At 31.6% G+C, this 104,407-nt stretch carries 91 protein-coding genes (1 of these 91 running past the window's edge); 79 read left to right on the forward strand and 12 right to left on the reverse strand.

Annotation, left to right across the window (positions count from 1 at the left end):
• The 8 genes from CLRAG_RS18970 to CLRAG_RS19005 form a co-directional block, all read left to right on the forward strand.
• A protein-coding gene (locus CLRAG_RS18970) for an MFS transporter (RefSeq protein ID WP_065079830.1) crosses the window boundary here: on the forward strand, nt 1–609 show its final stretch. 663 nt of this gene lie to the left of the window's left edge; only the last 609 of its 1,272 coding nucleotides appear in the window; the start codon falls outside the window, past its left edge; its stop codon occupies nt 607–609.
• Between the two features lie 373 nt (nt 610–982).
• A complete protein-coding gene (locus tag CLRAG_RS18975) occupies nt 983–1,531 on the forward strand; it encodes a protein kinase (protein WP_065079831.1) in 549 nt (182 codons plus the stop codon).
• Nucleotides 1,532–1,867: 336 nt separating this feature from the next.
• Nucleotides 1,868–3,271: an amino acid permease gene (locus tag CLRAG_RS18980; RefSeq protein ID WP_065079832.1), complete on the forward strand. Its 1,404-nt coding sequence runs from the start codon at nt 1,868–1,870 to the stop codon at nt 3,269–3,271.
• 56 nt (nt 3,272–3,327) lie between these two features.
• A complete protein-coding gene (locus CLRAG_RS18985; protein WP_065079833.1) occupies nt 3,328–4,737 on the forward strand; it encodes an amino acid permease in 1,410 nt (469 codons plus the stop codon).
• A gap of 381 nt (nt 4,738–5,118) precedes the next feature.
• Entirely contained in the window at nt 5,119–6,831 is a 1,713-nt protein-coding gene (locus tag CLRAG_RS18990) for a methyl-accepting chemotaxis protein (protein WP_065079834.1), read from the forward strand.
• A gap of 325 nt (nt 6,832–7,156) precedes the next feature.
• Nucleotides 7,157–8,095, forward strand: coding sequence for a sensor histidine kinase (locus CLRAG_RS18995; RefSeq protein WP_065079835.1), 939 nt, complete (start codon nt 7,157–7,159; stop codon nt 8,093–8,095).
• A 69-nt stretch (nt 8,096–8,164) separates the two neighbouring features.
• On the forward strand, nt 8,165–9,037 hold the full coding sequence (locus CLRAG_RS19000; protein ID WP_065079836.1) for a tRNA 2-thiocytidine biosynthesis TtcA family protein: 873 nt from the start codon (nt 8,165–8,167) through the stop codon (nt 9,035–9,037).
• Nucleotides 9,038–9,381: 344 nt separating this feature from the next.
• Complete coding sequence (locus CLRAG_RS19005) at nt 9,382–9,651, forward strand: hypothetical protein (RefSeq protein WP_065079837.1); 270 nt, start codon at nt 9,382–9,384, stop codon at nt 9,649–9,651.
• Between the two features lie 114 nt (nt 9,652–9,765).
• Here the strand turns inward: CLRAG_RS19005 and CLRAG_RS19010 are convergent, their stop codons facing one another.
• Both CLRAG_RS19010 and CLRAG_RS19015 read right to left on the reverse strand, forming a co-directional pair.
• The gene (locus CLRAG_RS19010; protein WP_065079838.1) at nt 9,766–10,146 is read right to left on the reverse strand and encodes a hypothetical protein; all 381 of its coding nucleotides are present in this window, start codon (nt 10,144–10,146) and stop codon (nt 9,766–9,768) included.
• 26 nt (nt 10,147–10,172) lie between these two features.
• Nucleotides 10,173–10,613 carry a cell wall hydrolase gene (locus CLRAG_RS19015; RefSeq protein ID WP_065079839.1) on the reverse strand — a complete coding sequence of 147 codons (441 nt, stop codon included), beginning with the start codon at nt 10,611–10,613 and terminating at the stop codon, nt 10,173–10,175.
• A 184-nt stretch (nt 10,614–10,797) separates the two neighbouring features.
• On the opposite strand from CLRAG_RS19015, the gene CLRAG_RS19020 reads away from it, so the two are divergent.
• The 4 genes from CLRAG_RS19020 (at nt 10,798) to CLRAG_RS19035 (ending at nt 17,723) form a co-directional block, all read left to right on the forward strand.
• The gene (locus CLRAG_RS19020) at nt 10,798–11,853 is read left to right on the forward strand and encodes a cell wall-binding repeat-containing protein (protein ID WP_065079840.1); all 1,056 of its coding nucleotides are present in this window, start codon (nt 10,798–10,800) and stop codon (nt 11,851–11,853) included.
• 763 nt (nt 11,854–12,616) lie between these two features.
• Nucleotides 12,617–16,120, forward strand: coding sequence for a cell wall-binding repeat-containing protein (locus tag CLRAG_RS19025; protein WP_065079841.1), 3,504 nt, complete (start codon nt 12,617–12,619; stop codon nt 16,118–16,120).
• 545 nt (nt 16,121–16,665) lie between these two features.
• Nucleotides 16,666–17,214, forward strand: coding sequence for a transposase (locus CLRAG_RS19030; protein WP_065079842.1), 549 nt, complete (start codon nt 16,666–16,668; stop codon nt 17,212–17,214).
• A gap of 149 nt (nt 17,215–17,363) precedes the next feature.
• Nucleotides 17,364–17,723 (forward strand): Rpn family recombination-promoting nuclease/putative transposase, encoded by a 360-nt coding sequence (locus tag CLRAG_RS19035; protein ID WP_065079843.1) that lies wholly within the window; start codon nt 17,364–17,366, stop codon nt 17,721–17,723.
• Between the two features lie 267 nt (nt 17,724–17,990).
• On the opposite strand, the gene safA is transcribed toward CLRAG_RS19035, so the two are convergent.
• Nucleotides 17,991–18,602, reverse strand: a complete 612-nt coding sequence (gene safA / locus CLRAG_RS19040; RefSeq protein ID WP_065079844.1) for a SafA/ExsA family spore coat assembly protein — start codon at nt 18,600–18,602, stop codon at nt 17,991–17,993.
• Nucleotides 18,603–18,724: 122 nt separating this feature from the next.
• Here safA and CLRAG_RS19045 point away from each other — a divergent pair, with 122 nt between their 5' ends.
• A complete protein-coding gene (locus tag CLRAG_RS19045; RefSeq protein WP_065079845.1) occupies nt 18,725–19,417 on the forward strand; it encodes a metallophosphoesterase family protein in 693 nt (230 codons plus the stop codon).
• Nucleotides 19,418–19,477: 60 nt separating this feature from the next.
• On the opposite strand, the gene CLRAG_RS19050 is transcribed toward CLRAG_RS19045, so the two are convergent.
• Together CLRAG_RS19050 and CLRAG_RS19055 are read right to left on the reverse strand one after the other, a co-directional pair.
• The gene (locus CLRAG_RS19050; protein WP_065079846.1) at nt 19,478–22,540 is read right to left on the reverse strand and encodes an insulinase family protein; all 3,063 of its coding nucleotides are present in this window, start codon (nt 22,538–22,540) and stop codon (nt 19,478–19,480) included.
• A 440-nt stretch (nt 22,541–22,980) separates the two neighbouring features.
• Nucleotides 22,981–23,940, reverse strand: a complete 960-nt coding sequence (locus tag CLRAG_RS19055) for a helix-turn-helix transcriptional regulator (protein WP_065079847.1) — start codon at nt 23,938–23,940, stop codon at nt 22,981–22,983.
• Nucleotides 23,941–24,311: 371 nt separating this feature from the next.
• On the opposite strand from CLRAG_RS19055, the gene nifH reads away from it, so the two are divergent.
• The 10 genes from nifH to CLRAG_RS19105 all read left to right on the forward strand — a co-directional run bounded on the left by nifH (nt 24,312) and on the right by CLRAG_RS19105 (nt 38,986).
• A complete protein-coding gene (gene nifH / locus CLRAG_RS19060; protein WP_065079848.1) occupies nt 24,312–25,130 on the forward strand; it encodes a nitrogenase iron protein in 819 nt (272 codons plus the stop codon).
• 147 nt (nt 25,131–25,277) lie between these two features.
• The gene (locus CLRAG_RS19065) at nt 25,278–25,604 is read left to right on the forward strand and encodes a P-II family nitrogen regulator (RefSeq protein ID WP_063555728.1); all 327 of its coding nucleotides are present in this window, start codon (nt 25,278–25,280) and stop codon (nt 25,602–25,604) included.
• Nucleotides 25,605–25,617: 13 nt separating this feature from the next.
• Nucleotides 25,618–26,010 carry a P-II family nitrogen regulator gene (locus tag CLRAG_RS19070; RefSeq protein ID WP_065079908.1) on the forward strand — a complete coding sequence of 131 codons (393 nt, stop codon included), beginning with the start codon at nt 25,618–25,620 and terminating at the stop codon, nt 26,008–26,010.
• Between the two features lie 23 nt (nt 26,011–26,033).
• Nucleotides 26,034–27,644 (forward strand): nitrogenase molybdenum-iron protein alpha chain, encoded by a 1,611-nt coding sequence (nifD, locus tag CLRAG_RS19075; protein WP_065079849.1) that lies wholly within the window; start codon nt 26,034–26,036, stop codon nt 27,642–27,644.
• Nucleotides 27,644–29,005: a nitrogenase molybdenum-iron protein subunit beta gene (gene nifK / locus CLRAG_RS19080; protein ID WP_065079850.1), complete on the forward strand. Its 1,362-nt coding sequence runs from the start codon at nt 27,644–27,646 to the stop codon at nt 29,003–29,005. Before nifD ends, nifK begins: the two co-directional genes overlap by 1 nt.
• A 257-nt stretch (nt 29,006–29,262) precedes the next feature.
• Nucleotides 29,263–30,666 carry a nitrogenase iron-molybdenum cofactor biosynthesis protein NifE gene (nifE, locus tag CLRAG_RS19085; protein WP_242872182.1) on the forward strand — a complete coding sequence of 468 codons (1,404 nt, stop codon included), beginning with the start codon at nt 29,263–29,265 and terminating at the stop codon, nt 30,664–30,666.
• A 22-nt stretch (nt 30,667–30,688) separates the two neighbouring features.
• Nucleotides 30,689–33,370: a nitrogenase cofactor biosynthesis protein NifB gene (gene nifB, locus CLRAG_RS19090; RefSeq protein ID WP_065079910.1), complete on the forward strand. Its 2,682-nt coding sequence runs from the start codon at nt 30,689–30,691 to the stop codon at nt 33,368–33,370.
• Nucleotides 33,371–33,561: 191 nt separating this feature from the next.
• On the forward strand, nt 33,562–34,593 hold the full coding sequence (locus tag CLRAG_RS19095; RefSeq protein ID WP_065079851.1) for a homocitrate synthase/isopropylmalate synthase family protein: 1,032 nt from the start codon (nt 33,562–33,564) through the stop codon (nt 34,591–34,593).
• 99 nt (nt 34,594–34,692) lie between these two features.
• Nucleotides 34,693–35,493: a beta/alpha barrel domain-containing protein gene (locus CLRAG_RS19100; RefSeq protein WP_065079852.1), complete on the forward strand. Its 801-nt coding sequence runs from the start codon at nt 34,693–34,695 to the stop codon at nt 35,491–35,493.
• 160 nt (nt 35,494–35,653) lie between these two features.
• Nucleotides 35,654–38,986: a cell wall-binding repeat-containing protein gene (locus CLRAG_RS19105; protein WP_065079853.1), complete on the forward strand. Its 3,333-nt coding sequence runs from the start codon at nt 35,654–35,656 to the stop codon at nt 38,984–38,986.
• A gap of 50 nt (nt 38,987–39,036) precedes the next feature.
• Here the strand turns inward: CLRAG_RS19105 and CLRAG_RS19110 are convergent, their stop codons facing one another.
• The 6 genes from CLRAG_RS19110 to CLRAG_RS19135 all read right to left on the reverse strand — a co-directional run bounded on the left by CLRAG_RS19110 (nt 39,037) and on the right by CLRAG_RS19135 (nt 45,382).
• Entirely contained in the window at nt 39,037–40,596 is a 1,560-nt protein-coding gene (locus CLRAG_RS19110; RefSeq protein ID WP_065079854.1) for a cell wall-binding repeat-containing protein, read from the reverse strand.
• Between the two features lie 159 nt (nt 40,597–40,755).
• A complete protein-coding gene (locus tag CLRAG_RS19115) occupies nt 40,756–41,451 on the reverse strand; it encodes a response regulator transcription factor (RefSeq protein WP_065079911.1) in 696 nt (231 codons plus the stop codon).
• Nucleotides 41,429–42,559, reverse strand: a complete 1,131-nt coding sequence (locus CLRAG_RS19120; RefSeq protein ID WP_065079855.1) for a sensor histidine kinase — start codon at nt 42,557–42,559, stop codon at nt 41,429–41,431. The genes CLRAG_RS19115 and CLRAG_RS19120 overlap by 23 nt, the downstream gene beginning before the upstream one ends.
• 9 nt (nt 42,560–42,568) lie before the next feature.
• The gene (locus CLRAG_RS19125; RefSeq protein WP_065079856.1) at nt 42,569–43,321 is read right to left on the reverse strand and encodes an ABC transporter permease; all 753 of its coding nucleotides are present in this window, start codon (nt 43,319–43,321) and stop codon (nt 42,569–42,571) included.
• Nucleotides 43,308–44,033, reverse strand: coding sequence for an ABC transporter ATP-binding protein (locus CLRAG_RS19130; RefSeq protein ID WP_065079857.1), 726 nt, complete (start codon nt 44,031–44,033; stop codon nt 43,308–43,310). The genes CLRAG_RS19125 and CLRAG_RS19130 overlap by 14 nt, the downstream gene beginning before the upstream one ends.
• 95 nt (nt 44,034–44,128) lie before the next feature.
• Nucleotides 44,129–45,382, reverse strand: coding sequence for a hypothetical protein (locus tag CLRAG_RS19135; RefSeq protein WP_065079858.1), 1,254 nt, complete (start codon nt 45,380–45,382; stop codon nt 44,129–44,131).
• 359 nt (nt 45,383–45,741) lie between these two features.
• Between CLRAG_RS19135 and CLRAG_RS19140 the strand changes: the two genes are divergently transcribed.
• The 3 genes from CLRAG_RS19140 to CLRAG_RS19150 all read left to right on the forward strand — a co-directional run bounded on the left by CLRAG_RS19140 (nt 45,742) and on the right by CLRAG_RS19150 (nt 48,610).
• Entirely contained in the window at nt 45,742–46,878 is a 1,137-nt protein-coding gene (locus CLRAG_RS19140) for a TolC family protein (protein WP_065079859.1), read from the forward strand.
• A 32-nt stretch (nt 46,879–46,910) separates the two neighbouring features.
• On the forward strand, nt 46,911–48,053 hold the full coding sequence (locus CLRAG_RS19145) for a TolC family protein (RefSeq protein WP_065079860.1): 1,143 nt from the start codon (nt 46,911–46,913) through the stop codon (nt 48,051–48,053).
• 149 nt (nt 48,054–48,202) lie between these two features.
• On the forward strand, nt 48,203–48,610 hold the full coding sequence (locus tag CLRAG_RS19150; protein WP_083985805.1) for a hypothetical protein: 408 nt from the start codon (nt 48,203–48,205) through the stop codon (nt 48,608–48,610).
• Nucleotides 48,611–48,958: 348 nt separating this feature from the next.
• On the opposite strand, the gene CLRAG_RS19155 is transcribed toward CLRAG_RS19150, so the two are convergent.
• A complete protein-coding gene (locus CLRAG_RS19155) occupies nt 48,959–50,716 on the reverse strand; it encodes a WG repeat-containing protein (protein WP_065079862.1) in 1,758 nt (585 codons plus the stop codon).
• A gap of 236 nt (nt 50,717–50,952) precedes the next feature.
• Between CLRAG_RS19155 and CLRAG_RS19160 the strand changes: the two genes are divergently transcribed.
• From CLRAG_RS19160 to CLRAG_RS19405, 53 genes are all read left to right on the forward strand, one after another.
• Nucleotides 50,953–51,825, forward strand: a complete 873-nt coding sequence (locus tag CLRAG_RS19160) for an SLAP domain-containing protein (RefSeq protein ID WP_065079863.1) — start codon at nt 50,953–50,955, stop codon at nt 51,823–51,825.
• A 186-nt stretch (nt 51,826–52,011) separates the two neighbouring features.
• The gene (locus CLRAG_RS19165; RefSeq protein ID WP_065079864.1) at nt 52,012–53,808 is read left to right on the forward strand and encodes a cell wall-binding repeat-containing protein; all 1,797 of its coding nucleotides are present in this window, start codon (nt 52,012–52,014) and stop codon (nt 53,806–53,808) included.
• 184 nt (nt 53,809–53,992) lie between these two features.
• Nucleotides 53,993–55,327: a cell wall-binding repeat-containing protein gene (locus CLRAG_RS19170; protein WP_065079865.1), complete on the forward strand. Its 1,335-nt coding sequence runs from the start codon at nt 53,993–53,995 to the stop codon at nt 55,325–55,327.
• Between the two features lie 137 nt (nt 55,328–55,464).
• Complete coding sequence (locus tag CLRAG_RS19175; RefSeq protein WP_065079866.1) at nt 55,465–56,508, forward strand: DUF2140 domain-containing protein; 1,044 nt, start codon at nt 55,465–55,467, stop codon at nt 56,506–56,508.
• A 30-nt stretch (nt 56,509–56,538) separates the two neighbouring features.
• Nucleotides 56,539–57,222 carry a YveK family protein gene (locus CLRAG_RS19180; protein ID WP_065079867.1) on the forward strand — a complete coding sequence of 228 codons (684 nt, stop codon included), beginning with the start codon at nt 56,539–56,541 and terminating at the stop codon, nt 57,220–57,222.
• 102 nt (nt 57,223–57,324) lie between these two features.
• The gene (locus tag CLRAG_RS19185) at nt 57,325–58,092 is read left to right on the forward strand and encodes a tyrosine-protein phosphatase (RefSeq protein ID WP_065079868.1); all 768 of its coding nucleotides are present in this window, start codon (nt 57,325–57,327) and stop codon (nt 58,090–58,092) included.
• 38 nt (nt 58,093–58,130) lie between these two features.
• Nucleotides 58,131–58,853: a CpsD/CapB family tyrosine-protein kinase gene (locus CLRAG_RS19190; protein WP_065079869.1), complete on the forward strand. Its 723-nt coding sequence runs from the start codon at nt 58,131–58,133 to the stop codon at nt 58,851–58,853.
• A 120-nt stretch (nt 58,854–58,973) separates the two neighbouring features.
• Nucleotides 58,974–59,201 (forward strand): DUF1659 domain-containing protein, encoded by a 228-nt coding sequence (locus tag CLRAG_RS19195; protein WP_065079870.1) that lies wholly within the window; start codon nt 58,974–58,976, stop codon nt 59,199–59,201.
• 59 nt (nt 59,202–59,260) lie between these two features.
• The gene (locus tag CLRAG_RS19200; RefSeq protein WP_065079871.1) at nt 59,261–59,479 is read left to right on the forward strand and encodes a DUF2922 domain-containing protein; all 219 of its coding nucleotides are present in this window, start codon (nt 59,261–59,263) and stop codon (nt 59,477–59,479) included.
• Between the two features lie 238 nt (nt 59,480–59,717).
• The gene (locus CLRAG_RS19205; protein WP_065079872.1) at nt 59,718–60,341 is read left to right on the forward strand and encodes an RNA polymerase sigma factor; all 624 of its coding nucleotides are present in this window, start codon (nt 59,718–59,720) and stop codon (nt 60,339–60,341) included.
• A gap of 19 nt (nt 60,342–60,360) precedes the next feature.
• The gene (locus CLRAG_RS19210) at nt 60,361–60,942 is read left to right on the forward strand and encodes a sigma-70 family RNA polymerase sigma factor (RefSeq protein ID WP_065079873.1); all 582 of its coding nucleotides are present in this window, start codon (nt 60,361–60,363) and stop codon (nt 60,940–60,942) included.
• A gap of 879 nt (nt 60,943–61,821) precedes the next feature.
• Complete coding sequence (locus tag CLRAG_RS19215; protein WP_154105032.1) at nt 61,822–62,490, forward strand: sugar transferase; 669 nt, start codon at nt 61,822–61,824, stop codon at nt 62,488–62,490.
• A gap of 19 nt (nt 62,491–62,509) precedes the next feature.
• On the forward strand, nt 62,510–63,592 hold the full coding sequence (gene gmd / locus CLRAG_RS19220; RefSeq protein WP_065079913.1) for a GDP-mannose 4,6-dehydratase: 1,083 nt from the start codon (nt 62,510–62,512) through the stop codon (nt 63,590–63,592).
• A 21-nt stretch (nt 63,593–63,613) separates the two neighbouring features.
• Nucleotides 63,614–64,549 (forward strand): GDP-L-fucose synthase, encoded by a 936-nt coding sequence (fcl, locus tag CLRAG_RS19225; protein WP_065079874.1) that lies wholly within the window; start codon nt 63,614–63,616, stop codon nt 64,547–64,549.
• 42 nt (nt 64,550–64,591) lie between these two features.
• Nucleotides 64,592–65,431, forward strand: coding sequence for a WecB/TagA/CpsF family glycosyltransferase (locus tag CLRAG_RS19230; protein WP_242872183.1), 840 nt, complete (start codon nt 64,592–64,594; stop codon nt 65,429–65,431).
• A gap of 492 nt (nt 65,432–65,923) precedes the next feature.
• The gene (locus CLRAG_RS20740; RefSeq protein WP_154105033.1) at nt 65,924–66,091 is read left to right on the forward strand and encodes an LbetaH domain-containing protein; all 168 of its coding nucleotides are present in this window, start codon (nt 65,924–65,926) and stop codon (nt 66,089–66,091) included.
• A gap of 61 nt (nt 66,092–66,152) precedes the next feature.
• Entirely contained in the window at nt 66,153–66,827 is a 675-nt protein-coding gene (locus CLRAG_RS19235) for an acyltransferase (RefSeq protein WP_065079875.1), read from the forward strand.
• 205 nt (nt 66,828–67,032) lie between these two features.
• Entirely contained in the window at nt 67,033–68,106 is a 1,074-nt protein-coding gene (locus CLRAG_RS19240) for a glycosyltransferase (protein ID WP_167351592.1), read from the forward strand.
• The gene (locus CLRAG_RS19245; RefSeq protein ID WP_065079877.1) at nt 68,103–69,026 is read left to right on the forward strand and encodes an ATP-grasp fold amidoligase family protein; all 924 of its coding nucleotides are present in this window, start codon (nt 68,103–68,105) and stop codon (nt 69,024–69,026) included. Before CLRAG_RS19240 ends, CLRAG_RS19245 begins: the two co-directional genes overlap by 4 nt.
• A complete protein-coding gene (locus tag CLRAG_RS21270; protein ID WP_275507592.1) occupies nt 69,023–69,148 on the forward strand; it encodes a hypothetical protein in 126 nt (41 codons plus the stop codon). Before CLRAG_RS19245 ends, CLRAG_RS21270 begins: the two co-directional genes overlap by 4 nt.
• Nucleotides 69,149–69,150: 2 nt before the next feature.
• A complete protein-coding gene (locus tag CLRAG_RS19250; protein ID WP_065079878.1) occupies nt 69,151–69,342 on the forward strand; it encodes a hypothetical protein in 192 nt (63 codons plus the stop codon).
• Between the two features lie 1,186 nt (nt 69,343–70,528).
• Nucleotides 70,529–71,653 carry a glycosyltransferase family 4 protein gene (locus CLRAG_RS19255; RefSeq protein WP_065079879.1) on the forward strand — a complete coding sequence of 375 codons (1,125 nt, stop codon included), beginning with the start codon at nt 70,529–70,531 and terminating at the stop codon, nt 71,651–71,653.
• Nucleotides 71,650–72,480, forward strand: a complete 831-nt coding sequence (locus CLRAG_RS19260; protein WP_083985806.1) for a glycosyltransferase family 2 protein — start codon at nt 71,650–71,652, stop codon at nt 72,478–72,480. Before CLRAG_RS19255 ends, CLRAG_RS19260 begins: the two co-directional genes overlap by 4 nt.
• A 170-nt stretch (nt 72,481–72,650) precedes the next feature.
• Nucleotides 72,651–73,811, forward strand: a complete 1,161-nt coding sequence (locus CLRAG_RS19265; RefSeq protein ID WP_167351593.1) for an O-antigen ligase family protein — start codon at nt 72,651–72,653, stop codon at nt 73,809–73,811.
• Between the two features lie 29 nt (nt 73,812–73,840).
• Nucleotides 73,841–74,809, forward strand: coding sequence for a hypothetical protein (locus tag CLRAG_RS19270; RefSeq protein WP_065079881.1), 969 nt, complete (start codon nt 73,841–73,843; stop codon nt 74,807–74,809).
• Between the two features lie 9 nt (nt 74,810–74,818).
• Nucleotides 74,819–75,670, forward strand: a complete 852-nt coding sequence (locus tag CLRAG_RS19275) for an alpha-1,2-fucosyltransferase (protein WP_065079882.1) — start codon at nt 74,819–74,821, stop codon at nt 75,668–75,670.
• Nucleotides 75,671–75,679: 9 nt separating this feature from the next.
• Nucleotides 75,680–77,044, forward strand: a complete 1,365-nt coding sequence (locus CLRAG_RS19280; protein ID WP_065079883.1) for a flippase — start codon at nt 75,680–75,682, stop codon at nt 77,042–77,044.
• Between the two features lie 491 nt (nt 77,045–77,535).
• A complete protein-coding gene (locus CLRAG_RS19285; RefSeq protein WP_065079884.1) occupies nt 77,536–78,900 on the forward strand; it encodes a UDP-glucose dehydrogenase family protein in 1,365 nt (454 codons plus the stop codon).
• A 20-nt stretch (nt 78,901–78,920) separates the two neighbouring features.
• Complete coding sequence (locus tag CLRAG_RS19290) at nt 78,921–80,015, forward strand: IS630 family transposase (RefSeq protein WP_083985807.1); 1,095 nt, start codon at nt 78,921–78,923, stop codon at nt 80,013–80,015.
• A gap of 93 nt (nt 80,016–80,108) precedes the next feature.
• Nucleotides 80,109–81,134 carry a GDP-mannose 4,6-dehydratase gene (locus CLRAG_RS19295; RefSeq protein WP_065079885.1) on the forward strand — a complete coding sequence of 342 codons (1,026 nt, stop codon included), beginning with the start codon at nt 80,109–80,111 and terminating at the stop codon, nt 81,132–81,134.
• 92 nt (nt 81,135–81,226) lie between these two features.
• A complete protein-coding gene (locus CLRAG_RS19300; RefSeq protein WP_065079886.1) occupies nt 81,227–82,294 on the forward strand; it encodes an acyltransferase family protein in 1,068 nt (355 codons plus the stop codon).
• Nucleotides 82,295–82,682: 388 nt separating this feature from the next.
• Nucleotides 82,683–83,048, forward strand: a complete 366-nt coding sequence (locus CLRAG_RS21165; protein WP_275507594.1) for a sugar phosphate nucleotidyltransferase — start codon at nt 82,683–82,685, stop codon at nt 83,046–83,048.
• A gap of 228 nt (nt 83,049–83,276) precedes the next feature.
• The gene (locus CLRAG_RS20315) at nt 83,277–83,534 is read left to right on the forward strand and encodes a hypothetical protein (protein ID WP_083985808.1); all 258 of its coding nucleotides are present in this window, start codon (nt 83,277–83,279) and stop codon (nt 83,532–83,534) included.
• The gene (locus tag CLRAG_RS19310) at nt 83,512–83,949 is read left to right on the forward strand and encodes an acyltransferase (RefSeq protein ID WP_083985809.1); all 438 of its coding nucleotides are present in this window, start codon (nt 83,512–83,514) and stop codon (nt 83,947–83,949) included. The genes CLRAG_RS20315 and CLRAG_RS19310 overlap by 23 nt, the downstream gene beginning before the upstream one ends.
• Before the next feature lie 127 nt (nt 83,950–84,076).
• The gene (locus CLRAG_RS19315; RefSeq protein WP_065079887.1) at nt 84,077–84,289 is read left to right on the forward strand and encodes a hypothetical protein; all 213 of its coding nucleotides are present in this window, start codon (nt 84,077–84,079) and stop codon (nt 84,287–84,289) included.
• A gap of 146 nt (nt 84,290–84,435) precedes the next feature.
• A complete protein-coding gene (locus CLRAG_RS19320) occupies nt 84,436–85,536 on the forward strand; it encodes an acyltransferase family protein (RefSeq protein ID WP_065079888.1) in 1,101 nt (366 codons plus the stop codon).
• Nucleotides 85,537–85,628: 92 nt separating this feature from the next.
• Nucleotides 85,629–87,008 (forward strand): mannose-1-phosphate guanylyltransferase/mannose-6-phosphate isomerase, encoded by a 1,380-nt coding sequence (locus tag CLRAG_RS19325; RefSeq protein ID WP_065079889.1) that lies wholly within the window; start codon nt 85,629–85,631, stop codon nt 87,006–87,008.
• A 140-nt stretch (nt 87,009–87,148) separates the two neighbouring features.
• Nucleotides 87,149–87,406, forward strand: a complete 258-nt coding sequence (locus CLRAG_RS19330; protein WP_065079890.1) for a type II toxin-antitoxin system Phd/YefM family antitoxin — start codon at nt 87,149–87,151, stop codon at nt 87,404–87,406.
• Nucleotides 87,407–87,475: 69 nt separating this feature from the next.
• Nucleotides 87,476–87,733, forward strand: coding sequence for a hypothetical protein (locus CLRAG_RS19335; protein WP_065079891.1), 258 nt, complete (start codon nt 87,476–87,478; stop codon nt 87,731–87,733).
• A 292-nt stretch (nt 87,734–88,025) separates the two neighbouring features.
• The gene (locus CLRAG_RS19340) at nt 88,026–88,580 is read left to right on the forward strand and encodes an RpnC/YadD family protein (protein WP_167351594.1); all 555 of its coding nucleotides are present in this window, start codon (nt 88,026–88,028) and stop codon (nt 88,578–88,580) included.
• Nucleotides 88,581–89,128: 548 nt separating this feature from the next.
• Complete coding sequence (locus CLRAG_RS19345; RefSeq protein ID WP_420808102.1) at nt 89,129–89,767, forward strand: sugar transferase; 639 nt, start codon at nt 89,129–89,131, stop codon at nt 89,765–89,767.
• Nucleotides 89,768–89,807: 40 nt separating this feature from the next.
• Complete coding sequence (gene cps2T / locus CLRAG_RS19350; RefSeq protein ID WP_065079893.1) at nt 89,808–90,962, forward strand: beta 1-4 rhamnosyltransferase Cps2T; 1,155 nt, start codon at nt 89,808–89,810, stop codon at nt 90,960–90,962.
• Nucleotides 90,963–91,039: 77 nt separating this feature from the next.
• Nucleotides 91,040–92,155 carry a glycosyltransferase family 4 protein gene (locus tag CLRAG_RS19355; RefSeq protein WP_065079894.1) on the forward strand — a complete coding sequence of 372 codons (1,116 nt, stop codon included), beginning with the start codon at nt 91,040–91,042 and terminating at the stop codon, nt 92,153–92,155.
• The gene (locus tag CLRAG_RS19360; protein WP_065079895.1) at nt 92,139–93,287 is read left to right on the forward strand and encodes a hypothetical protein; all 1,149 of its coding nucleotides are present in this window, start codon (nt 92,139–92,141) and stop codon (nt 93,285–93,287) included. Before CLRAG_RS19355 ends, CLRAG_RS19360 begins: the two co-directional genes overlap by 17 nt.
• Entirely contained in the window at nt 93,287–94,015 is a 729-nt protein-coding gene (locus CLRAG_RS19365; protein WP_065079896.1) for an acyltransferase, read from the forward strand. Before CLRAG_RS19360 ends, CLRAG_RS19365 begins: the two co-directional genes overlap by 1 nt.
• A 13-nt stretch (nt 94,016–94,028) precedes the next feature.
• Complete coding sequence (locus CLRAG_RS19370; protein ID WP_065079897.1) at nt 94,029–95,825, forward strand: asparagine synthase-related protein; 1,797 nt, start codon at nt 94,029–94,031, stop codon at nt 95,823–95,825.
• A gap of 15 nt (nt 95,826–95,840) precedes the next feature.
• Nucleotides 95,841–97,295, forward strand: coding sequence for a capsular polysaccharide export protein, LipB/KpsS family (locus CLRAG_RS19375; RefSeq protein WP_065079898.1), 1,455 nt, complete (start codon nt 95,841–95,843; stop codon nt 97,293–97,295).
• Entirely contained in the window at nt 97,296–98,354 is a 1,059-nt protein-coding gene (gene pseB, locus CLRAG_RS19380) for a UDP-N-acetylglucosamine 4,6-dehydratase (inverting) (RefSeq protein WP_065079899.1), read from the forward strand.
• Between the two features lie 16 nt (nt 98,355–98,370).
• A complete protein-coding gene (gene pseC / locus CLRAG_RS19385; RefSeq protein WP_065079900.1) occupies nt 98,371–99,561 on the forward strand; it encodes a UDP-4-amino-4,6-dideoxy-N-acetyl-beta-L-altrosamine transaminase in 1,191 nt (396 codons plus the stop codon).
• An 8-nt stretch (nt 99,562–99,569) separates the two neighbouring features.
• Nucleotides 99,570–100,754, forward strand: a complete 1,185-nt coding sequence (locus CLRAG_RS21340) for a GNAT family N-acetyltransferase (protein WP_065079901.1) — start codon at nt 99,570–99,572, stop codon at nt 100,752–100,754.
• A 7-nt stretch (nt 100,755–100,761) separates the two neighbouring features.
• Nucleotides 100,762–101,814, forward strand: a complete 1,053-nt coding sequence (pseI, locus tag CLRAG_RS19395) for a pseudaminic acid synthase (RefSeq protein WP_065079902.1) — start codon at nt 100,762–100,764, stop codon at nt 101,812–101,814.
• A gap of 9 nt (nt 101,815–101,823) precedes the next feature.
• On the forward strand, nt 101,824–102,825 hold the full coding sequence (gene pseG / locus CLRAG_RS19400) for a UDP-2,4-diacetamido-2,4,6-trideoxy-beta-L-altropyranose hydrolase (RefSeq protein WP_065079903.1): 1,002 nt from the start codon (nt 101,824–101,826) through the stop codon (nt 102,823–102,825).
• A 29-nt stretch (nt 102,826–102,854) separates the two neighbouring features.
• Nucleotides 102,855–104,300 carry an oligosaccharide flippase family protein gene (locus CLRAG_RS19405; RefSeq protein ID WP_065079904.1) on the forward strand — a complete coding sequence of 482 codons (1,446 nt, stop codon included), beginning with the start codon at nt 102,855–102,857 and terminating at the stop codon, nt 104,298–104,300.
• Nucleotides 104,301–104,407: the final 107 nt, after the last annotated feature.

Consider the following 104,407-nt stretch of genomic DNA (forward strand, 5'->3'; position numbering starts at 1 on the left):
ACTGTATTTTTCATGGTAGCTAATTTACTTGTAGCTCCTTTTGCAGATATAGTACTTCCTTTTGTATTGAAAAAATGTATAGGGTTTGGTTCACAGCAGTATGGGTATTTAATTTCGTTCTTTACTTTAGGTATACTTTTAGGAAATATAGCTCTTGGAACTTACTTAAATAAATTTAGCACAAAGACAATTATAAAGAGGGCACTTATATTTGAAGCAGGTGTATTTTTCATATTTGCATTTTCCTTGCATCCAGCTTCAGTAAAATATTTTGGAGGACATGACTTAAAACTATTTGTAATTTTGGGTATTGTAACATTTTTAATAGGTTTATCCAATTCAGGAATCAATACTCCTATGAGTGTAAATTTACAAAAGATGGTTCCAAATGAAATGCGTTCAAGGTTTTTTGCAATACTAGGTGTATTTTGTCAGGGAGCTATTCCTTTAGGGGCAATTATATATGGCTTTGTTCTAGATAAATTTCCTTACTATTATATACTTCTTACTATAGTACTAATATTTTCTCTTGTAACTGCAATTTTTATGATAAAGGCAGTTCCAGAAGCTTATGAACCTGAGACACCAAAAAATCTTGAGAAAGCATGATTAAATATTAACTCAACTTCCGAAGTTTAGAAACTTTGCGAAGCAAAGTTTTTGAAAATAACAAAGTTCAAATAACAAAGAACAGATAAAGATGATTTTCATCGTACCTCAGGAAATCTATAATTTTAATATTTTCTGACGTTAGGAAGAAAATTATCCTTATTTGATATTTGAACTTTGAATTTTGTTATATAAAAAAATTACTTCGCAATTTTTTTATATTAAGTGAAAATTTCGTATGTAGGAAATTTGAGGTATTAATTTTTAAAAGTAGCAGAATTGAATATTTTTAATACTATATAGTATACAAGCTTTTAATTCGTAGTTGAAGCCCTTTGTTTTTATGCTACATAAAAACAAAGGAGGTGTTATTTTGAAAAAAGAATATTCTCATTCTAAATTCCATGATGTTGAATTAAAAGATTGTAAATATTTAGGACAAGGCCACAGCGGCAGAGTTTATCTTATGCCAGATGGAAAAGTTCTTAAAATATTTAAAAGCTCAACTAGCTGCAAAGCTGAATTTGATATATTAAAATCTGTAGAAGGAAGTCCCCATTTTCCCAAGGCTTATAAATTGGGAGATCATTATATGATAAGAGAATATGTAGGTGGAATGAATGTGTATGATTATATAAAAAAATATGGATTGAACAGATCCTTTGTACTAAAGGTAGTAGATTTAGTTGATCATATGAAAAAACTAGGATTTACGAAATTAGAAGTTAGATTTCCACACCTATTTGTTCAAGAAGATGGTACGCTCATGCTGATAGACCCGAGAAAAAGTTATGAAGAATATATACCTTATCCTAAGTCCTTTTTTAGGAAACTTAAAAATATGGGACTTCTAGATAAGTTTATACAAATATTAGAAGAAGAAAGAAAAGGTTTGAAATGGATAGAATATATTAAAAGATAAGTAGAAAATGAGAGAGATTGCAGTTAAAATTGATTAACTGCAATCTTTTATATTTAAAATGATTTTTTATAATGTATTTTAAATAAATATGAATAAAACAATGTATTTATTTAAAGTACATTGTTCTAAAAATGAATACTTTATTGTAATAATATGCATTTTATATTGAAATTAGGCATTTTATAAGGTATAATGAATAATGTATAAATTATATAAGGGCGTGTAGGTTTGAGTAATTACACCAACTGCATGCCCTTTTGCAATATGGTATATTTTTATGCATTTGATAAAAATATATGAAATTTATACTTTAAACATTAATAAAGGGGGCATTTTATGAACATTTTTAAGAAAAAGTCGCTTGAACAACTTAAAGACAGTGTAAAAAAGACAGGTTTGAAGAAAAACCTTAAAGCAACAGATATAGCGGCTTTGGGAATTGGGGCTGTTGTTGGAGTTGGAATTTTTGTAGCAACTGGTGAGGGAGCTCATGCAGCTGGTCCAGGAATCATACTTTCATTTTTCTTATGTGGAATAGTAGCTTGTCTTTGTGGATTATGTTATTGTGAGCTTGCTACCATGTTTCCAGTAGCAGGAAGTACATATTCCTATGCTTATATAGCATTTGGAGAATTTGTGGCAATGGTTATTGGATGGTGTTTAACTGCTGAATATTTAGTTGCAGTTAGTGCAGTTGCTTCTGGATGGTCTGGAACCTTTAGAGGTATTTTGCAAAATGCAGGGATTACACTGCCTCATGCAATTAGTGCATCTCCAGCCAAGGGCGGAATAATAGATTTGCCAGCTGTGTTTATAATACTAGTATTAGCTTGTCTTTTATACTATGGAATGCAGGAAAGTGCAAAAGTTAATAATATTATTGTTGGTGTGAAAGTATTTGTAATACTCTTATTTATTTTCCTTGGAGTATCTCATATAAAGCCATCTAATTATGCACCTTTTATGCCTTTTGGATGGAAAGGTGTTTTCACAGGAGCAAGTACGGTGTTTTTCTCATATATAGGATTCGATTCTATTTCAACTGCAGCAGAGGAAGCTAAAAACCCTAAAAAAGATGTATCACGTGGAATTATAATGTGTCTTATAGTAGTTAGTATACTGTATATTTCCGTTGCAGTTGTACTTACTGGAATGGTTCCGTTTAAGGAAATAGTTTCAGAAAATGCTGTACCTGCTGCACTTGCAAGGGTTGGCATTAACTGGGGATCAGCACTTGTAGGTGTTGGAGCTATTCTTGGAATGATTTCCACTATGATAGCTATGCTTTATGGTCAGATTAGAATATTTATGGTTATGTCTAGAGATGGATTACTTCCTAAAGCATTTTCAAAAATTCACAGCGTACACAAAACTCCGTATATTTCTACCATATTGACAGGCATTATAGCTTCCATAATAGCTGGACTCTTACCTCTTGATATTATTGTAGAGTTTTTGAGTATAGGTACATTGTTGAGTTTTGTAGTGGTATCAATAGGCGTTATTTATTTGAGAAAGGCAATGCCTGATATAGAAAGAAAGTTTAAATGTCCGGGAGTGCCTTTTACACCTGTAATAACTGTATTGTGCTGCCTTGTACTTTTGGCATCAATGCGTGCAATAACCTGGATAGGATTTTGTGTATGGCTTGCTATAGGTATAGTATTTTACTTTACTTATGGAAGAACTCATAGTGTTGTTCAGAACGAAAATTTGGACGAGAGTTCCCACAGCGCATAATTAAATTTTAATACCTATTTACATTGCATTTTAAATGCACAAGGATGTGGAAATTTATGAATATTTTTAAAAAGAAACCTATTGATCAATTGATGGATAGTGTAAAAAAAACAGATTTAAAGAGAAATCTTAAAGCAAGAGATATAGCAGCACTCGGAATTGGAGCTGTTGTGGGAGTTGGAATTTTTGTAGCAACTGGAGAAGGAGCTCATGCAGCTGGCCCTGCAATTATACTTTCATTTATTTTAGCTGGTATAGTGGCTTGCCTATGCGGTCTGTGTTATTGTGAACTTGTAACTATGTTTCCGGTAGCAGGAAGTACTTATTCTTATGCGTATATAGCATTTGGAGAATTTGTGGCAATGATTATTGGATGGTGTTTAACTGCTGAATATTCAGTTGCAGCTAGTGCAGTTGCATCTGGATGGTCTGGAACCTTTAGAGGCATCTTGCAATCTGTGGGAATTACACTTCCCCAGGCAATTAGTGCATCTCCATCTAAAGGTGGGATAATAGATCTTCCGGCTGTTCTTATAATATTAATTTTAACAGGGCTTTTATGTTATGGAATGAGTGAGAGTGCAAAAGTAAATGATATTATTGTTGGTGTGAAAATATTTATAATACTTCTTTTTATTGTTTTAGGATTATCACACATACATATAGCTAATTATAAACCTTTCATGCCTTATAGCTGGAAGGGCGTTTTTACAGGAGCAAGTACAGTATTTTTCTCTTTTTTAGGATTTGATGCAATTGCTACATCTGCAGAAGAAGCTGAAGATCCTAAAAAAGGTGTATCAAGGGGAATTATACTATGTCTTATGGTTGTTTGTTTCCTTTATGTTTCAGTAGCAGCAGTGCTTACAGGAATTGTACCTTATAAAGAGATAATTTCAGAAAATGCCCTGCCTGCTGCACTCCAAAGAATCGGAATAAACTGGGGCTCAGCTCTTGTAGGAGTTGGGGCTATTCTTGGAATGATTTCCACCATGATTGCTGTTTTATATGGACAAGTTAGGGTATTTATGGCTATGTCTAGAGATGGGTTAATTCCTGAGGTTTTTTGCAAGATACACAAAACCCATAAAACTCCATACATTGCCACAATAATAGCAGGTAGTATAGCTGCTGCTATAGCAGGATTTTTACCTCTTGATATTATTATGGAATTTGTAAGTATAGGTACATTATTGAGCTTTATGGTTGTGTCTGCTGGAGTTATATATCTTAGAAAAACTATGCCAGGAATTGAAAGAAGATTTAAATGTCCGGGAGTACCCTTTACGCCTATAGTAACTATATTGTGTTGTCTGGCCCTTTTGGTATCAATGCGTGCAATAACCTGGATAGGATTTTGCGTATGGCTTGTTATAGGTATAGTGGTGTACTTTACTTATGGAAGATTTCACAGTGTTGTTCAAAACGAGGAACCACAAGCTTTTCGTCAATTAAATAGTAAGTAACAACTTTTGCACATATGAAATATTGCGAAGCAAAGCTTCGCAAGTTAAGAATTAATAATGAAAAATTAATAGTGAAGGATGATTTTTTAGCTGCCGCAAAAAATCCACATTAACTATTAATTCTTAATTCTTAACTATTAACTAAAAAAGTTGAGTCAACAAATAAAAGAGCCTACAGCTACTTTCAAAAGTAGCCGTAGGCTCTTTTATTTGTAAGTTAAATGGTTAAAATTAAGAAGTGTACAATTAATATGAAATAAAGGAAACAAAGCAGGTGCAGCCCCTTTATTTTAATATAAATTTATTGTAAAAAGTGTCGATATACTATAATATAATCAGATGAATAATATTATTCACACACATGAATAGGAGGGTTATTATATGAAATGGTTTTCGAACATAAAAATTCTAAAAAAACTGCTGACATCATTTATTATAGTATCAGTGCTTACAGGAATAGTTGGAATGATCTCTATTATCAAGATGGGAAAAATAAATGGAAATTTGAACAATATATATAATGTAGATTTAAAGGGGACAAACGATCTTCAACAATTAAAGGGAAATTTAATGGCAATTAGAGGAGATATGCTTATAATTACTGATCCTTCAAATAAGAGTGACTTAAAAGTTATAACAGATGAAATTAGTAGTTTAAAAGATAAAAATACTAAAATAATATCAGATTATAAAGCTACTATCAATACTGATGAAGATAAGCAGCTGTTTGCACAATTTGAACAATATTTAGGAAGTTGGAGAGATTCCCGTGAAAATGTTATTAGTTTAGTTCAGCAGGGAAATTATGAAGCTGCAAAAGAGCAATTTGTTAAGTCTGAAGCTTATAGAGCAAAAATGGTTACAGTGCTCGATAAAGAAATAAATTTAAATATGAAAATGGCTGAAGCTGATTATAAAGACAGCATAAGTCAGTACAAGTCTTCCTTTAGCATGATGGTTATTGGAATAATTGTAAGTATAGTTTGTTCTGTTTTACTTGGATTTATTGTTGCAAAGGATATTAATACTCCAATTTTAAAAATTAAAAAATTTGCAAATGAATTTGCTGAATTTGATTTTTCTTCACCTATAGAAATGTCCAGAAAAGATGAATTGGGAGAAGCTGCCTTAGCACTTAACAAAGGTCAAAAGAATATAACTGATTTAATTAGAACAATTATGGCAAGCTCTGATGAAATGAGCAGTTCTAGTGAAGAATTATCTGCAACTGCAGAAGAGCTTTCAGCGAAGTCTGAAGATATGGATAATTCAGTGAAAGTTGTAGTAAGCAATGTAGAGGAAACAAGTGCGGCATTTGAAGAGATAACTGCATCTGTAGAAGAAGTGGATTCAAGTGTAAATGAATTGTCTGCAAAAGCTGTAGATGGAAGTAGTAAAGCCAATGAATCCAAAAAAAATGCTGTTGCTGTACAAAGTAAGGGAAAAACAGCTATAGAAACAACACAAGAATTATATAAGCAAAAAAGAGAGAATATGGTAAAAGCTATTGAAGATGGAAAAGTAGTAGAAGAAATAAGAGAAATGGCAGAAACTATTGCAGGAATAGCAGATCAAACCAATTTACTTGCACTTAATGCAGCCATAGAGGCAGCCAGCGCAGGTGAGCATGGGAAAGGTTTTGCAGTAGTGGCAGAAGAAGTAAGAGAACTTGCAGAACAATCTGCGGAATCAGTTGCAGGAATTCAAGAGACTATTGTAAAAGTACAGGATGCGTTTAAAAATCTTTCTGCAAGTAGCCAGCAGGTATTGGCATTTATCAATGAAAAGGTAAATCCAGAATTTAAAGCATTTGGTGATATGGGAAAGCGATATTATGATGATTCTGAATTTGTAAGTAAGATGTCAGAAGAAATAGCGGCCATGTCAGAACAACTTACTGCTATTATAGGGCAGGTAAATGAAACAACACAAAGTGTAGCATCTAGTGCACAAAAATCTTCAGAAAGTTCAAATTCAATACAGCAGAGCATTGAGGAAAATGTAAAAGCTGTAAATCAGATAGCTATTACAGCACAAAGTCAAGCAGAAATAGCTCAGAATTTAAACGAATTAGTTCAAAAATTTAAAATTTAAATGAAAAAGTAAGTCAGTTCTACTTCAAAAGAGGTGGAGCTGATTTTATTTATCCGAAGAATCATTTGATAAATAGTTAATTATGTTTTGTAAAATTAATACATAAAAATTAAAAAATTACATAAAATTTCCACTTAGGATGTTTCTTTTTAATTTTATAGGTGATATAATTAGCATAAATGGTATTTTTTCCACTACAATTAAGGATAGTTTCTCATAAACGTTCATATAGTGCAATAATTGTTAATATAATTTATATATACATTTAACAAAGTTAGTGTAATAAAATGTAATTATTAATGATATGGAAATGGGTGTGAGATTTATGAAGAATGTTAATGAAGACGATGGAATTAGTGAAAATCAGCTGAAAAATTTAATTATGATGAATTATACTCTAAGTCTCGAAAGAGAAATAGAAGAACTTAAAAGTGATGCAAAAAAAAATAGTGAGAAATTAAATGAAAGTCAGGAACTCAATAAAAAAATTTTGCAGTTTATATATGGCTTATTCCATGAACTTAAGACACCTTTAAATGTGATTTTTTCTGCAGTACAGGTAATGTCATTGTGCACGGAATATAAAAATGAAGGAAATTTAGAGAAGCAGAGTCAGTATCTTAAAATAATTAAACAAAATTGTTATAGGCTTATGCGCCTTATAAATAATTTACAGGATTTAAGCAAATTGGATTCAGGATTTGCCAAATTGGAGTTGCACAACAGAAATATTGTAAGTTTTGTTGAAGATATTACTTTATCTTTAATTCCTTATGCTAAAGGCAAAGGCATAAATTTGATTTTTGATACCAATGTAGAAGAGAGGATTATGGCTTTAGATTATAATAAAATAGAGAGAATTATTTTAAACTTACTTTCAAATGCAATTAAATTTACACCTGAAAAAGGTACTATATGCATAGGGGTTGAAGACAAAGACGATAATGTATATATAAGTGTGAAAGATACAGGTGTAGGAATACCTGATGATAAGTTTAAATTTGTGTTTGAGAAATTCAAGCAGTGTGATAAATCACCTATAAATGGTAAAGTGGGAAACGGCATAGGACTTTATCTTGTAAAATGTTTTGCTGAGATGCACGGTGGTAAAGTTAGCGTAAAGAGTGCTGTAGGACAGGGAAGTACATTTACTGTAAAGCTTCCTGTTAAAGTTGTAGAAGAAAAGCCCAATAAGATAATTTTCAGTGAAAATATGGATGAACAGCTCAGCATAGAGTTTTCGGATATATGTCCTAAAATTTAATGTCTATACTACGTTTATTTTACAAATTATAAATGTTATAATTGTTGTGGTAAAAAAGGCGGTGATAGTATGGATGAAATTGCAGGAACTGGATGTGACATATTAGTTCCTTTTAATGAAAGAAAGCCCTTAAAAGAGATAGAGCATAGTATTACAAAAAGATATAGAAAGCATATATGGTCTAAATTTGTAAGGGCAATAAGTGAGTTTAAACTGGTAGAAGAAGGAGATAAAGTTGCGGTAGCAGTGTCTGGTGGAAAAGACAGCTTGACTATGGCCAAATTGTTTCAAGAACTTCAAAAACACTGGAAAGTAAACTTTGAATTGGAGTTTATTGCTATGGACCCGGGATATCATGAAGATATAAAAAATCTTTTAGTCAGTAATTGTGAATATTTAAATATTCCAGTGCACATTTTTGAGTCCGGCATATTTAATGTAGTAGACAATATTGCAAAAGATTATCCTTGTTATATGTGTGCAAAAATGCGTAGAGGTGCACTGTATTCTAAAGCAAAAGAACTTGGCTGCAATAAGCTTGCACTTGGGCATCACTTTAATGACGTTATAGAAACAACTCTTTTAAATATATTTTATTCGGGAAGCTTTAAAACCATGATGCCAAAGCTAAGATCTCAAAATTATGAAGGAATAGAACTTATAAGACCTCTTTATTATGTAGAAGAATCTTACATTGAGCGTTTCATACAATCAAGTGGCATATGGCCTCTCAATTGTGCTTGTATGGTTGCAGCAAAGAGAATAGGAAACAAGCGTTATGAAATTAAGGATATGATAAAGAAGTTGAAAAAGGATTTTAATAAGGATATAGATAAATTAATTTTCCATGCCACTGAAAATGTAAATATAGATTCTATATTAGGCTGGGAAAAAGATGGGGAAAAACATTCATTTATAGAATCTTATGAAAGAAATAGTTGATAATTAATTGAGAATTAAAAAAGTTTAAAGTCCAAATATCAAATAAAGATAATTTTTTTAATTAATAGTTAAGAATGAAGAATTAATAGTTAATGTGGATTTTTTCCGTTACGCTACAAAAAATCTTTAATTAAATTTTTGAAAGCTCGGTTTGCTAAAGCAAAACATTGCTAAGCACTGACTTATATAAATTTAAAGATTTTTTGCGGCAGCTAAAAAATCATCCTTCACTATTAATTTTTCATTATTAATTCTTAACTTGCAAAGCTTTGCTTCGCATTATTTCTAAACTGCGAAAGTACAGTTATATATAATAAAATGTCGATTATTGAAGGGTGTGTCATATGCTGAAAATATGGGGAAAGTTAGTTAAGCACAATAAAATAGTAAAAGATGAAGTAGTTGTGTCAGAGGGCGGAGAAAATTATCAGGAAAATTTAAAAAGTTGTATTCTGGAATTGTGCAGGAAATTTGACATTGAAAAGCCTTACTGGCTTCCTGCTAATTTGGAAGAATATAATAGGAGAAGTAAGACATCTTTTAATTCGGATAATTTTATAGATGAATTTGAATTTGATAAATTTGAAATAGAAGAAATTGACGATGAAAAATAAAGAGATCCTATGAAAAGGAACTCTTTATTTTTTACACTAAAAAATTGTGAACTGTGAATCAGTGTATTGCGAGCTGCCAATTAATTGTGCATTGTGAACTGTGAATGGAATAAGCTAGTCAAAAATGGTTACAAACTTTATGGAATAAATATCTGCCATTTCAAGTGTACTTGTCTCTTCATTTCGCAGTACTATATAACTTATGCCTACTTTTTCAAGTATTCCAGTACGATCCTGGAGTGTTCCTGTACCCAAAAGGAAAGTTACTCTTACTCTTTTACCTATTTGGGTTCTTAAGTAACCTTGAGTGTAATTCGTGTCTTGCTGTACTGGAGAACCTGGAGCCATTTCAAAAGGGCTAGGGGATGGCATTGGTGGAGGAGATGGTATTGGTGTTTGTCGAATTTCATCACTGGAGTCAAATTCAGGCATTTCTGGTTCAGGTTCAGGAGTCATGGGCATAGTCCTAAAGTAATTGGGATAATTTGAAATCATTAAAATACCTCCATATTTATTAATAATCAAGTTTTAGCATATAGTTCCGTTGGATTGTAAAAGCAGTGATTTGCTACTTTTACTTGAAAACTTCCTGTGCCAGTGTAAGGAAAAAGCCACGGACATGGGGCAAAGGGATTGAAGTACCAGAGAGAGTAGCCTGCAGTAAATAACCTGTTACCTGCAAGTGCCCAGTCTGCTATGTCATAGTGTATTTGTTCAGGAACAACTGACCAGATATTTTGAGGATTGGGAACGCCCCCTAGTTCAGTACGCATACAGTCAAACTGACCTTTTTGATAAAGTACTTTTCTAAGGTCACCTTGACCTAGTCTCTGATATTCGCCATAGGGTACTCTAACTCTATTCATAATGGTAGTTGCCACTGCTTTCATACCATTTTCCCCTTCACCACCTGCTTCACATTTTATAATTCTAGCCAGCAGCTCTCTATATGAAAATGCCATGATTTCACCTCGTATATTTTGCTTACAATATTAGTGTATTTAAAAAGACACTAAAAAGTTACAACCAGTATTTAGGAATAGTAATATATTTACCAAAAAATTTTATATTGTCTATAAAAAAAGCTGCTATTGTTATATAATTAATTTATATATGTTAATAATTAATTGAAGGAGAGGTAAACTAATGTTGAAAAAGAGAAGGTTTTTAAGCCCTATATTGACTGCACTTGTACTATCAGTCACTTTAGGCGCTGCAAATGTACAAGCTGCTACAGTAAAGAGAACAGATGGTGGGGCCGGAGGAAGAATAGGCACAGCCAATCAAGTAGCTTTAGATTTGTTTAGTAAATCTCAAAATGTAATATTGGTAAATGGATACGGATATGCAGATGCAGTAAGTGCTACGCCTCTGGCAAAGCAGCTTAATGCCCCAATACTTTTAACTCATGGAGATACTTTGGAATCTGAAGTTGATTCAACTATAAGCAGTTTGGGAGCAACAAAGGTATATATAGTTGGAGGTACAGGAGTTGTATCTACAGATGTAGAGAATACTTTAAAAGATAAATATGATGTAGAACGTATAGCTGGTATTACAGACAACACTAGAATGGGAACTAATGCAGAAGTTGCCAAAAAAGTTCTTAGTATGAGCAATCAGAAAAATGCAATACTGGTAAATGGACAGGATGGATATGCAGATTCACTTTCAGTAGCTTCAATTGCAGCTCAAAAAGGATATCCTGTATTATTTGCATCTAAAACTCAAGTAGCACCTGTAGTTAAAGATGTAATAACTTCCAAAGGATTAACTATACAAGCAGTAGGTGGTAGTGGAGTTTTACCACAAGATGTAGTAGCTTCCGTAAGTGGAAATAAAGTTACAAGTGATGCAGATTGTGCCAATAGATTTGCTACAAACTTAGCAGTTTTAAATTACTTTAAAAATAGTGGTGATTTAGATTTCAGTACTATATATGTAGCAGCAGGTGGATCAGCACAAGATCAATTTGCAGATGCACTTGTAGCGTCCGCTGCAGCAGCAAAAACGGGTTCACCAGTTGTTTTAACAGGTTTAGGAGCAGGACAGGCACAGGTAATAAATGCTAACAGTTATATATTTGCAAATGCTAAGGATAACTCAAATGTAGTAATAGTTGGTGGAACAGATGTTGTTTCCCAGGACATACAAAGTACCCTTCAAAGTACTGATGATTTGCAAATCATAGGAATAGAGTAAAAAAAGAGCCTTTGGGCTCTTTTTTTAATTAACAAAGTACAAAGTTCAGATATCAAATAAGGATAATTTTCTTCCTAACGTCAGAAAATATTTAAATTATAGATTCCCTGAGGTACGAGGGAAATCATCTTTATTTGTTCTTTGTTATTTGAAATTTAAACTTTTTTACAAGCTTTGCTTCAATAAGGAAGTTGTGAATTATGAATTGAAAAAAAGGATTTTTATAGATTGTGTAGAATAATATATAAGTGCTAGAAGTATAATTAAACGAGATTATTAATTCCCAGATATATAATAGGAATATATTTCCCATATAACCGTAAATTACTACGGCATAAAGTATGGAAAAACTAGAAATGATGTTGTATAATTGAATCATATCTTATTAATAGTAATTTATAAATCCTTTATCATAAGGTGTAAACCGTAGAAATTATGGATTTATTATGATATAATAGAGGATGAATTTGTTACTATTGTTATATAAGTATTAAAATTTTATGAAAAATCACGTAAGATTGCACAAAATTAGTAGAATGTGTAGTTTATATGTGGTATAATAAGGTCTGTTTCATAAATGTTGACCAAGCAGTATAAGTGTAAAGGAATGGGATTGTAAAAGAATACATACATAATTGTAGAAATTACTTAAATAGCACTTAACCGCATGGGAATACATTTTAAGAAAGTATATATTTAAAATATATATATATATATAAAGAATTTTAATTAAAATTCACTTAATCGAGGAGGGTATTACAATATGAGTAAGAAGAGTACAAAGGCACTTGCAAGTGCTACACTTATGTCCTTGGTATTAACAACAGCTTTATCAGCAGGTCCTGTTAAAGCAGCACAAGGACCAGTAACAAGAGTAAGTGGCGGTGACAGATATGCAACAGCTGCAAAGGTTGCTACAACAGAATGGAAAACTTCAGACAATGTAGTATTAGTATCAGGTGAAGGATATGCAGATGCAGTAAGTGCATCAGCATTAGCTAAAAAATTAGGAGCACCTATACTGTTAACTACAGGAACTACACTTAACGCAGATGCACAAAGTGCATTAGATACATTAAAACCAAAAAATGTATATGTTGTTGGAGGAACTGCTTCAGTTTCACAGAGCATAAGAGATGGTCTTAAATCCAAATATACTTTAACAGAGTTAGGTGGATCAAACAGATACGAAACTAACGTAGCAGTAGCTAAACAATTAGTTAAATTAGGAGTTAGTGCTAGCGACGTTATGGTAGTTGGTGGACAAGGATTTGCAGATGCACTTTCCGTAGCACCAGTAGCAGCAGCAAAGGGACAAATCTTATTATTAGCAAATAATGATACAAGTGCAACTCAAGGAGCAATTGATTTTGTAAAAGACAATAAGTCCAACGTTACAGTTGTTGGAACTACAAATGTTATAAGCGATGCAATAAAGAATGCTTTTGGATCAACAGCTACTAGAGTAAACGGTGGATCAAGCAGATTTGATACTAACTTAGCTGTATTAAAGGCATTCAGCAAAGACTTAAAGACTGACAAGTTATATGTAGCAAATGCAAGCGCAGCTACACCAGATAATCTTTATGCAGATGCATTAGTTGCTTCCGCATTAGCTGGAAAATATACTGCACCATTAGTATTAGTTGACAAAGATGGTACAAGTGCAACTAATAGTGCTGTATCTTATATTAAGAGTGAAAATGCAAAGGCTATAGAAGTAATAGGTGGAACAAGCGTTGTTCCTGATTCAATAATCAGCGAAATTACAGGTACTACACCTACTCCTACTAATCCAGAAGTTTCATCAATAAGTACTATTGGATTAAAGCAGGTAAAGGTTGTATTTGGAGAAGAAGTTGATGAAGATACAGCAGAAGAAGTATCAAATTATAAAATAGATGGAACTTCTCTTACAGCTAGTGATGCCAATGCTGTACTTCAAGATGACAATAAGACAGTTTTAATTACTCTTGTAGGTCAGAAGAAACAAAATGATGATTTAGATGTAACAGTAAAGAAGGGAATATTAAGTTCTGATAAAACACAGACAATTCCAGAATTAACTCAAACTGTGACATTCTCAGATACTACTGCCCCAACTTTAGATTCAGTATCAATTAGAGGAAATAAAAAGATAACTGTTAAATTCAATGAACCAGTTAACGTTGGAGGAAATGTTAATGCTTCAGGTGTATATAGCAAATTCAAGATAAATGATAAAAACTTAACTTCATTTGGCTTGGATTCTTCAACTACTGTAGCAAAAGATGCTGTTAAAGATGGTAGTAATAATTACTGGACAAATCAGATTGATTTCTATTTTAGTTCAAGTCTTCCAACTGGAAGTAATGTACTTAAAGTTTCAGATGGTGATGTTAATGAATTGGAAGATGCAGCAGGATTCCCTATAGCTGAGACTACACAAAACTTTAATGTCGATACATTAACTGGTGCTCCTGTAATAAATGGTATATCAGCTAAAGATGATGGAACAGTATATATAGATTTTGATAGACCAATGGATAATGCTACTGCAACAACTAAATCTAAATTTAAAATAAATGATAAGGCTGTTAGTACATTAAGCGGAGCATCAATAGACCTTAAGAAAGATGATACTCAGGTTAAAATAAGTGGAATAAATTCTTTATTAAATAAGAATTCAAACAACTTATATATAGATAACACTGTAAAAGATGCATATGGAAATAAGGTAGCAGATGATACTTACAAATCATTTACATTAGATGAAGATAATACTAAGCCAACTGTATCTTCTGTTAGTGCACTTGATGATACTACAATAAGAGTTAGATTTAGCAAAGATGTAGATGCATTATCTGCAACTAACGTATCTAACTATAAATTAAAGGATAATGATGGAACTGTTATAACTGATGAAATAGCAGCTGTTGGTGGTGGCAGTACTTATCAGGATACAAATGCTATAACTATCCCAGGAAAAGCAACTACTTATTCAGTTTCAGATGGTGATTCAACAGATGTAGTTGATATACATGTTAATAAGAAACTTACTGATTCAAATTATTCTTTAACAATTAAGAATATAGAAGATACAGCAAAAGATCCAAATACTATGGAAGATGTAACTATGCCACTTAAAGGTTCTGATGATGTAACAGCTACTGTAAATGGAACTTATATGGTTGCAGGTAATACAAGAAAAGTTATTGTATACTTTAATAAGGAAATGGATTCATCTTCACTTACAGCACTTAGCAACTACAAATATAAAAATGGCAGTGGTGATATAAAGACATTACCAAGTGATGCTACTATTACTGCAAGTGGTGACAATAAGAGTGCTGTTGTAGAATTCCCATCAAGCTATGGTACTTCTGGAAAAAGTGGAAGCAATTTAATTTCTGCACTTGATGTTATGGATACACTTAAAGATACTGATGGAAAGTCATTAGATGTTGCATATACAGCAGATATAAAAGCAGTATCAGATAATCCAAATACTGCTACAATTGATGCTAAGTCAGTTAAAGTAGTATATGATGATGATAACGCTGGTGATGATTTAACAGTTCAATTTAAGTTCAATAATCCAATAGATACATTAGATTTTACAGATTTCAGAGTAAATGGAGTAAAACCAAGCACAGGCTCACTTAACGGAAATGTTGTAACTCTTAAATTTAATGATGGAGATGCAGTAGTTGATACTGAAAAGACTGACTCAACCTTTACAGGAAAGAACGGTACTTATACTCCAACTAAAATTGAAGCTGTTAAATTCCAAGGTGCTAAGGGAATAAAAATATATACAGTTACAACTAATACAAAAGATGTTGCTGGAAATGCTATACAGGCAATATCTTCAGGAACTCCAGTTTATGCATATGACTTTAGTGCAGCACCAAAGACTATAGCTGATCAATGGTATGCTAGTTCTACTGGCCATTATGTTGATGTAGTATTTGATACTGCTATTGACACTAATGGAATTGATGCAGATAATTTTGTATTTACTGATGCAAATGGAGCTACTTTAACACCTACTGCAGAAACAGTTCCTACAGGTACTTTAAATGAAGCTAATACAGTTAGGTTTACATTTGCTAATAATGCAAGTAGCTTTGGTGTTAGTGCAAAAATTAAAGTTAGAGTTAAGAGTACTGCATCAATTAGAACTATTAAAGATAACGATGATGGAAATGCTTACTACAAGGCATCAGATGATGATATAGCTGGAAGAACAATTTCAGTAGATGCATTGACAGGTGCAGTTAAATAGTATTTCTATACTAGAATGATAGATATTTGTTAAAAAATGAAACTTAAGATAGGAGAGGAAGGACAGTACAACCCTTCCTTCTCCTATTTAAATATGAGCGGATAAAATTGTACTGACATATCCTAAAATATCTTTAAGTCATAAAAATAGCTAGGTCCTACTCTGGCTGAAAAACAAAATAATTAAATTAACATTTAGAGTGTCTTTGTGGATGCTCTTCTATTCTTTTTTGGATAATAAATAGATATTTAGCGAAATTGGATGTAGAAAAAATAGAATGTAAGAAAAGCTGAGATAGATAATTTAACTCATAAAGCAGCACACATAGAAGGGACAGTTAATGGAGTTGGAGAACTAATTCAAAATAGAAGATCAATTAAATGTATGCTTTGGTGCCCGTCACTGAGTGGGATATAAATGTTCCAATACGGTGCCTGTCACTAAACGGGACAAGAAGTATCCCGTTTAGTGACAGGCACCTGCTTGTTTAAAACACAATAATTTGGTTATAATCACAGAAAATAATTTATCTGTGAGGTATAGAAATGCCAAGAAAAAATAGACTATGGCGTGAAGGTTCAATTTTACATATTACAGTTAGAGGGAACAGAAAGGAAGATATATTTAAAAGCCAAGAAGATTATTGTGTTTATCTTAGGAATTTACAGCATTCTATAAAATTTTATAATAACGAATTTCAAATATTAAGTTACTGTCTGATGACTAATCACATTCATCTTCAAATTGAAACAAAAAGTGTTCATATAAAAAAATTAATGGGCAAAATAAATACTTTTTACGCTAAGTATTTTAATAATAAATATGATTATCATGGGCACCTTTTTCAGGGACGGTATGGATCTCGAATAATAGATAGTGACAGCTATATTTTAGAAGTAAGTAGATACATAAGTTTAAATCCTGTGAGAGCTAACATAGTTGACAAACCAGAAGATTATAAATGGAGCAGTTATCCTATGTTAATAGGTAAGAAAAAAGAAAAACTAATTAATTCGGATAGAATACTTTCTTATTTCATTCAGAGCAAAAAGAGAGAATTATATAGAATGTACGTGGAAGATGCAATGAGGTGACGGGCACCAGTCAGAGATAGCTGCATAAATTTAAGCAAGTATATAGAATAGTATAACAATTTCTGATAAAATGAATATAAGAGAGTGAATAAAAGTATTTCCTTTAGTAAATGCTAACAATAGATAAAAGTACTACAGGAGGAAATATTATGCCGGAAGGTAAAATACATCATGAACATGATGTAGGATATAAGTATATATTTTCACATAAGTATACATTTCTGGAACTTCTACGTAGCTTCGTAAAAAAGGATTGGGTAAATTTAATAAAAGCTGAAGATTTAATTTTAATTGATAAATCCTATATACTTGAAGACTTTAGTGAAGAGGAATCTGATATTGTATATAAGGTAAACTTAGATGGAAATGATATAGTATTTTATATTTTATTGGAGTTCCAATCGAGAGTTGATTATAGAATGCCAATGAGGTTACTATTTTATATAGTAGAAGTATGGAGAGAAATTTTAAAAAATACTTCAAGGAGAGATCAACGGAGGAAAGATTGAGACTTACGGTATATGTTTAAAAAAAGATAACTCCAGAACAGTTTGATATACTTAAGATATGGTTAAAAAACATAATGGAGCCAAGACTAGACAAAGGATCTAGGAAAGAAGTGGAAGAGGTATTAGAAACTATAATTGATGAGATTTTTGATTTCAAATCACTGGATGACATAAATAAATACTTATAGGGTGACAGATACTTACCAAGGAATAGAAGGGTGGCCAAAATTGGCTGCCCTTCTCACTATCACTATTTTGATAGGTACCTTAATAGGACTTTATAAATTGCTGGGTCCAATAGCACGTTCCGTTAGAATTTTTAGCGAGACCAACTCCTATTTGATTGAAACTTGAATTTAGAATATTGGCTCTATGTCCTGGAGAGTTCATCCAGGAATTCATTACCTCCTGTGCAGTTCTTTGTCCCATGGCAATATTTTCGCCAGCAGCAGTAAATTTTATGCCGAAATTTTGCATCATGGTAAAGGGTGAACCGTAGGTAGGAGATGTATGATCAAAATATCCTTTGTTAGCCATATCTTGAGATTTGTATCTGGCAACTCTTGATAGTTCCCAATTTGTTGTAAATGGTTGTAGTCCTGCATTTACTCTTGCTTGGTTTACCAGCTTTATAACTTGATTTTCCATTGTTTTTACATCTATATTTGGAATAGATATCTTCTGTCCTGGTATTATCATGGCAGGATTTGCAATCTGTGGATTGGCAGATATGAGTTCACTTATTCCCACCTGGTTTTTTACTGCAATTTTCCACATGGTATCTCCGGATACTACGGTATAAGTTGACGATTGTGCGTGAACTGCACCTGTAGACAATACAAGACATAATATCAAACTTGATAAAAAACTTTTTTTCAATGAAATCACCTCAGTATATTTTGTGATGAATATAAAAATTTATCCCACTAGGTGCCTGTCACCGAGCGGGACATTTACAACCCCATTCGGTGCCAGGCACCAAAGAGAAAGGAACGATAACTATGAAGATAGCAGTTATTTCCGATATACACGGAAACTTGGAAGCACTTAAAGCGGCACTTTGCCATATAGAAAATAAAAGCATTGACACTATAATATGTCTTGGAGACTTGGTAGGATATGGACCCTATCCTAATGAAGTAATTCAGCTTGTAAGAGAAAAGCACATATTAAATATACTTGGCAACTACGATGCAGCAGTGCTTGAAAAAAAATTTAATTACATAAGAGACAATGAAGTCAATAAATTTTGTATGCCCTGGGCAGCAGAAGAACTATCAGAGGAAAACAGGGATTACTTAAAGTCCCTTCCTGGAGAAATAGTACTTAATTTTAAAAATAAGAAATTCCATTTTGTACATGGAAGCAATAGATCCATAAATGAATATTTAAAAGAAAATTCCAAAGAAGCGGAAGAAGCAATGGATGTGCTAGAAGAAGATGTTCTAATATGTGCTCACACTCATATTCCTTATAGGAAGAAATATGGAGATAAAATTCTCTTAAATGATGGAAGTATTGGAAAGCCTAAAATAGGCAGGCCTAATGGAACTTACCTCATAATGGAACCGGACGAGGATGTAAAAAGCACTATTGTAGAATTTACCTACGACTATGAAAAAACAGTAAAGGCCATGGAGGAAAAAGGGATACATAAAGCTTGCATAAAAAATATAAAAACTGGAATAGAATAAAATTGGTGCCTGGCACCGAGTGGGACATTTATAACCCCATTCGGTGCCAGGCACCTTAGTTTATTTCTGCATGTCTATAATTTCATTAAATAATTGTTTGTTTTGTTCAATCTTATCTGCGGAACCTTCTGCAAAGTATATATTTTGTTTTAGAACTTGATCCAGCATATTTCCATAATTTCTTATATCATCTGGTGTAGTTGAAAGTGCCTCTTTCTCATAGTTCAAAAGATCATTTACAGAAGAATTTGTAAGATACATTGAATCACAAAGAGAACTTTCCTCGAGAGGTCCACTAGATTTTAAATTTACAAAACTTTTAATAGCTCCTATAATGTAATTTGTCATTTCGCTGTCTGTTGCCTGAAAGTTTTTAAGGTAATTTACCGTACCTTGAAAGGCATCTAAGGTTTCTTTAAGGTTTGGATCTCTCATTGATGCAAGTATAACTTCACCATTAGGTGATAATGCAGATTGGACTCCATAGGCACCGCCGGTTGTCCTTACCTTATTCCAAAGATATCCGTTGTCCAATACGTTTTGCAGTACCATCATCTTTCCACTATAGGTATAGCCAGCTTTTTTAAAATCTCCAACCTGTATTATTGTTTGTACTTTTGCAGTGGAAGAAAAAGCTGTATTTTTATCAGGTTGTGCAAAAGTATATTTTTGCTTTGGAAGTACCTGAGAGTTAATTTTAGGACTTATACGGTTTAACTCGTTTTTAAATGTTTTAGAAGAATTTTCATTTCCACTGTAAGTTGCTATAAGATCATCTCTGTTAAATGCAAGTTTGCGTATATCATTTAGGTTTTTAGAGATCTCATCCCACTTTGAATCAAAGTTGCTGTCCAGGTCTTGTAAGAACTTATAATAGGAAAGCCCTGTAAGATCTTCACTGTATCTTCCACTTTCACTCATATAGGAACTCATTCGCATAATTGCAGCCGCACCTGATCCTGAAGTCAAAGTTGCCTGTAAGGCTGACTTATTTTGCTCAATAATTTGTTTTATTCTCTGCTTATTTGTAAACTGGCTGTCATTTATAATTTCTTCAGTTAAATCAAGAGACTTTGAAATATTCTCATCAGGCGCTAAAAGGGATACTGTTAGTTTAGGACTATAGTTATTAGGATTTTTATTGCTTGATACTGCTGAAGGTGTAAAACCAATAGTACTTCCTACATACTGCAGCATTTCATTTGAAAGCTGATCATAACTATGTTCCTTAGTATCTACATTTCCAAGCAAAGATGAAAGTAGGCTCAAATAATGTAATTTATCTTGTGGAACCTTTGATGTATCAAAGTAAAGGCTTATGTTTGAAAGCCCATTTAAATCTGCATTATGGGTAAGAACTTTCATACCTGATTGACTTTCAACCTTGTAGTTCAAATTTGGTAATTCAGGTTTGATATCCTTAAGTGAAAGCTTTGGTAAAGTTTCCAGTGCTTCCTTTGAATCACCGCTTTTTTGCCATGCATTAAAATCTTGGGTATCTTTTAAAAGTGAATTAACACCTGATTCTCCTATTTGATTTTTATAATCTGCAAGTTTTTTAGCTGTAGCTTCAGTATTATTACTTTCAAGACCAGCTTCAGGCTTTAGTACAACCATTGAGTGATAGTTGTTTGAAACTAGGTACTTGTCAATTAAACTTGTAAAATATTTATTGGAATCCGATTTCTTTATCTTTTCCATTATGTCACTTGTATCAAAATACATGGTAGGATCTTTATCATATACCCATGTGGACAATGCAGTCTGGGATAATACAAGACCATTTCCACCAAGCATAGGTGTTACAAGTTTTTCAGATCGATCGCTTATGTCATAGGATTCAAGGGCAGATTTAAGAAAATCTTTATCAAATCCATTTTTAGAAATATTCTTTAGAGTATCAAAAATAGTTTTTTCAAAAACTTCTTTTGAAGATTCATCAGAATTAGTTGCATTAATTGAAAATACTGGCTGAATACCATTCATACTAAATGAAGAACTTACATTTTCTGCAATATCCTTTTCTGTAAGTGCTTTTTTAAGAGGAGCATTGTCTGTTCCCATAAGTAAATAATTCAAAAATGTTAATGCTGTGTTTGTTTCCTTATCGCCTATATCGCCTGTAACAAAATTTAAAGAAAGATAAGTCTTCTTTTTTGTGTCTCCATCTTTAGGAACAGGATAAGAAGCTATTTTATCAGGTATATTAGACAGTGATTTTTCGGCCTTAACAGAAGTATCTACATTAACTTTGTCAAATTTGCTTAAGTAATTTTGATCAATGTATTGAAGATATTGTCCTATATCTAATTTACCATATAAATATATGTAGCTGTTTGATGGTGTATAGTTTTTCTTGTAAGTTGAAATTAACTGATCTCTTGTAAGAGAAGGAATATTCTCTGGATTTCCACCTGAATCCCACTTATAAGAAGTATCAGGAAACAGTGATTGATTTACTGCATTACGTAAAAGCCACTGAGGATTTGAATAGTCACCCTTCATTTCATTGTACACAACGCCGTTAATTGAAAGAGCTGAATCCTTAGATGGTAGATCATACCTCCAACCTTCCTGCTTGAATATATTAGGATCAGTAGTAACATTTGGGAAAAATACTGCGTCCAAATACACTCCCATAAGGTTTTTAAGATCCTGCTCATTTGTACTTGCTGCAGGAAATGTAGTGTAATCAGCACCTGTCATAGCATTGATGAAAGAACCCAAGGAGCTCTTAAGCATTTGCTGAAATGGAGATTTTACAGGATAATTCTTGGAACCATCAAGAACTGAGTGTTCAATAATATGATTTACACCACTGTTGTCTGAAGTAGGGGTGCGAAAACTGATATCAAAAACTCTCTGGGTATCATCGTTTTTAAGATACATTAGTTTTGCACCTGTTTTTACATGAGTAAACTGCATAACAGTAGAATTAACTTTTGGTATATCCTTCACTGAAGTAAGTTGAAATCCATAATAGGTCTTTCCAATCTCATTACAGCTTGTAACATTTGTATCTGCTGCATAGGCAGTTTCACTAGAAAATGCCATATTACAAGAAGAAAACAGCATGAAAAATGCTACAATAACAGTCGTTGCTTTTTTCAAAGATATTTTCATTATATATGTCCCCCCGTATTATATTTTTATCCGATGACTACCTGCTCTAATACTCCCACGCACACAGCGAAAGCGACTATCACCAAATCAAAGATTTGGGATATCTGCTTTTCTCCAAGTGTGAGTAAAGAGCAGCTACGTCCCTGGATAACGATTTCCCCTAAAGGATAACGCCTTCTAAGTGCTAAAGGCACTAAGAAGCCTGTTAATAAGCATCATGTGGAGTCAAAACTCCATTTGATGCCAAGAATTCTGTTTATGTCTGCACTATAGACCTTTCACCAGTTATTTCCTATAGTGTTAATGCTATTATATATTCTTTTAAAGAAAATTTATTAATTTTATAAATTATTTATAATTTGTTCACAATTATAATGAATAAATGAAGCAATGCCATTTTAAAATTAAGGGGAACAAGCATGATTTGCAGCCGATAAACCTTAAAGTTCTGCTATTATATTTCCCATTTCAGTAAGATCATATCCGCCTATTCCTAGGAGTTCTGATTTAAATTGATTTGAACGGAGTATTTCAAGTATTGAGTTAAAGGGAGATTTATTTATGTCCTCTTTCTTCATTACCAATTCATATCTTTCTTTTTGAATAGGGATGAAATCCACATTATTAACTTGAAGGGCTGTTTTTTCATTTCCAAGTCCTACATCAGCATCACCTCTAGCCACAGTACTAGCTATTTCTAGGTGAGAAAAGTGTTCTTTTGCATAACCTTTTATATCGCTACCACTTATGTTTAATAATCTAAGATGCTCATCTAAGAGGATTCTTGTACCACAGCCTTTTTCCCTATTTATCATGGTAATATCAGGTCTTCTTAAATCCTCAAAACCTTTAATTTTTTTAGGATTACCTTTGGCTACATAAAAGCCTTGCATTCTGCAAGCAAGATGAATTATTACAGTTGGAATTCCGGGAATTAATCTTCTTACAAATGGTATATTATATTGATCTGAATCACCATCCCAGAGATGAGCGGTGGCTACCTGTATTTTTCCCATGTAAAGTGATAAAAGTCCACTGTAACTTCCTACATAGGATCGAAAAGTTCTAGTACCAGGACAGCGAATTTCTATGTACCTGGATAAAATATCGAGAAGTACATCCTGTCCGCATATTATAAAGCCTCCATTTGTATTATCTCTTGTAGGATAAAAAATATCAGGAGAAGATAGATCATTTTCTTTAACATCACTGGATTCATTTTGTGTAGTATGTTTTGTCTTATTTTTATAATTTTCTACATCATTTAAATCAACTCTAATTTTTTTGCCAACTTTATAGCCGTTCAATTCTCCTCTTTTAATCAATTCATATACTGTATTTTTAGCTATTTTTAGCATATCGGCAACTTCCTGTGGAGTTAAGGTCGTATTTTCTAACATAAATTATCCTTCCTTTCAATGGTGCCTGTCACCATAGTGGGATATTTTTGCCCCCATTCGGTGCCTGTCACCTTATACAAACATTATATAATATAACTACATATTAAAGAAGTAAAATTAATTGGGAAGAGTTATATAACATAGTATAAACAAATATGGCATAAATGATAAGTTGTTAACAATAATCAGTGGGTAATTATTAAAATGATAATTTTTATACTTATATTTTAAAATGTTATCGGTTACAGCATATATTTTTTAATAAATTAATAATTTAAATGTTGATTTTTTTAAAAAGGTATGATATATTTTTTATAAATTATTAAACAATAATTGTCATAAAAAAATTATAAGTGAGGAGTGAGTGTAAAATGAGACAAGTAGCTATTTATGGAAAAGGTGGTATTGGAAAATCTACTACTACACAAAACTTAACTGCAGGATTAGCAGAAATGGGGAAAAAAATAATGGTAGTAGGATGTGACCCTAAAGCAGATTCAACAAGATTACTTCTAGGAGGACTTGCACAAAAGACAGTTCTTGATACTTTGAGAGAAGAAGGAGAAGATGTAGACTTAGATGAAATATTAAAAAAAGGATATGGTGGAATAAAATGTGTTGAATCAGGTGGACCTGAACCTGGAGTTGGATGTGCTGGAAGAGGTATTATAACTTCAATTAACATGCTTGAACAACTCGGCGCTTATGATGATAATTTGGATTATGTTTTTTACGATGTACTAGGTGATGTTGTGTGCGGTGGTTTTGCAATGCCAATACGTGAAGGCAAGGCACAGGAAATATATATTGTAGCTAGTGGTGAGATGATGGCCATGTATGCGGCAAATAACATATCAAAAGGTATAAGTAAATTTGCAAACAGCGGTGGAGTTAGATTAGGAGGCATTATATGCAACAGTAGAAAAGTTGAAAATGAGAGGGAATTACTTGAAGCTTTTGCAAAAAAACTTGGAACTCAACTTATATATTTTGTGCCAAGAAGCCACGATGTTCAAAAAGCAGAAATAAATAAGAAGACTGTTATAGAGTTTAGTCCTGAAGTTGAACAAGCAGATGAATATAGGGCACTTGCAAAAGCTATAGACGGAAATGATATGTTTGTAATACCAAAGCCAATGGCACAAGACGATTTAGAAGCTATACTTATGGAACATGGGTTGATGGATTAAAATGAATATTAAAAATAAAACAAAAAACACTAGAGTATACCTCTTAGTTTGTGAATAGAAACGCCAAGAGATATACCCAAAAAATAAGTCAGAATCGGTCAAATTCTAACTTTTTATAGTGTAACACAAAAGGGGAGGGTATTCAATATGTTATTGATAAAAGCTATTATTAGACCTGAAAAAGCATCAGAAGTTCTATCAGAATTATGCGATGCTGGGTTTCCGGCAGTTACCAAATTTGATGTAGTAGGTAGAGGTAAACAAAGAGGCGTGAAAGTAGGAGAAATATTTTACGATGAAATACCAAAACAAATGCTGCTCATAGTAGTAAAAGATGAAGATAAGGATGATATTATAAAAATCATTACTAAAAGTGCAAAAACTGGTAATAAAGGAGCTTTTGGAGACGGAAAAATATTTGTAACTCCTGTGGAGGAAGTATATACAATAAGTTCAGGCACAAATGAATTATAAGGAGGCATGTAAGGTGAAAGAAGTTATGGCTATTATTAGAATGGATATGGTGGGCAAGACAAAAGATGCCCTTGCTGCAGCTGGATTTCCATCTATTACATGCAAAAAAGTTGTTGGGCGTGGTAAGAAAAAGGTGGATTTTTCTATAATTGAAGATTATATATCTGGAAGCGATATAGTGGATTTTTCAGATAAAAAAGTTGCAGAGCAGATATCTGAAGCGCACAGGTTAATTTCAAAGAGGTTAATCATTATACTTGCTAAGGATGAAGAAGTAAAAAAGGTTGTTGATACTTTAATAGAGACAAATAGGACAGGAAACCCTGGAGATGGAAAAATATTTGTAATAAATGTAACTGATGTTGTGAGAATAAGGACAGAAGAAACTGGAGATGAAGCTGTTTAATCTTTATGGAAGGATGTGATTTTATGAGAAAAGAACTAAATAAAATAGTAGATGAAGTTTTGGAGCCATATCCAGCTAAAACTTATAAGAATCGAAAAAAGCATATAGTTGTAAAGACAAAGGAAGATCCAAGCCCCGTCATTGAAGCAAATATAAGGACAGTGCCTGGAGTAATTACATCTAGAGGATGCTGTTATGCAGGCTGCAAGGGTGTTGTCATGGGCCCTATTAAAGATATGGTTCATATAACCCACGGACCTGTAGGATGTTCTTTTTATAGCTGGGGTGGAAGGAGAAACAAAGCTAAAAATGAAGAAGGCAGCCAAAATTTTATGGAATATGTTTTTGGTACAGATATGGAAGAAAAAGATATAGTTTTTGGCGGAGTTGGAAAGCTTAAGCAGGCAATAAAGGAAGCAGTTGAAATTTTTCATCCTAAAGCTATAGGCATATACGCTACATGCCCTGTTGGACTTATAGGTGATGATATAAATGCAGTGGCACAGGAAGCTAAAAAACTTTATGGAATTAATGTGCTTGCCTTTAGCTGTGAAGGATATAAAGGAGTAACCCAATCTGCAGGACATCATATAGCAAACAATACTGTTATGAGTGAGATCATTGGTACTGGAAAGGGTGAGCATAAAAAGTATTCCATAAATATATTAGGTGAATACAACATTGGTGGAGATGCCTGGGAGATTGAAAGAATTTTAAACAAAATAGGATATAACGTAGTGGCAACTCTTACTGGTGATGGGAGTTACGAACGTATTCAAAATGCCCACACTGCAGATGTAAACTTAGTGCAGTGTCATAGATCCATAAACTATATAGCAGAGATGATGGAAACCAAGTATGGCATACCATGGATTAAATGCAACTTTATAGGAATACAGGGTACTGTTGATACTTTAAGGGATTTAGCTAAGGTTTTTGATGATCCATACTTGTATAAAAAAACTGAAGAAGTCATTGAAGAAGAACTTGCAGATATTCAGGTAGATATGCAGTATTATAGGGAAAAACTTGAAGGTAGACTTGCTTGCTTATTTGTTGGTGGATCAAGGTCACATACTTATCAGGTGCTTTTAAAAGATTTTGGGGTAAAAACAATTCTTGCAGGATATGAATTTGCTCACCGTGATGATTATGAAGGCAGAGAGGTCATTCCTACAATAAAGATTGATGCTGATAGCAAAAATATTCCTCAATTGACTGTACATCCTGATAAGGAAAAATATCATGTGGTTTTGCCTAAAGAAAGGATAGAAGCTCTCAAGGCAGAAGGTGTACCTCTTGCTTACTATGGTGGAATGGAAAAAGAAATGGATGAAAATACGGTAATAATAGATGACATGAATGCACATGAAATGGAAAAATTTATAAAAGAACTGCACCCTGATATGTTCTTGACAGGAATAAAGGAGAAATATGCCATTGAAAAAATGGGAGTTTTGTCAAGACAGCTTCATTCTTATGATTATACAGGTCCTTATGCAGGATTTAAAGGTGCAATAATATTTGCAAGGGAACTTGCAGGGGGGATATATACTCCGGCATGGAAGTATTTAACCCCACCTTGGAAAAAGGAATCCTTATTGGAAGGAAAAGTTGTAGGAGGTGAACAGTAATGCTAGATGCAACACCAAAAGAATTAGTAGAAAGAAAACAATTGCGAATAAATCCGGCTAAAACATGTCAGCCTGTTGGTGCTATGTATGCGGCTCTTGGAATTCATAATTGCCTTCCACATAGCCATGGCTCACAAGGATGTTGTTCTTATCATAGAACTGTACTTTCAAGACATTTCAAAGAACCTGCTGTGGCTTCCACAAGCTCATTTACTGAAGGTACCAGTGTATTTGGGGGAGGGGCTAATGTAAAAAAAGCCGTTAAAAATGTATTTGCCATGTATAATCCAGATATTATAGCTATTCATACGACCTGTTTATCAGAAACCATAGGAGATGATTTGACTACTTATATAAGTGAGATGGAAATACCTGAAGGTAAACTTGTCATTCATGCCAATACACCAAGTTATGTTGGCTCCCATGTTACTGGATTTTCCAATATGGTAAATGGTATGGTGCAGTATCTTTCCAAAAGCAGTGGAGGGAAAAATGGCAAATTTAATATAATACCGGGATTTGTAGGCCCCGCAGATATGAAAGAGATGAAGAGAATTTTTAAACTTATGGACATTCCATATATAATTTTCCCTGATACAAATGGAGTGTTTGATACTCCAAATACAGGGGATTATAAGATGTATCCTAAAGGTGGAACAAAAATTGAAGACATAGTTGATGCTGGAAATTCAGATTTTACTGTAGCCTTTGGAAATTATGCTTCAGAACTTGCTGCAAAGTCTCTTGAAAATAAGTGTAAAGTTCCATATAAAACTTTAAGGACACCTATTGGAATAGATGCCATGGATGATTTACTTATGAATTTAGTCAGAATGACAGGTAAGGAAGTATCAGCAGAACTTGAGGAGGAAAGAGGACAGCTTCTTGACATGATGATTGACAGTGCCCAGTACTTTAATGGTAAAAAAGTAGCTATAGTTGGTGATCCAGATGTGGTCATTTCCCTTACCCAATTTGTCATAACTTTAGGCATGACCCCTAAGTATGTAATAACTGGTACTCCAGGCTTGCTATTTGAGAAGGAAATTAAAGCTATGATGGACGAAGCAGGTTTAGAAGGAATTGTGAAAGCCAACAGCGATTTCTTTGAAATGCACCAGCTTATAAAAAATGAAGGAGTAGATCTTCTTATTTCAAATACGTATGGTAAGTTTATTGCTAGGGCAGAAGATATTCCATTTGTTAGATTTGGATTCCCTGTAATGGACAGATATGGACATCAATATACTCCAAAGGTTGGATATTACGGCGCAATAAAATTAGTTGAGACAATGTTAAATGCTATGCTTGATAAAGAAGAGAGAGAATGTGCGGAAGAAGATTTTGAAACAGTAAGATAAGACTTCTAATATTTAACTCAACTTTCGCACATATAAAATTTTAATTAATAGTTAAGAATGAAGAATTAATAGTTAATGTGGATTTTTTTCCGTTACACTACCAAAAATCTTTGATTAAGATTTTCATAACTCGTTTCGCTAAAGCGAAACATTGCTGATTTATATAAATTTAAAGATTTTTTGCGACAGCTAAAAATCATCCATACCTATTAACTATTAATTCTCAACTATTAATTATAAAAAGGGGTGGGTTGTTTATGGAAAAAATAAAAGAAGATTTTTATCATGACCTTCATGAAAAAAATAGAGATAGATTTTTAAAATTGGAAGCTAAAAAGTCAGAAATCCTAGAAGATAGAAAACAATTTGTCTGTTATAACTCCAAGGACAAAGATACAAAAATTAGATGTGAGGAAAACAGTGTTTCTGGAGCTGTGAGCCAGAGAGCATGCGTGTATTGTGGAGCCAGGGTAGTTTTAAATCCTATAACAGATGCTTTTCATTTAATACATGGGCCAATAGGCTGTGCTGCTTATACATGGGATCTTCGTGGAAGCTTGTCAAGTGGTTCTGAGTTATTTAGAAATAGTTTTTCTACGGATTTAAGTGAAACTGACGTTATATTTGGAGGCGAAAAAAAATTAAGAGCAGCTGTAGATGAAATAGTAGATAGATTTCACCCAAAAGTTATATTCATATATGCAACTTGTATTGTAGGAGTTATCGGAGATGATGTAGATGCAGTCTGCAAGATGGCCGAAGAAAAATACAAAATAAGAGTAATACCTGTAAAGTCTCCTGGATTTTCAGGAAATAAATCTACTGGTTATAGAGCTGCCTGTAATGCCATATTGAAACTCATAGGAAATAAAAAAAGTGAAAAAAAGCTAAATGGAATTAACTATCTTGGTGACTTTAATCTGGCAGGAGAAGTATGGGTAGTAGAAAACTACTTGAAGAGGATAGGAATTGATATTGTTTCAAAACTTACAGGTGATGGAAAAGTTGATGAAATAGTAAAAGCGCCTGGGGCAAAACTTAACATAGTTCAGTGTGCCGGTTCTATGGGATACTTAGCTAAAAAAATGGAAGAACTATATGATATTCCATTTATAAAGACAAGTTTTGTAGGTCTTGAGGATACTGAAAATTCACTTTTGCAGGTGGCACATCTTGTAGGAAATGAAGAAACTGTAAAAAAGGCAGAAAAGCTCATAAAAGAAGAGGAAGAAAAGATACGACCTGAACTTGAATATTATAGGGGAAGGCTTAAAGGTAAAAAGGCTGCAATATATGTAGGAGGCGGCTATAAGGCCATATCACTTATAAAACAATTTAGGGACCTTGGAATTGAAACTGTAATGGTTGGAACTCAAACTGGAAAACCAGAAGATTATGAAATAATAAGGCAAATTACAAATGAGGGTACTGTAATACTTGATGATGCAAATCCTTATGAACTTGAAAGATTCATGGTTGAAAAGGGAGCAGATGTCCTTGTAGGAGGAGTTAAGGAAAGACCTCTTGCATATAAACTTGGAGTTGCTTTTTGTGACCACAATCATGAGAGAAAACACATACTTGGGGGATTTCAGGGAGCTATAAATTTTGCTAAGGAAATAGATTTGACTGTAAATAGTCCTGTTTGGCAATATATATGAATTTTATGGAGGGATGATGGAGATGAGCAATAAAAAATTGGTAAATGTAGATATAAACCCATGTAAAATGTGCATGCCTATGGGAGGAGTAATGGCCTTTAAGGGAATAGAAAATAATATGGTAATTTTACATGGTTCTCAAGGTTGCAGCACTTATATCAGAAGACATATGGCCACCCACTATAATGAGCCTGTGGATATAGCATCATCTGCTCTTACGGAACAGGGAACTGTATATGGTGGAAGTGAAAATTTGAAAAAAGGCCTTAGAAATATGATTAAAATGTATGAACCTACTACTATTGGTGTAATGACAACCTGTCTTGCAGAGACCATAGGAGAGGATACAAAGAGGATAGTAGAGGAATTTTATAATGAAGAAAAGGATAATGAGAAAATTAAAAATATAAAGATAATAACAGCATCCACACCGGGATATGGTGCTACTCAGGCAGAAGGTTACTTTCAAGTTCTAAGAAGTATTGTTGAACAAGCATGCGAAAAATCTGAGAGTACAGGAAAACTAAATATAATATGTGCCAATTTAAATCCGGGTGATGTGAGAAATATAAAACAAATACTAGATGATTTTAAAGTAGAATATACGATTTTACCAGATGTATCTAATACTCTTGATTCCGCTCATAATGAAAAATATAAGAGAATTCCATCTGGAGGAACTAAAATAGAAGATATTAAAAAGATGTCTGGAGCAATAGGCACTATTGAAATGGGCATGACCATTTCAGATGATAAATCTCCTGGCACATATTTAAAAGATAAATTCAAAGTGCCTCTTTACAAATGTCCCATACCAATAGGTTTTAGAAATACAAATAAATTTATTGAACTTATATCTAAAATAATGGGCACTTCCATACCTGATAAATACTTGGTTGAAAGGGGAAGATATCTTGATGCCATGGTTGACAACCATAAGTATACAGGTGAGGCAAGGGTACTTTTATATGGAGAGCCGGAACTTGTATATGCAGTGTCAAGGCTCTGCGAAGAAAACGGAATATTAATAAAAATGATAGGTATGGGATCTAAAAATGAAATGCTTAGAGAAAAGTTGAAGGAAGAATTAAAGGTTCAAAAAGAGGACTGCATCGTTTTAGATGATACTGATTTTAAAACTATGGAAGATTATGCTGAAAAGCTTAAAATAAATTTGATTATAGGAAATTCAGATGGTAGAAGAATGGCACAAAAATTGAAGCTTGAAATAATAAGAATAGGGTTTCCTATACATGATAGAGTTGGAGGACAGAGGCAGGTAATAACAGCATATAGTGGATCTGCCTTTTTAATAGATTCTGTGGCAAATGTTATGCTTTCTCATACCCAAAATACTTACAGGGAAAAAGCTTATAATGACTTTTATGTACCTTTTGCAAAAATGGCAGAAAAAGAAATCATACAATCTCCTATTGATAAAAGCTGTACACATCCTTGTTTTGGGGATAATGCACATAAATTTGCTAGAATGCATATACCAATAGCTCCAAAATGTAATGTAAGTTGTAATTACTGCAGCAGAAAATATGATTGTGCAAATGAAAGTAGGCCGGGAGTAACAAGTGAGGTTTTAAGTCCAAAAGAAGCTCTTGAAAAGTTCAAAATTGTTAAGAGTAAAATGAAAAACTTGACTGTAGTAGGTATAGCAGGCCCTGGAGACGCCCTCGCAAATTTTGATCAGGTTAGAGAGTCGCTGAAGCTTATAAGAGAGTATTCTCCTGAAACTACTTTTTGCTTATCTACTAATGGACTTATGCTCCCATTCTATGCAAACGAACTGGTACAGCTTGGTGTATCACATGTCACAGTTACAATAAATACAGTAGATAGCAAAATAGGATCAAAAATATATAAAGAAGTAAATTATTTAGGACACAAATATACTGGAGAAGAAGGAGCAAAAATACTTTTAGACAACCAACTTACAGGACTAAAATACCTGTGCTCCAAAGGTATAATATGCAAAGTGAATATAGTTATGCTCAAGGGTATAAATGATAATCACATAAAAGAAGTAGTGAAGAAAGTTAAGAAATGCGGAGCATATATGACAAATATAATGCAGATGATACCAGTTTCCGGAAGTGCATTTGAAGATCTGCCTCTTGTTTCCAATATAGAATTAAATGAAATGAGAAAAGAATGTGAAGTGAGTATGAAACAAATGTACCACTGTAGACAGTGCAGGGCAGATGCCATAGGAACACTTTCAGAAGATCATTCTATAGATTTTAGAAATGTAGGATGCGGAGGCTGTTTGGGCAAGTGTTCTGATGATAAAAAAGTAGAAGAAGAGAAGATCCTTAAAAATGCAGCTAAAAGTAAAAAATATAAGTTTGCGGTATCCTCTAAATCAGGTATTAATATAGATCAGCATTTTGGACACGCTACTGAATTTTATATTTATACTTATAATGATGGAACTACAAAGTTTTTGGAAAAGAGGAATGTGGATAAATACTGCACAGGAGTGTATGAATGTGATGAACATGAAGACAAAATGGAAAAAACCATGAAAGCCATAGGTGACTGTAATGCGGTCCTTGCACTTAGGGCAGGTGTTGAACCAACAGAAAAGTTAGAAAAAAGAGGAATTAAAGTTATTGAAATGTATGATTCTATAAACAAAGGCATAGTAAAGGCTGTAAAGATATTGGAAGAGGATAAAATTCAAGTCTATTGAAGCAATTCGTAATATACAATTTGCTAAAGAACAAATATCAAAGAGTAAATAACAGATAATGATAATTTTTCTTCCTAGCGTCAGAAAATATTAAAATTATAGATTCCCTGAGGTACGAAGAAAGTCATCATTATTTGAACTTTGATATTTGAACTTTTAACTTTAACTGTAGGTCGAAAGGTGGTATATGTATGTCCATTATATTAGGAAGAGAAAAAAAGTTTATTGTAGACAGAACTTTACCTGAACTTGTAAAAAGCATTGAAATAGTTGACCAGTATCTAGCAAGTGAATTTATAACACTCATTAAAAATATAGGCGTAGATTTTATAGAAATTAATGGTGAAGTACTTCAAAAAATAAAAAACCTTCCTGAAAATGTAGACTACATATACAGGGTGGAGGATTCATTAGATGTGTACGAATTTCAACATTTAATTATAGATTACAAAAAAGCTGAAACATTACCGGAAGAATTTTTAAATAAGCTAAGAAATAAAAAGATAATACTAGAAGTAGATATTAAAGTTTTAGAGCAGCTCAATGTGGAAGATAAGTGTAAAATTTTTAGTAAACTAAATATAGTAAGCATCAGAATAAAGGGCATTGTAAAGTATAATATAACTGGGTGGAACAGACTTATAGAAAATATAAAAAATAAGTTTTCAGTATATGTGGATTTTTGTGCAGACGATAAATTTTATATGGCAACTTCCGTAAGCATTGAATCCTGTGTTGATGGAGTTGATGTTGTAACTGCAGCTTTTAACGGACAGGTTTATGGATTTGCATCTTTAGAAGAAGTCATTTTAGGCTTAAAGGTCATAAAAAATGGAAAAGTATGTGGAAATTTAGAATTTATGGAACAGCTAACAGAAGTGTATACAAAACTTACCCACCAAAAAGTGCATCCTATGAAAGCTGTAATAGGAGAAGATATTTTTAAATATGAATCCGGCATTCATGTAGATGGTATAGAAAAAAATCCAGATACTTATGAACCTTATAGTCCCTATGATATCGGAAAGAAGAGAATCATGTATATAGGAAAACATTCCGGGGAAAAAGCAGTGATGATAAAACTGAAGGAGCTTAATATAAACTATCAGGATGTAGATATTGGAGAATTTTTGAAAGAAATAAGAAAAAACAGCATTAAACTTAAGAGAAATATTTTTGATAAGGAACTGATTGCAATGTTTAATGATTTTAGAAAAATTTAAAATTGATAGTCGAAATTTTCTCCAGCATAGTGGAGAAAAATATTTAGCAATTATTCACTATTAATTATTAATTGTTAACTAAAAAGGGAGGTGCTTCATATGGATGTTAATATTGTAGATACTACTTTAAGAGATGGAGAACAGAAAGCAGGCATAGCATTTGGAATAAATGAAAAAGTTAAAATTGCTAAAATCTTAAATGATATTGGTATTTATCAAATAGAAGCGGGTTCGGCAGCTATGGGTGGAGAGGAAAAAGCAAGTATTGAAAAAATTGCAGCGTTAGGTTTAAAGAGTAAAATATCATCCTGGAACAGGGCAAATATTAAAGATATAGATGCTTCCATAGACTGTGGCGTAGATATAGTTCATATATCTATTCCCACATCTGATTTACAGATTAAATCTAAACTTGGAAAAGATAAAGCTTGGGTTTTAGAGCGTATAAAAAAATGTACAACCTATGCTTTAGAAAAAGGGTATGAAGTAACCGTAGGTATGGAGGATGCCACAAGGTCTGATATAAACTTTTTAATTGAATTTTGCACAGCTGTTTCTGAAATTGGTATCAAAAGAATAAGATATTCTGATACTGTAGGTATATCTTATCCAAGGAAAGTTTTTTATAGCGTAAAAAAATTACTTCAGGAAGTACCTATAGAAATAGAAATTCATGCTCATAATGATTTCGGAATGGCACTAGCAAATTCTCTTGCAGCTGTAGAAGCAGGAGCTAAGTTTGCAAACTGTACAATTTCAGGTGTAGGAGAAAGGGCAGGTAACTGTGACTTTATCAAGTTTGCCAAAACTCTAGATATGTTTGAATGCGAAAAAATATGTCCTTTAAATATCAATGATTTATTAGAAACAGAACAAATACTTAGGTGCCTGTCACTGTAGTGGAACATTTACGTCCCCATTCGGTGCCTGTCACCACAGTGGGATATTTTTGCTCCCATTCGGTGCCTGTCACCATAAAATAAATAAATCCTATCATTAAAGCAAAAATGTATGGTACAATATTCATATATTGCTAAATAAGGTAGGAGGTAATAAGTATATGAAAAGAAATGCTATAAAGGCAATAAGCACCACGGCTGTACTATCGTTGCTGCTTTCACCAGCACTTCCTGTTACTTCTGCTAAAGCGGCAGCAGGGGAAGTTACAAAATTATCTGGAGCAGATTGCTATGAAACAGCAGCTACAGTTGCTACACAAAATTGGACAAGTACTGACAATGTAATATTAGCTTCAGGTGGAGGGTATGCAGATGCCATAAGTTCTGCAGTACTTGCAAAACAATTGAAGGCACCCGTGCTTTTAACTGAGGCAGGATCGCTTAATTCCAATGCAAAGTCTGCACTGGATAAATTAAAACCAAAGAATATATATATAATAGGCGGAATAGCTTCAATATGCCAGAAAACAAGAGATGATCTAAAGAGTCAAGGCTATAATTTAATTGAATTAAGTGGAAAAAATAGATATGAAACTAACATTGCAGTAGCTAAACAGCTTGTAAAGTTGGGGGTAAGTGCAGATAATATAATGATGGTAGGAGGAGAAGGTTTTCCAGATGCTCTGTCTGCTGCACCTGTAGCAGCTGCCAAAGGTGAGATACTTTTACTTGGAGTTAATAGTACTCAGGCTATGAGTCCTGTAGTAGATTTTATAAAGAGTAACAATTCTAAAGTTACTGTTGTAGGTACACAAACTTTAATAAATGATGATACATATAAAAGTGTAGGTGCCGTAAACAGAATATCTGGAGGGTCAGATAGGTTTGCCACTAATTTAAATATATTAAATCAATTTGACAGTGAACTGAAGGCAGATAAACTCTATATTGCAAATGCTACTGGTGATAAATATGCAGATGCATTAATTGCAGCTTCTGTAGCTGGAATAAACGATGCACCTCTTGTACTTATTGATGGGCAGGATGATAGTGGTACTGAAAATGCAATGAATTACATTAAAAACAAAGCAGGAAAAACTACTGATTTAAACCTTGTAGGGGAAAATGGAACAGTTTCTGATAAAACTATTTCTGATATAAATGCAGCAGCCTCAGGTAGTGGAGTTGAAAGTGCAACAGTAGGTTCTGTAACTACAAATGGACTTAATCAGGTAAAGGTTGTATTTAATACAGATGTGGACAAAGACTCTGCAGAGAGGGCAGCAAACTATGAAATTGATGGTGATCACCTTGGATATACTGCACAAACTCAAGCTACAGCAACTTTGCAGGAAGACAATAGAACAGTTTTAATTACATTTTCCCATCCTTTCACTTTAAATAAGAGTGTAACTTTTACTGTTAAAAGTGCTATAAATACAAAGAATTTAGGAAGCACTATACCGAAATATGACAAACAAATCACCTTCTCATCTATAGGTACTCCAACGCTTGGTTCTGTAACGGCTGTAGGTGGAAATAAATTAAGAGTAAAGTTTTCAGAACCAATTAGAATGGACAGTAGCAACCTATCTTCTTTTAAAATAAATAGACAGAGTATAACTGCTTTTGGAATAAATACTTCTGATTCTATTACTAAATTTAGGGATAAATCTTTAGATGGAACATGGGCAGATGGTGTGGATTTATACTTTAATTCGCCGCTTCCAGTAGGTAAAAATACCTTTACTGTGCCAAATGGAGAAGCTGGAGGTAAATTCAGTGATGCAGTTAATTTACCAATAAGCAGTACTTCAAAAGATTTTACTGTAAATTCTGTATCTGGAAATCCACAAGTTCAAAGCGTCACAAGTAACAATGTAGATACTATTTATATAAAGTACAATAGACCTATGGATCAGCAGACAGCCCTTGAACCAAGCAATTACAAACTAAATGGAACTACAGTAGATGTAGATGATTCTTACGTAACTTTTGATACGGGTTCTGGTGACACTATAGTAAAAATTACAAAGCTTGGAAATAAGCTTAAGCAGGGAGAAAATACAGTTACTGTAAAGGGAAATGTTATAGATACTTTTGGAAATTATATAAGTGAGTCTAATATGAACCTTTATATAGGAGGAGACACATCTAAACCTGCAGTAACTACAGCTAGCATTTTGGATGAAGAAACAATGAGAATCAAATTTAACAAGGATGTTTCCGTAAGCTATGCTGAAAATAAGGGAAATTACACTATACTTGATTCTACAGGGACAAATATAACTTATAAAATTGATAGGATAAATGCCATAACTGTAGATGGAAATAGTAAAAAAACTTTTGATATAAAGTTTAAAGAGGATTCTCTTAAAGGTTCAAAATATACCTTAACTGTAAAAAATATAATTGACACAGAGGCAAATCCTAATATAATGAATGATTACACTACTACCTTATCTGGAATGGATAATGAAGGTACTAATGTAACAGAGATATTGAGAAGAGTAGATAATTCACATGCTGTGGCAATATTTTTCAGTAAAGCTATGGACCAATCTTCTTTAGAAAATTCAGCTAATTACATGTTTAAAGATGGCAATGGAAATGTAAGAAGTTTACCATCCAGTGTCACAGTTTCTCCAAGCATTGATGGCAAAAGTGTAACTGTAGAATTTAATTCTGATTATACGATAGGCTCAGGCACCAACGGTTCTAGTGTAATTAAGATGGGAGTAAAAAATCTTAAAGACGTTGATGGAAATCCACTGGAGGTTGGATCATACCTTGGTGACGTAACTATTGACAATAATAATGATGGACCAAGCATTGTAGCAGGTACTTCCCAGATGACTTTCGTAAATAATGATATAGATGTTAAAGTATCACTTTCAAAACCACTAGATGTGCTATCTTTAAATGATTTCCGATTAGCAGGTTATGCACCGGATACTGGATATGTAAGCGGCAATGATGTAATGCTTGCATATAAATCTGGAATTAAAAACAACCAGAAAATAAATGCCATAAAAAACGAAGGCAGCATGGCTAATTTAAGTATAGAAAATACAAAGTCCGTAGATGCGGCAGGACGTAATATACGATCTGGTTCTACTGTAGTATATGTTCCACCTTTAACTGAACAAGACATGTGGTCTGCTAGTCCTAATTCTGGTATGAATGTGGTAAAAGTAGTGTTTAACCAGGATATTGATATTGCCATCACTACTTCTTATATAGATGATTTCTTGTTTACAAATGAAGAAACAGGACAGGAATTAACACCTACTTCAGTTTGGGTAGATAGTAGAACTGTTGTTTACAGGTTCAGTAATTCTACATTAAACAGAGGTGATCGTATTCTAGTAAGAGCTAATAGTGACAGTTCTAAGATAAACATAAGAAGTGAAAGTCACAACACTTCAGGATATACAGTTTATTCTCCATCTGATGATGATATTTCAGGTAAAGTTATAACAGTAGGAGAATAAAAAAAAGGTTATCCCATGACATCTGATGTCATGGGATAACCTTTTTTTAATTACTGCTGCTGATAACTTGTTAAAGCATTTCCGAGTCTTGTATCTAAATCATCTATTCCCTTATTTCCATTTTCAATATTGGAAATACTATTTCCGTCACTACCAATATTTTCAAGTTCATCAGTGGATTTCTCTAATTTGTCTATATCCATATTGTCCAGTGCATCTTTCATTTCAGTAAATATGTTCAGACAACTAGTCGTATATTTCATAGTTATGTCTACATAATTAATTTGCGTATTTATATTACTTAGGTACTGGTTATTGTAAGTTTCTAACCCGCTAGGCACTGAAAGGTTTGAAACGTCACTTTTAAGTGTTGTAAGATCGCTTTTGTAAGAGGATAAATAAGAATTACCTTGATTGAACAAAGTAATTAATTGTTCTATATCTGATGATAACTCCTGTGCTGTTGATGCAGAGGTAATAGCTACTCTTATATCAGTTGTTTTATTATATATATCTTCCATCTGTGTTGAAACAGTGCTTGTCTTATCTTCGTAGGAATCACAGTAGCCTTTTAAAGCAGTTATATAGTCTATTTCGGTTTTAGGTATTAATGAAGTAGGTTTCAGCAAGTATTCTACTGATAAATCTACAGAATTAAATCCTCCTAAAAGGAATATGTCCTTATATCCTTTTTCATCTATATAGCTTTTTTGTTTTGATATGTCCCTGCCATCTGTCAACATTATAGGTGCGCTTAATTTAGAAGCTAGTGCACTTCCTGACAGTGCATCTGGAAAATTTGCACCATTTGCTAATACGGTTGAATTTGAATTTGAATTAAAGTACTTGCATATATTTAATGATGTATCGTATCTAGTTTCTCCACCAATTCTTACTATATTACTATCCGTTAAGGATGGCTGAAGACTTTTTACCTCATTTACTACACTGTCACTTACAGAACTTTGTCCACCTATTACAAATATTTTGGATGGTTGTATGCTGGAAATAACATCTTTATTGCTTTCAGAAAGCTTTCCGTTATCTATCATAAATATAGGATATTTGTTACATGCGGCTACACTTGATACACTGAGGGCATCTGCAAATCCCCATCCATTTGTAATTACCATAGGGGTACCTTTTTGAACATTCATGGAATTAATTATTGATTTGTTGGTTTCAAACCTGTTGCCACCGCCGAATCGTGTCACATTTCCATAGCCAAGTCCTTTTATATAGCTTACAAAATCATCACTTACAGAAGAAGTACCTCCTAATATGTAGATATTTCCGCTCTTGCTTAAATGGTTTTGTATGTAATCTACTGCATTTGAAGAATTTTTAAAGTCATCATTTAATAAAAGTATTGGCGCATTGTATATTTTTGACAGTACACTTCCACCTAGAGCATCAGGAAAATTATTTCCACTGGCTATTATTACACTTTGAACTGTTCCGTTTTCAAAATTATTTGCAATATTTTCTGAAGTTTCATATCTGTTGTTCCCTGCAAGTCGTGTTACATTATACGTAGTTTTAGCATAGGTAGTATTTGACATACCCAATACTATAGCCGCTGCTGCAGCTATTCCTAGTATTTTCTTCACTATCCTTCCATCTCCCTTTAAAGTATATATACTTTAATTCTAACATAAAGTTACAAAAAAACCTACAAGAAAAATTTGACTAGATTTGTAATGGAGGGAATTGGAAGTAAGATATTCATTTAATGGTAGAGCCTAACTGTTAAATAAACAAGTCCAAAATCATACTCGAAGTCTGTATCCAGCACCCCATACAGTTTCAATGTACTGGGGATTTGAAGGCGAGGATTCTATTTTTTCTCTTATTCGCCCTATATGTACAGTAACAGTGGAAGTATCACCTATTGCATCTAATCCCCAAATTTTTTCAAATAAATCTTCCTTACTAAAAACTCTATTGGGGTTCTGAGCCAAAAATGATAGTATTTCAAATTCCTTTTGAGCTAAATTTACTTCTTTACCATTTACAAAAACTTGTCTACAATCTTGATTTATTTCCAAACCTCTTATAGTAATATTATTATTTTTTGAAGGCTTAACAAATTTACCTTTTATTTTTTCATAATTTTTAATGTGAGATTTGATTCTTGCAACTAGTTCACTTGGGCTAAAGGGTTTAGTTATATAATCGTCGGCACCGAGAGTTAATCCTTTTATTTTATCAATTTCTTCTTTTTTTGCAGAAACTAGCAGTACAGGAATTTCTTTTTCTTCCTGTATACTATGTAAAATACTAAAACCATCTATTTGAGGGAGCATTATATCTAAAATTAATAGATCAAATTTGTTTTCTTTAAAATTATTTAAACCTTCTATTCCATCAGTACATATTACAACTTCAAAGTTTTCAAGTTCCAAATAGTCTCTTATGAGTTCAGCAATGCTTAAATCATCTTCAATTATTAAAATCTTTTTCATCATAAATTATCTGCCTTTCATGCAATTTAGGTAATGATATAGTTATGCTTGTACCGCTGCCTTCTTCACTTGCAGCCCATATGTTACCTTTATGGCCTTCAACAATTTGTTTAGCAATTGCAAGCCCGAGACCACTGCCTTTAGTTCCTGTTCTTGCAGAATCTGTTCTATAAAACCTGTCAAATATTTTATCTATATGATTTTTGTCTATTCCACAGCCAGTATCCCTTATTTCAATTATTATACTTGCATTATTTTCCCTAAGGTCAATTAGGATGCTTTTATTTTTAGTATCACCCATATATTTCTTAGAATTATTGATAATATTAAGTATAACTCTCATAAATCTTTCACGGTCAATCATCACATATTTAGATTGATTCAAGTTATTTTTAAGAGAAATAGTTATATCAAATTTATTTAGTTCAAAAGAACATTCTTGAGTGCAGTCTGTAAAGTAGTTAACTATATCAGTTTTTTCAAAGTTAAAGGGTATTTGATTTAAATCAAGCTTTGAGTATAAAAGCAGGTCGTCAATCATCTTGTCGATTTGCTGTGATTTAGAGTATATTGTTCTTAAATAGTGTTGAAGTTTTTCAGGAGTATTTGCCACCCCATCTAAAATTCCTTCAACATATCCTTTTATGGATGTAATTGGAGTTTTTAAGTCATGTGATATACTTGAAACTAGCATTTTTCTGTTATCATCATATTTCATTTTCATATGTATAGAATTTTTCAATTGTATTCTCATTTTTTCAAAATCAGAACATAGATCTTTTATTTCACTATCACCATCTTCAACAATTTCAAAGTTCAAATCTCCATGACTGATTTCTGAAGTTGCCTTTTTTAAACATGCTATAGGAGTAAGTATTCTCCTTGAAAATAAATAGGAAATAATAATATTTGCTATTATAAAAGAAAATATAAAAGTGCCTGCTATGGTTATAATAAAGATTTTAAATAAATTACTGTCATATCCTATGTTTGTATTTAAAAATTTTGAACAAACAACTATAAATATAAATGCAGTTAAAGTTGTAACAATAAATGGTGTTATAAGTGTTATATTGTTATAAATTATGAGACGTTTTTTAATATCCATTTTCTCACCTTAAAAATCTTTTTTATCAAATAAGTAATAACTTCCTGTAAAGAATAGTATATCATAGCTTAACATCATCATAAATTCACAAAATATTTTGTAAAGAGAAAGTTTATTCATAATCCATAATTTGTACCAGTCAAACATACTTGTAAAAAATAATCCTGAGTACTTGTAAAAAATAATACTTAAGAATTTGAATATGATAAAAATTAAAATGGATAAAAAGAATACACTTATACCATTCTTAAAAATATTTACTAAAAATACAATAATTAATGAAAAAGTAATCATAGGAAATAATGTTATTAAATAAGAAAGAATTATTCTAGAAAAACTTAACAAACTTATTGTATTTGAATTAAAGATGAAACCTGCTGTCATTGAAAAAATCATTACAAAAATGAGATTTGATAATATAAATACAATTATGGCCGTTAGTTTTGCAGTAAATAACTTTAACCTTGTAATTGGTCTTGTGAGAGAGAGCTTTATTGTGTTATGTGAAAATTCTCCTGAGAAGCTGTCTATTGTAATCAAAACAGTAAACAATGGAAGAATAATATTTGCTATAATGGACAGCACTAGTATTGGAAATTCCATGTTTGAAACTCCCATAAGTCCAAAGCCATTTCTCATTGCAATAATTACTATTTGACCTAGGACAATGACTATAAACGACATTACGGCAGAAACTAGTATCTTTTTCTTTTTATACAATCTTTCAATTTCATTGATTAGAGCAGCTTTAAATTCCATCATTTCTATTTACCTCGCTAACAAAGTAGTTTTCAAGTGAAACATAGTTTTTTAAAATGTTTTTAGTAGTATCAACATTAACTAAGGTGCCATTATATAATAAACCTATTTTACTGCAGGTCATTTCAATATCATGTATGAGATGGCTTGATATAAAAAATGTAGTTTGGTAACTTTGAGTCATATCTTTTATAATATTTCTTATATCAATCATTCCTTCTATGTCAAGACCGTTTAATGGTTCATCTAAAATAATCACTTTAGGATTTGATAAAATTGCAGCGGCAATTCCAAGTCTTTGCTTCATTCCAAGAGAAAATTTTTTAGTTTTTTCATTTTTATATTTTGAAAGACCAAGTAAATTTAAAACTTCATCAATTCTTGAATTGTCTACATTCTCATAATACCTGGAAGCTTGTTTTAGATTTTCAAATGCAGTTAAATACTCATAGGAATTAGCAGTTTCTATGATGCAGGACACATTTTCCATTGCTTTTTGGAAATCATCTACAATACTATGATCAAAAATTTTTACATCTCCACTGTCTGGTTTTATAAGTCCAGTCATAATTTTCATAGTAGTTGATTTGCCAGCTCCATTAGGCCCTAGAAACCCAAAAATATCACCCTTATTTATTTTTAAGTTTATATTACGTATACCTCTATCATTTTTGTATAGCTTGGTTAAATTATTTATTTCAATAACTGTTTCCAATTTATAGTCCTCCTCGTATATTCAGAAAATATGCTGACAAAATTCAAAAGTTAAGTCTGTCAGCATATCTATCTATATGATCAAATTTTACTTAATCAGTTAAATACTTTATTAAATGTAGGGTTTGAAATATCTTCATTACTTACATTAAAGTTTACATTGGCAGAATCAGGAGAAATATATATATTTCCCTTAATAACATTACCGGAAGATGAAGTATTAAAAGATGCTGAAGTATTATCTTTTTCGAAATTACCCTCGAAATTAAAGCTTTTTGCATTGGAAGAGTAATCTTTATATCCGTCTAAATATTCTTCATAGTATTTTCCTTTTACATGTTTACTATCTATTTCTTGAATTTCTATAAATCTTTCACCTATTTTTTCAAATTTAGAATCTTTTTCTATTGTAATATCATTTTTGTACTTACCAAGGTATGCAGTTGGATTAGATAATTTAGTATAGTCTTTTTCAGTACTTTCCTCTACTTTTTTACCAGAAAGATCTGGCTTATTTACTATTGTAGAATTAACATCTTTAATTTTTAGGGATAATTCAAAAACCAAAAGGTGGCTGTTTCCGCTGTTGTCTTTTCCAGAAATTGCTCCAGAGGCAAGTACACTTTGTATTGAACCATCCTTGTCTGTAATTATTTTTGCTTCAACGTTTTTAACAAATACGTCCTTTGAAATTTGAGGAAGCTTTGTAGTTGATGTGTTTAAGTGTGAAGTTTGCCTAATTTGATTATTTATATCCTGCTTTAATTTAAAAGATGTTACTGCATTTATAAGTGAAGGAATTTGATTTTCACTTAAGGAAGTAGATAGTTCTCTTGTGCCATCAGTTTTCGCAGCTACCGAAATGGAGTCCTTTAAATTTCCAATAGCAGTATCTACTATTTTTTCAATATCAGAGGTTTGACTTTCCTTAAATGGATTTGAAAGAAATGAATTGGTTTTATCTTTATCAGTTATGTTAGTTACATGATAGATATTGCTATCTGCAGTATTATGGGCTATAGCAACATTTTTATCTTTGTAATATAGTTCTTCTGATTTAGTTGTTCCATTATTTATCTCGCTTGTGTTTTCTATAGATTTTTTAGATGCGTCGTATTTATTCAATATGTTTCTAGAATATATAACTGCACCATTATCCCTCATTACAAATGAACTATCTACAGTAAAGCTTGAAAATTTATCTGTGCAGTTTTCTGCAGTGTGTTTGAGAGAATCTTTAAGTTCATCATATCCACTTTTTGAATTGACTTCAGCAAATGCTGTAGTTGCAAACATAAGTGTTCCAATAGTAAAACTTATAAGCATTGCTGCTTTTTTATTCATTTTCATTTTGTATTACTCCTTTATAATTAAATTATGAAAGACTTTCATAATTTAATTATAAATGGAGTGTATCTAATTTATATAAATCAAATATAAACAAAGTATAAACTTATCAATGAATCTTACTTAGTGGGAGTTTTGTTTCTCCCACTAAGTTTAGATGAATTATCTAGGGGCGTAGCTACTGTTATCTCCCACTTTGATAGAAGTGGGAGTGTTACAGTAGGTAGCCATCAGATACAATTTTAAACAAAACCGTAGGTTAACTTTACCATGGAAATATAAATATAATTGTGATAGAATTAGTTATCATTGAAATATTATATTTTGGAAGAAAATAATTTAATATATGGAAGGAGGAAAAAATGAATAAAATTAAAATATTAGCTTTCACAGCTGCACTAACTCTTTGTACAAGCACTGTAGCTTTTGCTGGAGGAAATACCCTAGATATTGACAGCTTGATTAATACTGCTGTGGAAAACTCCTACGATGTTAAAAGTGCAGATATTTCGATAAAACAAGCACAGAATTCTTATCAAAGTGACCTGAAAAATGCAGCTTCTTATGACGATCAAATGGATCAAGGTAGTGGAAGCTTAAGTCGATATGATATATTAAGCTTTATGCAGAAAATAAGCAATCCTCCCCAAGAGGACAAGTTTTCTGAATATAAATACGGACAAATAAAAATTGCAGCTGAAAATCAGGTAAAATTATCTGCTTACAGTCAATACACAACCATTATGAATGACAAAGATGCAGTAGATTTGGAAAATCAAAAATTTAAAAATGCCCAAGAACAATATGATAGTGCTAAACTTAAACTGAGCCTTGGGGTTATATCTTCTTCAGATGAGAAAAAAGCTGAATCAGATTATACAGCAGAAAAAAATCAATTGAGAAAAGCCGAGAGGCAGTATAATTCAGATATTCAAGGTATAAATAAAATTGCAGGAATTGATATATACACACAATATGATGTACTTCTTAAAGATAAACTTACGGAATCACCTTATATAAGAAGTTATAGTGACTATTTAAATGATGCTCTTAAAAATAGGGCAGAAATTTTAATTGGACAAAAAAACATAGAACTACAGAAATTTGAGTATGATGTTGCAAAAGGAGTGTTCCCTGATAAGCAAAGTGTTCCAAATAGACTTGCTCAGGCTAATGTAGACAATGTCACAGATAACTTAGAAATTCAAAAATTGAACATAACTTCGGAGATAAATAGTTTGTATAATGACCTTCAAGTTAAGACTAGGATACTTGGATCGAAAAAGGATGCCTTGAATTTAGTGCAGACCAATTATAATACCGCCCGAATAAAGTATAATGTGGGGGTACTTAGTAGGATAGATTTTGATACTCAGGCTGCTAATTTAAAGAGTGCACAAAATGATTTGAAATCTGCAGAGAGAAGTATATGGATGGCACAGACTAAGTTGGAATTAGCTTGTGGAGCAGGAAGTGATACTTCAAAGCTCTCTAATTAATTAGAGGTTTTCATATTGAAGGGAGGAAAAAAATGAAAAATAAACTAAGTATAGCAATTGGATTAACATTAGCTTTAAGTGCAAGTAGTACATGTTTTGCAGCAAATAATAGTACTATAACACCTGTAAATAGCATTACTGGTAATGCAACTTTAAGTTTGGATCAGGTGCTTAATGACATAGAAAAAAATAGCGTATCTATTCAAACTAAAGGACAAAAGATACTTTTATATCAGAGGCAATTTGACAGGGATAATATGAATGCAGCTGTTATAAATAATAGTGGAACAAATCAGGCTAATTATCCAAATGGACAATATGTAAATATAAAGCTTGTTACAGATGTAATTCCAAAGGCAGATGAACAGAATATAAAAGATGCAAAACATGATAAGGATGATTCACTGCAGAATCTTAAATTTTCTACAGAGCAGCAATATCTAAGTGCTCTTACTAATCAAGACCAAATAAATACAATTAATGATCAGATAAAAAATGTTGAGGAACAAATTGCCCAGACCAAGGTAAAAATAGCAAATGGGCAACTTACAAATAATGATCTGCAATCTTTACTAGTTCAAGAAAGTCAGCTTCAAGCTTCTTTAAACCAGCCCAAAGCGCAGCTTCAACAAAATTTATTATCTATTAAGCAGACTATAAATATGGATCTTGATGGGGATTTGACTCTGGTTCCAGCGGAAAAGTCTTTTGTAAAATATGATGACAGCAATATAGAAGATAAGATTAATAAGGCTGTGGATAATAATTATAATATAGGGAAGATAAATAACAATCTGGATATATTGAGAATAAAGGAAGGTATATATAAGAAGTATTCTTATAATGATGCGTCAGGTGAGGTAAGCACAGGACTGAGTATTGAAGATCTTGAAAATAGCCGTACAAATACTATATTAACCATTAAAACTAATTTATGGAATGGATACTATGGATTAAAAGGTTTAGAGGACACTGTAGAAACTGAACAAGCAAAAGTAGCAAGTGCTCAGTCAACTTACGATACTGTAGAAGCAAAAGTTCAGCAAGGAGTTGCCATACAGCTTCAAGCGGATTCTGCAGCTCTTGCACTTAAAAGTGAAAAAATTAATTTAAAAAATGCCATAAACAATTATATGGTGACAGTAGAGCAATTTGAATATAACTTAACACAGTAATTTTATAAAATAAGACTATGCTAGATAGTATTTAGCATAGTTTTATTTTTGTAGAAAATTAAATTTTTATTAAAATAAATAGAAATACTATAAAATTGAATCATATATGATAAAATGAGATTTGAAATAATTATATGGAGAGTGATAATGTGAAATACAATTTTAAAAAATTAGGAATACTTGCCTTAATATTAATACTGCTTATATCTCTATCGGGATGTTCTTTTGGAAAACAATCTTCCCAAAATGACGCTGCAAAAAGTACGACAGAAAAACAGAAGGAAGTAGCAAAACAGAAAGAAGCAGCTAAGATAACAACAGACACTGATAAAACAGCCCAGCTTAAAAAGGAAAAATCTATATTTAATGGCCAAGTATATGTACAAAATAACAAAGCCATAGCTACAATGGTAATTAAAAGTGGAGTTAGTGACAAAGAAGCTAAAGATCTTGCACAGAAGTATGCACAGGATTTAAAGAAAAAATATAAAAACATGGAAGTTAGAGTTATGGCTGTAAGAGACAATAAAAATGTAGTTAACTTGACTGTAAAGTAATGCAATATAATATAATGTAATATAAGGTTTTTAACTTAATATAAAAAAGTTGCGAATCAATATTTCTAATTAATAGTTAAGAATGAAGAATTAATAGTTAATGTGGATTTTTTTCCGTTACACTACAAAAAATCTTTGATTAAGATTTTCATCACCCGTTTCGCTAAAGCGAAACATTGCTGATTTATATAAATTTAAAGATTTTTTGCGACAGCTAAAAATCATCCTTCACTATTAATTCTTCATTATTAATTCTTAACTTACGAAGCTTTGCTTCGCAATTTTTTTATTTTTAGCAGCACAGCGGAAAAACACCCACCTTAACTGTCAACTCGAAAAAATTCCATACTAGTTATCTAATACTTGAAATTTCATTTCTGTAACATTAGGTTTTAATTTGTTTCCTGATATATCCTGTATATTATACTTACCATTGCTTAGAACTGTAATGGTATATATTTCTCCAGGGGTATAGCCATTAGAAGGTGGATTTATCACTATAGTATCAGGGCCTTCAAAAGTAAAGGAAACATTTGCGTATTTTTTGCTGCTGTCAGTAACACTAATATTGTCTGTCATGGTCATATCTATGTCATTTAAAACTGTATCGTCTTTGTTTGAAAGAGTGTGTCTTCCATCTATGGCTTTAGAAAATTTTATCTTCCAGGTTTTAAAAGGATTATTTATAGCAGTGCTTGGTATGGATTTTATACCTGGATTTTTTATTATATTACATTTGCCATCTTTTACAGCAAGGGAACAGCCGTCATTAAAACCGGAGGCACTATCAAAATCATAAGAGATAAAAGTGGAGCCGAGTCTGTCAATGTAACCCCATTTTATATACTCTTTCTTAAGCTCTGAATCATCAGAACTTTCAACAGAAGAAGAACCAGTATTTTTCTTTACCGCAGCATATCCTTCATTAAAATCTGAAGCATTTTCAAATATAGGATCTATCACCACATCACCTTTGGAGTTTATAAATCCATATTTTCCATTCTTATCTATTCTTGCCATACCGTCCTTGAAAGCATATACTTTGTCAAATTGAGATTCGTGAGTTAGTTCTCCTTTAGTATCTATGAAACCATACTGATCCTGGGAACATACAATAGCTTTTCCTTCCTGAAAAGTGTCTATCCAGCTAAATTGAGGATGAACAATTATTTTACCTGTAGGGTCAATAAGACCATATTGGCCGTTTTGGACTATTTGACACATTCCATCATCTGCAGGTATTATGCTGTCATAATTTAAATCTAGAATCAAGTTCCCTTTTTTATCTATGGCACCACGTTTGTCTCCACTTGATACTTTTATTAAATTACTGTTTAAATATGATATGTCAGTGTATTTAGGTTCTAAAACTATTTTTCCACTCATATCTGAAAGACCCCAGTGTTTATCCTTTTTAACAGGAATAAGTCCTAGAATAGGAGATTTTAATTCATCAAAATTAAAGGATTTGAAATTACCGGATTTGTCTATAAGTCCCCAGGTACTTACTTCTTCCACAGCAGCATATCCATCGTTAAAATCATAGGCATTGGCATAATTACATCCAGAAAGTAAAGTGCCGTCACTTTTTAAAAATCCATAACTACTGCCTTTTCTAACTCTCATAAGTCCGTTATAGAATCCATAAACTGCATCGTACTGTGGTTCAGTTACAATTTTCCCGGAACTATTTATTAAACCCCATTTGGAATTTTGTTTTACAGCAGCTAGTCCATTTGTGAAGAAGTTTGAAACTTCTTCAAATTGTGGCTCTACGACAATGGATCCATTTTCATTGACAAATCCAAATTTAGAACCCTTGGCAACTTTTGCATACCCGTTTTTAAAGGAAGATATGGAGGTGAATTCCGCTGGTAGTTTTATACTACCATCTTTACTAATCAACCCATAAAAATTGTTATTTTGAAATTTCGCAAGGTTTCCTTCAAAGGCATATACATTGGCACAGGACATGTTCAAATCCGTAATTGAATAATTTAAGTTGTTTGATGCTGACACTTTTGGCGAGTTTAAAGTAAATCCAGTGCTAGATAAGAGTATAAAAGTGAATATTAAGCTTAAATATTTTTTAGAGACTTTTTTCAAAGTTCTTTCCTCCTTAAATATATTTTTAGCTTATTATACCATTTATATTATGGTATTAAAATTAAGATCAATAAAATTTATCCGCTTGCAATTTACTTATGGAAAAGTTACCATAGTTTTACTAGTAATTGAAAATTGACAACTTAAAATGGTAATGATATATTTAACTAAGATATTATTAAAATGAATAAAAACTATTTAATATATGATTTATTATATGAATTTGGAGGTATAATATGGTTAAAAAAGCACAGAAAAATAGGGCACAGGGCGGTGAAGAATATGTTTCAACAGTTCTTTCACTTTTAGATGAAGAAGAAAATGTAGTTTCAGATGTGCAAAAAGAGATTTTTGAAGATGAAATAAAAGAATTGCCACCTATAAAAGAGGGACAACTTAATGTATCAGGTATATATGCTTATGATGTAGGAGACAAGCTTGAAGTTAAAATATATGTAAGAAATGGTCTTTCAGATAAATTGAATTTAAAGAGGATACCTTTTGTAATTAAGAACTCTAAAGGAGATATTCTGGCAGCACAGCAATTCAATTTAGCTTGTCTTGGAGAACTGCCACCTCATTCTGCAAGACCTATAAAACTTTATTTTGACAAAAAAAATGTTAAAGTAGACAAGATACCTCAGGATGACTGGCAGGTTGCCTTAAATGGAGAATTTAATGTTAGCTCTACTGTAAGACCTATATATGAAGGCCTTCCTGAAGGAATAAGCGATGAAGACAAGCTGGTTTTTAATAAGTTTTTAGCTGAACTTCCTGAAATGGAAGAAGGAGAGTTTAGTATATCAACTTTTAGCATTGGAATTCAAACAAATGGGAATATTTTAGTAACTGCTGTTATGAGAAATGCTTCAAATCAGCCTATTACTATAAGCAAAATGCCTATGACTGTACTGGATGCTAAGAAGAGAGCTGTTAAATCTGAAAGTTTTGAATTGAAAGATTTTACAGTAAGTCCTTATAGGGCAAAGATATGTAATTTTGCATTTCCTACAGATGTACATCCAGAACAAAATCAAGCTCTAGATGGATGGTCTGTGGCATATAAGCTGGTTAAGATAAACGGTAAGGTCAATGTAAAAAGAAAATAATTTTTACATTGACCTATAGAAAATTGTAAATTGTACGAATATAAATATGTGTATAATTTTTGCATAACATTCAAAAAATATATATTTGAACTATAATGTATATGTAACAAATTGTAAAGTAATGAATTACTCAATGTTGTGTTAAATAATTTATGAAGAAATATATAATAATTGGAGGGATTATTTATGCAGAAAAAGAGCAAAAAGGTTCTGTCAGCCTGCAGTATAGCATCTTTACTTGTGACGACTACGGCAGTTTCCACAGGCGTAAAGGCTGCAGATTCTGGTGTGAACAGAGTAGGTGGGGCTAACAGATATGCAACAGCTGCAAAGGTGGCTCAATCAGGATGGAGCTCATCAGATTATGCAATAGTGGCAAATGGAGAAGGTTATGCAGATGCACTTTGTGCTACACCTCTTGCAAAAGCTAATAATGCGCCAGTGCTTTTGACTACAGGTGACAGCAGTAATACTTTAGAGCAAAATACATTAGACGAGCTTGAAAGATTAAAAGTAAAACATGTAATTGTAATTGGAGGAGCAGGAGTAGTACCTGACAGCGTTTTAAATAGCATAAAAGGAAAAGTAACTGATGTAGAAAGAATAGGTGGACAAGACAGATATGAAACTTCTGCAAAGATAGCAGAAAAGCTTGGAACACCTACAAAGGCAGTTATTGCCAGCGGCGAAGGCTATGCAGATGCCCTTTCAGCAGGTCCTGCTGCAGCTATAAATGGAATGCCTATACTTTTAAGTAGAGCAGGTAGTTTACCAGATACAATATCAAACTATCTTAAAGCACATTCACAAATAACTCAAACTTATGTAATAGGTGGTACAGCTTCTATAGGTGATTCTATTTTAAATTCACTTCCATCAGCAAAAAGATTGGGTGGACAAACTAGATTTGATACAAATGTAGCTGTACTCAGAGAATTTGCTTCAAGTTTTAATTTCAGCAATATCTATGCAGCTCTTGGAGAAGGATCTTTAGGTAACGAATTTGCAGATGCACTTACAGGTGGAGCACTTGCTGCTAAACTAAGGAACCCTCTTGTAATAACAGGAAAGACAATAAGCTCTGCTACTTCAAGCTTCCTTAAGGAAAAGGGATTTACAAATAGTACTCTTACGGTATTAGGAGGAACAGCTAATATACCTGATTCAGTTGCCAGTGACATTAAAGGTGATATGGGAAGCTCATCAACACCAAACAATGGTGGAAGCAGCGGTGGATCAAGCAGTAGTAGTGGAACAAATGTAACTTTTGACCGTGTAAAATCAAATACAAATTATACAGATGTAGTAAGTAGATTAAATGGTGGAAACCTTACAAATAAATATTTTACAATAGTAGACGATAAAGATAATGCTATAAATGTAGAGTTGAAACAAAATTATACAACTGCTAAAGAAATATTTGATAAAGCACAGGCAAAATATAATGAAACAAAAAATATTAATACTGATCAAATAGCAAAAGATGTTGAAGAATTTAACAAGAAATTAACTAGTGCATACAGCAGTTTAAATGGAAATAATGGAATTAAAGCAAATGATAAAAACTTGCAGGATATAATAAAAAATTCAGGATCCAAGTACATTAATCCAGCAGATGGAACTTTGGAAGCAAGTGCAATTGTAGATGAAATAAATAAAAAAGCAGGAACTTATACAGGAGATGAAGATGCGTTTAAAGACTTTAAAGCTGACTTAACAAATAAAGTAACAACTTATTTCAAAAATCACCCATCAAAAAATTCAGAAACTGTTACAGTAACTGCTGCTGGATATGAAATAAATAGGGTACAAAAAGGCAGTGATCAGTTGTATAGTGCCAATTCTACACCAGAAAAAGCTGCACAAGATTTAATTGATTTTGTACTACCTAGCACTAATGCTACAGGAAACTACTATATATACTTAAATAACGGAGATTATATTTTAGTAAATGTTGCACTTCAAAGTAGTAGCCAGGTATAAAAACTGAAAACTTTAATAAAACTCAGGCCTAAAACCTGAGTTTTATTAATAAGTATAAATATAATAGAAAATCTTAAAATTACCACAACATGTAAAACAATAGTGGTAGACAAAATAAAGTTTAAGACTTACTATTAAATTGTGAATTGAATAATGAATTGTGCATTGAATAAGGGGGATACTTATGTTACGAAGAAATAAAATAATTTCAAAATTAATACTTGGTGTTTTTCTTGCGTCTTCTACAGTATTTGCTGCAGGGCAAAATGTGTTTGCAGCATCTAGTAGATTATGGGGACAAGATAGATATGCAACTTCTACTGACGTATCTAAAAATAGTTGGGCATCTTCTGACTACGTAATACTTGCCAGTGGTGAAGGCTATGCAGATGCACTCTGTGCAGCACCTGTTGCAAAAAAATACAATGCACCTATACTCTTGACTGGAAGCAAAGAGTTAAATGAAGGTGTGAAAAGCGAAATAACAAGACTTAAGGCAACTCATGTAATAGAAATAGGTGGAGAAGCCTCTATTTCAAGTGATATAGAAAATGAGTTGAAGTCCATGAAACTTAATGTACAGCGTTTAGGAGGACAAAATAGATTTGAAACTTCTGTAGTTGTGGCAAATTCTCTGGAGAATGTTACTAAAGTAGTTGTAACTTCAGGATATGGATTTGCAGATGCCCTGTCCATTGCACCTATAGCTGCAGAGCAGGGTATGCCTATACTTTTGACGGGAAAGGACTCACTGTCTGATGCTGTACAGAATTATATAAATCAGAATAAGGGTTCTATAAAGAACTCCTATGTAATAGGTGGACAAGGAGTTATAAGCGACAGTGCTATTTCAGGACTGCCTGCAGTTGCTAGAATAAGCGGTCAAAATAGATTTGATACCAATGTAAAGGTATTGTCTTATTTTAAAAGTAGTATTGACTTTAGTAATTTATACGTAGTTAAAGCAGATGGGCCTACTGGAAATGAATTTGCAGATGCTCTTTCTGGATCTGCAGCTGCAGCTAAAACATCTTCACCTATAATTTTGACTTACAACACACTTTATTCTGGAATGGAAGACTTTATAAAATCAAATGTGCCTAAAACTGCAAGTGTTACAGCTATTGGTGGAACTGGAGCAGTTCCTGATAGTTTGGTAAATACCATGGATCAGGTTGTGTCTGGAACCAGTACACAAAATCCTTTGCCAAGTGGAGGAGGGTCATCTTCTTCTGATGATGCCAATTTGATTTCAGTATTGAGTAAACTTAAATCTATGGATACTTCTAAATTAGACACTAACCAAAAGACTATAGTTTCAGATATTATAACTGCCTTAGACAAATACGAGGCAGATTCAAATTATAACTATAATACAGACGCTCAGAATGTAAAACAACTTTATAATAACCTTACACATGATGAAAAGAGCAGCCTTCAGACTGCTGTGGTAAATGCAGGGGTAAGTATTTCAGAAGGCATTACACTTGCTAGTAAATTTGGATTATATCAGAAATAAATTTGGATTATAAAGTTTTAATTTACATCAATTAAATAAAATTCTTTTGTAAATAAGTTATCTTTAAATATGTTATAATAAGTGATGTATTTAAGGATAACTTATTAAATCATTTTTAAATTTTAGGAGAAAACAGTATGGGTAAATTGAAAAGTAGAAAAAAACCGGTGATTTTAATTATAATTGCCTTATTGGTTGTGGCAGTAGTAGTCTTTGCCAAACTTGTTTTTTGGAATTCGTCCTACAGTTCACCTAAATATAAGTTTTCAGCGGATCTTTTGACAAAAGTATTAAAAGCTCAGGAGAGCGGTGGAACTGCAGAACTTTCAAAAGATGAGGTAAATGGAGTTATATCCCTTTATTTTAAGCAGTATAAAACTAGTGACCTTGTAGTAAAGTCAGTGGAAGCAGATTTTAAAGACGATAAGATGGTATTTTTTGCACCTGTTACCTATAAAAATTTTAATCTATTGTTGTCATCTCAAGGGGATGTTTCTTTTGAAAAGGGAAAGATAATATATAACCCTGAATACTTTAAGTTAGGTAAGATTACTTTACCAAAGTCCTATGTATTAAAGAAATTACAACCTAAGTTGAAAAATGGAGTATCCCTTGAAGGAGATTCCATAACTATTAGTACTAGTGGACTTCCAATAAGCATTAAGAATATAAATGTAAAAGATCAGAAACTTTTAGTAACTCTTGAAAAGAAACAGCTTAATATTGAAGATATGCTTAAAGGTAAAATAAGTAGTTCATTACAAAATTTTATAAAAAATTTTTCTAATGTAAAGAATTTAGATTCCTCTACGAAAACTAATAATGGAAATGCAGATACGAAAATAGAGGATAGCAGTGATCAATCAAGCAGTAGTAATACAGGCAGCAGCAAAACCCCTGTATCACAGGAAAGACAACAGGCCTTAAATAGGTTATCAAGTGGTCTTAATGCGGCTTCAGGTGCTGTAAGTACGGGAGGACAAAAAGCAGTTATATCACAGATGGCGTCTATCGTAAATAATATGAAAGATTCTTCATACAATCCTTATTCCGCAGAAGGTAGCGTTAGAGCTGCCTATAATAAATTGTCTTCTCAAGAAAAAGCTGAACTAAAAGCTGCTATAGGTTCTAATGTAGACTCATCTGCTGTAAGTATATTAAGTAGTATGATAGGAAATTAATTTACGCCAAATTCAAGGAGGAATATCTTAATGGAAGAAGAAACAACGCTAGATCTTAGAGACTTTTATTATATATTGAAAAAGAGACTTAAACTCATAGTACTAGTAACGATAGCTTGCACTTTACTGGCTGGAATTTTAAGCTTTTTTGTAATAAAACCAACTTACCAAGCAGGAACTACTATAATAGTTGGAAAACCTCAAAACACCCAAAAATCTAATACCCAATATAATGATGTTATGATGTATCAAAATTTGGTAAAGACCTATGCACAAATTGCAGGATCAAATGCTGTTATGGAAAGTGCTTCTAATAAGATGAATGGCTCCGTAAGTGCAGGTCAACTTAAAAATATTATTACAGTTACACCACAGCAGGGTACACAAATTTTAGAAATAAAAGGACAGAGCAAAGATCCATCCCAGGCTGTAAATATGGTAAATGCAGTATCAAATTCTTTTATAGCTGAGTCCAAAAGAGTATTTCCAACAGGTGGAGACATACAGATTATGGATAAACCTCAATTCCCAGATAAACCGGTAAAGCCTAAAAAAGTGCTTAATATGGCAATTGCATTCCTTATTGGACTCATGGGATCTATTGGATTTTGTTTTATGCTGGAATACATGGACAATACTATAAAGACAGAAGAAGATGTAAATAAAACTTTGGGAATGCCTGTAATAGGGATAATACCAAAAGGCAACATGTAAATAATTAATAATTAATAATTAATAATTAATAATTAATAGTTAATAGTTAGTTGAGAGTTGAGAGTTGAGAGTTGAAAGTTGTGCATTGAAAAGGGGTATAGCATGATAGATATACACAGTCATATACTTCCGGGTATAGATGATGGATCAAAATCCATGGAAGATACTATGAATATGCTTAGGCTTACAGAAGAAGATGGGGTGGAAACTATAGCCGCAACCCCTCATTTTTATAAAGGATATTATGAAAACAGCTATAAAGATGTGCTTGAATTAGTAGACAAGGTGAGGAATGAAGCTAAGCAGGAGAATATATGTGTAAATATTGTTTCAGCCCAGGAAGTGTTTTTGGATAGGCATACTGTTGAAAACTTTAAGTCAGGGGAAATAGGATGTATTGAAGGAACTAATTACATGTTGGTAGAGCTTCCAATGATGAATGTACCCAAAAATGCCCTGGATATTATATATGAACTTGAAATAAGAGGTGTGCATCCAATTTTAGCTCATCCTGAAAGGTATAAGTATATTATAGACACACCTTCTAAAATAAATGAATTTATGAATGAAAAATGTTTACTTCAAGTAAATACAGGAAGTGTTTTAGGTCTCTTTGGAAAAAAGGTAAAAAAAACTGCAGAACTTCTCATAGAAAGTGGAGTGTGCAGCTTTATAGCTTCAGATGCCCATTCTACAGGAGGAAGGTGCCCGGGTATCAGTAAAGCTTTAGAAGAAGCTTTACGATTTAACAAGGATATAGAAGAACAAGTACTAGATAATTGCAAAAAAATGCTGAAAAATGAAATAATACAGCTGCCAGAGGAAAGAATAAAAGAGAGAAAGGGTATTTTTAGTTTCTTTAGAAGATAGATAAAGGTACCATATGATAGATAAATGGAGTGAAGACAATGGAAAAACCAGATATAATCACTGTAAAAAATCCTAAAGATCCTATTGCCGAAGCTTATAGGACACTTAGAACCAATATTCAGTTCTCTTCTTTTGATAAGAAGATACAGACTATAATGCTCACCAGTTCAGGGCCTGGAGAAGGAAAATCAACTACTTGCTCAAATTTGGCAGTAGTTATGGCAGAGTCAGGCTCAAAAACAATTATAATAGATTGTGACCAAAGAAAACCTAGGCTTCACAAGATATTTTTGACTTCAAATGAAATTGGATTGTCAGATGTTTTGGCTGGAAAAGTTGAGTTTGAGGACGCTGTAAAGGAAACAGGTGTAGAAAACCTTAACCTGTTAACTTCCGGTACCAGACCGCCTAATCCATCAGAGCTTTTGGGATCAAAGAAAATGGAAAACTTTTTACAGGACTTGAAGGAAAAATATGAATACATAATAATAGATACGCCTCCGGTAGTCGCAGTAACAGATGCCCAGCTTTTGTCCCGTTATGCAGATGGATGCCTGCTTGTAATAGCATCTTCCCAGGTAGAAAAGGAAGCAGCAGTAAAGGCTAAGGAATTACTTGTAAAGGTAAATGCCAATGTAATAGGAGTAGTTTTAAATAAGCTGGAGATAAAGGAAAAAGGTTACTACGGCTATTACTACCATTATTATTATGGCAGTGATGGAACTAAAATTAAAAAGAAAAAGAAGAAGACAAAAAAATAACATATTTTTAAAAAGTGGTTGGAATTCTAAGCTAGATATTCTAACCATTTTATTTTTTTGAAAAAATTTTGCCTGTTTTTTTAAAGCTGCATATATACTACTTGAAAGGGGTTGATAAACATGGCTGTAAAGTCAACAATATTACAAACTTCATTAATACTAAAGTATAAGGATGGTTTAGACGCAAAAGGAAAAGAGGTAATTAAACAACAGAGATTTTCAAACATCAAGACAACTGCTGCAGACCAGGATATCTACGATGTTGCAAAGGAAATAGAAAAGCTTCTTGGAAAAACATTAAATGAACTTGTAAAACAAGATCAGAATGCCATAACAGTAACTGCTTAAACTTAAAATTGTGAACTGTGAAATTTGAAATGTGAATTGAAAAGAAGGGTGGGAAAAATATGAGTAAATCATTAGTTATGAGTTTCTTTAATGAGCAAGGCAAAAAAACTTCCATAAAAGTTCAAAATGTAAAAGAGGGCATCACAGACCTGGAAGTAAAAAATGCTATGACTGCAATTATTGCAAAAAACGTATTTACTTCAAAAAGTGGAGATTTAAAATCCATAGATGCAGCACATATTTTAGATAGTTCAACTACAGAACTTGAGGTAAAATAGGCATAGGTAAGTAAAAAGCAGCGGATTTAGGCTAGTGTTGTCTAAATCCGCTGTTTCTAGTTTATTACAAAAAGTTGGATAAAAAGTGTTACTTTTATGGATAAAATGTGGTCTTATATAGTAGAGGTATATATTCTCATATTTAGCTTAATTTACATAGTATACATTCTAATTATAAATGATATAGATGTTATGTTGTAAAGATTACCTTTGAAAATACTGTATTGGGGGAATGGCTATGGAAAATGACATCCACCTGAAGGAGCTTATAAAGGGAGTTAAAAATGGAGAACCTTACTGGATAGCTAGACTAGAAACACGTTTTATAAAAATTATAAAAGAACTTTATGATGAAAAGATGTTTAAACACTGTGGAAGTATTTATGAAGAAGATGTGATAAATAAATGTATTTACAAAATGATTGTATACTGTGAAAAATTCAGGGGAAGCACCTGGAGTGAATTTACAAGCTACAACAAAAAGATAATAAGCAGTGTCATAGTAAATGCTATAAATAGTACTTCTAAAGTAAAAAATATTACACTAAATTTAGAAAACGATTTCACCAAAGAAAATGCAATGGACTATATGTGTATTAGGCGTAAAGAAAGCATGACTATGGAAGATGCGATATTAAATAAAATTATTTTAGAGGAAATGCTTGAATATCTTAATGGACAATTAAATGAAAAAGAAAGAAAAACTATGTATTTAATTATTAACTATGACAATTTGAAGGAATATTCTAGAAAAAACAATTGCAATTATGGTGCACTTAAGCAAAGAGTGTATAGGCTCAGGAAAAAGTTGAACAAGCTTAGAAAGAACTATTACTTAAAAATCGGACTTGATGAAATTTGAAAATTAGGAGGATAAAAGTATGGAAAATCTACAGCTTGAAATTTTACTTGAAAGAGCCCAAAGCGGAGACAAAAATGCAGTAGAGGATATATGCATCAAATTCAATGGTATGGTAATTAATATGGCAAAATGTACTTATATAAAAGGATATGATATGGAGGACTTGATACAGGAAGGGCGATGTTCTGTTATAAAAGCAATTGGAATGTATGATATAAATTCTAAATATCCATTTGCCGCCTATGTGAAAAGTTCTGTTAAAAAGAATTTCTATAACATGATAAGAAGCAATATAAGGAAAGTAAGCTGCTGCAGCCTTTACAGCAAAAATGAGGAAGGGTGCGAGTTCATAAATATGATAGCTTCAGATGAAAATATTGAAGAGGATTTGATAAAAAGAAAGCTCATAATTCAGTTGAATAAAGCTATGGACAAGCTTCCTGAGGATAAAAGGGATTTAATAGATTGGTACTATATTCAAGATAAAAGCTTAAATAAGTATGCTGAAAAAGAGAGGATCTCTTATAGGACTGCGGTATATAGGAAGAGAAAAGCCCTGGAGAGTTTAAAAAAATATATAGAGTTTCTAAGCAAAAAATAAACTTATGCTCCGAATATTTTTAAAACCGCAAGTACGATTAAATATTTTGATAAGTCTAATCAGAAAATTTATAAAAACCTAAGGGTTTTTGAAAACTCGTACCTCAAACAATTCAAAAACCCTAAGCTTTTTAATAAATTTTCTATTAAGACTTATATACAAAATATTTAAATGTACTTGCTTATTGTAAAATATTTCTACGCATAAGCTTATTTTTAAGTTAGAAGGCGTTATATAGAGTTTTTAAAATATCGTACTAAGACTTATACAAAAAGTTTTTAAATGTGCTTTCAAGTTTCAATTAGAAAGTCTAAAGGAAAAGTTGAAGCGTCTGGCAAATCCAGACGCTATTTTTTTATTTTAAATACAAATTATGTTAAAAAAGCAGGATAATATGACAAGGTTTTTAAAAATAATGTATTAGAAATTGTCTATTTTTAATTTTAGTAAAGTTAAAATTAAAGATGGATTTTTTTCTTGAATTTTGCAAATAAGTTATATTTAAAGGTTGTCTATATTTAAGTAGGGTATTATAATTAAATGTAAAGGCGTTATATTAATCTAATTAGTGAAAAGAATGGATAAGTTGGTTAAAGCTTATGACCATTAAAACGAAATTTAATAGTTTACAAAGGAAAATATCAATGTAGAATTAATAGGCCTCAGATCAGATGAGGAATTTTATGAGAGGTTTAACGGAAGTGAGTTTCTCATAAGACGTTTGATGCTGGGTTTATTTTTGCAATGATTAAAATTGATGAGGTTAATATAATATATAAAATTAGTTCTAGATTTGAAGAAAGTTGCATATAAATATAAAGATTTTGTTTAAAAAAAGTGTTATGAGAGTTTGATTATTGTATAAGTAGGGGGGATTATATGACAGAACTGCAAAGTAGACCTATGGAAGTAACAGTAGAAAATATGGAAAAGTATGAAAAAAGTACTGCTTATTATTTTGTTAAAAGAAGTATGGATTTAATTTTATCTTTCATAGGTATCATTGCTTTTTCTCCTATGATGTTGATGGTGGCTATTGCAATCAAGCTGGATTCAAGGGGACCTGTTATATTTTCTCAAATGAGAGTGGGTATGAATGGAAAACCTTTTAAAATGTATAAATTTCGCTCCATGGTAGATGATGCAGAGGAACTTTTGGTCAATCTTAGAAGTAAAAATGAAATGACAGGACCTATGTTTAAGATAAAAAAAGATCCAAGAATTACAAGGGTAGGTAAGTTTATAAGAAGAACCAGCATTGATGAACTTCCTCAATTGTTCAATGTAATTAAAGGGGATATGTCACTTGTTGGTCCAAGACCTAACCTTCCACATGAGGTGATAAAGTTTACTGAGTATCAGAAGACTAAGCTTATTGTAAAACCAGGTCTTACGTGCTACTGGCAGGTAATGGGAAGAAGCAGCATTGATTTTGATGATTGGATGAGATTGGATTTAGAGTATATAAGGGATAGAAGTACAATGCTGGATATAAAGCTTATATTTAAAACTTTAGGTGTATTCTTTGGAGATGAAAATGCAGAATAGAGAAAGTGGAGGCAATAAAATGAAAAAGGCTTTAATTACAGGTATAACAGGACAGGATGGTTCCTACCTGACAGAATTTTTACTAAAAAAAGGTTATGAGGTGCATGGCATTATTAGAAGGGCCAGTACTTTTAATACTAAAAGGATAGATCACCTCTTTGAAGATCCTAAGATAGGAAATAAAACCTTATTTCTTCACTATGGAGACTTAACAGATTCCAGTAATTTAAATAGAATAATTGAAAAAATTAAACCAGATGAAATATATAATCTTGGGGCTCAAAGTCATGTTAAGGTATCTTTTGAAGTACCAGAATATACTGCTGAAACGGATGGATTAGGTACACTTCGAATACTAGATGCCATAAAAGAAAGTGGAGTTAAATGTAGGTACTATCAAGCATCAACTTCAGAGCTTTTTGGGGGACTTCCCGGTACAGCTCCGCAAAGTGAAAAAACTCCTTTTTATCCAAAGAGCCCTTATGGTGCTGCTAAACTGTATTCCTATTGGATAGCAGTAAATTATAGAGAATCTTATGGGATTTTTGCATGCAATGGAATACTATTCAATCATGAATCTCCAAGAAGAGGAAAGACTTTTGTTACAAGAAAAGTTACAAGGGCAGTTGCAAATATTGTATCAGGAAACCAGGAAAAGGTGTCCTTAGGCAATTTAGATGCTAAAAGAGATTGGGGTTTTGCAGGAGATTATGTGGAAGCTATGTGGCTTATATTACAACAGGATAGACCACAGGATTTTGTTATAGCTACGAATGAGACTCATACAGTAAGAGAATTTGTAGAATTATCATTTAAAGAAGTAGGTATAGAAATTGAATGGAAGGGAACAGGGGTAGAGGAAAAAGGCTATGACAGGGCGTCAGGAAAGCTTTTAGTAGATGTAAATCCAATGTATTTCAGACCATCAGAAGTAGAACTTTTGTGGGGAAACTGCTCTAAGGCTGAAAAAGAACTAGGATGGAAAAGAAAAGTAAGCTTTAAAAATCTAGTTAAGATGATGGTAGATGCAGATATGAAAGAGATTACAGGAATGGGCACAGAAGAATTTGCAATGAAAGCAGAAGCTGCAGCTACCAAATAAAATTTACAAGGACGTGGGTGTATGAATAAAGACAGTAAGATTTATGTGGCAGGGCATAGAGGATTGGTTGGTTCTGCTATAGTGAGAAACTTAAAGAGCAAAGGGTATACTAATATAATAGGAAGAACTCATTCTGAACTTGATTTAACTGATCAGCAGGCAGTAAGAAAGTTCTTTGAAGAAGAAAAGCCGGAGTATGTTTTCCTTGCAGCTGCACATGTTGGTGGAATAAATGCTAATAATAAAACACCAGCAGATTTTATATATATTAACATGGAAATACAAAATAATGTTATAAAGGCAGCCCATGATTTTAAGGTAAAAAAGCTTCTTTTTTTAGGAAGTTCATGTATATATCCTAAAATGTGTCCCCAGCCTATAAAGGAAGAATATTTACTTTCAGGATATTTAGAGCCTACAAATGAAGGATATGCACTAGCAAAAATATCAGGTCTTAAAATGTGTCAGTTCTTTAAAAGGCAGTATGGAGATAACTTCATAAGTTGTATGCCAACTAACCTTTATGGATCAAATGACAATTATGACTTAGAGACTTCTCATGTTATGCCGGCTCTTATAAGAAAATTTCATGAAGCTAAAATTAATAATAAATCGGAAGTAGAAATATGGGGAACAGGTAAACCTCTAAGGGAATTTCTTTATGTAGATGATATGGCTGATGGATGTGTGTTCCTTATGGAAAATTATGATGGGGAACAGCATGTGAATATTGGCACAGGCAAAGAGGTTACTATTGGTGAATTAGCACAAATGATAAAGGAAGTTGTAGGGTTCAAAGGAGAGTTGAAATTTAATACTAGTAAGCCTGATGGAACACCAAGAAAGTTATTAGATGTGTCCAAACTAGAAGGGTTGGGATGGAAGTATAAGATGGAACTGAAAGAGGGAATTAGTACGTCTTATGAATGGTATTTGAAAAATAATAGCTTAAATTAAAACAATAATTTCCACTTGAACTATTATTAGGAGTGATTATGAGTGCCTAAAGTAATTAATCCACAGGAAAAAGTTCCTGATTCGCAATCTATTAAGGCAACAGGGGATATATGTTATAGTGACTATATTAGAAACATAGATAAGTCAAAGGTTCCTACGTGTAACATCCTTGGTGTAAATATAGCTGCTGTTGATATGGACTGGGTGATTAAGTATATAAAAAAATATATAAAGGATTTATCAGGTGATTACATATGTGTATCGAATGTCCATACTACGGTAACAAGTTATGAAAATCCTGAGTACTGTGCCATTCAGAATTGTGGTATCATGGCTTTGCCTGATGGTGGTCCTTTATCTACATTAGGGAGAAAACGTGGATATCAAAATATGGATCGTGTTGCTGGTCCTAGTTTAATGGGTGAGATTTTTAAGATTTCTGTAGAAAATGGATATCGCCATTACTTTTATGGATCAACAAAAGAAACGTTGGGAAGGTTGTGCAACAAACTTCAAAAGGATTACTCGAGTATACAAATTGTTGGTATGCATAGTCCTCCATTTCATCCAATCACACAAGCGGAGGATGAGGAGATTATTAAAGAAATTAATGATATAAACCCGGATTTCGTATGGATAGGACTTGGTGCTCCCAAACAGGAAAAATGGATGGCAATGCATAAGGGTAAGGTTAAAGGATTAATGGTTGGTGTAGGGGCTGGTTTCGACTATTATGCTGGCAATATTAAGAGAGCTCCACAATGGATGCAGAAAATCAATCTTGAGTGGGTCTACAGGCTTCTACAGGATCCGAGGAGACTGTTCAAGCGCTACCTTTATACCAATACGAAGTTTTTGTGGTTAGTTGCTAGAGGGAAGTGAGTATGAAGAAAGAGCTCAAATTAGCCTTATATACAGTTTTAGGACTTTCTAAAACAATATTTTTAATCTCTATTACTTAGGTTTAAACGGTCTGAAAATGTCTATATTGTTATTCCATAAAGTTTTGCTAAATAAACTTAGAGGGGGTATTATGTTTTATTGCCATATTAAGTTCTGAATGGTGAAACTAGGATTCCAAACTACCGAAATCTTTGATAATTCTAAATTGGCGATGACTTGGGTTAACGGAGGTAGCAGTACTTTTAAAGGAAAGGTTAGTATTCAAAATGGAAGTGCAATTGATAATTACGGTAAATTGTAATTTGGAAAGAGATACCGAGTTTCAGGTTTTACTACCATTATTTGCTACACCGAAGCTTTGTTTGGTAATGATGTACTAATTGGCTAGCGACGTCAGTTTTCTGATGGAGATGCACACAAAATTTATGATAAGAATAGTAAAAAGTATTTAAACACCAGCAACCGATTTGTGTGGGTGATAGAGTATGGTTTGGAGCATTTTCAAAGGTATATAAAGTCGTTACTATCGCATCTGATACGGTAGTTGTTGCCAATAGTATTGTTACTAAGAACTTTGTAAATGGAAAATGCATAATTGGTGGTTCGCATTGCAGGATGCTAAAGGAAAACACTGTTTAGGAAATATAGTAAGCCCAATGCGGTATAGTGAAAAAATTTTAAGGATCTGAGGGAAAATAGGATGAATAAACTCAAACGTTTTATTCGAGATAACAGAATGCTATTGTTTGTTCTTGCGGCAATCTATCGTTTCTTTGGCGTTAATCGTATTAAAGGTAAAAGAACCCTTAAAGTTTCGTGGAAGGGTGTATTTGCCTACCATATGAATGTAGTTAACTGTGGGCATAGAAATAAATTGGAAATTGAAGAAGGGTGTAGGCTGAAAAATACAACAATAAGATTCTATGGAAATAATAACTTCGTTAAAATTGAAAATGATTGTGTAGCCAATGAATTAGAAGTTTATGTACAGGATGACTCGAACACTGTTTCTATCGGGCACAATACGCATTTTACTGGCAAGGCACATTTGGCTTGCATTGAAGGATGTGAACTTTCAATCGGTTCTCGGTGCTTGTTATCAAGTGAGGTTACTTTTAGAACTGGTGATAGTCACTCCATCCTTGATAAAGAAGGAAAACGCATCAATTATTCATCTAGTATTTCGGTTGGTGATCATGTTTGGATTGGTAATAAGGTGATTGTTCTAAAAGGTACAAAAATTAGCGATGAGACCATTGTCGGTACCGGTAGCATTGTGACCGGAAAAGAGTTTGAAGGTAATAGTGTAATTGTTGGTACGCCGGCAAAAATTATTAAACACGATGTCAGTTGGCATCATGAAAATCTGAAATAATTATTAGGTAAATAGGTTGTTATTAAGCAATAAATAGTTTGAGCAGTACTTAAAAATAGCTTAAGTAAAACAATAAACGGAGAATGTAAATATGGAAAAATGTCATAGAAATCTAGTGTGTTTACAGGTTCATAATGATTATCTCATCCAAGGCGGTGAGACAAAAACAGCACAGCTAATCGGAGATGTGTTGGAAGAGTATGGTTTGCATATTATTCGATACTATAAATCAAACAACGAAATAGCCCAAAAGGGAAAGCTTGGTAAGTTGATAGTTGGAATAAAAGCAATTTATAACCCAGATACAGTAAAAGAAATCAATGCTATTTTAGATGCGATGCACGTTGATTTTGCCTTAGTGCATAATACATCACCAATTATAAGCAACAGTATTTATAAGATTCTTATGGAAAGAAATATACCAGTTTTAAAATATTTGCAGAATTATAATCTTATGTGTTTAAATGGCGCAATCGACCACGGTGAATGTTGTAAAAATTGTAGCGAACATCTGTGGATTGGTGTAAAGCAACGGTGTTACAAAAATAGTGTTGCATATTCTTTGATTAAATATATATCAAAAAAAGAGTTTGATAAAAAATATCGTGATAAGATAGCCGGTTTCATGCCGAATTCTGAATTTGTTCGAGATAGACACGTTCAGTATGGTTTAAATATTAATAAAATGAATGTCATGTACAACTATATAGAAGGGCATTGCGTCAATGACGAGAAGATAATTGAGAGACAAAGATATTTGTATTTTGGGCGCATATCTAAGGAAAAAGGTGTTTTTACTATAATTAAGGCCTTCCAAGATATGATAGATTTACAATTAGATATAATGGGTTCGGGAGAACTAGTTGAACAAATTACAAAATACATCAGAGAACATGGACTCAAAAATGTCAGATACATTGGTAGTAGAACAGGAAAGGAACTTGCAGAAGTTATACATGAGGCAAAAGCTGTTATAGTATCATCAGAATGGGATGAACCATTGCCAAGGACTATAATGGAATCGTATTTGCAAGGCACACCGGTTGTTGGAACTGATAGAGGTGGTATACCAGAAATGATCAATGAAGGTCAAACTGGATACATATATAAAAGCGGTGATGTGAGGTCACTGAAATGTTCTATATCTAGGATGGAGTCTTTAAGCGATGATCAGTATACCTATATGCGATTGAGTTGTCTTGAAGAGGCTAAAAATAAATATACGAAAGAAAAGTATGTCCAACGATTTATAGAATGTATTGGGAGGCATTTAAAATGAAATATAAAGAAAATATAGTGCTTCAAGTCGTTAGAAATCCATTCAAGTTTATTAAACACATAGGTGGCAAAGGGTATCTAAAGTGGATTCCAGACAAGTTGTATCTTAAATTGTGTTACAGAGCTGTGTTTGGAAAAGAACTAGATTTTGATAACCCGCAAACTTTTAATGAAAAGTTACAGTGGCTCAAGTTATATGACCATAAGCCTATATATACCATTATGGTTGACAAGTATGAGGTAAAAAAATATGTTTCAGATATTATTGGCGAAGAATACATCATTCCGACTTTAGGTGTATGGGACAAGTTTGATAATATTGACTTTAATAGTTTGCCAAATCAGTTTATACTAAAATGTACTCATGACTCGGGCGGACTTGTGATTTGTAAGGATAAGAGAAAACTAGATTTAAAGGCAACAAAAAAGAAAATAAATAGATGTCTTAAGAAGAACTTCTACTATGTAGGAAGAGAATGGGCTTATAAAGATGTAAAACCTCGTATTATTGCAGAGAAATATATGGAGCAAAGTTCAAATAATGAATTGAATGATTTTAAGTTAATGTGCTTCCATGGGAAAGTCAAATGTTCATTTGTTTGTACTAATCGCCATAGTGGAGAGGGCCTGAATGTTACATTCTACGATACTGATTGGAGAGTAATGCCATTTGAGCGCCATTATCCGAGAAGTAAAGTGGCGCTTGATAAACCAGCAAGTTATAAGGATATGGTAGCCTTTGCAGAAAAACTAAGTCAGGATATTCCGTTTGTTCGGGTTGATTTTTATGAGGTTAAGGGTAAACCTTATTTTGGAGAATTAACCTTTTATCCTGGTAATGGGTTTGAAGAATTCACTCCTTCCGAATACGATCAAAAACTTGGTGAATGGGTAAAATTGCCTGGAGGGAGTACTTGTTGAAAAATAGGTATTGTCTATTTTACATATATGGCAATAGTATGATCATTTTTGAACCAGAAATGTATGACAAGGAACTAGGTTGTATGGTACAGCCTGACCTATGGACAGTGAAAAGGGCTTGACTATGCTAAATAATCAAGAATATATTACAACAGAATTAGAAAAAATACTATATGAAATTTTACCTATAACAAGTAAAAGATTGAGAAATTTAGTTTTTATAGTTATAGGAATAATACTATCAAAATCAGTTGTAATCTTAAATATTTCTGAAAAACTAAAGGATGATTTCACAGATGTAATTGAAGAAGGGTAAGATAATAAAGAGATTTTTGATTCTAAAAATTATGAAGTTATATTACTGGGAAATAGAAACTTTAAAAGCATATAGTTATTTAAGTTTATAAATAAACTTGGATTTAAATATTGTATAAGATGCACCAATAATATGCTTATAAAAATAGAAGGAAAGAATAAATTTAAATATCTTACAGTATAGCCCATATAAAAAATGGTATAAAGAAATTTAATGGAGTTTTGTTAATATCAAAAATATAAATGTAATTTAGCAGTATGTAAAGTAGAAGAATCAGAAGATACATGGTATCTGGCAACTAATATGGATAGTAAATAACCTGTTAGAGAATATAAAAATAGATTCATAATAGAAGAAATGTTTAGAGATTTGAAATCAAATGGATCTTATATGGAAGGTACATGGACAGAAGATATTGTTTATTTTAACTCACATTCAGCATGAAATTTGTCCAACACTTGGGTAAGCAACCTATATCCAACATATTTTTTCATAATAAATGTATTATAAGAAATAAATGTAGTGTATTAATTTTTATATATAACTGTGATTATCATAAAATGTATTAATTTTAACTATGATAGAGTATTTTGCATGTTACAATAAGTATTAGATAGATAATAAGTCAAAAATTATTTCCTTGATGTTCATTATTAGGCTAAACAAGTATTAAAAAATGTTAAACTATTCATGCTGAATGTAAGTTTTAAGAATTTATATTTATGCTTAAGTATAAATATAAATGGATGATAATATTAGGTGCAGATTGTTCTAAAAATAAGAAAAGCAAAATTGTAAGAGCCACAAAAAATTAAAGAATAAAAAAGAATAAAATTGTTAGAATATACAGCTTATTTAGTAGTGGTTTAAAATGGTTTAATAGATATTATGATTCTAGTAGCAAAAAGTACAAGCTTAAGCTTGATTTTGTACTTTACGGTATATGGAAGTTAGGGGCGATTTTTTTAATTATTACCAATAATCGAAGGAAAAGCTTATGCTTTTACAGGTACATAAATTTTATATAAATGCATTTTTATAATTTTAAGGATCAGACTTTATTAATCGGTAATATTAATATTATACTTAAAAGGATTATTAATAAATTTGAATATAATTTTAGTAATTTTGGTAAATTACTGTCCGTAGGTCAGATGTTACAGCTGCTTACGGAATAAGGCATGAAATGGAGGAAGAAGCTATATTGGATATCAATAGTAAAAAGAAAGTTGTTATCATTACAGATGCACCTTCACCTTATCGAGTTGATTTTTTCTTGTATTTACAAGAAAATTATATGGATTATGAATTTACAGTGATTTTTACTAATGGGTCGACTCGTAAATGGAATGTTAATTATAAGAAATTGAACAAATATTATATCCTAAAAGCTTTAAAAATTAAATATCCGACCAAGTTTGATAGAAGATTTCTTGTTATTTCATATGGCATTAATAGAGTGTTGAATTCTGTTAAACCTGATGTTATTGTAGCTTCTGAATATAATATGACGGTGCAGACAGCATTTTTATGGAGTAGGCTTCATAAGAAAAAATTCATTAGTTGGACTGACGGAACCTTGAGGTCAGAGCAGGAGTTCAAAGGATTAAGAATATTCATCAGGAAAAAAATAATAAAGGGAGCTAATGCTTATATTGCTAGTAGCATAAATTCTAAGAAACTTCAAATGAATTATGGTGCTGAAGAAAGCAAGATTCACATAAGTTATCTAACCGTTGATATTGACTCTTATATGGTAAAGCATAAACCAAGGGGTAAGTTTCAGATTTTGTTTGTAGGTCGTTTGGTTAAAGGAAAAGGTACTTCATTGTTATTAGAGGCCCTTAAACGAGTGAATGGTGATTACAAATTACTCATAGCGGGAGACGGTCCAGAATTAGAAAATGTGAAGCAAAAAGTAAACGAACTAGATTTGAGTAGCAAAGTTGAATTCCTTGGTTTTTTGCAGCGAGAAGAACTTACTAAGCATTACGCTTCCAGCAATCTGTTTGTGCTTCCCACATTAAATGATTGCTTTGGACTGGTCATTCTTGAAGCTATGTGTGCAGGTTTGCCTGTTATTTCGACAATATACGCTGGCGGTGCTCCTGATTTAATTGATGAAGGAGTAAGTGGAATGATTGTTGATCCTCATAATACCAAACAGTTTGCAGAAGCAATCCAAAAAGTTATGGATGACCAGGATTATGCAAAAAAACTGGGTGAAAACGCTCTTAAAAAGGTTCATGATTTTCACTTTAGTCGTGTAGCTAAAGGCTATATGGGTGCCATAGATGAAGCATTAAAATGAAGGGATTTGATGGAATGAGAATATTAGTTCTTTTCACTTGCTTCAATAGAAAAGACAAGACTTTAACATGTGTTAATACTTTAATCACCAATAATAATATAGACTTGGATTTTATAGTAGTTGATGATAGTAGTTCTGATGGAACCACAGAGGCACTGGAAAAGTATCATAATATAGAAGTTATTACAGGCACCGGAAATTTGTTCTATTCTGGTGGCATGCGTGTAGCAATTGAGGCGGCAAAGAGAAGAAATCTAGCTGACTATGACTATGTGATGTTTATTAATGACGATGTTCGTTTTTATGATTTGGCAGTTAGCAAGTTGGTTGACTACTTAGCAGGAGAGCAAGCGATTCTTGTTGGTGCTACTTGCGATGATACAGGTAAATTATCCTATGGTGGTTCCATAAAAACTAGTAAATGGAGGCCTAGATATAAAAATGTTATGTCTGGAACTGAAAGAGTATATTGCGATACTTTTTGTGCGAACTGTGTGCTAATTCCTAAAGAGATATTTAGAAAACTTGATAACATCGATCCGGTTTATCATCACGCTATGGGGGATTTTGACTATGGTTGTGAAGCAAGGCGAAATGGAGTGCAGATTATTGCTTCCGATTTCTTTGTTGGTGTTTGTAATGATAATTCCAGAGATAATACGTGGAGAGATTCAAATCTTTCTATTCGAGCACGTATAAGAAAGAAAGAATCACCAAAAGGGTTACCTATAAAAGAATGGTTTTATTATTTAAAAAAAAACCATAGCATTCTTACGGCTATAATCTACAGTATAAGTGCATATGTTAAAATTTTTTTGAAAAGGTAACATTACCTTGTCTACGTAGGTGTCTGACGCAATTGTTTTATACTGATCTATCATAAATAATGCGTCTTTAATCAATTGATATTATAGAACCATATTTGATGTTTACTAAAGTGCCAAATTATAGATGCAGTCTACGTTTATATAGGTAAGATTTGAAAGGGTATGAAGAGATGAAATTACAAAAGCAAAATGTTTTTTTGTTCATTTTTTTGTTGGCGGCTGTACCGCCATATTATTTGACGAAAAGTAGTATTTTGAAATACACGTTTGATGCACTACAAATTTTAGGCGTGTTATATATGATATTTGTTTGTATATTAAAAGGAAAGATATCTCACTTTTTTATTGTGGTACTATCATTTGATTTAATACTAATTATTGTGACTTCTATTGGTGGACAAAGTGTTTTCAATTGTTTGACATTTATTATTAAGAATCTGATCTACGTACTATTAATAATGATTTATTCAAAAAGAAATGCTCAGAAATTTTTAAAAGTGAGCTATGATTACTTTACTGTAATTTGCTTAATAAATTTTATATATCTTCTTTATGGCTGCTTTGTATTAGGGAAGACATCGGATGATAGTTTATTTATAACAGAATCAAACAGTATTACGTCTCCTTTGATTTATTCAGTTGTAGTAGGTGGTTTATATAATATAATATATGGAGAAAAGCAGAAGATACTGTCGAAAAGGCTTTTTTTGCTTTTGATATGTATTACTATTACTGAGTTATTAGTTTGGTCAGCGACAGGAATGGTGGGTTGGTTTATACTTTTAGTATACATATTTTATGTTGAATTTACTGGTAGAATTAAATCTTTACCTTATTTTAAATTAAGTGTAGTGGCTGTACTACTCAATATTTCAATAGTTTTTTTTAATATTCAAGATAAACTATCTTTTTTAATAGAATGTATTTTACAAAAAAGTTTGACTTTTACAGGTCGCACATACATTTGGAAAATTAATCTTGAGCAGATAAGACAATCTTGGATAATTGGATACGGTTATGGGTATAGGGCAGTAGGATTCTTTTATGCACATAATGCAATATTGGAGTTTTTGATTGAAGGTGGTATTGTTTTATTAGTAGCATTTATTTGGGTTGTGGTTATTGTAGGCTTAAAGAATAAAAAAGATAATCAAATTTATTCAAGTGAGTTGCCTTTTTTAAAAGCATCACAATTCTTGATAATTGCTGTGTTTTCTTTTGAAATAATGATGATTACAGAGCTGCCAAGCGTTATTTACTTTTTTTCAATACTTGAATTAATGTATTGTTTACCATATTTATTAAAGAGTAATACCTTAAAAAAGGGCTAGATTTCATGAAATAGAAAGGACGTGTATTTATGCTGAATAAAATACTAGCAGTAATAATATACTATTCCAATTTAATTTTGACATCTTTTCAAAGAAAAATGATGATACGGTATGATAGACATATGGCTAGTGACTACTTCAAGAAAAGAAGGTACTATGCGGGGAAAATTACACATTTAGTAGATGAATCAAATCAATATATTGCCGAAAAAATTATTTCTGGTTTACCTTTTATGGCAGGTAGATTTGGATCAACAGAAGTCTATAACATGGAAGTATTTGACTTACAATTTACGATAAAGTACTCTAATGCATTAGATACTTTGGTAAAATATTCGGGTTTTTTTCCATATAGCATAGAATATGCTATGGAGTTCAAAGAAATAATGAAAGAAAGTTGTTCACAAGTAGATGTAATGGCATTTTGGAATATGTTCAGAGAAGCATATTACATAAAACGCTATATGAAATCCGATATTTATTTAACCCAACTTCGTTTTCTTGAACCTTGGTATAGCGAAATACCGTGGACAGTTGCATTAAAGAATAAAAAAGTGTTAGTGATACATCCTTTTTGTGAAACTATTAGGAGTCAATACAATAGACGAGAAAAATTATTTAAAAATAAAGATATGTTACCTAGCTTTGACTTAAAAACACTTAAAGCTATACAGACTTTAGCGAGGGAAAAAGATGAGAGATTCGAGACTTGGTTTGATGCTCTTGAGTATATGTACAATGAAGCTTTAAAAATAGATTTTGATATTGCATTAATTGGTTGTGGTGCGTATGGGTTCCCTTTAGCGGCAAAACTAAAAAAAGCCGGTAAACAAGCTATCCATATGGGTGGAATGTTGCAAATATTATTTGGAATAAAAGGTAGAAGATGGGATGATGATCCGATTGTATCTAAATTATATAATGAATATTGGGTTAGACCGGGAGAAAATGAGAAACCAGTTAGAGCAGAAAGCATTGAAAATGGATGTTACTGGTGAGGTGGAAAAATGGCTGTTATTATAAAGGTTTATGGGGGGTTTGGAAATCAGCTATTTTGTTATGCGTGTGGGTATGCTGTTTCAAAATTGAACCAGGTACCGTTGATTATAGATACGACACAGCAAGATAATGATCCTTCGAGAGAAGTTGAGATTGATAAACTTAATATTAGTTATCAGCAGAGGATTACATTTAAAAAGAGTAAGAATTTATTTGGACGTGTTATTTTAAATAGATTTAGATTACGTAAATATATAGGATGGAATACAATGAGTATTGTTGAAAAGAAGCCATATAGTTTTGATAAATTCGTTTTTAATATAGGAAACCGTAATGTTTATCTTACTGGTTATTGGCAGAGTTATAAGTATTTTGATGAGATACGTGACGATTTACTTGATTTGTTTTCACCGACGTATACTGTTTCTAAAGATATGTTAAATTTAAAAAAACAAGTTCTGAATTGTAATAGTGTGGCAGTGCATATTCGCCGGGGAGATTATGTTCAGATTGGGTGTGCTGTTAATATGAATTATTACGACCAAGCAATTGAGATTATATTGAAAAAGATTGAAAATCCAATATTTTATATTTTTTCGGATGACATGAATTTCGCTAAGCAGTATTTTAAAAAATTTAAAGGAATCGAATGCGTTCTTATCCAGTACGCAAGTAAAAATAAGACATTAGATGATTTTTTTCTGATGGCTTCTTGTAAAAATCAGATAATAGCAAATAGCTCTTATAGTTGGTGGGCAGCTTATTTAAATAAGAATATCGAGAAAATAATTATATGTCCACAGCTTGATTTCTGGAAAGATGATTTTTATCCGGGTAGATGGACTGAAATTGTAATGTAGAGGTGTGATATGGCGAGTAGCAGAAGCAAATTTCTTAGTAATGTAGGTTGGTTAATAGGTGGAAAAATTGCAAATATGATTTTACAATTTCTTGTATCATTAGCTACAGCTAGATATCTGGGACCATCAAATTTTGGAACAATTAATTATGTGGCAGCTTATGTATCATTCTTTTCTTCTATTGCTTCTCTTGGTCTAAGTGTAATAGTTATTAAAGAGATATCTTATGGACATTCAGATGATAACGAGATAATTTGGACGTCAATTTGTTTAAGGTTTATTACTGCAGTTCTTTCTTCCATAAGCGTAGTGGCTCTTATGTTTATTGTTTCTCACGGTGACAGGACGATTATTGTAATCGCAATATTAGAATCTCTATCAATTGTTTTTAGTGCATTTGATACAATAAACTATTGGTTTCAGGCTAAATTACTTTCTAAGTACAGTAGTATTGCGGGACTGCTAGCTTATATCGGAATGTCACTATATCGTATATATTTGCTTGTCACCAAAGCAGATATTGTATGGTTTGCCTTTGCAACTTCAACGGATATGATATTTTTGACGCTATTTTTAATGCTTTTTTACGTAAGAAAAAATGGTTTTAAACTGTGCTTCAATTTCAAATTGGGTAAGTCCCTTATAAATCAGTCATATCATTATTTAATTGCGGGTTTGATTACAATCCTATACTCACAAGTGGATAAAGTTATGCTTGGCAATATGCTGGATTCCAAATCAGTGGGGCTATACTCAGTTGGGCTTACAGTATCTACTTTATGGGGTATGCTTCCTTCTGCTTTAATTCAATCATTGGTTCCAATACTTTATGAGACAGCTGCGAAAGACAGAAACCTATTTTTAAGAAGGCTGCGTCAGTCATATTCTGTGATTTTTTGGTTGAATGCTACTTATTCAATTTTTGTGACTGTATTTGCTAAGTGGATTGTTCTTTTGTTGTATGGACAGGATTACCTTGGAGCTACAAAAGCATTAGTTATTGTTGTTTGGTATTATGGAATTTCAACAATGTCCACACTTAATCAAGTATATTTAGCAAATGATGATAAAAATAAGTACGTTAATAGATTTTGTTTAGCTGGATTAATAGTGGTTGTTGTACTTAACGCAATGATGATACCTAATTGGGGTATTGTTGGTTCTGCTGTAGCAACACTGATTACTCACATTACAATTCAGATTATTATGCCCCTCATATATAAGGACACAAGAGAAATAGGCGTTTGCATCATTGAAGGAGTAATATTTAAGAACGTTATAAACAAATCTGAGATAGAAACAATCAAGAGTGGAGTGCAAAAATATCTTAAAAGAGGTGAAAAGGACTTTGACAAGAGGAATGGAACATACTAAAATTTTTAAGCAAGCAGAAGGAATACTACACTTGATATAATAGGAGGTTTTGCTATTCTGATAGTAGTGATAGGCCACGCAATCTAAGCTAATCTCGATAATGGAGAGAAGTGAATTGATAAAGTTTATAGAAATATAATCGAAGGAATGTAAATAATTATGTACGAAATACCAGTAGCAGGAACTGGTTATGTTGAACTAGTGTTAGATGTGTGTTTTTCCTAAGTTGGTCAACATGTTATCTCTGTGTTGATATTCTAGAAAAGAAAGTTGAATTAATGAAAAGAGGTATTTCATCAATTTATGAAGCAAATTTGGAATGCTTGATGCAGAATAATTTTGTTGGAGATCAGCTTAACTACATGAAATGAGCAAGCTCGGGCATGGTGGTCACTCGTAAGAACCCCTGGGGTCTGTGAACAAATTATAAACAAAAAATTAATCGGATTGATGGAGCTTGCAGAATATATCCAAAGGAAGGTGATTACGCTATGTACAAAATAGCAGTAGCAGGAACAGGATATGTAGGCCTCGTAGCAGGTGTATGTTTTGCCGAAGTAGGCCATCAAGTTACCTGCGTGGACATTGATGAAAAGAAAGTTGAATTAATGAAAAAAGGCATTTCACCAATTTATGAAGCAGATTTAGAAGGCTTAATGCAGAAAAATTATGCAGAGGGTAGGCTTAATTACACCACTGATTACAAAACAACGTACAAAGAAGCAGATACTATTTTTATAGGTGTTGGAACTCCAGAGCAGGCAGATGGTTCAGCTAATCTTACTTATATAGCTACTGTTGCAAGGCAAATTGCTGAAACTATAGAAAGAAACTGCCTTGTGGTGGTGAAATCCACAGTGCCTGTAGGTACTAATGATAAAGTAGAGCAGTTTATTAAAGATTTTTTAGTTAATGATGTTAAAGTAGAAGTAGCATCTAATCCTGAATTCTTAGCTCAAGGAACTGCAGTGTATGATACTCTTCATGCAGCAAGGGTAATAATTGGAACTGAAAGCAAATGGGCTGAGGAGATGCTTATGAAAATATATGAACCTTTTAATCTTCCCATAGTATCTGTAAGCAGGCGTTCTGCAGAGATGATAAAGTATGCATCAAATGATTTTCTTGCACTTAAAATATCTTATATGAATGATATTGCTAATCTTTGTGAATTAGTTGGTGCTGATATTCAGGATGTTGCTAGAGGCATGAGCTATGATGAACGTATTGGCAGAAAGTTTTTAAATGCTGGTATTGGTTACGGTGGCTCATGTTTCCCAAAGGATACAAAAGCTCTCGAATATCTTGCAAAGCAAAATAGTTATGAATTAAGAACTGTAAAAGCTGCCGTTGATGTAAACAAAGATCAAAAGACTATGTTATATAAGAAAGCTTCTAGACGTCTTATTACCTTTAATGATTTAAAAGTAGCAGTTCTTGGATTGACTTTTAAACCAGGTACAGATGATTTAAGAGAAGCTCCATCGCTTGAAAATATACCTTTGTTATTGAAGCAAGGGGCAAAAATATATGCCTATGATCCAGTAGGAATAGATAACTTCAAAAAAAGATTCCCAGAAGGAAAAGGTGGACAAGGAACAATAAAATATGTTGATAGTATAGAAGAGGCTTTAAAGGGAGCAAATGTATGTTTTATCTTTACGGAGTGGAATGAAATTAAAGCTATTACACCGAAAAAATACAAGAAGTTTATGAGGACCCCTTTAGTATATGATGGAAGAAACATTTATAACATTAAAGAGATGAGAGAAGCGGGAGTAGAGTATTATTCTATAGGAAGGCCTTGTGCTAAATTTTATAAAGCTGTTTCAAAAGTTACAGTAACCAACAATTAGTTTAGTTTTAATTTATATTATTGATAGGGTTTTTAACTAATAACTTAACCTATGCAGAATATACATTACATGGGTATAAGTTAGAAGATTTAATTGAGCTGCAAAACAAAATTAAGTCATCATATACAAGAATAGCAATTCAAGCTATAGCTATGAGATATAGAGGTTTCTCCAATGATGAAATAATTAAATCTACTGGTTTAAGTAAGGTTTCAATAGTGTCACATGTTAAAAGGTGGAACCTACTTGGATTGCAATCAGTAGAAGAACATCGTGGTGGCAAAACACCTCCGAAACTATCTCTAGACATAGTTGATGATTTAATATATGTTATATTAAATAAAACTCCTAATGATTTTGAGTTTATTGGACATACTTGGACTTTAGGCCTTTTAGTTGAGTATATAAAAATGAATTATGCTATTGATGTTTGTGATGTTACCATATGGTCAATGCTTAGGGCTAATAATCTTTCATACAAAAGGGCTCAAGCAATGCCAACTAAAGCTAACAAGTATGAACAAGAAGCCTTTAAAAAAACATTAGAAGTACTAGATACTTTAGAGTCTTCATCTGATACTGTTGTATATGCATTAGATGAGACTGATATTCGTGTTGAATTGTACAACCGTTCCAGCTGGAGTCCAGTTGAGGAACCCCCCATACTTGAAAAGAATGCTTCCCACAAAGGTATTAATGTAATTGGTTCAACCTGTATATTGAACAATTTCCACTGTGTAAATGATGTTTATCCGTCAAATAAATCTATAACTTCTGAAGAAGTAAGATCACATTTGGAATATTTAATGAAAATTAATCCTGGTAAAAAAGTTGTTGTATTCCTTGATAATGCTAAGAATCATACTAGTTTCTTAATTCAAAGTTTTTACCAAAAGGTTAAGGAAAAACTGAAGCTTATTTATCTTCCACGTTATTCACCATATATGAATCCTCAGGAGAATATATGGAATTATCTTAAAGCTAGATTGTTTAAACCTTCTTCCAGAACTTGTATCGAAGAGTTAACTTTTGATGTTAGTGTTATATTTGACGAACTTAATTATAATTCTGATAAACTTAATTCGTTAGCTTATGCTAGGAACTTCCTAGTATAAGTTAGCTTTTAGATTGAAAACCATAGAACAAGTGAAGAAGCAAAAGGTTATATTATAGAAAAAATTAAAATAAATTTTTTAGGAGGCAGAAAGTTGGAGTACAAACCTTTGGATACAAGCAAGATATACCTAATTACTGGTGCGGCAGGCTTCATTGGATTTTATTTATCTAAAAAACTTTTAAATAAAGGTTGCAAAGTAATTGGTATTGATAATATAAATGATTATTATGATGTAAATCTTAAGTATGAAAGATTAGAAAAGCTTAAACCTTTTGAGAAATTTACTTTTATTAAAGGAGATATCTCGAATAAGGTTATAATAATGAAGATTTTTGAAGAGCACAAGCCCAATATTGTAGTAAATTTAGCAGCCCAAGCCGGTGTAAGGTATTCCATAGAGAATCCAGATGCGTATATAGTAAGTAATATTATGGGATTTTTTAACATACTTGAAGCTTGTAGATATAATCCAGTAGAGCATCTTGTGTATGCATCTTCAAGTTCAGTATATGGTTCTAATAAAAAAGTACCATTTGAAGAAACAGATTTTGTAGACCATCCGTTATCTTTATATGCAGCTACTAAGAAATCTAATGAACTTATGGCTTACACCTATAGCCATCTTTATAAGATACCAGCTACAGGGCTTAGATTCTTTACAGTTTATGGCCCTATGGGAAGACCGGATATGGCTTACTTTGGATTTACTGATAAATACTTTAAAGGAGAGCCTATTAAGATATTTAACAATGGTGACTTTGAACATGATTTATATAGAGATTTTACTTATGTGGATGATATAGTAGAAGGAATTCAAAGGCTTCTTAGTAATCCTACGGTAGATACAGTTCCACATAGGGTATTAAATATAGGAAACAATAAACCTGAAAAACTTATGACATTTATTTGGACTTTGGAAAAAGCATTAAGTAATGCATTGGGTAGAAAAGTAGAATTTGAGAAGATATTTGAACCTTTAAAAGCAGGAGATGTACCAGCAACTTATGCTTCAACGGATAAACTTCAGGAAGCAGTGGGATTTAAGCCTTTAACGAGTATAAAAGAAGGGCTTCAGAGGTTTGCGGATTGGTATGTTGAGTATTATAAGATGAAATAGATGTAAACTAATCGACACAAGTTTATTTATAAAAAAATATACACAGGAAATACATTATGGATTAGCAAGATATTTAATATGTGAGGTTAATAATGGAAAAGAAAAGAATTAAAGTTTTATTAATAAATAAGCAGAGAAATATTTCTGTTGATGTAATAAGAGGCTTTGGAATTATGGTTGTTGTACTTGGACATTCGATTCAAGTCAGTTTGCTATTAGGGGAAGCTAGTTTCTTATGGAACTTAATCTTAATCTTTCAAATGCCACTTTTGATGTATATAAGTGGTTATGCTGCAGGATTTTCATTTCCTTCAAAGAATCCAAAGTTGTTTATAAAAAAGAAAGTAAGTAGATTATTAATACCATATTTAGTATGGGTGATTATTCATTACTTTTTACGCCAATTTGTAATAGGTGACAAAGTATCGTTTGCAGGAATTTTTGAGGCAATTTATAGGTCTGATTTTTGGTTCTTACGCTATTTATTTATGTATTTCTGTCTTTTATGGTTAGTGGATTGCTTATTATATTATGTATTAACAAAATTTAAATACACTAATGATTCATATGAGCATATTGTCATTCTTATGCTACTTATTGGAACAATAGGAATTAATTTTATATTGGCAAAGCTACCATTAATAAAATACAGCATAAGTATTTGGTATTATAGTTGGTTTGTAATTGGGTTTATTACATTTATGTATAAAAAAGTTATATCAAAATATATTAATTTTATTGGAAACATTGTAGTAATTGTATCTATTGCAACAGTAGTTTGGAAAGATATGGGGCATGTCGCTTGGAATAAAGTAGTTGGAATATTAATTGTATTAGCAATTTGTTGGACTTTATATAGATTGACTAATTACGTATTTAAATCTAAGGACCTTAATGTTTTAAAAATGGGAATTAATGCTTTGGCATCAATTGGTAAAAATACTTTGCCTATATATGCAATACATTGGTGCTTATTCTTTTCCCCACCATTTATTTGTGGCTTTTATAGAAACATTCGATTAAGTACAGGAATATCCTATTATGTAATGACTGCAGTAATATTTGTTATGTGGCTTGTAGGTTCTTTATTAATTATAAAATTATTACAGAAATTTACAATTACACGGCGAGTATTGCTTGGGGTACAGGCTCGATTGTAGGTCTTCTAAAAAAAGAGGTAATCACTTAAGTAAGATGTAAAAATAATATACTTATAAGTAAAAATAGAGTGATATGCTGTCTATAATAATATATTATTGGTGTTTAAGTATGCAAATTAACTAATTAAAATGAAGTGTCCATTTCAACAGTGACAGTATCAATCTCAGGTGATGCTTTCTGGAAATATTATCCGAGGCATGAGATAAGTTAAATTATACTAATGATTCATGTGTTTCAATTAATAGATATATTTTTATGTATGTCATTTTGAAAAGTCACTTTAGGTAATATTAATAACAAAAGCTGTCGCAGCGAAAGCTAAAAAGGAGGCCTAGTATTATGAAAATAATAATTTTAGCAGGTGGAAGTGGTACAAGGTTATAGCCGCTGAGTCGTGATAGATATCCAAAACAATTTATAAAATTACAAAGTCATAAGCCATCCTTGTTCCAGGAAACCTTTAAGAGGAGTTTATTATTAGCAGATATAGATGATATATATGTAGTAACAAATGAAAAATATAAATTTTTAGTTATGGGTTCTGTTGAAGAATTAGGATATGAATATAATGAAGCTAACATAATTGTTGAACCTGAAGCTAAAAATACTCTTCCTGCAATTTATGCAGGTGTTCATGAAATAGCTGAAAAGGGTAATGATACGGTAGTTGTTTTTCCTTCTGACCATATGATTGCAAAAGGTCAGGAATTTGCAAATATTATTAAAAATTTAGAACCATTAACAAAAGATTAAATTATAACCTTTGGAATTAAACCGGATAATCCAAACACTGGCTATGGATATATTGAACCCGGAAATAAAGAATTAAATGTTATTATAATTGGAGAATTAAAAGGATATGTACCAATTCCAAGCGATATTGTAAACTCATAATTCATAATAGGTATAAACACAATTTATAACTATAAAAAGGGGAATATTAAATTTTGTATAGAATTACAAAGTTTAGAGGTGTTACAAATGAATAAATATTTTTTAGCTTTACTGGGTATACCCAAAACTATTTTATTTAACTTTAGGTATTTTAGCCTTAAAGATGCAATAAAGTTTCCTATAATATTATCACACAGGGTAGTATTGTCAAAAATGGATGGAAAGATTGTAATTGAAGCTCCTATAAAATTTGGGATGATTAGAATCGGTTTTGGTAATCTTCCACTCTTTGACCAAAAAAAGAATGCGTGCAGTTTGGCATGTGACTGGAACAGTATATTTTAAAGGTAGTGCACATATTGGAAATGGTACAAAATTACAAGTTAAAGGTAATCTCATTTTGGGTAAAAATTTTGCAATTAGTGCTAATACTAAAATTTGTTGTGTTAAGAAAATACAATTTGGTGATAATGTTTTAATAGGTTATGATTGCTTATTTGTAGATTGCGATGCCCATAAAATTTTCAATTTTAAAAAAGAATATATTAACGATAATGAAGAAATTATAATCGGGGATAGGGTTTGGATTTGCACTAGATGCACAATATTAAAAGGAACAAATATAGGAAATGATATAGTTATAGCCGCAAATAGTTGTATCTTTAAAAAAATAGAAGCAAATAATGCAATTATAGGTGGATATCCTGTAAAAGTTTTGAGAAAAAATATTACTTGGCAAGTGATGGAAGATACAATATAAAATATGTTTTCTACTTCATAATAGGTATTCAATGATAAACAAATATTTCTATATTTATTACAATGATGCAATCTATGATAACATTACCAAACGCAAATGAAAAAAAGTAATAATAGGTATACCTCCAATGTATATATCTTCAACTTTAACAGGTGTTGGGTTTGCAGATAGTAATTATGAAAAAGGTGCGACTTATAGAAGTGCAATAATGTATCTTGTGGCTACTAATGGCATATATTTTGCTGATACTTTAAGTGAAATTGGAAGAATAGGATTAGATAATCATTTATCTATTTTAAGAGATAATCTTCATCCAAATGAGTTGGACAAATCTCATTAGCAAGATGTTTTGCGAGAAGTATAATTTCTGCTTCAACTAATGATTTATAGAAGTCCTTTTTAATCATTGAGTTAAGTCTCATCATGCAAAACATGTAGTATTATGGTATAATTCAGCTGTATGTTTTACATGATGGGGGGTTAATTATGTATAACAATCAAAAAATTAGAAAAAGGATTGACTGGATAGATATTGGTAAAGGTATAGGAATATTCTATGTAATGTTGTCTCATAAGGAAATGGGAATTTTAGCAGGGCATATTACATCCTTATTTATGCCACTTTTCTTTTTCTTATCTGGTTGTACTTTTTCAATAAAAGACAATGACACGTTTAAAACGTTTTTACGGAGAAAATCAAAGTCATTAGTTGTTCCATACTTGGCAATTAGTACATTACTTTATGGGATATATATATCTAAATTTATAATTAAGTTTTTACTGCAACATAGTAGTATACAATTAAATAATTTTATTACACCTTTTGTTGGATATTTATATTCAGTTCCTTTTCTATATGATATAAAAAAAGCAAAGATTTTAGGAATAAATAATCCCAATTTAGTGATTTCTACTTTCAATCCATTTTGGTTTATCCTTTGCCTATTTGTGATGGAAATAATTTTTTACTTTATAGTATCAACAAGTAAAAATAAAAAACAAATTATAATAAAAATGGTAGCATGCGCTTTCACTGGATATTTAATAAATACTTTTATAATTATTCAATTACCATGGAGCATTGATAAGGCATTAAGCAGTATTATATTTTTAGGATTAGGTTATTTAATAAAAAATATGAATATATCCCCTGAGATTGATTGGAAAAAAGTTATATTAATAATTATATTTACAATAATAAATATAACTTTTTATAAATTGAATTCTTTTGTTAATATTTCCACGAGAGAGTACGGGAATTATTTTTATTTTTATATTGCAGCTATTTCAGGGATAGGCATATATATAATAATATCTCAAGTTATTGCTAAAAAAATTAATATATTAAAAAAATTTTTTGTATTTATAGGTCAAAATACTTTTACTTTGCTTTCATTTCATTTAATTACTTATAGCATTGTAGATAAAATCTTTTCTATATTAAAGATTAATTTAGAAAAGATTCAAAATACTATATTTTACGGCGCAATATATGCTGTATTAACAATTATAATTTTGTTGCCTGTTATAACTGTTATTAATAAAAAAGTTCCTTGGATAGTAGGCAAGAAAGTTAGCTCGTCTTAGAATATTTTTGTGACACACTTATATATAAGTGTGTATGCGTATGTATAAAAATGATAGATAAAATCTAAAATTGCGATAGGAGGCTTAACATTATGAGAGTAATAATTTTAGCAGGTGGAAGTGGTACAAGGTTATGGCCCCTTAGCCGTGACAGATATCCAAAACAATTCATTAAATTACAAGTTGATAAGCCATCCTTGTTCCAGGAAACCTTTAAAAGAAGTTTATTATTAGCAGATGTAAATGATATATATGTAGTAACAAATGAAAAATATAAATTTTTAGTAATGGGTTCTGTTGAAGAATTAGGCTATGGATATAATGAATCTAATATAATTGTTGAACCTGAAGCTAAAAACACCCTTCCTGCGATTTATGCAGGTGTTTATGAAATAGCTAAAAAGGGTAATGATACGGTAGTTGTTTTTCCTTCTGACCATATGATTGCAAAAGGTGAGGAATTTGCAAATATTATTAAAAATTCAGTACCATTAACTACAGATTCAATTATAACCTTTGGCATTAAACCGGATAATCCAAACACTGGCTATGGATATATTGCACCTGGAAATAAAAAATTAAATGGTTATGAAGTAAAAGAATTTAAAGAAAAACCAGAAGCTGAAATTGCTGCAACCTATGTTGATGAGGGCTACTATTGGAATGCAGGAATATTTATGTTTAATACTGATATTTTTATAAATGAAGTAAAACGCTATGCTCCCAATATATACAATGCTTTTGAAATCAGCAGTACTATAGAGGAAGCTTTCAATAAAATAGATGAAAAAATTTCAATAGATTATGGTATTATGGAAAAAAGCAAAAACGTGGCTGTTGCACCTGTAGATATAGGCTGGAATGATCTTGGCAGCTTTGATTCTTTTTATGAAGTTTTTGATAAGGATGAAAATAATAATATATCTGATAAGGATAATATACTTATTGATTCTAAAGACAACTACATATATTCAGAAAAAGGCAAACTAGTAACAGCAGTAGGTGTCAATGATTTAATTGTAGTTGATAATAGAGATGCTTTGCTTATTTGCAAAAAAGATCAGTCACAAAAGGTAAAGAAAGTTGTACAATCCTTAAAAGAAAGAAATGATAGTAGAGTAGAATATCATGTTCAAGATTACAGGCCTTGGGGAAGTTATAAAGTTCTAGAAGAAGAGAAGAATTCATTTAAGATTAAAAGAATTAAAGTAAGCCAGGGTAAGAAGTTAAGCTACCAGATGCATTATCATAGAAGTGAGCATTGGATTGTTGTTAAAGGTATGGCCAAAATGACAATAGATGATGTAGAAAAGCTGGTACCTGCAGGAGAAAGTATTTTTATAAAACCTGGACAAAAGCATAGACTTGAGAATCCAGGAAAGATACCTCTTGAGATTATTGAGGTTCAGATGGGCAATTATTTAGAGGAAGATGATATTGTAAGATTTGAAGATGATTATGGAAGAAAATAAATTTAATTATAGTAGTTTTTATTGTCCTATCATTTTTGGCAGTCTTTATAAATTTAGTCATCGTACTTATAGATAATAAGATCAATTTAAAAAATCTAGTTATGATATAATATTGATATCATAACTAGGAGGTATACGTTATGCCATCGATAAGACCAAGTTCAGATTTAAGAAACAATTACAGAGAAATATCAGAATTTTGCCACAAATACAATGAACCGGTTTATATAACTAAGAATGGTAAGGGAGATTTAGCTGTCATGAGCATTGAAACTTATGAAAAACTTGTGGGCAAATTTCAATTGTATAAATTGATTGATGAGGGTGTAGATGCGCTGGAAAAGAAAAAAGTGAGACCATTTAAAGAAGCATTTGATGATATACAGAAAGGTTTATAAAATGAGTATTCTATAAATAAATACAGTATGATATAATAATATAAATAAAACTAAGGTAGAGTGATAAGATTGGCAAATGAAAAAATAAAATGGCATCCAGCCTTTGCAGCGGCAATACAGCTCGAACTAAAAGAATATAGGGAAGACTTGGAATTTGTAACAGAGTACCAGTTGACAGATGAACCTTTGAGAATAGATGTGTTAGTGATAAAGAAACTGAAAGATATAAGAATAACTAAATCTCTGGGGAAAATATTTAGAAAATACAATATATTTGAATATAAGTCACCTACAGATTATATATCAATAGATGACTACTATCAATGAATCTTACTTAGTGGGAAAAGCGATTATCACCAAATCTTTGATTTAATGTGAATCGCTTTCTTTTTAGAGATTTGTTTTTCCCACTAAGTTTAGATGAATTATCTAGGGGCGTAGCTACTGTTATCTCCCACTTTGATAGAAGTGGGAGTGTTATAGTAGGTAGCCATCAGGCAAAGTAAAGGCCTATGCATATCTCTACAAAGCATTATCGGAAGGAACTAATAAGATAAATATAAAAGAAATGACAGTAACATTAACATCAAATAAATATCCCAGAAAATTGGTAGAGTACTTGAAAAGTGAACGGGGAGCCATAGTGGAAGCTGTGGATAATGGTATATACTATATAAAGAATACAGACATAGAAACACAATTCTTGGTATCAAAAGAATTAGACGATGAAGGATCACAATATTTGAAATTACTCCAAACTGACTATCAAAATAAAAATTTGATAAAAAAGTGGATAGCAGAGTACATAGATAATATAAAGAATCCACTGTATGCGGTAATAATGGATGTACTTGCAGAAGTAAATCCAAATGAAATATTGGAGGGATATAAAAATATGGGAAGAGTGAAATTGAGCGAAGATAATAGAGAATTTCTACTTGATATGATGAAAAAGCTTGAATTGGATAAAAAACTTAAACAAGAAGGAATAGAAGAGGGAATAGAAAAAGGAATAGAAAGAGGAATAGAAAGAGGAATAGAAGAAGGAAAAGAAGAAGGAATTAGACAGCTAATATTAAGACAATATAAAAAAGGACTCACGGTAGAATATATAGCAGATATAAATGACATTGACATTGAATATGTTAAGAAAGTAGTAAGCAGGGTAGAGTAATTTACCCTGCTTTTATTTTGCTATATCCATCAGTTAATGTGTATTTTCTAACTTAAAAATCAACTTATACGCAGGCATATTTTTACAATAATGAAGTTCTTTTAAATATTTTGCATATAAGTCTTAGAAAAAAATTCGTAAAAACTTAGGACTTTTGAATTGTTTGAGGTACGAGTTTTCAAAAGTTCTTAGCTTTTTTAGAATTTTTTACTTAGACTTATCAAAATATTTAATGAACTGAAGGTTGTAAAAAATATCCGGAGTATAAGTTGATTTTTTTGTTTAGAATTACTACTAATTGCTGGTTATTTTTTTTGCCTAAAATTACATACTTTTCTAGACAAATTCCGGTATATATCTACCCCAATTTGACAAAAAATCATAGTTTAGTATTTTTTCATTAAACTTGACAAAACTGCTTATATTTTAAACTTGTTTATACTCAAATAGCACATTATTATTAGATATGAGGGGGCTTTACATAGCCCCAATTAGTTAAAAAAGGTGGGGATTTTTCATTGAATGGGCTGCAAATCGAATCTACTAAAATAGTGGTGAAAAGTATGGAAAAGTATGAAAAAAGTGCTGACTACCATTTACTTAAGAGAATTATAGATATAATTTTCTCTTTTGTTGGAATTATTGCCTTTTTTCCGATTATGTTTGTAGTGGCAGTTGCAATTAAGTTTGATTCTAAAGGGCCTATTATATTTTCACAGGCTAGAGTGGGAAAAAACGGTAAACTTTTCAAAATGTACAAGTTTAGATCTATGATTCACGATGCAGAACAGCTTTTGGACAACCTTCAACATAAGAACGAGATGACAGGACCCATATTTAAAATAAAGCAAGATCCAAGGATTACAAGAGTGGGAAGGTTTATAAGAAAAACCAGTCTTGATGAGCTTCCACAGTTGTTTAATGTGATAAAAGGTGAAATGTCACTGGTAGGTCCGAGACCTAATCTTCCGAAAGAAGTTGCAAAGTTTACTTGCGAGCAAAAAATTAAACTTTTAGCAAAGCCAGGTCTTACGTGTTACTGGCAGGTTATGGGCAGAAGCAGCATTGATTTTGATGAATGGATGGAACTAGATTTGAAATATATAAAGGATAGGAGCACGTTTTTAGATATAAAGTTAATATTTAAAACTTTAGGTGTATTCTTTGGAGATAAAAATGCAAGCTAAGAACTAAAAATATAAAATTTGCTGAGGTGAATACAGAAAAATGAAAAATATTTTTATTATAGGTTCAAAAGGCATACCTGCAAGATATGGTGGTTTTGAGACATTTGTTGATAAACTTACTTTTCATAAAAAAAATATTGATATTAAGTATCATATAGCATGTTTGGCAGAAGATGAAAAAGAGTTTGAATATAATAATGCACGATGCTTCAATGTTAAAGTAAAAAATATAGGAAGTGCTAGGGCTGTTCTATATGATATAAAAGCATTAAAAATGGCTGAAAAATATATAAAGAAAAATAATTTAAAAGATTCCATTATTTATATACTAGCTTGTAGAATAGGTCCCTTTTTAGCTTTTTATAAAAAAAAGTTAGAGAAGCAGGGCATTAAAGTATATGTTAACCCTGATGGACATGAATGGAAAAGGAGCAAGTGGAACAAAGCAGTAAAGGCATACTGGAAGTATTCTGAAAGACTAATGGTGAGGCACGCAGATTTTTTAATATGTGATTCACTTGGAATTGAAGAATATATAAAGGAAAATTATAAAGAATATAATCCTAATACTACATTTATAGCTTATGGTGCAGATATCGAAAAATCAACTTTATCAGATGATGATCCAAAGCTGTTGAATTGGTTTTATAAAAATAGTATTAAATCTAAACAATACTATTTGATTGTTGGAAGGTTTGTTCCTGAAAATAATTATGAAGTTATGATTAGAGAAATTATGGCATCAAAAACCGATAAAGATTTAGTTATTATAACAAATGTTGAAAAAAATAAGTTTTATGATGAGTTATTATTAAAAACCCACTTTGATAAAGATAAACGTATAAAGTTTGTTGGTACAGTTTATGATCAGGAGTTAATTAAAAAAATCAGGGAAAATGCCTATGGTTATATACACGGACATGAAGTAGGAGGAACAAACCCTTCTTTATTAGAAGCTTTAGCAAGTACTCAGTTAAACTTACTTGTAGATGTTAATTTTAATAGGGAAGTTGGCAGGGATGGAGCTATTTATTTTAAGAAAAGTAGGGGTGACTTATCAACCTTAATTAAAAAAATAGAGAAGTTGGATATAAATAACATTAATAAATTATCTGAAAATGCTAAAAATAGAATAATTAATAGTTATTCATGGAATAAGATTGTAAACGACTATGAAGAATTATTTGGTATTTAGGCATTTGAAAGAAAATAAAAAATAGGCCATCATATTGACTAGTTATTTCTTTGAAAATGCCTTATTAGGGGGCACTTATGAGAATAGGAATTGATGCACATGTTATAGGGGATAAATCCGGAGGTAATGAAACATATTATAGAAATTTAATAGAACAAATAGCTAAATTAATTACAAATGAAGAAGTTTATTTATATTTCAATGATTTAAAAAAATCATCACTTATTAATATTGACAATGAAGATAATATTAAAATAAAAAGCTTTAAGACTTCTAATGCAGTTAAGAGATATATGAAGTATTTACCGGATTACGTACAAAAGGATAAACTTGATGTACTTCATTTGCAGTATTTTCCGGTAATAAAGAAAAAGTGCAAGGTTGTAGGTACTATACATGATATTTCTTTTGAACATTATCCAGAGTATTTTACTAAAAAAAATTTATTGATGAATAAGATTTTGATACCTGCTTTGGCAAAACAGGCTGATAAAATTTTAACTGTTTCCAATTTTTCAAAGCAGGATATTAGCAATAAATATGGAATTGATCCTGATAAAATTGTTGTTACGTATTTAGCGGCCAGTGAAAGATATAAAGTTATAAAGGATTATGAATTATTAATACAAACCAGGAAAAAATTCAACATTAATGGAGAATTTCTTTTAACTGTAGGAAATCTTCAGCCAAGAAAAAATTTGAGCAGATTGTTTACTGTTTATATTAATTTGAGAAACAAAAAATTGATTGATGAAAAACTTGTTGTTGTTGGTAAAAAAGCCTGGTTGTTCAACGATATTTTCAAGTTTGTCAATGAATCAAAGTATAAGGAAGATATAATTTTTACGGATTATGTGTCAGAAGAAGATTTAGCATTACTTTATAATGCAGCCAAATTGTTTGTATATCCTTCTGTATTCGAAGGCTTTGGACTGCCGCCTTTAGAAGCAATGTCATGTGGAACTCCTGTTGTTACTTCAAATATTACTTCTATACCTGAAGTAACAGGAAATGCAGCAGTGCTATTTAATCCATGGGATGTGGAAGATATGGAAGAAAAAATTGTTACTACAATAAATAATAAGGATATGCTTAATAAGTTAAGTGAACTGGGATTAAAAAGATCACTGGATTTTTCTTGGAAAAAAACTGCCCAAATAACATTGGAGGCATACCATGGAATGGTTACTTAGTATTTTATTTGTTACACATCAATTTTTCGGGGGTAATTTTGACCTCTTTTATATAATGGCTTTGTTATTGATATTGAAAGATATCCTTTTTTTTAGGTATCGTAATATATCGACTACATTTATATTTTTACTGCCCATAATCATTATATTTATACTCCAAATTCTTATGCTGCATGACCTGAATGTTGAAAAAGGAATAGCATCTGTAGGTAAGATGTTCTTATGTGTATACTTATTAAATGCAGTAAAAAATAATTTTAGCAGAATTAATGTTACTAAACTATATAAATATGCTGTTTTACTATTAATGTTACTATTTGTTACCAGCTTATTTGTGAGAACAGATGTTTTTTGGGTATTTAATGATTTAACTAATAAATTTCTTACAACCAGATTAAAACTTTTATATATAGAGCCTAGTGAATTATCATTTCATGCCGCAGTGCTAGCATTATTTATCTTATTTTACAATAATAATTGTGAGAAGCTTTTTATAGACTATGAGAATTTATTATATTTAATTATCCTTTTAGTAATTATGGCATATTCAGGCGGTTTAGGTGGAATTGTACTAGTTTTATTTACAGTTATATTTATATTAAGTCGTGATAATTTAAAAAAATCTACAGTTGGAAGAAAAATTGTATATATATATATAATCCTATGTATGATTCCAATAATTTTTATTTTCATTAACTATTTTCAGAGTTCTATAGTATTAAGGCTTCAAGCTATTATGAGCGGATCAGATTCTTCCTTTAACTATAGAGTATTTAAAGGATTTAATGGAATGAAAGCATGTTTAGAGTCTAATCCACTTTTAGGAATTGGCTTTGGCAATCTAAACACGGACTATTATGAATATATGCTGCTTTCATATGGATTAGTAAGCAAAATAGCAAACTCCTTTATGTATGCAATAGCAGAAGGAGGATTATTGTTTTTATTTTATCTGAGTTACCTTTTTGTTTATATGTGGAAACATATTAATAATGATACTTTTAAATATGCACTATTAATATTCATATTTTTATATCAAATAGGAGGAGGATATTTTACCAATCCAATTAATTGGATTATTTATGGAGTAATATTAAGTGATAGTGCTAAAGAAAGAGCAGAGGTGTCATGATGAAAATTAAAAATTGCTTATTAATGTTTATTCCAATAAATAGGTTGAAGATATATTTATACAATAAATTGTTGAATTACAAAATAGATAAAAGCTGTAAAATTGGTTTTTCTTATATTGATGCTGTTTACTTTGAATTAGGCAGGGGAAGTATCATAGGAAACTTTAATTTAATTAAGAATTGTAACAAAATAGTAATAAAAGAAAATTCTACAATATTAAAGTATAATTTTTTCAAAAGTTGTAAGAGCATAATTATTGGAAACAATACAGTAATCGTAAGAGATAATAAATTTTTACACAACGATAATGTAGGTGTTGGATTCGGCGGCAATATTATTATAGGAAATTTTAGTACTATTGTTAACAAGCATTATTTTGACTTAACGGATGATATTTATATTGGTGATAAGTGCACAATTGCAGGTAATGGCACTGAATTTTGGACACATGGATTTGACCTGGGAAATAATAGGGTTCAAGGTCAAATCAAGTTACTGGACAATATATATATTGGGGCAGGTGTAAAATTTAACTTTGGTTTAAAAGTAAATAGTAATAATATTGTAGGAATGGGCAGTATACTAACTAAATCAATTAACTGTGAAGGATATTTAATAGGTGGTATTCCGGCAAAACCAATATCAAAATTGAATAATGACAAAATTGGTTACAAAGAAATAGGCACTATTAATAATAAGAGGGTATATAGAAAAATAATTGATTAATGGAGGAGATAACTTGGATATAGGATTACAGGACAATTTATTTTTTCTAAATTCTTATGATAGTAATGTAGAATTAAATGGCAAATTTATTGAAGAACAATATAATTTTAGTAATATAAAAAAAGATAGGTACAATATATATTTCACTAAAACAGTTGAATATTTTAAACATAAGGATAGATATGAAATCCTGTTTTTTTCCAAGAGCAAGTATGATATAAGAAAATTATTTGAAAATTTAAGCTTTATAGATATGAGTGTCTGCAAAGAGTTATTTAATTCTTTATTATATAAGGTTGACTATGCGATTATTATCATAGATAAAGTAGAGAATAAAATATATAGTTTCAGAACACCAAATGGTGTTGTACCTATGTATTATTTTTATAAAGATGGCACATTAGTTATGTCAATGCATGTTCATAGTATTGCAAAAGCTATTAAAAAGGTTGAAATTAGTGATTTTGCAATTGAACAGATGTATGTAATGGACTGTTTAATGGAGCCATACACATTATATGAAGGTGTTTATGAAATAGGCAGGGCATATATTTATGAATTTGACTTAAATAATAATTCTTTAAAAAAAGAAAAGGCATATAGTTTTAAATATAAAATTAACAATAATATCAGTTTGGAAGAATCCATAGCAACTTTAAAAAATGAAATAATAAAATCTCATCAAAAACGAGTAGGCTCAATTAATGGAATAATGTTGTCAGGTGGTATAGATTCTAATGTTATGTGTTATGCCTTGAAAAATTGCACAACCAGTTCATTGGAATCATTTAATGTATCAGTGAAAAACCAAAAAAATAGTGAAGCTCCATATGCAAAAAAAGTGGCAGATTATTTTGGATTAAAGCATAGGGAAGTGTTAATAGATCCATCTGATATTAATGAAAAAATATTAGAAGATATAGTAAACCTCAATTTTCCTTACTGGGGTGTAATGTATATAGGAAGTATTTTCAAATCATTAAAACTAAAGGAATATAATGTGTTTACAGGTCAGGATACAAGACTGCACACGCCATATGTCAATATTTTAGATGATATAATATTTAAAAATAAAATTAATTCTAAAGCAGTCCCTTTTTTAGGTAAAAAGCTTGCAGCTTTAAAGTTCAATAAAAAAATTACAAGAGCTCTGGAGAGATGCAGGGATGCTGAACATATGGAGAAATATTTGATTAAATATTTTTTACATTGCTCAATAGATAACAATAATGTAAACAGCATGTTAGAACAAGAGATAAAAGAAAATATAGAATATGAAAGTTTAAGTTATCAAGAGTTATTTAATGAAATTACCTGGTTAAGATGGGGTCAGCAGTACACAGATGACATTAAATATATGGATAGTCTATGCAATCACTACTATAATACATGTCAATTTCCTTTTTATGATATTAAGTTGGCAGAAGTCAGTGCTTCCATACCATTTAAATATTCCAACAAGAGATATATCGGCAAATCAGGGTTCGGAAATGGATTTACAATAAATAATAAATATTTACTAATGAGAATGTTAAAAGATGAAAATGTGCCTATTAATTTGGCAGGAAGAAAAAAAGCAGTTTCCAGTACAATTCATTTATATTTTAACGATCAATTTGGAAAGATAGTAAAAGACAGGTTAAATGAGAGCACACTATTAAATAATCCGGCAATCATCAATTTAGGACTAGATAAGTTAATAAGTCAATTCTGCAGTGAAAATAGAATTTATGATGATATGGATTATAGCTATTTGATAAAAATATATAATATATTTGTTTTAGATGTTTTGAAAAGTTATATAGAATAGATGGATGTGAGTAAATTGAAAATTTTATATTTAACTAAGCAGGCACCCAAAAGAGAATATACTATTTCTAAAGAAATATTGTCTGATAATGAGAACAGCTTTGTTGACAGTTGTGTGTTTAGTTACCGCAACTATTTAGATGCTTATGAATTAAATGAGAAGGAGAAGGTCTTTAGAAATATATATGACTTTACGGAATTTTGTAAGACTTACGCGGAAGAAAATGTAAATATAGATGATGAGCTGTATAAATTTGAATTAAATTATAACTTACCAGTAAATAAGATTTTATATGCAGATAGGCTTGTTATAAACTACAGTGAAAGTCATAGAAAACAAATTATATATATGCTTGTTAAGTTTTCCTTAATGCTGCTTGAAAAAACACAATACCAAGTCATTATAGGTGAGCTGTCTAGTTCAAGCGATTTGATATTTTACTATCTTAGCAAGTATTTTGGGATAAAGTACCTGTTTTTCTGGCATGGAAGAATCAGTAATAAGATGGAGTTTTCAGATGTATTGGGCAGACGTCATGGATTGAAAGAGCTTTATATTAATTATAAAAAGAATGGCTTTTCACAAGAGGAAAGAGAATATCTTAATAAATATTTGGAAGGATTTAAAAAACAAGCTGCACCTGATTACATGAAATTTAGCAAGCAGACTAAGTTTAAAAATTTATTTAGAAAGTTATATGTGCAAAATCCTGTAATTAGATTAAAGAAATATATGAAGTCCTATCAAATAGATTTAAAATATTCTGCAGATCAATCTCCAAAAATATCTGAAAAAATAAATAAAAGGCTTAAAAAAGTTGTGTTCCCAATAAAGTCGCTGTTGCTCAAGAGATATTACGACAATGTGAACTTAAATAAAAGATATTATTTAACACCACTGCATTATCAGCCTGAATCATCCACAATGACTTTTGCACCGTACTATTTAAATCAACTTGCATTTATAGAAAATCTAGCAAAGTCCATACCTGGTGGAACTTATATTTACGTTAAAGAACATCCTGCAATGTTCGCAAATAGAAAATTGTCATTTTACAGGGAACTAAAAAAAATACCTAATATAAAGTTAGTTCATCCTGAATTCAGTATGAATGCGCTAATAGAAAAGTCTATGGGAGTAGTAACATTGACAAATACAACAGGATATGAGGCTATAGTGAAAGATAAGCCGGTGTTTGTATTTGGAAATGTGTTTTACAATGAATACGATTACAGTTTTAAATGTAATAATTTTCAGGAATTTAGAGATAATATAATAACTGGATTAAGAGATTGGGATAAATATCAGGATGAGAGAATAAATAATAGAAATTGTTTTATATTAGCTTGTATAAGAAGTTTAAGAAATGGAAATTTAAATAGTCACTTGCTTGATAAAACCTTTTTTAAAGATGAAAATATTAAAAATATAGTTAATAGCATAAAAGATGAAATAATAGGAGGACAATAAATGCTTAATGATAAATCAATTTTAATTACTGGAGGAACTGGCTCTTTTGGAAAAAAGTTTACTGAGATGATTTTAAAAAGATATAATCCTAAGAAAATAATTATTTACTCAAGAGACGAATTTAAGCAAGATTTAATGAAAAAGGATTTTATGTTAAGATGTCCTGATAAAATAAATAAGCTTAGGTTTTTTATAGGTGATATCAGAGATAAAGATAGACTTTATAGGGCATTTAATGGTGTAGACTATGTTATACATGCTGCAGCAATGAAACAGGTTCCAGCTTGCGAATATAATCCTTTCGAAGCAATAAAAACTAATATTGATGGAGCACAAAATATAATAGATGCAGCTTTAGACAGAGGAGTTCAGAAGGTAGTTGCACTTTCAACAGATAAGGCTGTCAATCCCATTAATTTATATGGAGGTACAAAACTTGTTTCAGATAAGTTATTTATTTCGGCCAATGCTTATTCAGGAGGAAATGAAACTGTATTTTCTGTAGTTAGATATGGAAATGTAGCAGGAAGCAGAGGTTCAGTTATCCCTTTCTTTCAGTCTTTAATTGAAAAAGGAATAAAAGAATTACCCATAACTGATTGTAGAATGACGAGATTCTGGATAACCTTAGAGGAGGGTGTTGAATTAGTATTTAAGGCATTAGATGAATCAAAGGGTGGAGAAACTTATATATCTAAGATACCTTCTTTCACTATAACTGACTTAGCTAAAGCAATGCTTGATAATGTTGTTATAAAAGAAATTGGAATTAGAGAAGGCGAAAAGCTGCATGAAATTATGATAACAAGAGATGATTCAAGAACCACTTATGAATATGAAAAGCATTATATTATCTATCCTCATTTTGATTGGTGGAGTTTTGATAAACACTTTACATCTGGTGGAAAGCTAATAGAAGAAGGATTTGAATATAATTCTGGAAATAACACGCAGTGGCTTACAGTAAATGAGTTGAGACAGGAAATGTATAGATTAGGTATATTTGATGCATATAAAGTTAATGATATACATTATGATGAAGTAATGTCCACTAAATAGAAAGGGAAGATAATTAATGAATGAATTGGCAATCAATGGTGGAACACCAATAAGGAAAACATATTTATCTTATGGAAGGCAAGATATAGATGAAGAAGATATAGAATCAGTAGTAAAAGTTCTAAAAGGTGATTTCCTAACCACTGGTCCTTCTGTGGGAGAGTTTGAAAAAAAGGTTTCAGACTATGTAGGGGCAAAGTATGCAGTGGCAGTTGCTAGTGGCACTGCAGCACTGCATATGGCTTGCTTTACAGCAGGAATAAAAGAAGGTGATGAAGTAATAGTATCACCTATAACTTTTGCAGCTTCAGCTAATTGTGTTCTATATTGTGGAGGTACACCTGTATTTGCAGATATAGATCCTAAGACATATAACATAGATCCAAAAGAAATTGGAAAGAAAATAACAAGTAAAACTAAAGCAATAATCCCAGTAGATTTTACAGGACAATCTGTTGATATAGATGAAATAAGAAAAATAGCAGGTAAAAATAATCTGGTAATAATAGAAGATTCTGCGCATGCTTTAGGAAGTGAATATAAAGGTAAAAAAGTAGGTACAAAGGCACAAATGACAGAATTCAGTTTTCATCCGGTAAAACCTGTAACCAGCGGCGAAGGTGGTATGGTAGTTACGGATGATGATGAATTGTATAAAAAAATGATTCTTTTTAGAAGTCATGGAATAACTAGGGATAAAGATTTTGTAACTCATAATGAAGGTCCATGGTACTATGAACAGATAGACTTAGGTTATAACTATAGAATTACAGATATTCAATGTGCTTTAGGTGCAAGTCAGATGAATAAAATAGATAAATTCATAAGAAGAAGAAGAGACATAGTTAAAATATATAATGAAGCTTTTAAAGATGTAGATGAAATTACTACTCCTTATGAAGCTGAATTTTCTAACTCAGGGTGGCATCTATATGTAATCAAATTGAACTTGGAAAAATTAATTTGTACAAGAAAAGAAATTTTTGAAGCTTTGCAGGCTGAAAATATAGGAGTGAATGTACATTACCTTCCTGTATACTTACATCCTTATTACCAAAAGCTAGGTTATCGAAAAGGGCTATGCAAAAATGCAGAAGAATTATACGAAAGAATGATAACTATACCATTATTTCCCAAGATGACGGATGAAGATGTATCAGATGTTATAAATGGAGTTAAAAAAGTAATAAACTATTATAAGAGGTAGTGACTGAAATGAAAGTAGTTTGTATTGTACAGGCAAGGATTAGTTCTACAAGGCTTCCGGGGAAAGTATTAAAAGAGATTTGTGGTAAAACTGTTCTGGAGCACGATGTAGATAGATTAAGAAGAATAAAAAATATAGATGAAATAGTAATAGCTACAACAGTATTAGAAAAGGATAATGCTATTGTAAAAGAGTGTGAAAAATTAAAGGTAAAATGTTTCAGGGGTTCGGAAGATGATGTACTATCAAGATATTATTATGCTGCTAAAGAAAATAGTGCGGATGTGGTTGTTAGGGTTACATCTGACTGCCCGCTCATAGATAGTGAAGTTGCTGAAAGTATAATTCAGTGCTTTATGGAAAATAGAGAAAAATACGATTATGTAAGCAATACTATAGACAGGACTTATCCAAGAGGATTAGACACGGAGGTATTTAGTTTTTACGCATTGGAGAAAGCTTTTAATGAATCAACATCTCAAAGAGACAGGGAACATGTAACACCCTATATTTGGGATAACGATAATATTTTCAATATTTTTCAATATAAAAATAAAATAGATTATTCAAATTTAAGATGGACACTAGATACAGAAGAGGATTTTAAGTTAATATCAATAATATATGAACAATTTCAAGATAGAGATTATTTTGGTATGAATGAAATAGTAAAATTTTTAGAGAAAAACCCTGAAGTAAAAGAAATCAATAAGTATATAGAACAGAAAAAAATTGATGACAGCTTATTTTTGATACCTGCTGGTGAAGGCCATTGTGATTTAATATATGAATGGGTAAATGAGGAGGAGGTAAGAAAAAATTCTTTTAATAATAGTGAAATACCATATGACCAGCATGTAAATTGGTATTTTAAGAAATTGAAGGATCCGGATTGTTTTATCTATCTATTGGCCGATCCCAATAAAAACATAGGAATAGTGAGAGTTGAGAAAAAGGGAAATGAAAATGTAGTAAGTTATAGCATATCAAAACAATTTCGCGGAAAAGGTTATGGATATAAGATTTTGGAAAAGCTTCAGGATAAGCTTATGAAAGAGAACAAGAATATTGTATTGACAGGTTATGTTAAAAAAGAAAACATGTACTCTGTAAAAATATTTGAAAAGTTACATTATAATTTAGTAGAAAATGATGATTATAATATGAAGTTTGAGAAAAATTTAAGCAGGTGAGATTTTAATGAACAAAAATATAAAAATCAAAAATTTTGAAATCAATGAAACTAGTAAAACATTTATTATAGGAGAAATCTCAGCTAACCATAATGGCAGTTTTGATAATGCAGTGAAGCTTATACATGCTGCAAAAGATGCAGGAGCAGATGCTGTCAAATTGCAGACATATACTGCAGATACTATAACTATAGACTGTGATAATAAATATTTTCAAATAAAACAGGGTACTTTATGGGATGGAAGAACTCTTCATGATCTGTACGAAGAGGCATATATGCCCTGGAAATGGCAGCCTGAATTAAAGGAAATAGCCGAAGAAAATGGTCTTGTTTGTTTTTCTTCACCATTTGATAAAACAGCAGTAGATTTTCTGGAAGATATGGATGTACCGGCATATAAAGTAGCTTCTTTTGAAATTACTGATATACCACTTATTACATATATGGCTTCCAAGGGAAAGCCTATGATAATAGCAGCAGGTATAGCAGAAATCTCAGATATTCAATTAGCTATAGATGCATGTAAAAAAGTTGGCAATGATCAGATAATTCTTCTTAAATGTACTAGTGCCTATCCTGCTCCATTTGAAGAAGTTAATTTAAAAACTATTCCTAATATGAGAGAAACTTTTGATGTAATAGCGGGTCTTTCCGATCATACGTTAGGTATAGAAGTTCCTATATCAGCTGTAACACTTGGAGCAAAAGTTATTGAAAAACACATAACACTCTCAAGGGCAGATGGAGGACCGGATGCTGCATTCTCTTTAGAACCACATGAATTAAAAAGTATGGTTCAATCAATTCGAAATACTGAGAAAGCTATTGGAAAAGTCAGCTATGGACTAACAGAAAAGCAGATGAAAAACAGAGCATTCTCCAGATCTTTATTTGCAGTAAAAGATATTAAAGCAGGGGAAACTTTTACAGAGGAAAATGTTAGATCAATAAGACCGGCATTTGGATTACCTCCTAAATACATTGATGACATTTTAGGAAAAACTGCTGGTGAAAATTTATTAAAAGGTACTCCACTGCATTGGAAGTATGTTAAATAGGGTGATTATATGGCTAGAATTGCAATAAGAGCAGATGGCGGCTCTCAAATAGGCATGGGGCATGTTATGAGAACATTGGTTTTAGCTAAGGAACTTGCAAAAACCAATGATGTTTTTTATTTATGCAGAATAGATAAAGCGTTAAGTGACAGGTATAGTTATGGCATAGAAAAAGTTAAAAAAGAAGGCTTTAAAGTAATTACTATAGACGAAAATAATGTATTGGGGGAATTAGAAAGGATTCAGTGTGATTGTCTGATAACAGACAGTTATGATGTAGATGAGCATTATTTTACTAAAACAAAAAAGTTATTTAAAAAGACGGGATATTTTGATGATATGAATTTATATCATTTTGATGTGGATTTTATAATAAATCAAAATATAAATGCAGAAGATTTAAATTATAATACTGACAAAAGGACAGTGCTATTTTTAGGGCCTGGGTTTGCTTTATTGAGAGATGAGTTTAGAAAAGCAAAAATTAAGAGGATAAATGAAGTTGTAAAAGATATTTTAATAACTTTAGGTGGGTCAGATTTTAATAACTATACATCAAAGATTTTACAATTTATAAAAGAATTAAAATACAATTTTCATGTTGTAGTTGGGCCATCTTTTAAATATATAGATGAACTTAGTAACTATGAGAAAATGAACAGTAACGTTAAATTACACTTTAACACAAATATGAAAGATTTAATGGATAGGTGTGATATTGCTATATCAGCCTGCGGGAGCACGCTGTATGAATTGGCAGCCTGCGGAGTGCCGACATTAGGACTCATAATTGCAGAAAACCAAAAGGAGATAGCTAAAAAAATGGAACAAGAAAAATTGATAATCAATTTAGGTCCTATAGATAAATTAAATAAGGAAGAGTTGGTAAATACAGTAGAAGAATTGTGTAGTGACTTAAATAGGAGAAAACAGATGAATTATAACCAGAGTATAGTTATTGATAAAAATGGAGCTGAAAAGCTTTGTAAAAATATTAATGAACTGTTTTAAATAAAATAGTTAAGGCGGTATATGCAGTAATGAAACTTAAGAAAATTTTTAGTAATGGTAGAATCAATATCTTATTAAAGTATTCTTCTATTAAATATATAGCATTAATCATTGCATTTTTAAAAGGAATAGTTAATGCTGGGGCACTTGGACCTGAATTATTAGGTGTACTCGGCAATCTGCTGCTTATTTTAAGTTATCTATCCTATTCTAATCTGGGGATATTATATTCCATGAATAGAGAATATGTCATATATGAATCAACTAACGAGAAAGATAAAGCGAGTAAAGTTATTAGTACATCTTTTACGGCATTATTGGTATTGTCAATATTATTAATAGCAGCTGGTATAATTGCTAAATTCATATATAAGGATAATTTAGGCAATTATATTTTGCTGGTTTTTATTATAGGAATTTTAGAGCAGTATAGAAGTTTCTATATTAATTATTATAGGCTGGTTAATAAGGTTAGAAAGATAAATTTTATAGAGCTTATCAATAATGTATTATCATTTGTGCTGATAATCATATCTATAAAATATTTTAAAATATATTCTGTATTAATAGCTATGTTCATAGCGGATATTATAGTTTTTATCTATGGTTATAAAAATAGTGAAAAGATTAAACTGAGCATAGATAAAAAAGTTTTAAAAGATTTAATAATAGTTGGAGTTCCATTACTTATATATAATTTGGGATTTTATATTCTAACAACAGTTGACAGGTTGATGACAATTAATTTTTTAGGATACAGGGATTTAGGATACTACACATTTTCAAATCAGCTTGTAAATGGGACTATGGTATTCATATCCTCGGTTTTGTTTTTATATTATCCTAAAGTCATAAAAAATTTATATATTAATGGAAATAATGACAGAAGACAAATTTTAAAAAGAATAGAACAGTATACTAGGTATGTAGAAGTTTTAGGAGTAGTTTTATGCTTAGTAGGCATAATATTAATAAAACCTTTTACCAATATAATTTTACCTAAATATTCTGTAAGTATTGATATATATCGAATATTGGTTTTTGGTGGAGTTTTCAGCGAAATATCCTATTTTGCCAATGTTTTTACCGTATCAAATAAAAAGCAGATATATTCAGTGTATCTACAATGTTTAGCAACTGCAGCAGCAGTTATTCTTAATTATATTTTCATTGAATCAGGCATGGGGATAATTGGAGTTTCATTGGCAACCTTGATGACCAATATATTGTATTCCATAATGCAGCATTTGATATATCTAAAGATATTAAACTTAAAAATAAGCTTTATAAGGAATACTTTAAAGGTATATCTAAAATTTACATCATTTACAGTTATATGTATAGCTCTTAGCTTTATAAATATAAATTTTATCTTATATATTGTGACTCTTAGTGCTATAACGTTTATTTTATATTATAGAAATTTAAGAAATATGATAATTGATATGGGAAAGTTATATAGGGTTTCTAACTAAAATATTAACTTATACAGAATAATTAAAATTCTTCTCCAAATACTAAATGTACGGAGAAAGGAGTTTTAATTATGGGAAGAAAATCATTTGAAATAGAATCACTGTAT

Source organism: Clostridium ragsdalei P11 (genome assembly GCF_001675165.1).
Taxonomy (GTDB): domain Bacteria; phylum Bacillota; class Clostridia; order Clostridiales; family Clostridiaceae; genus Clostridium_B; species Clostridium_B ragsdalei.

Coding starts and splice junctions, on each gene's coding strand:
- CLRAG_RS18980 (WP_065079832.1), top strand. CDS start 1,868: ATGAACATTTTTAAGAAAAAGTCGCTTGAACAACTTAAAGACAGTGTA.
- CLRAG_RS18985 (WP_065079833.1), top strand. CDS start 3,328: ATGAATATTTTTAAAAAGAAACCTATTGATCAATTGATGGATAGTGTA.
- CLRAG_RS18990 (WP_065079834.1), top strand. CDS start 5,119: ATGAAATGGTTTTCGAACATAAAAATTCTAAAAAAACTGCTGACATCA.
- CLRAG_RS18995 (WP_065079835.1), top strand. CDS start 7,157: ATGAAGAATGTTAATGAAGACGATGGAATTAGTGAAAATCAGCTGAAA.
- CLRAG_RS19000 (WP_065079836.1), top strand. CDS start 8,165: ATGGATGAAATTGCAGGAACTGGATGTGACATATTAGTTCCTTTTAAT.
- CLRAG_RS19005 (WP_065079837.1), top strand. CDS start 9,382: ATGCTGAAAATATGGGGAAAGTTAGTTAAGCACAATAAAATAGTAAAA.
- CLRAG_RS19010 (WP_065079838.1), bottom strand. CDS start 10,146: ATGATTTCAAATTATCCCAATTACTTTAGGACTATGCCCATGACTCCT.
- CLRAG_RS19015 (WP_065079839.1), bottom strand. CDS start 10,613: ATGGCATTTTCATATAGAGAGCTGCTGGCTAGAATTATAAAATGTGAA.
- CLRAG_RS19020 (WP_065079840.1), top strand. CDS start 10,798: ATGTTGAAAAAGAGAAGGTTTTTAAGCCCTATATTGACTGCACTTGTA.
- CLRAG_RS19025 (WP_065079841.1), top strand. CDS start 12,617: ATGAGTAAGAAGAGTACAAAGGCACTTGCAAGTGCTACACTTATGTCC.
- CLRAG_RS19030 (WP_065079842.1), top strand. CDS start 16,666: ATGCCAAGAAAAAATAGACTATGGCGTGAAGGTTCAATTTTACATATT.
- CLRAG_RS19035 (WP_065079843.1), top strand. CDS start 17,364: ATGCCGGAAGGTAAAATACATCATGAACATGATGTAGGATATAAGTAT.
- CLRAG_RS19045 (WP_065079845.1), top strand. CDS start 18,725: ATGAAGATAGCAGTTATTTCCGATATACACGGAAACTTGGAAGCACTT.
- CLRAG_RS19050 (WP_065079846.1), bottom strand. CDS start 22,540: ATGAAAATATCTTTGAAAAAAGCAACGACTGTTATTGTAGCATTTTTC.
- CLRAG_RS19055 (WP_065079847.1), bottom strand. CDS start 23,940: ATGTTAGAAAATACGACCTTAACTCCACAGGAAGTTGCCGATATGCTA.
- nifH (WP_065079848.1), top strand. CDS start 24,312: ATGAGACAAGTAGCTATTTATGGAAAAGGTGGTATTGGAAAATCTACT.
- CLRAG_RS19065 (WP_063555728.1), top strand. CDS start 25,278: ATGTTATTGATAAAAGCTATTATTAGACCTGAAAAAGCATCAGAAGTT.
- nifD (WP_065079849.1), top strand. CDS start 26,034: ATGAGAAAAGAACTAAATAAAATAGTAGATGAAGTTTTGGAGCCATAT.
- nifK (WP_065079850.1), top strand. CDS start 27,644: ATGCTAGATGCAACACCAAAAGAATTAGTAGAAAGAAAACAATTGCGA.
- nifE (WP_242872182.1), top strand. CDS start 29,263: ATGGAAAAAATAAAAGAAGATTTTTATCATGACCTTCATGAAAAAAAT.
- nifB (WP_065079910.1), top strand. CDS start 30,689: ATGAGCAATAAAAAATTGGTAAATGTAGATATAAACCCATGTAAAATG.
- CLRAG_RS19095 (WP_065079851.1), top strand. CDS start 33,562: ATGTCCATTATATTAGGAAGAGAAAAAAAGTTTATTGTAGACAGAACT.
- CLRAG_RS19100 (WP_065079852.1), top strand. CDS start 34,693: ATGGATGTTAATATTGTAGATACTACTTTAAGAGATGGAGAACAGAAA.
- CLRAG_RS19105 (WP_065079853.1), top strand. CDS start 35,654: ATGAAAAGAAATGCTATAAAGGCAATAAGCACCACGGCTGTACTATCG.
- CLRAG_RS19115 (WP_065079911.1), bottom strand. CDS start 41,451: ATGAAAAAGATTTTAATAATTGAAGATGATTTAAGCATTGCTGAACTC.
- CLRAG_RS19120 (WP_065079855.1), bottom strand. CDS start 42,559: ATGGATATTAAAAAACGTCTCATAATTTATAACAATATAACACTTATA.
- CLRAG_RS19125 (WP_065079856.1), bottom strand. CDS start 43,321: ATGATGGAATTTAAAGCTGCTCTAATCAATGAAATTGAAAGATTGTAT.
- CLRAG_RS19135 (WP_065079858.1), bottom strand. CDS start 45,382: ATGAAAATGAATAAAAAAGCAGCAATGCTTATAAGTTTTACTATTGGA.
- CLRAG_RS19140 (WP_065079859.1), top strand. CDS start 45,742: ATGAATAAAATTAAAATATTAGCTTTCACAGCTGCACTAACTCTTTGT.
- CLRAG_RS19145 (WP_065079860.1), top strand. CDS start 46,911: ATGAAAAATAAACTAAGTATAGCAATTGGATTAACATTAGCTTTAAGT.
- CLRAG_RS19160 (WP_065079863.1), top strand. CDS start 50,953: ATGGTTAAAAAAGCACAGAAAAATAGGGCACAGGGCGGTGAAGAATAT.
- CLRAG_RS19165 (WP_065079864.1), top strand. CDS start 52,012: ATGCAGAAAAAGAGCAAAAAGGTTCTGTCAGCCTGCAGTATAGCATCT.
- CLRAG_RS19170 (WP_065079865.1), top strand. CDS start 53,993: ATGTTACGAAGAAATAAAATAATTTCAAAATTAATACTTGGTGTTTTT.
- CLRAG_RS19175 (WP_065079866.1), top strand. CDS start 55,465: ATGGGTAAATTGAAAAGTAGAAAAAAACCGGTGATTTTAATTATAATT.
- CLRAG_RS19180 (WP_065079867.1), top strand. CDS start 56,539: ATGGAAGAAGAAACAACGCTAGATCTTAGAGACTTTTATTATATATTG.
- CLRAG_RS19185 (WP_065079868.1), top strand. CDS start 57,325: ATGATAGATATACACAGTCATATACTTCCGGGTATAGATGATGGATCA.
- CLRAG_RS19190 (WP_065079869.1), top strand. CDS start 58,131: ATGGAAAAACCAGATATAATCACTGTAAAAAATCCTAAAGATCCTATT.
- CLRAG_RS19195 (WP_065079870.1), top strand. CDS start 58,974: ATGGCTGTAAAGTCAACAATATTACAAACTTCATTAATACTAAAGTAT.
- CLRAG_RS19200 (WP_065079871.1), top strand. CDS start 59,261: ATGAGTAAATCATTAGTTATGAGTTTCTTTAATGAGCAAGGCAAAAAA.
- CLRAG_RS19205 (WP_065079872.1), top strand. CDS start 59,718: ATGGAAAATGACATCCACCTGAAGGAGCTTATAAAGGGAGTTAAAAAT.
- CLRAG_RS19210 (WP_065079873.1), top strand. CDS start 60,361: ATGGAAAATCTACAGCTTGAAATTTTACTTGAAAGAGCCCAAAGCGGA.
- CLRAG_RS19215 (WP_154105032.1), top strand. CDS start 61,822: ATGACAGAACTGCAAAGTAGACCTATGGAAGTAACAGTAGAAAATATG.
- gmd (WP_065079913.1), top strand. CDS start 62,510: ATGAAAAAGGCTTTAATTACAGGTATAACAGGACAGGATGGTTCCTAC.
- fcl (WP_065079874.1), top strand. CDS start 63,614: ATGAATAAAGACAGTAAGATTTATGTGGCAGGGCATAGAGGATTGGTT.
- CLRAG_RS19235 (WP_065079875.1), top strand. CDS start 66,153: ATGAATAAACTCAAACGTTTTATTCGAGATAACAGAATGCTATTGTTT.
- CLRAG_RS19245 (WP_065079877.1), top strand. CDS start 68,103: ATGAAATATAAAGAAAATATAGTGCTTCAAGTCGTTAGAAATCCATTC.
- CLRAG_RS19250 (WP_065079878.1), top strand. CDS start 69,151: ATGCTAAATAATCAAGAATATATTACAACAGAATTAGAAAAAATACTA.
- CLRAG_RS19255 (WP_065079879.1), top strand. CDS start 70,529: ATGGAGGAAGAAGCTATATTGGATATCAATAGTAAAAAGAAAGTTGTT.
- CLRAG_RS19260 (WP_083985806.1), top strand. CDS start 71,650: ATGAAGGGATTTGATGGAATGAGAATATTAGTTCTTTTCACTTGCTTC.
- CLRAG_RS19265 (WP_167351593.1), top strand. CDS start 72,651: ATGAAATTACAAAAGCAAAATGTTTTTTTGTTCATTTTTTTGTTGGCG.
- CLRAG_RS19270 (WP_065079881.1), top strand. CDS start 73,841: ATGCTGAATAAAATACTAGCAGTAATAATATACTATTCCAATTTAATT.
- CLRAG_RS19275 (WP_065079882.1), top strand. CDS start 74,819: ATGGCTGTTATTATAAAGGTTTATGGGGGGTTTGGAAATCAGCTATTT.
- CLRAG_RS19280 (WP_065079883.1), top strand. CDS start 75,680: ATGGCGAGTAGCAGAAGCAAATTTCTTAGTAATGTAGGTTGGTTAATA.
- CLRAG_RS19285 (WP_065079884.1), top strand. CDS start 77,536: ATGTACAAAATAGCAGTAGCAGGAACAGGATATGTAGGCCTCGTAGCA.
- CLRAG_RS19300 (WP_065079886.1), top strand. CDS start 81,227: ATGGAAAAGAAAAGAATTAAAGTTTTATTAATAAATAAGCAGAGAAAT.
- CLRAG_RS20315 (WP_083985808.1), top strand. CDS start 83,277: ATGAATAAATATTTTTTAGCTTTACTGGGTATACCCAAAACTATTTTA.
- CLRAG_RS19315 (WP_065079887.1), top strand. CDS start 84,077: ATGTATATATCTTCAACTTTAACAGGTGTTGGGTTTGCAGATAGTAAT.
- CLRAG_RS19320 (WP_065079888.1), top strand. CDS start 84,436: ATGTATAACAATCAAAAAATTAGAAAAAGGATTGACTGGATAGATATT.
- CLRAG_RS19325 (WP_065079889.1), top strand. CDS start 85,629: ATGAGAGTAATAATTTTAGCAGGTGGAAGTGGTACAAGGTTATGGCCC.
- CLRAG_RS19330 (WP_065079890.1), top strand. CDS start 87,149: ATGCCATCGATAAGACCAAGTTCAGATTTAAGAAACAATTACAGAGAA.
- cps2T (WP_065079893.1), top strand. CDS start 89,808: ATGAAAAATATTTTTATTATAGGTTCAAAAGGCATACCTGCAAGATAT.
- CLRAG_RS19355 (WP_065079894.1), top strand. CDS start 91,040: ATGAGAATAGGAATTGATGCACATGTTATAGGGGATAAATCCGGAGGT.
- CLRAG_RS19360 (WP_065079895.1), top strand. CDS start 92,139: ATGGAATGGTTACTTAGTATTTTATTTGTTACACATCAATTTTTCGGG.
- CLRAG_RS19365 (WP_065079896.1), top strand. CDS start 93,287: ATGAAAATTAAAAATTGCTTATTAATGTTTATTCCAATAAATAGGTTG.
- pseB (WP_065079899.1), top strand. CDS start 97,296: ATGCTTAATGATAAATCAATTTTAATTACTGGAGGAACTGGCTCTTTT.
- pseC (WP_065079900.1), top strand. CDS start 98,371: ATGAATGAATTGGCAATCAATGGTGGAACACCAATAAGGAAAACATAT.
- CLRAG_RS21340 (WP_065079901.1), top strand. CDS start 99,570: ATGAAAGTAGTTTGTATTGTACAGGCAAGGATTAGTTCTACAAGGCTT.
- pseI (WP_065079902.1), top strand. CDS start 100,762: ATGAACAAAAATATAAAAATCAAAAATTTTGAAATCAATGAAACTAGT.
- pseG (WP_065079903.1), top strand. CDS start 101,824: ATGGCTAGAATTGCAATAAGAGCAGATGGCGGCTCTCAAATAGGCATG.
- CLRAG_RS19405 (WP_065079904.1), top strand. CDS start 102,855: ATGAAACTTAAGAAAATTTTTAGTAATGGTAGAATCAATATCTTATTA.